We start from the raw sequence: 96587 nt of genomic DNA, 5'->3' as shown, positions 1-96587 counted from the left end.
GGAGAAGCCCGAACCGGCCACGCAGGTGACCCCGGAGCCGGAGCCCGAGCTGGAGAAGCCCGAACCGGCCACGCAGGTGACCCCGGAGCCGGAGCCCGAGCTGGAGAAGCCCGAACCGGCCACGCAGGTGACCCCGGAGCCGGAGCCTGAGCCCGAGAAGCCCGCGGCCGAGGCCCCGGTCGCTGAGGACCCCACACCGTCCGAGCCGGAGCCCGAGCCGACCTCGAAGCCGGCCCCAGCGGTCACGGAGCCCGAGCCCGAGCCGGTCGCGGAGGCAACCCCCGAGCCGGAGCCCAAGCCGGTCGAGGCAACCCCCGAGCCCGAGCCCGAGCCGGTCGCGGAGGCAACCCCGGAACCGGAACCCCAGCCCCAGCCCGAGTCCGAGCCCGTCGCGGAGGCAACCCCCGAGCCGGAACCGGAGCCCGAGGCCGAGAAGCCCGCGTCCAAGGCCCCTGTCGCTGAGGAACCGGTCGCTGAGGAACCGGTCGCAGAGGACCCGGTCGCAGAGGACCCGGTCGCAGAGGAATCCGCACCGTCCGTCCCGGAGCCCGCAGCCGCAGCCGCAGCCGCCGAGGACGCCCCACAGGGGCCACCCGCAGCCGACGACGAAAGCAGCACGAGTGGTGCGGGTGGGAACACCGGCGCCGACACCGAAGGCGAAGCCGAGGCCACCGACGACGCCCCGCAGCCGCAGGCATCCGCACCCGCCGACGTCCCGGCGACCCTCCGCACCGCCTACACCGCCGCCGCGTCCACCCTCACCGCCAAGGACCTCACCGGCGCCCGCGCCAAGGTCTACCTCGTCCTCGACCGCTCCGCGAGCATGCGCCCGTACTACAAGGACGGCTCCGCCCAGTCCCTCGCCGAGCAGACCCTCGCCCTCGCCGCCCACCTCGACCCCGAGGGCCCGGACGCCACGGTCCACGTCACCTTCTTCTCCACCGAGGTCGACGGCACCGGCGAGCTCACCCTCACGGCGTACGAGAACAAGATCGACGAGCTGCACGCCGGCCTCGGCCGCATGGGCCGTACCAGCTACCACGCGGCCGTGGAGGACGTCCTCGCCCACCACGAGAAGCACGCCCCCGCCGGCGCCCCCGCCCTCGTCGTCTTCCAGACCGACGGCGCCCCCGACGCGAAGACCCCCGCCACCCAGGCCCTCACCGAGGCCGCGAAGACCCACCCCGCCGTCTTCTTCTCCTTCGTCGCCTTCGGCGAGCACGAGAACAAGGCCTTCGACTACCTCCGCAAACTGAAGACCGACAACACGTCCTTCTTCCACGCGGGCCCCACCCCCCTCGAACTCACGGACACCGAGCTCTACGAAGGCGTCCTGGCGACCTGGCGCCCGTAGCGCCGGCGGCACCCCGCGGGGGCGGACGGATCTCTCGTCCGCCCCCGCGTCCACGCCGAAACGCAGGTGAGCCGATCGTCACGGGCCCAGTAGGATTTCGGGCATGGCGGCCACTGGAACCGAGAAGCAGGGGGCGAAGGCGTACTACGTCTCGACCCCCATTTACTACGTCAACGACGCTCCTCACCTGGGCCACGCCTACACGACCGTCGCAGGGGACGTGCTCACGCGCTGGCACCGTCAGCGCGGCGAGAAGGTGTGGTACCTCACCGGCACGGACGAGCACGGTCAGAAGATCATGCGCACCGCGGACGCGAACGGGGTGACCCCGCAGGAGTGGTGCGACAAGCTCGTGGAGGAGGCCTGGAAGCCCCTCTGGGAGCACCTGGAGATCGCGAACGACGACTTCATCCGCACCACGCAGCAGCGGCACACCGACCGCGTCCGGGAGTTCGTGCAGGACCTGTACGACAAGGGCGAGATCTACAAGGGCGGCTACGAGGGCCCGTACTGCGTCGGCTGCGAGGAGTACAAGCTCCCGGGCGACCTGCTCGACGGCGAGGGTGACTTCGCGGGTCAGAAGCTGTGCCCGATCCACAAGAAGCCGGTGGAGATCCTCAGCGAGGAGAACTACTTCTTCAAGCTGAGCGAGTACGGCGAGAAGCTGCTCGCCCACTACGAGGCGAACCCGGGCTTCATCCAGCCCGAGTCGGCGCGCAACGAGGTCGTGAACTTCGTCCGCCAGGGTCTGCAAGACCTGTCGATCTCCCGTTCGACCTTCGACTGGGGCATCCCGATCCCGTGGGACGAGAAGCACGTGATCTACGTGTGGATCGACGCGCTGCTGAACTACGCCACGGCGGTCGGCTACAACGAGAACCAGCAGAAGTTCGAGGAGACCTTCCCGGCCGACGTGCACCTGGTCGGCAAGGACATCCTCCGCTTCCACGCGGTGATCTGGCCCGCCATGCTGATGGCGCAGGGCCTGCCGCTGCCCGGCAAGGTCGCCGCGAACGGCTGGCTGATGGTCGGCGGCGAGAAGATGAGCAAGTCGAACCTGACGGGCATCAAGCCGCAGGACCTGACCTCGCACTTCGGCGTGGACGCGTACCGCTGGTACTTCCTGCGCGCGATCGCTTTCGGCCAGGACGGCTCCTTCTCCTGGGAGGACTTCTCCGCCCGCTACACCAGCGAGCTGGCGAACGACTACGGCAACCTCGCCTCCCGCGTCGCGGCGATGGTCGGCAAGTACTTCGACGGTGCCCTGCCCGAGGCGACGGCGGCCGGTGAGGCGGAGGCGGCGGTCCGGGCCGGCCTCGCCAAGGCGGTCGCGGAGGCCGACCGGAAGATCGGCGACGAGCTGGACTTCCAGGGCGGCATCCTGGCCGTCTTCGACTTCGTCAAGCAGGTCAACGGCTACATCACGGAGCAGGAACCGTGGAAGGTGGCCAAGGACACCAGCGACGAGGGCAGGGCCCGCCTGGCGACGATCCTCTACACGGCGGCGGAGTCGCTCCGCGCGGTGGCCGTGCTCCTGAACCCGGTCATGCCGGACACCTCCCAGAAGCTCTGGGACTCCCTGGGCGCGCAGGCGTCCCTGGGCTCCCTCGCGGACCAGAGGGTCCAGGAAGCCGGCGAGTGGGGCAGGCTCCCGGTCGGTACGACCGTCACCAAGGGCGCGGTGCTCTTCCCGCGCCTGGAGGAGAAGCCGAAGGCGTAACGCGCACGCGCACAGCACAGGGCCTGGGAGCAGCAGCCGCTCCCGGGCCCTCGCCGTACCCGTACCCCCTACCTGTGTGTCCCGGTCCACCCGTATGGTTTCCGCCATGGCAATGGCAGTACCCGAGGTCATTCCGATCGCCTACGTGCCCAGGCGTCACACCGAGTCCATCGGCCGGTACGCGGACGGTCAGTTCCTCGCGTCGATCACGTACGCCTTCCCCGAGGGCTTCCGCCCCGACGAGGGCTGGGAAGAACACAAAGGCCTCTACGTGGCCCTCCACACCTTCGACGCCGAGGGCCACTACCGCGACTCGGAGATCTGGTGCGCCGGAACCTGGGCCGAACAGCAGCGCGCCCCGCAAGGCAACGACTCGGTCCTCGGCCGCGCCCGCATCCACCTGGCGAAGCTCCTGCGCAGCCTGCCCCGCCGCTCTTACACGGACATCGCCGTACGCCCCTTCGAGCTCACCGTCGACGGGGTCCGTTTCGGCCTGGTGATCCGCGAGGACGAGGGCGAGTCCTGGGCCGAGCTCTACCCGGACCGCCTGGAATTCAGCGAACCGTGGGACGGCCGGTACGTCACCTGACGCGGCGCGGGAGCCGGGGCGGCCCCCCACACGGTGTCGTGCGTGCCGCGAAGTGGCCCGGGAACACGTCCCGGGCCCCTCACCTACGCGCTACTTCAGAACGCCGGCCCCCGTGGTCGTCGCCAGTGAGGCCGGCAGGTTCTTCGCCGACGTCTCCAGGCCCGCCGTCAGCGTCGGCGTCCAGTTGACCGTCGTCTTCAGCTTCTTCGAGTTCGCGGCGTTGTACGCGGCGACGACATCCGTCGCCGTGCCGTTGACGAGGTTGCCGCCGCCCGCGACCGCACCCGTGCCGTCACCGCTGAGCAGCTTGGCGGTCTTGCCGCCGGCGGGGACCGTCCAGTGGTTGTGCTCGGCGACGACCTGCGCCTTCGCGCGGGAGTCGATGCTGTACTTCGGCGCGTAGCCGTTCAGCGCCGTCGTGTCGTAGACGTTGTTGTAGAGATGGATCTGGCCGATGCGGGCCAGCGGGGCGCGCTGGACGATGCCCTTCCACACGTTGTGGTGGATGGAGACGCGCAGCTTGCCGACGCTGTCGGTGTCGCTGCTGCCGATCAGCATCGTCTTGTCGTGGTGGGTGAACTGGTTCCGCTCGACGGTCACCAGGTCGGAGCCGTTGGTGATGTCGAGGGCGCCGTCGTGGATCTGGTACTTCCGGCCGAAGTACGTCTTCTCCGCACTGTCGAAGAACGGCGCGTCGGTGAAGGTGTTGTGGTCGGCCCACACGTGGGTCGCCCCGCGCAGGGTGACGGAGTCGTAGGCGGAGTTCCACTCGCCCGCCGAGCCGTCGGTCGGGTCCCACTGCGGGAAGCAGTCCTCGGTGGCGGCGAAGGTGAGGTTGCGGACGATGACGTTGTCCACGTTCTTCACCTGGAGGCTGCCACCGGTGATGCCGGCCTTCGTGCCGGGGACGCCGACGATCGTCGTGTTGGCCGGCACCTTGAACACGATGTTCCTGGACTGCTTGGCCTGGGCCGCCGCGCGGGCCGTCTCCTGCGTCCCCGACGGCAGCTTCGAGGTGCCGTACGTCGCCGGGTCGTACGCCTTCAGGTACGCCGACAGCGAGTAGCCCGTGCCCGCCGCGTAGTCGGCGCAGGTCAGCTTCTTGCCCGTGTCGTCGGTGTTGGCGTCGATCGTGCCCGTGACCTTGATGATCCGCGGGGTGGTGTCGGAGACCGACCCCAGCGCCTTCACCAGTTGCGCGCGCGTGCTGACGGTGAAGGTGTGCGCGGCGTCGGCCTTCGCGCCGCCGGTGGTGCCGGTCCCGGAGGACGCCCAGCCGTTCTTGGCGGCCGGCGTCTGGTGGTACAGGTCGACGGCGTCCGCGTTCGCGTTCAGCACGAGGAAGGAGGCGCCGAGGCCGGCGGTCGCGACGGCGGCGGCGGAGACGATCAGGGTGCGCCGCTTGCGGAGGGACCGGCGGTGGGAGGGGGAGGCCACGAAGGGAGATCCTTACGAGTGGGTGGTACGTCCTGTCATCCCGTCAGTGGCCGCAGGTCACGGAAGGGTTGCCGCTCGCGATCACATCTTCTGCGCCTCTGTACACGGCCGCTCCCCGGGCGGTATACAACACGAAGATCATGTGAAGCCGGGCGTATCGGAACGCACCCGGGCACATGAGCCGATTCGAGTGGGGGGATCCACATGGGAATGTTCGGAAACGCGCACACCGTCGACCCGAGCCAGGCGCAGCAGGACTACGCGCGTCTGCTGGGCGCCGGTGAGCAGGTGCAGGCCGCGTACCAGCTGGTGCGTGACGTCATCCTGTTCACCGACCGTCGCCTGCTCCTGGTCGACAAGCAGGGCATCACCGGCAAAAAGGTGGAGTACCACTCCATCCCGTTCCGCAGCATCACCCACTTCGCGGTGGAGACCGCCGGCACCTTCGACCTCGACGCCGAGCTGAAGATCTGGGTCTCGGGCAACTCCGTCCCGATCCAGAAGACCTTCACCAAGGGCGTCGACATCTACGAGGTGCAGGCGATCCTCACGCAGTTCGTCGCGAAGTAGGCAAGCGGAGGGGGCTCGACGCGAGAGGGGCGGCCTCCTTGCCCTCCGCCGGCCCGAGTTCCGGTGCGAGACGACGCCCCCTCCCGGATCGGCTCCGCGACGCGTACGTGACGAAGACCGTCCACACGTCCGGCGTGAGCGCGAGCTGGGGCCGCCTGTCACCGAGGGCCGCGCACCGCGGGGCCCCGAACCGGGTCCCGCCCCTCACCACCGCGGCGGCCGGACGCGGCCTCTCACCGGAGTCCGACCACGTGTGTTCCGGTGGGCCCGGCGCTCTTCCCCAAGAACCACGAGAGGGAAAGAAACCCCACCAAGCCCCACCCCTCCCGCCCACGGCGGGCGCTCCCTCGGGCGAGTGAACATCGCCATGGCCAGTTCCCCGCACGAGGTGATGCACCGGATCTTCCACCAGCACCCCGGTGTCTTCGTCTGCGCCGCCAGAGCGATCGGCATCCCGTTCGACGACCCGGTGTCCTCCTCACCGCTCCCGGCTGCGAGTGCCTGTCCGGACAGGCGCCCGGGGTGGCTTCACCCCGGGCGCCTTCGATCGCCCGGCGTCCGGCGTCCGGCGTCCGGGCAGGGGCATCAGGTGCCGTCGTGCGTCTCGTCCGGCGCGACGCCCACCGTGAGGGAGCCGACGACTCCCTTGGCGATGTTCTTCTTGTCGTACTTCAGCTTGAGGAGACCGCCCTGGGTGCCGCTCTGGTCGTAGATGGTGTCCTCGGTGAGCGTGGTGCGCTCGGTGGTGCTGGTGGAGTACGGCTCGACCTCGGCGGAGGCGAGCACGGACGCCTCGTCGAAGAAGAACTGGCCGGTGTGGCAGGTGTGCCCGCCCTCGTAACCGGCGTCGGTCCACTCGCCGTCCACATGCACCTTGGTGTGGATGTGGACACAGCGGCCCCGGTACCAGCCCGGGAAGATCGTCTTGAAGGTGACCCGGCCCTGCTTGTCGGTCTTCCAGGTGCCGCGCAGGTAACGCTCGTCGTCGGTGGGCTCCTCGTGGCCCCCGCCGCCGGTGCCGCCGGACGGCGCACCCGACGGCGGCGCGCCCGTCGGGGTGCCGGTGGGCGTGCCCGAGGGGGCGTCGGTCGGGGCCGTCCCGCCGCCACCGCCGGTCGACAGGCTCTCGTAGCCGGAGTAGATGCCCAGCGCGTCGCAGTGCCAGATGTCTACGGCGGCGTCGGCGATCGGCTTGCAGGTCTCGGAGTCGATCACCTTGAGCGTCAGGGTGAGCGGGATGCCCTCCTTGTCCTCGGTGATGTCCCGCCGGATCTTGTCGGCGTCGATGTAGTAGGGGCCCTCGGTGGTCTCCGAGGTGAGCCGGTAGCAGACCTCCGCACCGGTGGCGGTACTGCTCGCCGAGGCGTCGGCGGTCGCTGCCGCCTTCGTCGTCTCACCGGCGAAGGCGCCCGCGGCGAACGCGCCGCCCACCCCGACCGCTACCGCCGCACCGGCACCGGAGACGACGACCTTGCGGCGCGTCACCTCACGTTTGTGCTGAGGCTTGTGCTGGTTTTCCGTGTTTCCCGTCATGAGCGAGAAACGTAGGAGGCGGTCCTGTCAGGGGCGTGGGAAAAGACTGTGGAATTCCATGAGCCCGTAAAGACGCGTTGAGGGAAGGATCCGTTTTCAGCCATCTCCCGGTGAAGGAGGCAGCTCAGGACGACACGAACCCCAGCCCGGCGCGGGCCCTGCGGAGATGCTCCAGCCCCTCCCTCGCCGTCCGCGTCACCTCCTCGTACTCCGCCGCCGTCCGGGCGGCCGCCAGCCGCGCCCGCGCCGCGCGATGGCACTCCGCCGCCCGCGTCAGCGCGCCCGCCGCCTCCTCACCCGCCCCCGCCCAGACCCGCGCGTCGGGCGGCACCAGCCCTCCGCCCAGCCGTACGAGCCACTGGTTCGCCTCCGCCTCCGCGTCCAGGCCGGACACCCGAAAGCGCGAACAGGCCCGCTGCGCACGGCGCTGGGCGACCACCCCGACGACCGCGCCGGTGATCAACAGCACCGAGAGCGTGATCATGAACCCCATGGCCGGCTTCCTTCCTTGCCCGTGAACCGGTGCCGACCCGCGTCGGCCTCCACCCCCATGAGACGGCAGCCCGCTGTGGGCGTCCCCCGGGGGTCCTGTGCGGCGCCGGTGAGCCGTCCCCTGTCCCCGCACAAGCGAAAGGGACCTGAAATCGACGGGCGATTTCAGGTCCCTCTGCGAAAAGGCTTGCTGAAAGGCCGCTTTACTCCGGCGGCCCCTCCGGCTTCCTTACTTCGGCTGCGGCTTGCGCACCGACAGGTGCAGCTCCCTCAGCCGCGTCTCCTCCAGCTCCGTCGGCGCGCCCATCATCAGGTCCTGGGCGTTGCCGTTGAGCGGGAAGGCGATCGTCTCGCGGATGTTCGGCTCGTCCGCGAGGAGCATGACGATGCGGTCGACACCCGGGGCGATGCCACCGTGCGGCGGGGCGCCGAAGCGGAGCGCGCGCAGCATACCGGCGAACTCGCGCTCCACGGTCTCGTCGTCGTAGCCCGCGATGTTGAACGCCTTGAGCATGATGTCCGGCTCGTGGTTCCGGATCGCGCCGGAGGACAGCTCGACACCGTTGCAGACGATGTCGTACTGCCAGGCCAGGATGTCCAGCGGGTCCTGGTTCTCCAGGGCCTCCATGCCGCCCTGGGGCATCGAGAACGGGTTGTGCGAGAAGTCGATCTTCCCGGTCTCCTCGTCCTTCTCGTACATCGGGAAGTCGACGATCCAGCAGAAGCGGAAGACGTTCTCCTCGAAGTGCCCGGCCCGCCTGGCGGCCTCGACCCGCACCGCGCCCATGATCTTCGAGACCTCGTCGAACTCGCCCGCGCCGAAGAACACCGCGTGCCCGGCGGCCAGCGAGAGCCGCTTGGTCAGCTCGGCCACGTTCTCCTCGGTGAGGAACTTGGCGATCGGGCCGGTCAGCGAGCCGTCCTCCGCCACCCGCACCCAGGCGAGACCCTTCGCGCCCTGCGAGACGGCGTAGTCACCGAGCTGGTCGAAGAACTTGCGGGGCTGCGCCGAGACGTCCGGCACCGGCAGCGCGCGCACGTGCTTGCCCGCGAACGCCTTGAACTCCGAGCCCTGGAAGATGTCGGTGATGTCGACGAGCTCCAGCTGGGCGCGCAGGTCCGGCTTGTCGGAGCCGTACTTCAGCATCGCCTCGCGGAACGGGATCCGCGGGAACGGGGAGGTCACCTCGCGGCCGCCGCCGAACTCCGTGAACAGCTCGGTCATCAGCTTCTCGATCGGCTGGAAGACGTCCTCCTGCTCGACGAAGCTCATCTCGACGTCGAGCTGGTAGAACTCGCCCGGCGAACGGTCCGCGCGGGCGTCCTCGTCGCGGAAGCAGGGCGCGATCTGGAAGTAGCGGTCGAAGCCGGAGATCATCAGCAGCTGCTTGAACTGCTGCGGGGCCTGCGGGAGGGCGTAGAACCTGCCCGGGTGGATGCGGGAGGGGACGACGAAGTCGCGCGCGCCCTCCGGGGAGGTCGCCGTCAGGATCGGCGTGGCCATCTCGTTGAAGCCGAGGGCCACCATCTTGTGCCGGATCGCCGAGATGACCGCCGTCCGCAGCATGATGTTGCGGTGCATGCGCTCGCGGCGCAGGTCCAGGAAGCGGTACTCCAGGCGCCGCTCCTCGTTGACCCCGTCCTCGGTGTTGATGGTGAAGGGCAGCGGCTGGGCCGCGCCGAGCAGCTCGACCTCGCCGACCTCGACCTCGACCTCACCGGTCGGCAGGTCCGGGTTGACGTTCTCGGCGCCACGGGAGACGACCTGGCCGTCGACGCGGACCGTCGACTCCTTGGTCAGCTTGTCGAGGGCCTCGTACGCGGGCGTGCCGGGGCGGGCGACGAGCTGCGTGATGCCGTAGTGGTCGCGCAGATCGATGAAGAGGATGCCGCCCAGGTCGCGCCGATTGTGCAGCCAGCCACTCAGCCGGACGTCGGTGCCGACGTCAGAGGCGCGGAGCTCGCCGCAGGTGTGGGACCTGTACCGATGCATCGTCGTTCATCCAGCCTTCGCAGATCGGGTCTGTTCCACGGGTTGTTTCACGTGAAACCCTCCCCAGCGTACCGGGCACCCCACGATCGGCTCCCCACTATGAGAGGCCGCTGATCAGTGGCACTCTTCGACCGCCTGTTCTTAAAGTGGGTCAATGCGCACCGGTGAGCCCCTGCCCGCCGTGGGGGAGGTCCTCGCCGCCCTCGCGACCGGCCTGTGGCGTTGGGACAACACCGCGGGGCTCGTCACGCTGGATGCCGAAGCCGCGCGGCTGGTCGGGCTGCCCGCCGAGGCGGCCACCGTCACGGAGGCCGGCATCCGCTCCCGCTTCCACCCCGTCGACTGGAACGAGATCGACGGCATCGTCCAGCTCGCCGTCGCCGAGGGCACCCTGGCCGAGGCCCGGCTGCGGATCATGGACGAGCACGGCCGGGTCATCCGGACCGTGCGCAGCCGCTCCAAGCCGACCGTCGACCCGGCCACCGGGGCGTACGAGCTGGTCGGCACCCTCCAGGAGGTGACCGAGCCGCCGCCGGGCGCCGCCGCCCGCACCCCGGTCACCGGCGACTGGCGCCGCTCCCGGGAGGCGTTCCTGCTGGACGCGGGCCGTGCGCTGGCCGAGGCGCGCTCCACGGCCGAGGTGCTGCGGGTCGCGGCCGGCCTGTCCATGCCCGGTTTCTCCCCGGACGGCCTGGCCGTCTTCGGTGTGGAGGGCGACCGGCTGACGATCATCGGCCACCACGGTCACCAGCCCGGTGACGAGGGACCCTTCTCCCACATGGCCCTCGCCACGGACTACCCGGCCGCCGAGGTGGTCCGCACCGGCCGCGCGGTCTACCTCTCCTCCCCCGAGGACTACAAGTCGCGCTACCCCGTCAGCTGGCCGCTCGCCCAGCGCTTCGGCCGCCGGTCCTGGGCGTTCCTGCCGCTGACGGTGGCCGGCCGCACGATGGGCGCGTGGATGGCGGCCTTCGCCTACCCGGTGGCGTTCACGCCGGACGAACGCTCGGTCCTGACGACGGTCGCGCGGATGCTGGCGCAGGCCCTGTCCCGGGCGGGCACCGCGGAGTCGGAACGGGAGCTGACGGACGGGCTCCAGCGCTCGATGCTCCCCACGCTCGGCCCCCGCATACCGGGCATGAGCGTCGCCGCCCGCTACGTCCCGACCGGCGGCGGCCTCCAGGTCGGCGGCGACTGGTACGACATGATCCCGCTGCCCGGGGGCACCTCCCGGACGGAGTCCGGGGGAGGCCGCTTCGCCCTGGTGATCGGCGACGTCCAGGGCCACGACGTCCGGGCGGCGGGCCTGATGGGCCAGCTCAGGATCGCGCTGCGGGCGTACGCCTCGGAGGGCCACCGCCCGGACGCGGTCCTCTCCCGCGCCTCCCGCTTCCTGCACGGCATGACGTACGGCGACGAGGACCCCGCGGACCTCCGCTTCGCGACCTGCCTGTACGTGGAGGTCGACCCCACCACCGGCATCCTGGACGTCGCCCGCGCCGGGCATCCCGACCCGGTGATCCGGATGGCGGACGGCACGGTCCTCACCCGCCCGACGGCCGGCGGGCTCCCGCTGGGCATCGACCCGGACGCCGACTACCCCACCACCCGGATCGTCCTGGAACCCGCCGAGACCCTGCTGATCTGCACCGACGGGCTGATCGAGACCGGCGGCCACGACATGGAGACCGGCTGGAAACGCCTCCGCACGGTCCTGGAGAGCCACGAAGGCGACCTGGAGGAACTCGCCGACGCCCTGGTCCAGGCGGTGCACGGCCCGTCCTCCCACCACACCACCGGCCCGCTGGCCGACCGCCGCGAGGACGACATCGCCGTCCTGCTGCTGTGCCGGCAGGGGGAGGGCTGCGGCTGCGGCGACACGGTGACCGTCCGCCCCACGGTCCGGCGCACGATGCTGTCGGTGGCCCAGGCGGAACCGGAGCGGGTGGCGGTGGCCCGTCAGCAGCTGCGGGAACTCCTGCACGACTGGAGGTCGGCGGACCAGGTCGACTCGGCGGTCCTGCTGCTCTCCGAGACACTGACCAACGTCCTGGTCCACACCGACGCGGACGCGCTGCTGCTGGCCGAGGTACGGGGCGGACCCGGCACCCGCCGGATACGGGTCGAGGTCACCGACACCAGCGACGACCTCCCCCACAAGCGCAGCCCGGGCGAACTCGCGTCGTCCGGCCGGGGTCTGGTCCTGATGGACCTGCTCGCGGACGTGTGGGGCGTGGACCCCCGGGGCGAGGACAAGAGCATCTGGTTCGAGCTCTACGAGACCTCGGCCGACTCCGCCGGGCCGGCCACGCAATAGCGCGTCCGCGGTTCGCGCACGACCCCGAAGGCGGCAAATCGCCGAAAGGGAAGCAGATGCGCAGAATCGATGCCTCTGTCCACGATCGGGTGAACATCCTTGCCATGGACGTGAGTTGCCTCTCCGCGTCCCTAGATTCCGAGGCGGAGGTGAGGCTCGATGAACGAGCAGAACAACACGCCGCCGAAGCAGTCGGCGGAACAGCGGCAGGACGCGATCGACATCAACGACTTCGTGTTCGCGGCCACGGGGGCGCGGATGCGGCGGCTGACGCTGCCGGACGGGACGCACTGGTTCCCGGCGATGGATGTGGCAGGGAACCTGGGCTACGCCAATACACGAGATGCCGTGCACAGCATGGTCTCGCACCATCACGCAACAACGCTGGGCGATATTGCGCGAAGCGTCGGCCAGAGCGACGCAACGCGCAATATGGCAGGTCACGGCCTTCGCAAGACGATGCGGATGGTGAACCTGCAGGGTCTCGTCCAACTGGTCAACGGCTGCACGAAACCGGAGGCCCAGCCCTTCAAGACCTGGGTCTCCGACGTCATCGCCACGCTTCAGCGCGAGGGTTCCTACTCTCTGGAACCGTCCCCCGTACAACCCGCCCCCACCGGCACAACCGCGTACGTCATGCCCGAGCAGGTGGCCGACGCCCTCGTCCGGCTCGAAGAGCGCAACATGCGGATGGACGAGAGGCTGGCGGCCTTCGCCGGGGAACGCAACGACCTGCTGCGCCAGATCACTCACAGCCTGAAGGACATCGCCGAGGTCCTCAAGCATCCCGCAGCAGGCGATTCCCCGGCCGCCCCGGCACCGAAGCTGACGGCACAACAACTCCTGGCCACCTGGAAGGCGAAGAACCTCGTCGTCACCGAAGACGTCCACGCGGTCGCGGCCTGCCTCGCCCCGGCGCTGGTGCGGGGCGAGGCAGGTCACCGCATCGAGGAGATCGCCGACCGCACGGGCTTGACGCACGACCGCGTCCACGACTGTCTGCGGATGCTGCTCAAGCGGGGCTGCATGCGCCAGGCCGCCTGCACGGACGACGGGGCGCCCGTCTACGTGCTGCCCTGACGCCCTGGTCGAACCGGCATGAGCGGGCCCGAAGCCACAACCCGAACTTGCGGCTTCGGGCCCTGTCGTACCGTATCGCCCTCTGAGCCCCTACAGCCCGCCCTCGGTCATCCCGTGCACCGCCGGGATCGTGCCGAGGCGGCCCTTCTGGAAGTCGTCGAAGGCCTGCTGCAGCTCGTCGCGGGTGTTCATCACGAACGGGCCGTAGTGGGCCATCGGCTCACGGATCGGCCGGCCGCCGAGGAGGACGACCTCCAGGTCCGGCGTGTGGGAGTCCTGCTTCTCGTCCGCGCGGACGGTCAGCGAGGAGCCCGCGCCGAACACGGCCGTCTGGCCCAGGTGGATCGGCCTGCGCTCGGCGCCCACCGCTCCGCGGCCGGCCAGCACGTACGCCAGGCCGTTGAAGTCCTCGCGCCACGGCAGGGTGATCTCGGCGCCCGGAGCCAGCGTCGCGTGGACCATCGTGATCGGGGTGTGCGTGATGCCGGGGCCCTGGTGGCCGTCCAGCTCACCGGCGATGACCCTGAGCAGGGCGCCGCCGTCGGGGGAGGCGAGCAGCTGGACGGTGCCGCCGCGGATGTCCTGGTAGCGGGGCGCCATCATCTTGTCCTTGGCCGGCAGGTTCACCCACAGCTGGAGGCCGTGGAAGAGACCGCCGGACATGACCAGGTGCTCCGGCGGGGCCTCGATGTGGAGCAGGCCGGAGCCGGCCGTCATCCACTGGGTGTCCCCGTCGGTGATGGTGCCGCCGCCGCCGTTGGAGTCGTGGTGGTCGAAGATGCCGTCGATGATGTAGGTGACGGTCTCGAAACCGCGGTGCGGGTGCCACGGGGTCCCTTTCGGCTCCCCAGGCTGATAGTCCACCTCGCCCATCTGGTCCATCATGATGAACGGGTCCAGGTGGCGGTAGTTGATCCCGGCGAACGCCCGGCGCACCGGGAAGCCCTCGCCCTCGAAACCGCTCGGCGCGGTCGTGACGGTGAGCACGGGACGGGCCGCATCGTCCGCGGGTGCGGCGACGCGCGGCAGCGTCAGCGGGTTCTCGACGGTCACTGCAGGCATGTCGGTACCTCCTTGTGCTCCGAGTTTAGTTGAGCGTTGAACTTCCTGCCACTCCCAACGGAGACAGCCCGGCGGGCATTCCCGCCGGACCGCCGGGCCGTCGAGCCGCCGGACCGTCGGGCCACCGGGCCGTGGAGCCACCCGGCGGCGGACGCGAACAGCACCGGAGGCCGGTGCGGGACACCGGCCTCCGGGATCACTCAACCAGGGCCGGGCGGCCACCCGGCCGCCCATGGAGGACCGGCCGCTAGCCGTACATCCGCCGCATCGCGAACTCCACCATCTGCTCCACGGCCTTCGCGTCGAAGACCATGCGGTGCTCGCCCTCCATGTCGAGGACGAAGCCGTACCCGGTCGGGAGCAGGTCGATCACCTCGGCGCCGGTGATCACGAAGTACTTGGACTCCTTGCCCGCGTACCGCCGCAGCTCCTTGAGCGAGGTGAACATCGGGATCACCGGCTGCTGGGTGTTGTGCAGGGCGAGGAATCCGGGGTTGTCACCGCGCGGGCAGTAGACCTTCGAGGTCGCGAAGACCTGCTGGAAGTCCTCGGCGGTCACCTGCCCGGTGGTGAAGGCGCGCACCGCGTCCGCGAGCGAGGGCGGGGACGGCTCCGGGTACAGCGGCTGCTGCTGCCCGTAGCCGCCGGACATGGGCTGCTGCGGCGGGGCGTACTGCTGCTGAGCGGCGCCGCCGTCCATGTGCTGGCCGTATCCGTACATGCCCGCAAGAGTACCGAGAGGACACTGCGAAGCGGCACGGCACAGGCAATCACAGCAAGGGGACACGGCCATGCACGGACACCGGCACGACGAAGAGGTCCACGAGCACGACAGGGGGCTCTCCCACGACCTTCCCGTCCTCGCCCGCCGCAGGATGATCCGGCTGTTCGCCGGGGCGAGCCTGGTGCCGCTGGCGGGCTGCTCCGGCGAGGACGGCACCGGCTCCGCCGCGAGGGGCGGCCCGTCGGGCGCCGCCACCGGCGGCTCGTCGGACAAGGCCGCCTCCGCGTCCCCGGCCGAGTGCGCGGCCATCCCCGACGAGACCGCCGGCCCCTTCCCCGGCGACGGCTCCAACGGCGTGAACGTCCTGAAGGAGAGCGGTGTCGTGCGCGCCGACATCACCTCCAGCTTCGGCGACTCGGCGGGCGGCACCGCCGAGGGCGTGCCCCTGACCCTCACGCTCACGGTGGTGGACGCGGCCTCCGGCTGTGCCGCCCCGAAGCGGGGCGCCGCCGTCTACGTGTGGCACTGCGACCGGGACGGCAACTACTCCCTGTACTCCGAGGGCGTCACGGACGAGAACTACCTGCGCGGCGTCCAGGAGACGGACGACAAGGGCCAGGTCACCTTCACCAGCATCTTCCCCGCCTGCTACCCGGGCCGCTGGCCGCACGTCCACTTCGAGGTCTACGGCAGCCTGGCAGACGCCACGGCGGCCACGTCCCTCACGAACACCTCGCAGCTCGCGCTGCCGAAGGACGTCTGCGAGAGCGTGTACGCGACGGACGGGTACAGCAGGTCGGCCACCACTCTGGGGCAGCTGGCGCTGGAGACGGACGGCATCTTCGGCGACGGCCACGCGCGGCAGCTGGCCGCCGTGACGGGCGATGTCACCCAGGGTTACACCGCGGCACTGACGGTTCCGGTGTGACCTGTCACAGATGACCGTGCGGGGTTGCTTCTTATTACCGGCGGGTAGCATCATCGTAGCTACTTGTTGGTACGTGAACTAGGTGCGAGGAGAGTCAGTGCCTCGCCGACCCGCTACGGAGCCGTCGCCATGGGGCACTACAAGTCGAATCTCCGCGACATCGAGTTCAACCTCTTCGAGGTCCTCGGGCGCGACAAGCTGTACGGGACCGGTCCGTTCGCGGAGATGGACACGGACACCGCGAAGAGCATCCTGGAGGAGCTGACGCGCCTCTCGGAGAACGAGCTGGCGGAGTCCTTCGCCGACGCCGACCGCAACCCGCCGGTCTTCGACCCGGAGACGAACACCGCGCCCGTACCGGCGTCCTTCAAGAAGAGCTACCAGGCCTTCATGGACTCCGAGTACTGGCGCCTGGGCCTGCCCGAGGAGATCGGCGGCACCACCGCGCCCCGCTCGCTGATCTGGGCCTACGCGGAGCTGATCCTCGGCGCCAACCCGGCCGTGTGGATGTACTCCTCCGGCCCGGCCTTCGCGGGCGTCCTCTTCGACGAGGGCAACGAGACGCAGAAGCACATCGCGAAGATCGCCGTGGACAGGCAGTGGGGCTCCACCATGGTGCTCACCGAGCCGGACGCCGGCTCGGACGTGGGCGCCGGCCGCACCAAGGCCGTCCAGCAGGAGGACGGCTCCTGGCACATCGAGGGCGTGAAGCGCTTCATCACGTCCGGTGAGCACGACATGTCGGAGAACATCCTCCACTACGTGCTCGCGCGTCCCGAGGGCGCCGGCCCCGGCACCAAGGGCCTGTCTCTCTTCCTCGTGCCGAAGTACCTGTTCGACTTCGAGACCGGCGAGCTCGGCGAGCGCAACGGCGTCTACGCGACGAACGTCGAGCACAAGATGGGCCTGAAGGCGTCCAACACCTGCGAGATGACCTTCGGCGACCGCCACCCCGCCAAGGGCTGGCTGATCGGCGACAAGCACGACGGCATCCGCCAGATGTTCCGGATCATCGAGTTCGCGCGGATGATGGTCGGCACGAAGGCGATCTCCACGCTGTCGACGGGCTACCTGAACGCCCTGGAGTACGCCAAGGAGCGCGTCCAGGGTCCGGACCTCGCCAACTTCATGGACAAGACCGCGCCCAAGGTCACCATCACCCACCACCCCGACGTCCGCCGCGCGCTGATCACGCAGAAGGCGTACGCGGAGGGCATGCGCGCCCTGGTGATGTACACCGCCGCCGTCCAGGACGAGATCCAGGTCAAGGAGACGAACGGCGAGGACGCCTCCACCGAGCACGCCCTCAACGACCTGCTCCTGCCGATCGTGAAGGGCTACGGCTCCGAGAAGGCCTACGAGCTGCTCGCCCAGTCCCTGCAGACCTTCGGCGGCTCCGGCTTCCTCCAGGAGTACCCGATCGAGCAGTACATCCGGGACTCCAAGATCGACACCCTGTACGAGGGCACCACCGCGATCCAGGGCCAGGACTTCTTCTTCCGGAAGATCGTCCGCAACCAGGGCGCGGCCCTGAACTCCCTCGCCGAGGACATCAAGAAGTTCCTGGCGCTGGGCACGGGCGGCGAGGAGCTGGCGGGCGCCCGCGAGCACCTGGCCAAGGCCGCCGTCGAGCTGGAGGCCATCGTCGGGCTGATGCTGACCGACCTCGCGGCCACCGAGCAGGATGTCAAGAACATCTACAAGGTCGGCCTGAACACGACCCGTCTGCTGATGGCCTCCGGTGACGTCGTCGTCGGCTACCTGCTGCTGAAGGGCGCCGCCATCGCCGCCGAGAAGCTGGAGACGGCCTCCGCGAAGGACAAGGCGTTCTACACCGGCAAGATCGCGGCGGCGAAGTTCTTCGCGGCGGAGGTCCTGCCCGGTGTGACCCTGGCCCGCAAGGTCGCCGAGGGCGTCGAGCTGGACCTGATGGAGCTGGACGAGGCCGCGTTCTGAGCCTCGCCCCCGTCCGGGCAGCCCCGACGAAGGCCGCTTGCGCTGACGAAGGCCCGTTTCCCCGCGAGGGGGAGCGGGCCTTCGCCCGTCGTTAAGGTGAACCCATGAGCGAACCCTCCCGCTTCGACCGCGGACTCACCGATGACCTGATGTCGTTCCTGGCGGCCTCCCCCTCGCCGTACCACGCGGTGGCGAACGCGGCCGAGCGGCTGGAAAAGGCCGGTTTCCGGCAGGTCTCGGAGACGGACGCCTGGGACGCGGAGACATCAACAGGCTCCGCCCTCGGCAGCGGCGGCCGGTACGTGCTGCGCGGCGGGGCGATCGTGGCCTGGTACGTCCCCGAGGGCGCCGCGCCGCACACGCCGTTCAGGATCATCGGCGCGCACACCGACTCCCCCAACCTGCGGGTCAAGCCGCTGCCCGACACGGGAGCGCACGGCTGGCGTCAGGTGGCCGTGGAGATCTACGGCGGGCCGCTGCTGAACTCATGGCTCGACCGCGACCTCGGCCTGGCCGGCCGGCTGACCCTGCGGGACGGCTCGACGCGCCTGGTGAACGTCGGCCGGCCGCTGCTGCGGGTGCCCCAACTCGCCATCCACCTGGACCGTTCGGTGTCGTCGGAGGGCCTCAAGCTCGACAAGCAGCGGCATGTGCAGCCCGTCTGGGGTCTGGGCCGCGATGTGCGGGACGGCGACCTGATCGCCTTCCTGGAGGAGGAGAGCGGGATCGGCGCGGGCGAGGTGACCGGCTGGGACCTGATGACGCACCCCGTGGAGCCGCCGGCCTACCTGGGCCGCGACAAGGAGCTGGTCGCCGGGCCGCGCATGGACAACCTGCTGTCCGTGCACGCCGGGGTGGCCGCGCTGGCGGCGGTCTCCGGGAGGCCGGACCTGCCCTGCATCCCGGTCCTCGCCGCCTTCGACCACGAGGAGAACGGCTCGCAGTCGGACACCGGCGCGGACGGGCCGCTGCTCGGCGGGGTGCTGGAGCGTTCGGTGTTCGCGCGCGCAGGCTCGTACGAGGACCGGGCGCGCGCCTTCGCGGGCACCGTCTGTCTGTCCTCCGACACCGGCCACGCGGTGCACCCCAACTACGCGGAGCGGCACGACCCGACGCACCACCCGCGCGTCAACGGCGGCCCGATCCTCAAGGTCAACGTCAACAACCGCTACGCCACGGACGGTTCGGGCCGCGCGCTCTTCGCCGCCGCCTGCGAGAAGGCGGACGTGCCCTTCCAGTCCTTCGTCTCCAACAACTCCATGCCCTGCGGCACCACGATCGGCCCGATCACCGCGGCCCGCCACGGCATCCGCACCGTCGACATCGGCGTGGCGATCCTGTCGATGCACAGCGCCCGGGAGTTGTGCGGCGCGGACGACCCGCATCTGCTGGCGAACGCGCTGACGGCGTTCCTGCGGGGATAGGTCCCGTCCCGGAACGGACCGGCACGGCATGGGGGTTGACAGCCGGGGTACACGCAGTTTCGGACCGGAACGACCGGACCGGACAGGGAGGCAACACTCATGGGCCTCGGCGGATGCATCATCCTCATCGCCGTGGGAGCCATCCTCACGTTCGCGACCGACTGGGACATGGAGGGTGTCAACCTCGACCTGGTCGGCATCATCCTGATGGTCGTCGGGCTGATCGGCGTCAGCACGTTCAGCAGCATCGCCCGACGCAGGCGGGTCGTGGTGCCGCCCGCGACGCCGGTCGTCGAAGAGGAACGGCGCACCACCCGCAGGGACGGCTACAGCGACGGCTACGGCGTCTGACGTCTGGGCGGATACACGACAGCGCGCCGGAGCCCGGACACTCGGGCCGGAGCGGCACAGGACCCCCGGCACGGCATGCACAGGGCAAGCAGCACCACCTTGAGCATTCCGTGACCGGTGGCGTCTTGTGCCGTTGTGCGAATATCACGCAGATACTGCCGCCCGGGGGCGCGGACACGGACCAGGTTCACCCGGCTCCGGCGGTCACGTCAGCGCGTGGCCGGTGGTGGCGTCCACGTGGTCCGGTACGTCGTCGTGGCGGTCGCCGACCGTGAGGGTGCCCGTGGGCTCGAAGAGCAGGAGCGCGGTCGGCCGCGGGGCGTACGGCTTGTGCTCCGTGCCGCGCGGGACCGTGAAGACCGAGCCCTTGGGCAGGACGACCGTGCGCTCGCCCGCCGCCTCCCGCAGGGCGATGTGCAGTTCGCCGTCCAGGACCAGGAAGAACTCGTCGGTGTGGTCGTGCACGTGCCACACGTGCTCGCCCTCCACCTTCGCGAGACGGACGTCGTAGTCGTTGACGGCGGTGACGATGCGCGGGCTCCACCGCTCGGTGAAGGAGGCGAGGGCGTCGGACAGCGCGATGGGTTCCATGGGCTCATCGTGCGGGGTGCCCGGGTCGCCGTACGAGTGCTAGAAATCGCATATGCCGAAAGGATCCTCGCAGCCGCACACCGTGGTCCTGCTCGTGGACCAGAACTCCAACCCCTTCGAGATGAGCTGCGCGATCGAGATCTTCGGGCTGCGCAGACCCGAACTGGGCCGTGAGCTGTACGACTTCGCCCTGTGCGCCGCCGGGCCGAAGACCCGGATGCGGGACGGGTTTTTCACGCTCACCGGCGTCGCCGGTCTGGAGGCGGCCGACGCGGCGGACACCCTGATCGTGCCGAACCGGCCCGACACCGACACCCCGCGCGACCCGCGCGTCCTGGACGCCGTGCGTCGGGCCCACGCGCGTGGCGCCCGGCTCGTGGGCTTCTGCTCCGGCGCGTTCACCCTTGCCGAGGCCGGGCTGCTGGACGGGCGGCGGGCGGCCTGCCACTGGATGTGGGCGGAGTCCTTCCGGACACGGTTCCCGGGGGTCCGGCTGGAATCCGACGTGCTGTTCGTCGACGACGGCGACATCCTCACCGCGTCGGGCAGTGCCTCGGCCCTCGACCTCGGCCTTCATGTCGTACGACGGGACCACGGAGCCGAGGTCGCCAACCACGTCTCCCGGCGGCTGGTCTTCGCCGCGCACCGGGACGGCGGCCAGCGGCAGTTCGTGGAGCGTCCGGTGCCGCACGTGCCCGACGAGTCGCTCGGCCCGCTGCTGGCGTGGGCGCAGGAGCGGCTGGGCGAGCCGCTGACGGTGGCCGGCCTGGCGGCGCGCGCGGCGGTGTCCCCCGCGACCCTGCACCGGCGCTTCCGCGCCCAGCTGGGCACGACGCCGCTGGCCTGGCTGACGGGGGAGCGCGTGGCCCTGGCCTGCCGGCTGATCGAGCGCGGGGAGGAGCGGCTCGACGTGGTGGCGGCGAGGAGCGGGCTGGGGACGGCCGCGAACCTCCGCGCCCGGGTGCGGCGCGAGACCGGGCTCAGCCCGTCGGCCTACCGGCGGCGTTTCGGACCCGGTGGCGGGGAAGCCCTGGTGTCATGAGATTCCTCGTGCGCGACCGGCTCCTCGGCATCGGTGACGACTACTGGATCGAGGACGACCACGGCAACAGGGTGTTCTTCGTCGACGGCAAGGCGATGCGGCTGCGGGACACCTTCGAGCTGAAGGACACCCAGGGGCGCGTCCTCATCGACATCCGCCAGAAGATGTTCGCCCTCAGGGACACCATGGTGATCGAACGCGAGGGCGAACCGCTCGCGACGATCCGGCGCAAGCGGCTGTCGCTGCTGCGCAACCACTACCGGGTCGCCCTGGCGGACGGCCGCACGGAGCTCGACGTCAGCGGCAAGATCCTCGACCGCGAGTTCGCCGTCGAGTACGACGGCGAACTCCTCGCCGTCATCTCCCGCCGCCGGCTGAGCGTGCGGGAGACCTACGGCGTCGACGTCGTACGCGACGACGCGGACCCGGCGCTGCTGATCGCGGTGGCGGTGTGCGTCATCCACCTGGCGGAGAAGGAGCGGGAGGACTAGTGCCGAGGGGTGTCCAGTCCGAGCACCCGGTCCTTGAGGGCGGGGAACTGTTCCCGGGTCGTCGCGACCTTCGCCGGGTCGAGGTCCACGGTGAGGGTCTCGGCGCCGGCGCCCGCCTCCGCCAGGACCTCGCCCCACGGATCGACCACGATCGAGTGACCCGCCTGCGGAACTCCCGCGTGCGTCCCGGCCGTTCCACACGCGAGCACGAACGCCTGGTTCTCCACCGCCCGCGCCTGAGCCAGCAGCGTCCAGTGCGCCCGGCGGCGCTCCGGCCAGCCCGCGGGGACGACCAGGGTCTCGGCGCCGGCGTCGACGAGACCGCGGAAGAGTTCGGGGAAACGGAGGTCGTAACAGGTGGCCACACCGAGGACGGTCTGCGGCAGGCGGACCGTCACCAGTTCGCGCCCCGCGCCCATCAGCACGGCCTCGCCCTTGTCGAAGCCGAAGCGGTGGATCTTGCGGTAGGCGGCGGCCAGGTCCCCGGAGGGCGAGAAGACGAGGGAGGTGTTGTAGAGGGGCCCCTCCGGGTCGCGCTCCGGGATCGAGCCCGCGTGCAGCCACACGCCCGCGTCGCTCGCCGCCTTCGCCATCGCCTCGTACGTGGGCCCTTCCAGTGGCTCCGCCTCGCGCGCGAACTCCTCGAAGGCGAAGGCCCCGGTGGTCCACAACTCCGGCAGGACGACGAGGTCGGCACCGGCCTGACCGCGTACCAGCGCGGCCACGCGCCGCCGTCGGGCGTCGACCGATTCGCCCTCGTCGACGGAGACTTGGATCAGAGAGGCGCGCACACTACCACCGTCCTGGCATTCGAGCCGTCCACCCGGGCCTACGATCGTCACACGAAAGCACTGCCGGGGTGCCTCGGAGCAGCGTAACTTAGCGTCTCAAGACACCCGCCGACAGCCATCTCCCGCAGGCAACGCCGCCGCCACAACCGCCCAGTACCGACCGCCGAGGGGTCCCGTTTCCGTGAGTCTGCATCCCACTCTCCAGCCCTACGCCGACGCCTGGACCCACTCCATCGAAGCGATATCCGAGCTGGTGCTGCCGCTTGTGGAGGGGGAGTGGAACCGGCGCACCCCGTGCCCCGGCTGGTCGGTGCGGGACGTGGTCTCCCATGTCATCGGCCTGGACTGCGAGATGCTCGGCGACCCGCGCCCCATCCACACGCTGCCGCGCGACCTGTTCCACGTCACCAACGACCACCAGCGCTACATGGAGATGCAGGTCGACGTCCGGCGCCACCACACGGCGCCCGAGATGACCTCCGAGCTGGAGTACGTGGTCATCCGCCGCAACCGCCAGCTGCGCAACGAGTCGCGCGACCCGGGCACCAAGGTGCGCGGCCCGCTGGGCACGGAGCTCACGCTCGAGGACGCCATGCGCGGCCACGCGTTCAACGTGTGGGTGCACGAGCAGGATCTGCGTACCGCGCTGGGGCGCCCCGGCAACCTCGACTCCCCCGGCGCGCACGTCGCCCGTGACGTGCTGCTCGCCGCGCTCCCCGACGTCGTCGCGGTCAAGGCCGACGCCCCGCGCAGCTCCGCGATCGTCTTCGACGTGCACGGGCCCATCGAGTTCCTGCGCACGATCCGCGTCGACATCCAGGGCCGCGGCACCCTCGAGTCCACCCCGGCCCTCGGCCCCGCCGCCACCCTCACCCTCGACTGGGAGACCTATGTCCGGCTGGCCTGCGGGCGCGTGAGCCCGGAGCAGGCGGCGGACCGGGTGAAGGCGGAGGGGGATCCGGCGCTCACGGGTGCGATCCTGCGGAACTTCGCCGTGACGCCGTAGCGGGCGTCACGGGGGCGCAGGGCGGGCATTCACGGTGCCGCCGTAGCGGGACCTTCGGGTGCCGGCCGGTGCGTCCGGCCCGTCCGGCGTTCGAGGACGAGGCCGTGCGGGCCGGGGCGGAGCGCTGGGGGCGGCAGGCCCCCAGAACGCCCGTACGGACACCGGGTCGCTACGCGGGGACGTGCACCGTCTCCACCCGGCTGGCGACCCGCCGCTCCCGCTCCCGACGAGCCGTGCGCTTGCGCAGCCGCAGAATCTGGCTGACCCCGACCGCCTGCAGGACGAAGACCGCCGAGAACGCGACGCGGTAGTCGTCCCCGGTCGCGTCCAGCAGCACGCCGATCGCGAAGAGCGTCGTCATCGAGGCGACGAAGCCTCCCATGTTCGTGATCCCGGAGGCCGTCCCCTGCCGCTCCGGCGGATTCGCCGGCCGCGCGAAGTCGAACCCGATCATCGACGCGGGCCCGCACGCCCCCAGCACCGCGCACAGCACGATCAGCAGCCACCTGGGCGCGTGGTCGCCGGGGTAGGCCAGCGTCACCGCCCACATCAGCGCCGTCGCTCCCACGGTTCCCAGCGCCAGCGGCAGCCGGGCCCCGTGGTGCCGGGCGACGAGCTGTCCGTACACCAGCCCGATCATCATGTTCGACAGCACGACGAGGGTCAGCAGTTCGCCCGCCGTGGCCCGCGACAGTCCCTGCGCCTCGACCAGGAACGGCATCCCCCACAGCAGCAGGAACACCATCGCCGGGAACTGGGTCGTGAAGTGCACCCACAGCCCCAGCCGCGTCCCCGGCTCGCGCCAGGACGCGGCGATCTGCCGTCGCACGTACGCGGCCCCCTGGTGCGGGAACGGCTGCGGCTCGTGCCCCTCGGGGTGGTCCTTCAGGAACAGCAGCACAAGCACCAGGGCGACGACACCGGCGAGCGCGCTGCCCGCGAAGGCCGCCGTCCAGCCGACGCCGTGCAGCAGCCGCGCCAGGACGAGGGTGGACACCAGGTTCCCCGCCATGCCGATCAGTCCCGCGAACTGGGCGACCATCGGGCTGCGCCGGGCCGGGAACCACCGGGTGCCGAGCCGCAGTACGGCGATGAAGGTCATCGCGTCGCCGCAGCCCAGCAGCGCGCGCGAGGCGAGGGCCATGCCGTACGAGGGGGAGAACGCGAACCCGAGCTGTCCGGCCGTGAAGAGGACCGCGCCCAGGCCCAGCACCTTCTTCGTGCCGAGCCGGTCGACCAGCAGACCGACGGGTATCTGCATGCCCGCGTAGACGAGGAGCTGGAGGATCGAGAAGGTCGACAGCGCCGAGGCGTTCACCTGGAAGCGGTCGGCCGCGTCGAGGCCGGCGACCCCCAGGGACGTACGGAAGATGACGGCGACGAAGTAGACGGAGACGCCGACGCCCCACACGGCCATCGCGCGCCGGCCGCCCGGCGGGTCACCCGGCACGGTGACGGACGACGGGTTCACCGGACCTCACCCCGCGCCAGGTGCGAGAACCAGCCGACGTGCCGGTGGACGACGTCGACCGCGGCTTCCGCGTCCCCGGAGCGCAGCGCGTCGAGGATCTCCTCGTGCTCGGTCAGGGTCTTGGCGATCCGGTCGGGGTGGGAGTGCAGGACGGCGACGCCCATACGCAGTTGCCGGTCGCGGAGCTGGTCGTAGAGCCGGGCGAGGATCGCGTTGCCGCCGCTGCGGACGATCTCGGCGTGGAAGCTGCGGTCGGTGACGGCGGCTCCGGCCAGGTCACCGGCGGCGGCCTGGGCCTTCTGCTGCGCCAGCAGTGCCTCCAGCCGCTCGATGAGCCCGGCGGGCGGCGGTACGGCCTTGCGGGCCGCGTGTTCCTCGACCAGGAGCCGGGTCTCGACCACGTCCGCGATCTCCTGGGCGGAGACCGGCAGGACGAGCGCCCCCTTCTTCGGGTAGAGCTTGATCAGCCCTTCCGCCTCCAGCCGGAGCAGCGCCTCGCGCACGGGTGTGCGGGAGACGCCGACGGCCTCGGCGAGTTCGCCCTCGGTGAGCAGGGTGCCGCCTTCGTAACGGCGGTCGAGGACGCCCTGTTTGACGTGGGTGTAGACACGGTCGGCGGCGGGAGGGTGCTTCACGGCCAGACTCATGCGGACATCATAGATACAACACGTACGCATCCTGGAGCCGCGTCCGGCATGCGGGACAAGGGCGGTGCCCATGACACGAAAGGGGGACCTTCCGGCAAAGATCCCCACTACGGTCCAGCGGCGGCACAACCTTCTGTGCTACTTACGTGTCACACACCTGCGGCCCCACTTTCCTCGCCACACCTCAACCAGGCCGCATTTCACGGGCATTCGAGACAATCGGGGTATCTCAGTTGATAACCGGCATCAAGAAGGACGGCTTCCAGGTCGTCCGCTTCCGCCGAGCCGCCGCTGTCACCGTGACCGTCGGCGCCGTGCTCGCGACCGGAGCCCTCACCGCGGCCCCCGCGCAGGCCGTCACCGCGCCCACGATCGTCGCCAAGGGCGGCTACGTGATGAACAACGCGAACGGCGCGGGCCTGTACAGCAAGGCCGCGACCACCAGGCGCTCCACCGGCTCCACGACGAAGATCATGACCGCGAAGGTCGTGCTCGCGCAGCCGAACCTGAACCTCGACACCAAGGTCACGATCCAGAAGGCGTACAGCGACTACATCGTGTCGAAGGGCGCCTCGTCCGCCCGTCTGATCGTCGGTGACAAGGTCACCGTCCGCCAGCTCCTGTACGGGCTGATGCTGCCCTCGGGCTGCGACGCCGCGTACGCGCTGGCCGACAAGTTCGGCTCGGGCACCACGCGCGCGGCCCGCGTGAAGTCGTTCATCGGCAAGATGAACGCCAACGCGAAGAGCCTCGGGCTGACGAACACGCACTTCGACTCGTTCGACGGCATCGGCAACGGAGCGAACTACTCCACGCCGAAGGACCTGACGAAGCTCGCCAGCAGCGCGATGAAGAACTCCTCGTTCCGCACGATCGTGAAGACGAAGGCGTACACCGCGAAGACCATCACCAAGACGGGCAGCACCCGCACGATGGCCACCTGGACGAACACGAACACCCTGCTCTCCAGCTACAGCGGCACGATCGGCGTGAAGACCGGTTCCGGCTCCGAGGCCGGGTACTGCCTCGTCTTCGCCGCCACCCGCAACGGCAAGACGGTCTACGGCACGGTCCTCTCCTCCACCAGCGCCACCCAGCGGGAGACGGACGCGAAGAAGCTGCTCAACTACGGCTTCGCGAAGCTCGGCTGACAGCGACGCGCGCGTCCTACGCGGGACGTACGGATGAAGGGCCCCTCGCCGCCTGCGAGGGGCCCTTCCCCCTGTGCCTGTGACGCACCGATCCCCCGCCCCGGACGCCTTACCGTCTCCGCATGACCGAGTCCTCATATCTCGCGGCGGTCCGGGAGTCGTACGACACCGTCGCCGCCGCCTACGCCGAACTGATCAGGCCGCCCGCGGAACTGGACCCCCTCTCCCGCGCGTTGCTGGCCGCGTTCGCCGAGACCGTGCGCGGGGCCGCCGGGGCCCGGTCGCCGACCTCGGCTGCGGTCCGGGCCATGTCACGGCGTACCTGGCCGGGGCGGGCGTGGACGCGTTCGGTGTCGACCTGTCACCGGGAATGATCGAACTGGCCCGGCGGGCCCACCCCGCCCTGACGTTCGGCGTGGGCTCGCTCACCGCCCTTGACATCGAGGACGGCACCCTCGGCGGCATCCTGGCCTACTACTCCACCCACCACACCCCACCGGAACTCCTGCCCCGCGTCTACGCCGGGTTCCACCGCGCCCTCGCCCCCGGCGGCCACCTGATGCTGGCCGGCCACGTGGGAGACGACGAACGCGTCAGCCCCACCCGGGCGTACGGCGGCCTTCCCGTCTCCTACGAGACCTACCTGCTTTCCCCGGACCGACTCGCGGACCTGCTCACGAGGGCCGGACTGACCGTCACCGCGCGGGTCGTGCAGGAGCCGGGGGAAGGAGCGAAGAGACGCGTCGCCACGCTGCTGGCCCACAAACCCGGCGGCTGAGGCGCCGGTACCGGCAGATCCACGTGCCGGCCGTCATGGCCCCCGCCCGGGACGGGGGCCACCGGCACCTCACGCCCAGGTGATCAGGCGCTTCGGCTGTTCCAAGACCGCCGCCACGTCCGCCAGGACCTTCGAGCCCAGTTCCCCGTCCACCAGGCGGTGGTCGAAGGAGAGGGCCAGGGTCGTCACCTGACGGGGCTTCACCTTGCCCTTGTGGACCCAGGGCTGGAGCTTGATCGAACCGACCGCCAGGATCGCGGACTCGCCGGGGTTGAGGATCGGCGTGCCCGTGTCGACGCCGAAGACGCCGACGTTGGTGATCGTCACCGTGCCGCCCTGCATGGCCGCGGGAGACGTCCTGCCCTCGCGCGCGGTGGACACCAGCTCGCCCAGCGCCCGCGCCAGTTGCGGAAGCGTCTTGGCGTGCGCGTCCTTGATGTTCGGGACGATCAGGCCGCGGGGGGTGGCCGCCGCGATGCCCAGGTTGACGTAGTGCTTGACCACGATCTCCTGGTTCGCCTCGTCCCAGGACGCGTTGATGTCCGGGTTGCGCTTGATCGCGACCAGCAGTGCCTTGGCGATCAGCAGCAACGGGTTGACCCGCAGGCCCTGGAGCTCCTTGTCCTGCTTGAGCTCCTCGACCAGCTTCATCGTCCGGGTGACGTCGACCGTCACGAACTCCGTGACGTGCGGCGCCGTGAACGCCGAGCCGACCATCGCCGCCGCCGTCGCCCTGCGGACGCCCTTGACCGGGATGCGGGTCTCCCGCGCACCGTCGGACGTGACGACCGGCGCCGCGGGCGCGGACACGGCGGGCTCCGCGACCGGCTCGGGGGCCGGCTCAGGCGGAGCCACCGCCGCGTGCACGTCCTCCCGCGTGATGACGCCGTCCGGGCCGGACGGGACGACCGTCGCGAGGTCGACGCCCAGGTCCTTGGCCAGCTTGCGCACCGGCGGCTTGGCCAGCGGGCGGGCCCTGACCGCGCCCACCGCGCCCCCGTGGCCGTTCAGCTCCGACTGGATCGCCGTCGACGCCTCCTGGACCGGGATCTCCGGGCCCTTGCGGGGGCGCCGCTTGGTCGAGGAGGCCGCCACGCCGTAGCCGACCAGGACCGGCTGGCGGCCGGAGCCTTCCGGCCTGGGCTGCCGCGGCTCCTCCTGCTTCGGCACCTCGGGCTTCGACACCTCGGGCTTCGGCAGCTCCGCGGCCGCGCCGCCGCCCGCCACGTCCACCGCGATGATCGACGTGCCCACGTCCACCGTGGTGCCCTCGGGGAAGCGGAGTTCCCGTACGACGCCGTCGTAGGGGATCGGCAGCTCCACCGCCGCCTTCGCGGTCTCCACCTCGCAGACCACCTGGCCGTCCGTCACCGTGTCGCCGGGCTGGACGTACCACTTGAGGATCTCTGCCTCGGTGAGCCCCTCGCCCACGTCGGGCATCTTGAACTCGCGTACGGACGCTTCCGTCATCGTCGTCACGACCCTCTCCTCAGTACGCCAGGGCACGGTCGACGGTGTCGAGCACCCGGTCCAGGCCCGGCAGGTACTCCTCCTCCAGGCGGGCCGGCGGATACGGGGCGTGATAGCCGCCGACCCTGAGCACCGGGGCCTCCAGATGGTAGAAGCAGCGCTCCGTGATCCGGGCGGCGATCTCCGCGCCCGAGCCGAAGAACACCGGGGCCTCGTGGACCACGACCAGACGGCGGGTCTTCTCCACCGACGCCTGGATGGAGTCGAAGTCCAGCGGGGAGACCGAGCGCAGGTCCAGGACCTCCAGGGACTTGCCCTCCTCGGCGGCGGCGTCGGCCACCTCCTGGCAGAGCTTCACCATCGGGCCGTAGGCGACGAGGGTCAGGTCGCTGCCCTCGCGGACCACGCGCGCCTTGTGCAGCGGGTCCGGGATGGCCTCCTTGCTGACCTCGCCCTTGTCCCAGTAGCGGCGCTTCGGCTCGAAGAAGATCACCGGGTCGTCGCTCTGGATGGCCTGCTGCATCATCCAGTAGGCGTCCGACGAGTTCGACGGGGAGACCACCTTCAGGCCCGCCACGTGCGCGAACAGCGACTCCGGGGACTCGGAGTGGTGCTCGACCGCGCCGATGCCGCCGCCGTAGGGGATGCGGACGACGACCGGGAGCTTGACCTTGCCCAGGGAGCGCGCGTGCATCTTCGCCAGCTGGGTGACGATCTGGTCGTAGGCCGGGAAGACGAAGCCGTCGAACTGGATCTCCACGACCGGGCGGTAGCCGCGCAGGGCGAGGCCGATCGCCGTGCCGACGATGCCGGACTCGGCGAGGGGGGTGTCGATCACGCGGCTCTCGCCGAAGTCCTTGTGCAGGCCGTCCGTCACGCGGAAGACGCCGCCGAGTCTGCCGACGTCCTCGCCCATGACGAGGACCTTGGGGTCGGCCTCCAGCGCGGTGCGCAGCGATTCGTTGATCGCCTTCGCGAGCGCCATGGTGGTGGTTGTCGCGGCCGTGGATGTCGCGGCGTTCGGTGTCACGGTGCCGGCCATGTCAGTTACCCCCCTCTTCCTCGGCGAACGACGCCTGGTAGGCGGCGAACTGCGCTCGCTCCTCGTCGACGAGCGTGTGTCCGTCCGCATACGCGTGCTCGAAGATGGCGAAGCGGTCGGGGTCCGGCATGGACCGGACCGCTTCGCGCACTCGCCTGCCCAACGCCTCGCTCTCCGTCTCCAGTTCCGCGAAGAATGCCTCGTCCGTGTGGTTTGAGGCCTCCAGGTACCGGCGAAGGCGCAGGATCGGGTCCTTCGCCTCCCAGGCGGCCCGCTCGTCGTCGTGGCGGTAGCGGGTGGGGTCGTCCGAGGTGGTGTGGGCACCCATGCGGTACGTGTACGCCTCGACCAGGGTCGGGCCCTCGCCGCCGCGGGCGCGCTCCAGCGCCCACTTGGTCACCGCGAGGCAGGCCAGCACGTCGTTGCCGTCGACGCGGACGCCCGGGAAGCCGTAGCCCTGGGCGCGCTGGTAGAGCGGGACGCGGGACTGCTTCTCGGTGGGCTCGGAGATGGCCCACTGGTTGTTCTGGCAGAAGAACACGACGGGGGCGTTGTAGACCGCGGAGAAGGTGAACGACTCGGCGACGTCGCCCTGGCTGGAGGCACCGTCGCCGAAGTAGGCGATCACCGCGCTGTCGGCGCCGTCCTTGGCGATGCCCATCGCGTAGCCCGTGGCGTGCAGGGTCTGCGAGCCGATGACGATCGTGTACAGGTGGAAGTTGTTGCTGTTCGGGTCCCAGCCGCCGTTGTTCACGCCGCGGAACATGCCGAGCAGGTTGGCCGGGTCGACGCCACGGCACCAGGCGACGCCGTGCTCCCGGTAGGTCGGGAAGACGTAGTCGTCCTCGCGGGTGGCGCGGCCGGAGCCGATCTGGGCGGCCTCCTGGCCGAGCAGCGAGGCCCACAGTCCGAGCTCGCCCTGGCGCTGCAGGGAGGTGGCCTCGGCGTCGAAGCGGCGGGTGAGCACCATGTCGCGGTACAGGCCGCGGAGCTCCTGGGGGGTGATGCCGGCGACGTACTTGTCGTAGGCGGCGCTCTTGACGCGCTTGCCCTCGGGCGTCAGCAACTGGACGAGCTCGGGCTCGCCGTCCCGCGCCTTCCTGGCGGTCGCCGACGGCTTTCTGGCGGTCGTGCGCTTGCCGGCCGTGCTTGTACCGGTCGTACCTGCGCTGCGTCGCGGTGTGCGCGCGGCAGTGCTCTCCACGGTCACGTGTGCTCCTCCGTCGGTCCGGCTACCCGGGTTCGCCGGGTGCCAGTGCGGCTCACCTGTGGCCCACGGACGCACGGGGTGGGTGCGGCTCGTTGGGGAACAGGCGTGACAGGTGCCCCGGCGAGCGCCCTGCAAAATGCACGTTACCCAGTGCTCCACATTTCTGTGAAACCCCTCCTGACCTGCGATTTTGCTTGGATATCCAAGTAAATTCGCGAAATCGGGAACAGTTCCTGGTCACAGCCTTGCAGGGGGCCGGAACAACGGCACGTTATCCCGGTGACCCACGTCACGGGAAGAGTCCGCCGACGGCGAGACCACACGTCCTGCCTAACGCCGACCGCACGCGCGAGGACGGAGCCACTTCGGGCACGAACCGTGAACGAAAGCGACTGACTGTGACAACCCGCAGCTCAGAGGCGTCTCTCGTGCCCTAGCATCGGGCAGCGTGCCGCGCTCTTGTGTACCACCCCCCGTGTCCCACGCGCCCCCACTGGGCGCCGTCCTCCGCCAGTACACCGCCGGGTCCGCCCTCACCTGCGAGCCCGTCGACCAGGGACTGCTCAACCGCGGCTACCGCCTGTGCACGACCCGTGGGCGCTACTTCCTCAAGCACCACTTCGACCCGGAGACCGCCGATCCCGCCGCGATCGCCCGCCAGCACCGGGCCACCCAGCGGCTGGCCGACCTGGGCGTCCCGGTGGCCCCGCCGCTGACCGGCCGGGACGGCCGTACGGTCGTCGTCGTCGGCGGCCACACCTACGCCCTGCATCCCTGGATCGACGGCCGCCACCGCCACGGCGGCCAGCTCACCACCGCCCAGTGCGGACGGCTCGGGGCGCTGCTCGGGGTGGTGCACGCGAGCCTGGAGCGCGTGATGCCGACGCAGGCGCGGGCGCGCGTACTGCTGCCGGCACAGGCGACGCGGGTGCGGGCACCCGTGGGCCCAGGAGCCTCAGGGGGTCCCGGGCGACCGGCCGGCGCCCTGCACCCCGCCGCCAGTCCCGACCCCGCCGACACCTTCGCCCTCATCGACCGGCTGCTCGCCCGGGTGCGCCGCCATCACCCCGCCGACGCCTTCGACGAGCTGGCCCGGCACCGGCTCCTGGAGCGGCGGGCGCTGCTGGAGCGGCACGCCGACCGGCGGCCTCCGTGCGGGGGCCCGGTGGGCTGGGTGCACGGGGACTTCCACCCGTTCAACCTGCTCTACAAGGGGGACGCCCCGGCCGCGATCGTCGACTGGGACCGGCTCGGCGTGAAACCCCGCGCGGAGGAGGCGGTACGCGCCGCCGCGATCTTCTTCGTCCTGCCCGTCGGCGCCCTCGACCTGCCGAAGGTACGGGCCTACGCGCGCGCGTACCGGCGGGCGGCCGGGGCCACGCCCTCGCAGCTCGCGGCGGCCGTGCACCGGGTGTGGTGGGAGCGCCTGAACGACTTCTGGATGCTGCGCTGGCACTACGAACGCGGCGACACCCGCGCGGATCCGCAGTTCCCGGCGGCCTCGGCGCTCGCCGTGTGGTGGACGCGGGAGTACGACGCGGTCTGCGACGCGTTCGCGGACTGAGCCGCCCAGTTCGCGGAGTGCCTCGCCCATAGGAAGGCAGTGCCCATCGGATGCCCATCGGAGGGTCCGTCACACAAGCACGCGCGCGTGCGGCCCGTTTCGGGGTCGCACGCGCGCGTGACGGTGTGGGCCGCCGTGGTCAGCCCTCTTCGCCGCCCCCGGTTCCGCCGTTGCCCGTGACGCCCCCGAGGGTGTCAGGGCTCTCATCCACCGGATCGTCCGACGGGGTCACCGGATCCGACGGCGTCACCTCGTCCGTCGGCTCCGAAGGCGTCACCTCGTCCGTCGGCTCCGTGGTCGGGTCCTCCGTCACCGGCTGCGACGGCGTGTAGGACGGCGTGTACGAGGGCGTGTAGCCCGAACCGGACCCCGTGCCCGTGCCGTCGTCCGTGGTCGTGTCGGTGGGCTCGTCGCTCGGGTCGTCGCTCGGCGTCTCGCTGGCCGTCTGCTTGTCGGCGGTCGGCGAGGTGGTCGGCGACTTCGTGGTGCCGGTGCCGCCGCCCTCCCCGGTGCCGCCCTGGAGCGCCAGCGCCACACCCGCCGCTATGGCGACCACCGCGAGCACGGCGAGGATCCACAGCTTGCCGCGGCCGCCGCCCCGGTTGCCGTGCCCCTCGAAGCCGCCGTCGTCCCCGCCGCCGTAGCCGGCGGGCAGGATCTGCTGCGGGATCTGCGTGGTGCCGGAGGCGTCGCCGCCGGCGTGTCCCATCACGGCCGTACCGGCGAGGCCCGCCGCCGGGGCGTGCCGGCCGTCGTGCGTGTCGACGGGGCCGGTGTTCCAGGTGCCGGTGTGGCCGCCCTGCTCGTACAGCATCTGCAGGCCGTACTGGATCAGCCCGCGCATCTCCTCGGCCGTCTGGAACCGGTCGTCCGGCTCCTTGGCGAGCGAGCGCATGACGAGACCGTCGAGCTCCGGCGGGACGGCGTCAGAGACCTCGGACGGGGGCGTCGGGATGTCCTGGACGTGCTGGTAGACGACCGACAGCGGGGTCTCGCCGGTGAACGGCGGACGCAGCGCGAGAAGCTCGTAGAGGAGACAGCCCGTGGCGTACAGGTCGGAGCGGTGGTCGACGGCCTTGCCGAGGGCCTGCTCCGGGGAGAGGTACTGCGGGGTGCCCATGACCATGCCGGTCTGCGTCATCGTCGTGGACGCCCCGTGCAGGGCGCGGGCGATGCCGAAGTCCATCACCTTCACGGCACCGTTGTGCGTGATGATGACGTTGGCGGGCTTGATGTCACGGTGCACGATGCCGTGCTGATGCGAATAGGCGAGCGCCTCCAGGACACCGGAGACGATGATCAGGGCCTGCTCGGGCCCGGGCGCCTCGGCGTTGAGGAGAAGGTCGCGGATCGTCCGTCCTTCGACGATCTCCATCACGATGTACGGCACGGACTGGCCGCCCACGAAGTCCTCGCCGGAGTCGTACACGGCGACGATCGCGTGGTGGTTGAGTCCGGCCACCGACTGGGCCTCGCGCGTGAAGCGGGCCTTGGAGACGGGGTCCTCCGCGAGGTCGGCGCGCAGCAGCTTGACCGCCACGGTGCGCCCCAGGCGCACGTCCTCGGCCGCGAACACCTCGGCCATGCCGCCCCGGCCGAGTCTGCGGGTCAGCCGGTACCGGCCGTCCCCGACTAGCCCGCCGTTACCCCACATTTCCGGCGCATCTGACATCCCGCCGCCAGTCGCCTCGGGGTCGGACGGGCCCTGAGCGCGCTGCTGCTGTGCCATCAGTCCTCGCCGTCGTTTCTGCCCGCGGTGCGCGCGGTGTTGTTACGGTCTCCGTCGGCCACGCTACAGCCTCCGCGCAAGCCGCCGGTCCGGGAAGGCCCCGGGGACCGGTCCGAGACGGACCGGCCATCAAACCCGTACTCCCTGCCGGCGTGCAAATCCTGTGCAGCGGCCGTACGTCCGCTGTAACGCTTGCGCGACGCTTCCTTCGCGTACGGTCACGGAACGGGCACCGAGCTTGACGTGTCAGTGCCCTCGGGCAGACTTGGCCGGGAATAGCGCATTGGATCAACGACTTCTCGGGATCCTGCCGGGATCGACGACTCGGCACAACGGCACGCGCCGGCGCCTGAAAGGCTTTGGGGGACGCAGAACATGAGCCAGGACGCCGCGAACGGCCGGTATGCGGGGCGGGCGCTGGCCGGTGGCCGCTATCAGCTGCGCGACTTGCTCGGCGAGGGCGGCATGGCCTCGGTCCACCTCGCGTACGACGCCGTGCTCGACCGTCAGGTCGCGGTCAAGACCCTGCACACCGAACTGGGCCGGGAGCAGGCCTTCCGCGAGCGTTTCCGCCGCGAGGCCCAGGCCGTGGCCAAGCTCACGCACACCAACATCGTCTCGGTCTTCGACACCGGCGAGGACGCGCTGGACGGCACGACGATGCCGTACATCGTCATGGAGTACATCGAGGGCCGCCCGCTGGGCTCGGTGCTCGACGAGGACGTACGGCAGTTCGGCGCGATGCCCGCCGACAAGGCGCTGAAGATCACCGCGGACGTACTGGCGGCGCTGGAGATCAGCCACGAGATGGGGCTGGTCCACCGGGACATCAAGCCGGGCAACGTGATGATGACCAAGCGCGGTGTCATCAAGGTGATGGACTTCGGCATCGCGCGCGCCATGCAGTCCGGGGTCACCTCGATGACGCAGACCGGCATGGTCGTCGGCACCCCGCAGTACCTCTCGCCGGAGCAGGCGCTGGGGCGCGGGGTGGACGCCCGCTCCGACCTCTACTCGGTCGGCATCATGCTGTTCCAGCTGGTCACCGGGCGGCTGCCGTTCGACGCGGACTCGCCGCTGGCGATCGCGTACGCGCACGTGCAGGAGGAGCCGGTCGCTCCGTCGTCGATCAACCGCGCGCTGCCGCCTGCCGTGGACGCGCTGGTCGCCCGCGCGCTGAAGAAGAACCCGAACGAGCGTTTCCCGAGCGCCGAGTCCATGCGTGACGAGTGCCTGCGCGTGGCGTCCTCGTTCCAGTCCACCGCCCCGAGCATCGTCCCCGGCGCCCAGACCCCGAGCGGCGCGGGCGTCGGCTCCGCGGTGTTCCCGCCGGTCGACCAGACGCCGCCCCCGCCCCACGGCAGCGTCCAGACGCCCTACCAGCCGGCCCCGAACCCCTACGGCACGCCGGCTCCGTCGGCGCCTTCCCCGGCGTACGGCTACCCGCAGCAGCCGGGCTACCAGACATCGGGCCCGGCCGCGTACGCGCCGCAGCAGCACGGGGCGAACCCGCCGCCGTACACCATCGCGCCCCAGTACGCGGCCGCGAACTCCGGCGGTGGCGGTGGCGGTGGCGGTGGCAAGGGCAGCAAGCCGGTGATCATCGGCTCGATCGTCGTCTCGGTCGTCGCGGTGGGCGGGCTGCTCGCGGCGTTGCTGATGAACGGCGGCAGCGGCGACGAAGCGGGCGGGGACGGCAGCGCCAGCCCCTCGGTCTCGGCGAGCAAGGCGGCGGGCTACCGCGGGCCGGACACGACAAGGACGATCGAGAAGACCGAGTGCACCGAGCCGGAGGAGTCGAGCAGCGACCCCGACCAGGTGAGGATGCCGAACTTCCAGTACAAGAACTGGGACTCGGTCCTCGAGTGCCTCCAGGCCGCCGGCTGGAACTACAGCACCAACAAGATGGACGAGAACACCTGGGGCGACGGCACCGTGCTGAAGCAGTTCCCCGAGGCGAACACCGACTTCGACCCGAAGGATCCGCCGAAGATGCAGTTCGACGTCTCCACGGGCAGTCCCGCGTGATCCCTGGGACGTCGTGATCCCTGGGGAGCAGGGCGCGACGCGCGGGGGCCCGGCAGCACTGGCTGCCGGGCCCCCGCGCGCTTGTCGGACCTAGAGGTACGGACCTCCCGAACGGCCGCCCGCGCGCGGGTCGTCACCGTCCTCCTGGCCGCCGATGCCGGGCGGAAGGGCGCGGCGCATCTGTTCGAGCTGGGCCCGCGCGGCCATCTGCTGGGCGAACAGGGTGGTCTGGATCCCGTGGAAGAGACCTTCCAGCCAGCCGACCAACTGGGCCTGCGCGATACGCAGCTCCGCGTCGCTCGGAGTCGTGTCATCCGTGAAGGGGAGGGAGATCCGTTCCAGCTCCTCGACGAGCTCGGGAGCCAGGCCGTCCTCCAGTTCCTTCACCGAGCTGGCGTGGATCTCCTTCAACCGCACCCGGCTCGCCTCGTCCAGGGGAGCCGCGCGGACTTCCTCCAGCAGCTGCTTGATCATGCTCCCGATCCGCATGACCTTCGCCGGCTGCTCGACCATCTCCGTCACCGGAACCTCGCGGGAGTCCTCGTCTCCTTCGCCGCCGAGAGCCATCCCGTCCTGACCCACGACCAGGATGTGCGGCTTCTCCGTCGACCGTTCGTTCCTCGGCATCTCCATGCCGCCATTCTCTCGCACCGCTCTGCCTCACCACCGTGGTGCCCCCGTTAAGGGCTGATCCACCGTCCACGCACCCCGTCGGCCCTCCGGCCCAACCCGGAATGCCGGGGCGGTGAGCAAATGTCAGGCTTGCTCCGTGACTCCATGGGCGCGGGCGACGGTACTGCTCATCGTGGCGGGGGCGGGCGGGGTGGTGTCCCCGTACGGGGGCGCCTCCGCGTACGGGGCCGGGTCGGCGGGCGCAGACTCGTCCGCGTACGGGGCCGGGAATGTGAGCGGCGCCGAGCCGTCTCCTGCCGTCACCGCGGAGGGGGCCGCCTCCGTCTCACCCTCGGGTCCGGTGCCTCCCCACGGTCCGCTGCGCGCCTCTGCCAGCGCCTCGGCCAGCGCCTCGACCTCCGCCTCGGCCACCGCCTCGGCCACCGCCTCGGCCTCCCCCTCCGTCGCCCCCTCCCCGGCCGCCGCCGCGCCCTCGCGGGCCGGGAGCCGGGCAGGGGAGGGGCGGCAGCGGCCGGGGCGGCCGGACCCGGCGGAGTCGGAACCGGCGCCGGAGGAAGAGAACGTCCTGGACGTCGACGACGGCGTGGACGGCGGCGTGGACGGCGACCTCGACGGCCGGGCGGACGGCGCCGTCACCGCCGTACCGCAGGCACCGCGGGATCCCGCCCTCATGCCGTCCGCGCCGCCGCGGGGCGGGCAGCGGGCCGCCGAGCCGCGACTGCCCATCCTGCCGCTCGGCAGCGGACTGATCCTCGTGGGGCTCGGCCTGGGCCTCGCGTTCGTCGCGCTCCGGGTGCGGCGGGGAGCCCCCTGAGGCGGGCCGGCCGTGCCCTACGGGGTGACGAGCAGGACCTTCCCGATGTGGCCGCTCTCCTCCACCACCCGGTGTGCGGTGGCCGCGTCGCTCATCGGGACCTCGCGGTCGACGACCGGACGGACGTGACCGGCCTCCAGCAGCGGCCAGACGTGCTCGCGCACCGCCGCCACGATCGTCGCCTTCTCGCCGAGCGGGCGGGCCCGGAGCGAGGTCGCGCTGATCGCGGCCCGCTTGTTGAGGAGCGTGGCGATGTTCAGCTCGCCCTTGACGCCGCCCTGCATCCCGATGATCGCGAGGCGGCCGTTGACGGCGAGGGCCTGCACGTTGCGGTCGAGGTACTTGGCGCCCATGTTGTCGAGGATGACGTCCGCGCCCGCGCCGCCGGTGGCGTTCCTGATCTCCTCGACGAAGTCCTGGTCCCGGTAGTTGATCAGGATGTCGGCACCCAGTTCGGCACAGCGGTCCAGCTTCTCCCGCGTGCCGGCGGTGACGGCGACCCTGGCGCCGACGGCCTTGGCGAGCTGGATCGCCATCGTGCCGATGCCGCTGGAGCCGCCGTGCACCAGCAGCGTCTCGTCGGGGCGGAGGTGGGCGACCATGAAGACGTTCGACCAGACCGTGCAGACCACCTCGGGCAGCGCCGCGGCCTGCCTGAGTTCGATCCCCTCCGGCACCGGCAGCAGCTGGCCGGCCGGGACCGGGACCTTCTGCGCGTAGCCGCCGCCCGCGAGCAGGGCGCACACCTCGTCGCCGACGGACCAGCCGGAGACGTCCGGTCCGAGCGCGGCGATCCGCCCGGAGCACTCCAGGCCGGGGTAGGGGGAGGCGCCGGGCGGCGGGTCGTAGAAGCCCTGCCGCTGGAGGATGTCGGCACGGTTGACGGCGCCGGCCGTCACCTCGACCAGCACCTCGCCCTCGCCGGGCACGGGATCCGGGACCTCGTCCCACACCAGCGCCTCGGGCCCACCAGGTTCGGGAATCGTGATCGCATACATGAAAGGGACGCTACCCGCCGGTCCCCCGTGCGATGTTCGTCGGTCACCGGTCCGGGCCTGGCTCGGTCCACGGGCCGAGCCTCCCCCGGTCTCCGGGCGGGCCCTCTCCCGGCCACGGTCCGAGCGTTCCCCGGTCTTTGGGCGGAGGGCTCCGTCCCAGGTCGTCCCTCCCAGGTCGTCCCTCCCTCCGCCCTTGGACCGATCCGTGAAAAATCGTTGTGCGCGACCGATGAGTTTGCGCGACGGTAAAGGTCTTCCCATGCGTCACCCAAGAACGCGGAAGGACACCCACCATGAGCCAGCACACGTCCGGCCTGGCCATCGAGACCGAAGGCCTGGTGAAGACGTTCGGCGAGACACGGGCCGTCGACGGAGTCGACCTCGCGGTGCCGGCCGGCACGGTCTACGGCGTCCTCGGCCCGAACGGCGCCGGCAAGACGACCACGGTGAAGATGCTCGCCACGCTGCTCCGGCCGGACGGCGGCCAGGCCCACGTCTTCGGCCACGACGTCGTCCGCGAGGCCGACGAGGTCCGCGGCCGGGTCAGCCTCACCGGCCAGTACGCGTCCGTGGACGAGGACCTCACCGGCACCGAGAACCTGATCCTGCTGGGCCGCCTCCTCGGCCAGGACAAGAAGGCCGCCCGGGAGCGCTCCGGGCAGCTGCTGGAGGCCTTCGGCCTCACCGACGCGGCCGGAAAGCAGGTCAAGCACTACTCCGGCGGCATGCGGCGCCGGATCGACATCGCCGCCTCCATCCTCAACACGCCCGACCTGCTCTTCCTCGACGAGCCGACGACCGGCCTCGACCCGCGCAGCCGCAACCAGGTGTGGGACATCGTGCGCGCGGTCGTCGCCCAGGGCACCACCGTGCTGCTGACCACGCAGTATCTCGACGAGGCCGACCAGCTGGCGTCCCGGATCGCCGTCATCGACCAGGGCAAGGTGATCGCCGAGGGGACGAAGGGCGAGCTGAAGGCCTCGGTGGGCGCCGGGTCCGTCCATCTGCGGCTGCGTGATCCGGCGCAGCGACCGCAGGCCCAGGAGGTGCTGCGGCTGACCTTGGACGCGGACGTGCAACTGGAGCCCGACCCGGTGGCGCTGACGGCCCGCGTCGGGGGCGGGGCGGCCAACGGGCAGGGCGCGGCCGAGCAGGCGGCCCGGGCGCTCGCCGAGCTGGCCCGCGGCGGCATCACCGTCGACAACTTCTCGCTGGGGCAGCCCAGCCTGGACGAGGTCTTCCTCGCCCTCACCGGACATGACACGAAGGTCAACGAGACGACGAGCGAGGCGGCAGCATGAGCACCGCGACCACCACCGACACCAAGGACCTCGCCCCGGTCAGCGCCGAGTCGCTCGCCGCGCTGCTCGTCGCCGGGGAGCGCCCGCCGCGCCCCAGCGCGCTGTCGGCCTCGCTGACCTTCGGCTGGCGGGCCATGCTCAAGATCAAGCACGTGCCGGAGCAGCTCTTCGACGTCACGGCCTTCCCGATCATGATGGTGCTGATGTACACGTACCTGTTCGGGGGCGCCCTGGCCGGGTCCCCGAGGGAGTACATCCAGTTCCTGCTGCCGGGCATCCTGGTGATGTCGGTCGTGATGATCACGATGTACACCGGCATCTCGGTCAACACGGACATCGAGAAGGGTGTCTTCGACCGGTTCCGCACACTGCCGATCTGGCGGCCGTCGGTGATGGTCGGCTATCTCCTCGGCGACGCCCTGCGCTACACGATCGCGTCCGTGGTGATGCTCACCGTCGGTCTGATCCTCGGCTACCGCCCGGACGGCGGGGTCGGCGGCGTCCTCGCCGGGATCGCCCTGCTGGTCGTCTTCTCGTTCGCGTTCTCGTGGATCTGGACGATGTTCGGGCTGATGCTGCGCACCGAGAAGTCGGTGATGGGCGTCTCCATGATGGTGATCTTCCCGCTCACCTTCCTGTCCAACGTGTTCGTCGACCCGAAGACCATGCCGGGCTGGCTGCAGGCCTTCGTCAACAACAGCCCGGTGACCCATCTGGCGTCGGCGGTGCGCGGTCTGATGGGGGGCGACTGGCCGGCCGGCGAGGTCGCCTGGTCGCTGGGCTGGGCGGCCCTGTTCGTGCTGGTCTTCGGGCCGATCACGATGCGGCTGTACAACCGCAAGTAGCCGGTCCCCCGAGGCTGACGGTCGTCGTCCGTCAGTCCTGGGGAAGCGGGCGGACGTCGGGTGCGATCTGGGTGCCCGGCGTCACCCGCACGATCGTGATCAACCGGTCCGTCAGCTCCAGCGTTCCGACGGCCGCGTCGTCGTATCCGAGCACCCGGTGCCCGCGTACGACGCTCACCACCAGGTCGTCCGTCTCCCGCGGGCTCTTTCCCACCTCGGCCTTTATGACCGGCCGTTCGACGATGTCGAGCCCGCTGCCCTGATGGATCAGGTCCTCCATGACCATGCCGGCCGCGGGGCTGAGCACGGACAGGCCGAGGAGCCGTCCGGCGGCGCTGGCGCTGGTGATCACCGCGTCGGCGCCGGACTGCTTCAGCAGCGGCGCGTTCTCCTCCTCCCGCACGGCGGCCACGATCTTCGCGCCCTTGTTGAGCTGCCGGGCCGTCAGCGTCACGAGGACGGCCGTGTCGTCGCGCTGGGTGGCGATGATGATCTTCCGGGCCCGGTGCACCTCGGCGCGCTTGAGCACGTCGCTGCGCGTGGCGTCCCCCATGACTCCGGCGTAGCCCTCCGCGGTCGCCGCGTCGATCACCTTGGAGCTCGGGTCGACCACGACGACCTGCTCCTTCTTCAGCCCGGTCGCGCAGACGGTCTGGATCGCCGACCGTCCCTTGGTGCCGAAGCCGATGACGACGGTGTGGTCGCGCAAGGTGGACCTCCAGCGGTTGAGCCGCCATTCCTCCCGGGTGCGTTCGGTGAGGACTTCGAGCGTGGTGCCGACCAGGATGATCAGGAACAGCACGCGCAGCGGTGTGACGACGAAGATGTTGACGAGCCGGGCGGCGTCGCTGACCGGCGTGATGTCGCCGTAGCCGGTGGTGGAGAGGGTGACGGTCGCGTAGTACCAGGCGTCCAGGAAGTCCACGGAGCGGTCGGAGTTGTCGTTGTAGCCGTCGCGGTCGGCGTAGACGATCAGGGCGGTCGCCACGAGCACCAGCAGCGCCATGAGCACCCGCCTGGCGACCTGGCGGAAGGGATGCTCCACCACTTTGCGTGGAAGCTTCACCCGATGGGTCACCAGATGTTCGTCCGCCTGGCGGGCGATCGCGTCCTGGCCCGGAAGTTTCACGTGAAACACACCCCGATTCCCGCGCTCGCCCACGGCAGGTCGAGAAGTTCCGTCTCCTGACCGGCGCGGGTGCCGCCCGGCGGCACGACGGCCAGCGCATCGGCCACCGCGATCCCCCGCAGCATCGCCGGACCGTTGTAGTGCAGCGGCACGGCCCGGTCACCGCGCAGCACGACGGGGATGAGCCGGGTGTCGTACGGATGCCCGTGCGCCTCGTCCTGCAACGGCAGCGTGTACGGCTCCGGGGCGGGGCGTGCCGCGAGGGTCCGCAGCAACGGCTCGGCCAGCGTCAGCAGGCCGGAGACGGCCGCCAGGGGGTTGCCGGGCAGACCGACGAGGTGCTGGTCCTCCCTGACGCGGGCCAGCAGCATGGGGTGGCCGGGGCGCACCTGCACGCCGTCCACCAGAAGCTCGGCGCCGATGCGGCGCAGGGTGGGGTGGACGTGGTCGACGGGGCCCGCGGCGGTACCGCCGGTGGTGACGATCAGGTCGGCGTCGGAGGTGGTGATCGCCTGGTGCAGGGCGTCGGCGTCGTCGCCGAGCCGGCGTACGGCGGTCACCTCGGCGCCGAGCGCGCGCAGCCAGGGCGGGAGCATCGGACCGAGCGCGTCGCGGATCAGCCCGTCGTGCGGGGTGCCCCCGGTGAGCAACTCGTCGCCCAGGACGAGCACGTCGACACGGGCGCGGGGCACGACGCCGAGCGTGTCGTACCCGGCGGCGGCGGCGAGACCCAGTACGGGCGGGGTGACGAGGGTGCCCGCCGGCAGGAGTTCGTCGCCGGTACGGCACTCCTGTCCGCGTGGGCGGATGTCCTGGCCGTGGACCACCTCGCGGGTGGCGTGCAGGTGGCCCTTGTCGTCGGTGCGGCCGTGCTCGCTGCGCAGGACGGCGGTGGTGTCGGCCGGGACACGGGCGCCGGTGGCGATCCGGACGGCCTCGCCGTCGGTGAGGGGCTCGGGCTCGGCGTGCCCGGCCAGGATTCCCTCGTCCCGTACCTCCCAGGGGCCGGGGCCGGCGACCGCCCAGCCGTCCATCGCGGAGGTGTCGAAGGAGGGGAGGTCGGTGAGGGCGGGGACGGGGACGGCGAGGGTGCGGCCGAGGGCGGTGTCGAGGGTCGTGGAGACGGGGGCGCGGCGGGCGCCGGGGCGGGGGGCGCGGGCGGCGAGCGCGCGGGCCTCGGGCCAGGGAGTGGCCCGGTGGCGGGAGTCCGGCGGGGCGGCCGGGGCGGGAGGGGCTCCGCTCCGGTCGCCTCGCCGGGCGGGCGCGGGTACGTCGTGACCGGTGGTACGGCCGTCGTCCTTCACGAGGGCGAGCACCTCCTCGACGTCGAGATCCTCGGCGTCCTCGCCGGTGCGGGTGGCGCGGGCGGTCATCCGGCGTCCGGGCGGGGGGCGGGGGTGGCCTCGGGGGCCGCGTCGGGCTGGGCGGCGGTGGCCTCGTCCGCCCAGCGCAGGGCGAGGGCGGCGGCCTTGCGGGACGCCTCGGCCACCGCCTGCGGCCCGCCTCCGGCCTGCGCGGCCGCGTAGCCGACGAGGAAGGTGGTCAGCGGGGCCGCGGGCCGTGCGACCCCGTGGGCGGCGTCGCGGGCGAGGTCGAGCAGGACGCTGATGTCGACGTCCAGGTCGATGCCCAGCTCGTCCTTGGCTGCGGTGATCCATTCATCCAACACGTGCCCATGCTCCCTGATCCGTGCCCTGGCGGTGGCGATGTCGTCCCAGGTGTCGCAGTCGAAGGACGCCACGGGGTCGGGGACGCGGGTGAGACCGAGCCCCGCGGTCAGCCGGCGCAGAGGCAGCCCGGTGAGGCCGCCGCCCGCGGTGGAGCCGCTGGTGGACGCCGCGCCGGCCAGCACGGTCAGTTCCCGGCGCAGCGCGTTCGCGCGGTACGCGGCCACCAGCGGCTGGTCGCGGCCGTCGGCGTCCGTGAGCAGTACGCCCTCGGCTGTGCCGGTGCGCAGGGCGCTCAGCAGCCGCCCTACCGTCTCCGCGGTGAGGAACGGCAGGTCGGCGGAGAGGACGACGACGTCCTGGGCCGTGGTGTGGCGCAGGCCCGCGTCGAGTGCGGCCACCGGTCCGCCGCCGGGGGGCCTCTCGCGCGTCCAGGTCACGGGCCGCGCGGTCGGCCTCGGCTCGGCGACGACGACGGTGGTGCGCGCGTCGGCGCAGGCGCCGAGCACCCGGTCGAGCAGGGCGCGCCCGCCCACGCGTACCCCGGGCTTGTCCGCGCCGCCGAGCCGCTTGGCGGCACCACCGGCGAGCACGACGGCGTCGTACGCGGTGTACTCGGCGTCCGGGGAAGGCTCGTTGGCGGTCACCCCCTGAGTATGCGGGCCGCCGCGATCACAGGGAACGTGGGGACGCGGGCCAATCAGGGGGAGATCGCGGCGCGGTCAGAGGGTGCGCAGCAGGACCGCCGGCTGTTCCACGCAATCCGCTACATACCGCAGGAAGCCGCCTGCTGTGCCGCCGTCGCAGACCCGGTGGTCGAAGGTGAGCGAGAGCTGGACGACCTGACGCACCGCCAGCTCGCCCTCGTGCACCCAGGGCTTGGGCACGATGCGGCCGACGCCGAGCATGGCCGCCTCGGGGTGGTTGATGATCGGCGTGGAGCCGTCGACGCCGAACACTCCGTAGTTGTTCACCGTGAAGGTGCCGCCGGTGACGTCCGCGGGGGTGAGGGTGCCCGCGCGGGCCGCTTCGGTCAGCCGGGCGAACTCCGCGGTCAGCGCCTCGGTGTCGCGCGTGTGCGCGTCCCGGACGACGGGGACGACGAGACCCCGCTCGGTCTGCGCGGCGAAACCGAGGTGGACCTGGTCGAGCCGGACGACCTCCCGTGCCTCCAGGTCCACCCTGGAGTTGAGTTCGGGGTGGCGGGCCAGGGCCGCGGTGCAGATGCGGGCCAGCAGGGCGAGGACGGAGATCTTCGGCCCGCCCGCGGCGTTCATCGCCGTACGCGCCCGCATGAGCTCCGTGGCGTCGGCGTCCACCCAGCAGGTGGCGTCGGGGATCTCCCGGCGGCTGCGGGAGAGCTTGTCGGCGACGGCGCCCCGGATGCCCTTGAGGGGGACGCGGGTGCTGGCGGGTGCGGTGGCGGGGGCCGGGACGGCGGCACCGGTGGGGGCCGGCGTCACGCCGGTGTGCGGCCCGGCGGACGGGACGGTCGTACGCCGGGCCGCGGCGGCCCGCAGCGCGTACTCCACGTCCGCCCGCAGGATCAGTCCGTCGGGCCCGGAGCCGGTCAGCTCGCGCAGATCGAGACCGTTCTCCCGGGCCAGCCTGCGCACGAGGGGGGAGATCACCGGAACGGGGCCGTCCGCCACGTCGGCCGTCGTGACCTGGTCATGCGCCGCGCCGGGCGTACGGACCTGCCCGTTCGCGGCCCCGGCCGCCGGAACGGCCGGCGTCGGCTGTCCCGGGCGGACCCGCGGGCGCCGCGCCGGCGCCTTCGAGGTGCCGTAGCCCACCAGCACGTTCCCGGAGCCCTCGGTCTGGCCGGCGGGGGCCGACGCGCCCACGGCCACCGTGATCAGCGGCGCCCCGACGGGCAGTTCCGTGCCCTCGTCGCCGAAGCGGGCGGTGACGACGCCGCCGTAGGGGCACGGCACCTCGACCATCGCCTTGGCCGTCTCGACCTCGACGACCGGCTGGTCGACGGCGACGAGGTCGCCCACCTCCACCAGCCACCGGACGATCTCCGCTTCGGTGAGCCCCTCCCCGAGGTCGGGGAGCCTGAACTCCAGGCTGTGCATGTCAGACGCGTGTGCCATCAGCTCTCGGCCTCCCACTGCAGACGCCCCACGGCGTCCAGGATCCGGTCCACGCCGGGCAGGTGGTGACGCTCCAGCATCGGCGGCGGGTAGGGGATGTCGAACCCGGCCACGCGCAGCACCGGCGCCTCCAGGTGGTGGAAGCAGCGCTCCGTGACACGGGAGGCGATCTCCCCGCCCGGGCCGCCGAACCCGCCCGACTCGTGCACGACGACCGCTCGCCCGGTCCGCCGTACCGAGGCGCAGACCGTCTCGTCGTCGAACGGCACCAGGGAGCGCAGATCGACGACTTCGAGGTCCCAGCCCTCGTCCCGGGCCGCCTCGGCGGCTTCGAGGCAGACGGGTACGGACGGCCCGTACGTGATGAGCGTGGCGCTCCGGCCCGAGCGCCGCACCACCGCGCGGCCGATCGGTTCAACGGCCGGCGGCTCCTCGGGGTTCCAGGAGTCCTTCGACCAGTACAGGCGCTTGGGCTCCAGGAAGACGACCGGGTCGTCGGAGGCGATGGCGGCGCGCAGCAGCCCGTAGGCGTCGGCGACGGTCGCGGGCGTGACGACGTGGAGCCCCGGAGTCGCCATGTAGTACGCCTCGGAGGAGTCGCTGTGGTGCTCGACGCCGCCGATGCCGCCGCCGTAGGGGACACGGATGGTCAGCGGGAGCGGCAGCGCGCCGCGGGTGCGGTTGCGCATGCGGGACACGTGCGAGATCAGCTGCTCGAACGCCGGGTAGGCGAACGCGTCGAACTGCATCTCCACGACCGGGCGCAGCCCGTACATCGCCATGCCGACGGCCGTGCCGAGGATGCCCGCCTCGGCCAGCGGGGTGTCCGTGCAGCGGTCCTCGCCGAACTCCTCGGCGAGCCCGTCGGTGACCCGGAAGACCCCGCCGAGCGCGCCGACGTCCTCGCCCATGACGTGCACGGCCGGGTCGGCGGCCATCGCGTCCCGCATCGCGCGCGTGAGGGCCTGCGCCATGGTGGCCGGCTTGAGGGCGACGGTGGTCATCGGTGCGACCCTTCCCGGCCGGCCGCCAGCTCGGCCCGCAGCTGGGTCTCCTGCTCGCGCAGCTGCGGGGTGGGCTCGGCGTAGACATGGGCGAACAGGTCCATGGGGTCGAGCACCGGGTCCTGGTTCATGCGCGTGCGCAGGTCGGCGGCCATGGCCTCGGCGGCGTCACGGGCGGCCCGCCTGCCGTCCTCGTCGAGGAGGCCGCGTTCGGTCAGTTCGTGCTCCAGGAGCGCGATCGGGTCGTGTCCGCGCCAGGTCTCGACCTCGGCGTCCTGCCGGTAGCGGGTGGCGTCGTCGGCGTTGGTGTGCGCGTCGACGCGGTAGGTGATCGCCTCGACGAGCGTCGGGCCGCCTCCCGCGCGCGCGTGCCGTACGGCGTCGGCGAGGACCTCGTGCACGGCGGCGGCGTCGTTGCCGTCCACCAGGCGGCCGGGCATCCCGTAGCCGACGGCCTTGTGGGCCAGCGACGGGGCCGCGGTCTGCTTGGCGAGCGGGACGGAGATGGCGAAGCCGTTGTTCTGCACCAGGAAGACGACCGGAGCCTGCCACACGGCGGCGAAGTTCAGCGCCTCGTGGAAGTCGCCCTCGCTGGTGCCGCCGTCGCCGACCATGGCCAGCGCGACCACGTCGTCGCCCTTGAGGCGGGCGGCGTGCGCGAGACCGACGGCGTGCGGCAGCTGGGTGGCGAGCGGGGTGCACAGGGGAGCCACGCGGTGCTCGCGCGGGTCGTAGCCGGTGTGCCAGTCGCCGCGCAGCAGGGTGAGGGCCTGGACGGGGTCCACACCGCGGGCCACGGCGGCCAGCGTGTCGCGGTAGCTGGGGAAGAGCCAGTCCTGTTCCTGGAGGACCAGCGCGGCGGCGACCTCACAGGCCTCCTGGCCGGTACTGGAGGGGTAGACGGCGAGACGGCCCTGCTTGGTGAGGGCGGTGGCCTGCGCGTTGTAGCGGCGGCCCCGCACGAGCTCGGCGTACAGCCTGCGCAGCAGCCCCGGGTCGGCCTCCCGGGCCGTCTCCGTGCCGAGGACGCGGTACGGCTCCGCGTCGGGCAGCAGCGGCGCGGGGTCCGTACGGGGCTGCCAGGCGGGCGGCGGCGACGGCCGGTACGCGCCCCGCTGCTCCATGACCGTCATAGCGGCACCTCCTCGTGGGAGCGGCTTCAGGCGCGTCACGGGTGTGATGCGCCTCACCTACCGATTGTTCGGTCGTCGGCACATTTTGGCTACAGGGCCCCTCAGGCTGTGGACAAACGGTTCTCCACAGCCTGAGATGGACGCAGGACGTCCATGGGAGAGAGGCGGGGGGACATGGCATCTGAACAAATGGCCGCGAGCCCGGAAGGCAGCGGCCCCCTGCCACCCGCCCGTCCGCTCGACGCCATCGATCTCGACATCCTCCAGATGCTCCAGGCGGACGGCCGCGCGTCGATACGGTCGGTCGCCGAACGCGTCCATGTCTCGCGCGCCAACGCCTACGCGCGGATCAACCGCCTCATCGAGGACGGTGTCATCCGCGGCTTCGGGGCCCGCGTCAACCATGAACGCGCGGGCCAGGGCACCTCGGCGTACATCACCCTGAAGATCGTCCAGAACTCGTGGCGGACCGTGCGCGAGCAGCTCAGACAGCTTCCCGGGGCCTCGCACATCGCTCTGGTGGGCGGCGACTTCGACGTCCTGCTCCTGGTGCACACGTCCGACAACCGGGCGCTGCGCGAGCTCGTGCTGACCCGGCTCCAGGCGATCCCCGAGGTGCTCAGCACGCGCACCCTGCTGGTGTTCGAGGAGGAGGACCTGGAGCCGCAGGGCTGAGCCGAACCGTGTGGAGCCGCGGGGCTTGGGTTCAGCCGGCCTGCCGCAGCCCGCCGAAGACCAGCTGGACCACCGCGTCGGCGACCTCGCGCTCGTTCATGCCCCGGCCGTCCGGCCGGTACCACTCCACGATCGAGTTGATCATCCCGAAGACCAGCCGGGTCGCGAGCCGCACCTCCACGTCACCGCGGACGTCCCCGTCCGCGGCCGCCGCCTTCAGCAGCTCGGCGACCCGGTGGTCGAAGTCGCGGCGCCGCTCCAGAGCCCACCGCTCGGTGCCGGTGTTGCCGCGCACCCGCAGCAGCAGGGTGACGTACGGCAGTTCGGCGATGAGCACCTCGACCATGCGCCGGACGACGTACTCCAGGCGCTCGGCGGCGCGGCCCACGCGCGCGTGCTCCTCGTCGAGGATCCCGAAGAGACCGTCCAGTGCCCGGCTCACGGCCCGGCGCAGCAGTTCCTCCTTGCCGGTGACGTGGTGGTATATCGACGACTTGGAGATTCCGGCCGCCTTGGAGAGGTGCTCCATGGACGTGCCGTCGTAGCCGCGTTCGATGAAGACCTGGACGGCGACGGACAGCAGCGTCTCCGGGGTGTACGTGTCGCGCTTGGGCGTGCTCATGAGGTGCTGCCCTCCCGCTTGTCGGTGGCGTACGCGTGGCGGTACAGCGCGAGGGACGGCGCGTAGCGTCCCGAGGGATCGCGCAGGTGCAGGTCGTCGAGGAGGGAGTAGGCCCAGTTGCGGCCGAGCCGGCGGCTCCACTCGAAGGGGCCCAGGGGGTAGTTCACCCCGAGCCTCATCGCGGTGTCCACGTCCTCCTCGGTGGCCACGCCCTTGGCGACGGCGTCGTGCGCGAGGTCGACGATCCGGGCGACCGTACGGGCGACGATCATGCCGGGAACGTCACCGATGACGCTGACCTGCTTGCCGAGCGCCTGGAAGAGGCCGGTGGCCTCGGCGAGGGTCTGCTGTGAGGTGTCCTGGGAGGCGGACAGGGCCATGCGGCCGGCCTTGCGGTAGTCGAGTGCGAGGTCGAAGTAGACGACGTCCCGGAACTCGACGGAGGTCTGACCGTCGGCGAGGGCCAGCTGGCCGCCGCTGGGCAGCACCAGGCGGGTGCCGTGGTCCTCGTCCTCCTCGCGGACCTGGATGCCCGCCTCACGGATCAGCGGGACCAGCTCGCAGGCCGGGCCGAGGTCCCCCTCGACGACGACGTACGCGGGCGGCTGGGCCGGCTCGGCGGTGTGCGGCTCGGCGCGGTCGGCGCCGTCACGGTAGTCGTACCAGCCCTGCCCGGTCTTGCGGCCGAGCCGGCCCGACTCGACCAGGCGCTGCTGGGCGAGCGACGGCGCGAAGCGCACGTCCTGGAAGAAGGACCGCCACACGGAGTGCGTGACGGACTCGTTGACGTCCTGCCCGATCAGGTCGGTCAGTTCGAAGGCGCCCATCTTGAAGCCGCCGCACTCGCGCAGGACCGCGTCGATGGTCGCCGGGTCGGCGCCCTGGGCCTCGTACACCGCGAAGGCCTCGGCGTAGAAGGGCCGGGCGATGCGGTTGACGATGAACCCGGGGGTGTCGGCGCAGGCGACCGGGGTCTTGCCCCAGGCGCGGGCCATCTCGTACGCGCGCGTGGTCGACGTGACGTCCGTGGCGGACCCGGAGACGACCTCCACGAGCGGGAGCACCGGCGCGGGATTGAAGAAGTGCAGGCCCACGAGGCGGCCCGGGTCGCGCAGGGCGCCGCCGATGGCCGTCACCGACAGGGACGAGGTGTTGGTGGCGAGCAGGCAGTCCTCGTCGACCACGCTCTCCAGCTCACGGAAGAGCTCCTGCTTGACGTCCAGGCGCTCCAGAACGGCCTCGACGACCAGGGCGCAGTCCGCGAGGTCGGTGACGCGCTCGGCGGGCAGCAGGCGGGTGCGGGCGGAGTCCCGGTCGGCCGCGCTGAGACGCTCCTTCTCGACGAGCCGGTCGAGGCGCGCGCCGATCGCGTCGGCCGCCTCCCGCGCACGGCCGGGGACGGCGTCGTACAGCCGTACGGAGTGGCCCGCGACCAGCGCCACCTGGGCGATGCCCTGGCCCATGGTGCCGGTGCCGACGACGGCCACGGGGCTGCTGAGGTCGAGTGCTGTCATGTGCGCGATCCTCCCGCACGGGGTTTTCCACAGATGCGGCGGACCCCCTTGTACCGACCGATCGTTCGGTTACTCTAACTCTGAGCGCCCGCCCGTCGCCCGCCACCGCCCTGAACGACGCGCTTCGCGCCGCAGCGCTCCCTCATCCGCCCCAGATTCTTCCCAGGTCATGAGCTCGACGACGAGTTCAAGAGACGAGGAGTTGGTCCCGCAATGGCCGCCGAACTCACCGCGCACGATCTGATCGCCAAGCACCGGCCCACCCTCGACCAGGCGCTGGAAGCGATCCGCACGCGCGCGTACTGGTCCCCGCACCCCGAGCACCCCAAGGCCTACGGCGAGAACGGCAGCCTGGACATGGCGGCGGGCAAGGCCGCCTTCGACGCCCTGCTGGGCACCCGCCTCGACCTCGGTCAGCCCGGCACCGACGACTGGGTGGGCGGCGAGGTCTCGCCGTACGGCATCGACCTGGGCGTGACGTACCCGCACGCGGACATCGACGTGCTGCTGCCCGCCATGAAGGCCGGGCAACGGGCCTGGCGGGACGCGGGCGCCGAGACGCGCGCGATGGTCTGCCTGGAGATCCTCAAGCGGATCAGCGACCGGACGCACGAGTTCGCGCACGCGGTCATGCACACCTCCGGCCAGGCGTTCATGATGGCGTTCCAGGCGGGCGGCCCGCACGCGCAGGACCGCGGCCTGGAGGCGGTGGCGTACGCGTACGCGGAGCAGGTCCGCACACCCGGCACGGCGGAGTGGACCAAGCCGCAGGGCAAGCGCGACCCGCTCGCGCTCTCCAAGCAGTTCACCCCGGTACCGAGGGGCGTCGGCCTCGTCATCGGCTGCAACACCTTCCCCACCTGGAACGGCTACCCGGGCCTGTTCGCCTCCCTGGCCACCGGCAACGCGGTGCTCGTCAAGCCCCACCCGCGCGCGGTGCTGCCGCTCGCCCTCACCGTCCAGGTGGCGCGCGAGGTGCTCACCGAGGCCGGCTTCGACCCGAACCTGGTGGCGCTGACCGCCGAGCGGCCCGGCGAGGGCATCGCGAAGACGCTGGCCACCCGCCCGGAGATCCGCATCATCGACTACACGGGCTCGACCGCCTTCGGCGACTGGCTGGAGGCCAACGCCCGCCAGGCCCAGGTCTACACCGAGAAGGCCGGCGTCAACACGGTGGTGGTCCACTCCACGGACGACTACAAGGGGATGCTGTCCAACCTGGCCTTCTCGCTGTCCCTGTACAGCGGCCAGATGTGCACCACCCCGCAGAACCTGCTCGTCCCGCGCGACGGCATCCGCACCGACGAGGGCCCCCGGACCTTCGACGAGGTGGTCGCGGATCTCGCCCGGTCGGTCGAGGGGCTGCTCGGCGACGACGCGCGCGCCAACGCCCTGCTGGGCGCCATCGTCAACCCGGACGTGAAGGCCCGCCTGGAGGCCGCGGCGGGCCTCGGCGAGGTCGCCCTGGCCTCGCGGGAGGTCACCCACCCGGAGTTCCCGGGCGCGGTCGTCCGCACGCCCGTGATCGTCAAGCTGGACGGCGCGCGGAAGCACTGGGAGGGGGCGGACGACGAGGCCGACTACCTGAGCGAGTGCTTCGGGCCCGTCTCCTTCGCCGTCGCCGTCGACTCGGTGGCCGACGCGACGGATCTGCTGCGTCGCACGATCCGCGAGAAGGGCGCCATGACGGTGGGCGCGTACACCACCGACGAGGAGGTCGAGCAGGCCGTCCAGGAGGTCTGCCTGGAGGAGGCCGCCCAGCTGTCGCTGAACCTCACCGGCGGGGTGTACGTCAACCAGACGGCCGCCTTCTCCGACTTCCACGGCTCGGGCGGCAACCCGGCGGCCAGCGCGGCACTGTGCGACGGCGCGTTCGTGGCCAACCGCTTCCGGGTGATCGAGGTCCGCCGCGAGGCCTAGGAGCTAGCTGACCGCGCCCCCGGTGGCACTCCAGTGGTACAGCGTCATGGCCACACTGGTCGCGAGGTTGTAGCTGGAGACCTGGGGGCGCATCGGCAGCGCCAGCAGGTGGTCGGCCCGCGCACGCAGGCCGACCGACAGGCCGCTGCGCTCCGAGCCGAAGGCGAGGATGGCGTCGTCCGGGAGCTTGGTGCCGCGCAGATCCTCGCCCTCGGGGTCGAGGGCGAACACCGGCCCGGCCGGCAGCTCGTCCACGGTCAGCCGTTCCACGGCGGTCGCGAAGTGCAGCCCGGCTCCGCCGCGCACGACCGTGGGGTGCCAGGGATCGAGCGTGCCGGTGGTGACCACACCGGTCGCGCCGAACCCGGCGGCCAGGCGGATCACGGCGCCCGCGTTGCCCAGGTTGCGGGGCTGGTCGAGGACCACGACGGGTGCGGTGCGGGGGGTGCGGGTCAGCGCGCGCAGACTGGCCTCGCGGGAGGGGCGTACGGCCAGGGCGGCCACCGCGGTGGGGTGGGGGCGCGGCACGAGAGACGTGTACGTCGCCTCCGGGACCTCGGTCAGCAGCGCGTCCAGCGTGTCGCGTACGTCGGGAGCCAGCTCGTCGGCGAGGGCGAGCGCGGCCTGCCGGTCGACGGCGACGGCCACCGGGACCTCGGCGTCGAAGCGCACCGCGTGCTTGAGGGCGTGGAAGCCGTCGAGCAGCACGGCGGTGTCGGCGAGCCGGCGCCACCGGCTCACGGGATCGGGCGCGGTCATGCCGTGAAGCCTACGTGCGCGTGCTCGGGGTTCTTCCGGGCGGCGGGGGTCCGGGGGCCTGGGGGGTGTCCGGGGCGTGGTCCTGCGGGGTCTCCGAGGGCGGTTCGGTCTCGGCGTCCTTGGGGGTCCCGTGGTTCGTCGGGCCCTCGGAGTCCTCCCGGTCGTATCGGTCGTATCGGTCGTATGCGCGCTGGTCCGGCACCGCCGTACGCTCCCTGCCCGCCGCCGGCCGTTCCCGCGCGCGGGCGGCCCGTCCGCCCAGCCGTCCCCGCGCGCGTGCCGTCCAGCCGCCCAGCCGGCGCAGGAACGACGTCGGCAGGAAGACCGCGTCGGCGGCGATCATCGCCAGCGAGAAGAAGGGCAGCCCGAGGAGCACGGCGATCGCGACATGCTCGACGATCATGGCCGCGAGCAGGACGTTCTTGACCCGCCGGTGGAACAGGGTGAACGGGAAGGCGACCTGTACGGCGACCGTGCCGTAGGTCACCAGCATCACCGCCGTGCCGCTGGCGGACAGCAGGTCGGCCAGGGCGGGCCACGGCGAGAAGTAGTCGAGGTGCAGCGGGTAGTAGACGGCGGTGCCGTCCTGCCAGCGGGAGCCCTGGATCTTGTACCAGCCGGCCGTCGCGTAGATCAGACAGGCCTCGGCCATGATCACCAACAGCGCGCCGTTGTGGACGATGTTGCCGATCACCTCGAACATGATCCGCAGCCGGCCGGACCTGGCGAAACGCCCGGCCGCCCACCACAGGGCCTGCGCGAGCCATACGGCCCACAGCAGCACCGGCACGGTCGGGTCACCGTCGAGCCGGCCCGCCAGGGTCACCGCGACCAGCACGAACCCGAAGACGCTCCACAGGGCCGGACCGAGCCGGTCCGTGACGTCCCCCGCGCGCGCGCGTGCCTCGCGTGTGCACCGGGCCCGGCGTGCGTCCAGGGACCACACCTGGCCGCAGCGCGTGAACACGAGGTAGACGCACATCAGGTGCAGGACGTTGTCGCCGCCGTCCCCCATGAAGATGCTGCGGTTCTGCAGCGAGAGCACGCCGACCATGAAGAGCACGGACATCGTGCGGGTGCGCCAGCCCAGCAGCAGCAGGACGCTCGTCAGGACGGACAGCGCGTAGACGGTCTCGAACCAGAACCGGCCGTCGGTCCACATCAGGGCGGTGAAGGCGCCGTTCGTCGAGATCAGCTGCTCGGCGAGGTCCCGGCTCCACGGGCCGTCGGGGCCGTACATCTCCAGGCGGTGCGGGAACTCGCGGAGCAGGAACAGCAGCCAGGTCACGCTGAAGCCGATGCGGATCACGGCGGTCTGGTGCGGGCCGAGGGCCGATTCGGTGACCCGGGCGATGCCGGTGGACACGGACAGGGCGAATCGGTTCACCGCGCGCTCCCCGCCGCCGCGCCGGCCTCGTCGTCCTCCGGCACCGACCACCAGGGCAGCACCCGGTACACCGGTTCGTCCGAGACCTTTTCCTCGCTCCACTCGGGCGGAGGCACGTTGGTGGTGCGGGAGCGGACCTGGACGAGGTCGACGGCGCCGCCCCTCGCGGCCGCGTCCTCGCGTTCCAGGCGCAGCGTCACGATGCGGCGCAGGTACGTCTCGGCGAGGGAGCCACGCGGGCCCGTCGGCCGGTTGTCGGTGTCGTGCGTGGCCACGAAGAAATCCCAGGCCCGGCGCAGTTCGTTCTGCTGGGTGTGGCTCGGCAGCGGATTGCCGTCGATGGCCCGGCCGTCCTGGGCGGACAGGTCGTACCAGCCGGTGGTCCGTACCTCACCGTCCGCGGTGCGGACCTGCGCGCGGACCTGGACCGCGATGTTCTGCTGGAGCGGGTTCGGCGCGAAGAGCTTCCAGTTCTGCTCGAACTCCGGGTAGATCCAGTCGTCGATCGCCTCGCCGTGCTGCTTGGACAGCGTGTTCGACGGCGCGACGTGCAGGAACACCATGCCGATGTGCACACAGACGGCGACCGCCACGACGGCGAGGGCCACGGCGACACCGATCTGGTACCGGAGGGAGAGGGCCGAGAGGGCGGAGAGGGTGGGAGGGGCGGAGAGGCCGGTCCGGGGCTCGGCCGGTATCGCGGAGGTCTCGGCCCCGGTGGGGACGAAGGGGCCGGTGGGGACGAAGGGGCCGGTGGGGACGAAGGGGCCGGTGGGGACGAAGGGGACTGAGGGACCGGCGGACGCGGTCGGTGCGGGGGAGGCGGCGGCCGGTGGAGGAGCCGCGGTCGGTGAAGGTGCCGAGGAGTCTGCTTCGGAGGCGTCGGAGGCTATCGGTGCCTGCGGGGCTTCCGGGACCGCCGAGGCTTCCAGGTTTTCCGGGACTTGCCGGGCTTGCTGGACCTGCTGGGCTTCCGGGACCTCGGCTGTGTCGGGGGCGCTCGGCTCGCCCGGCCCGCCCGGGGCCTTCGAGCCCTCGTCGTACGCGTCCATTCCGCCCCGTTTCCCGATCCCGGTCCTGCTCCGGTCCTGTCGCCGGCGCCCTGTCGCCCGCGCCCGCCCGGCATACGCCTCCCACGGCGCTCGCACGGAACGGTACTCAGAGCCAGTCGCCGGGCCCAGCCCCCACCGGCCACGGAACCGTCTCGGACCACCGGCCCCCGTCTCGCAGTCGCCCCGGTTGTCCACAGGCGTCGGCCGGGAACGCCCACGGGTTATCCACAGCGGTTGACACCTTACGGCGCCCGTCTCACCATGGAATCGCACGAACCGAACGATCGGTCGGGAGCACGCTCCGGAAGAGCACAGGTCGAGGGGGACCTCATGGCGACAGCAGCCGCGGACCAAACGGCGCAGCCGGCCCAGGCGGCCGAGACGGCCCGCACACAGGCGTACGACGGACAGGCCGGCGGAGAGAACGGCGTCCCGGATCACGCCGGCGCCCACACCGCTGCCCACCCCGTCGACGACACCGCCGCGTTCGAGCACGCCTTCGACGCCGCCGTGGCCGCCGACGAGCGCGTCGAGCCGCGCGACTGGATGCCCGACGCCTACCGGGCGACGCTGGTCCGCCAGATCGCGCAGCACGCCCACTCCGAGATCATCGGCATGCAGCCCGAGGCGAACTGGATCACGCGCGCCCCCTCACTGCGCCGCAAGGCCATCCTGATGGCCAAGGTGCAGGACGAGGCCGGTCACGGGCTCTACCTCTACAGCGCCGCCGAGACCCTCGGCACCAGCCGCGACGAACTGCTCGACAAGCTCCACACCGGCCGCCAGAAGTACTCCTCGATCTTCAACTACCCGACCCTGACCTGGGCGGACGTCGGAGCGATCGGCTGGTTGGTGGACGGCGCCGCGATCACCAACCAGGTCCCCCTGTGCCGCTGCTCGTACGGCCCCTACGCGCGCGCGATGGTCCGCATCTGCAAGGAGGAGTCCTTCCACCAGCGCCAGGGCTACGAACTGCTGCTGGCCCTCAGCCGCGGCACCCCCGAGCAGCACGCGATGGCGCAGGACGCGGTGGACCGCTGGTGGTGGCCGTCCCTGATGATGTTCGGCCCGCCCGACGACGAGTCCGCGCACTCCGCCCAGTCGATGGCCTGGAAGATCAAACGGCACTCGAACGACGAGCTGCGTCAGCGCTTCGTGGACATCTGCGTCCCCCAGGCCGAGTCCCTGGGCCTGACCCTCCCCGACCCGGACCTGAAGTGGAACGAGGAGCGGGGACACCACGACTTCGGCGCCATCGACTGGACGGAGTTCTGGAACGTCCTCAAGGGCAACGGCCCGTGCAACGAACAACGGATCACGCAGCGCAGGCGGGCGCACGACGAGGGTGCCTGGGTACGGGAGTCGGCCGCCGCGTACACGGCCAAGCACAGCGGCGGAACGGGAGTGGACCGAGGATGACGAACACCGAATGGCCCCTGTGGGAGGTCTTCGTCCGCTCCCGCCGGGGGCTCTCGCACACCCACGCCGGCAGCCTGCACGCACCCGACGCCGAGCTCGCCCTGCGCAACGCCCGTGATCTGTACACCCGGCGCGGCGAGGGGGTCTCGATCTGGGTCGTCCCTTCGACCACGATCACCGCGTCCTCGCCCGACGAGAAGGACCCGTTCTTCGACCCGGCCGCCGACAAGCCGTACCGCCACCCGACGTTCTACGAGATCCCGGAGGGGGTGAAGCACCTGTGACCGCATCCGGGACCACGCCTGGGACCACAGCTGAGGCCCGAACGGTGGCAGAGCCCGGGGCCGCAGCGGAGGCGCCCGGCCCGACCGTTCCCACGGCTGCCGCCCTCGCCCTGGCCGACGACGCCCTGGTGCTCTCGCACCGCCTCGGGGAGTGGGCGGGCCACGCCCCCGTCCTGGAGGAGGAGGTCGCGCTCGCCAACATCGCGCTGGACCTGCTGGGCCAGGCCCGGGTGCTGCTGTCGCTGGCCGGCGACGAGGACGAGCTGGCGTACCTGCGCGAGGAGCGCGCCTTCCGCAACCTCCAGCTGGTGGAACAGCCGAACGGCGACTTCGCCCACACCATCGCCCGCCAGCTGTACTTCTCCACCTACCAGTACCTCCTCTACGCCGAACTGGCGGCGGGCGACGGCCCGTTCGCTCCGCTGGCCGCGAAAGCCGTCAAGGAGGTCGCCTACCACCGCGACCACGCCGAGCAGTGGACCCTGCGCCTCGGCGACGGCACAGACGTCGGCCATGAGCGGATGCGGCGGGCCTGCGAGGCGCTGTGGCGGTTCACCGGCGAGATGTTCCAGCCGGTGGAAGGGCTCGACGTCGACGGACAGCGGTTGCAGGCGGCCTGGTTCACCTCCGTCCAGGACGTGCTGCACCGGGCCACCCTCACGGTCCCCGACGGCCCTCGCTCCGGGGCGTGGACGGCCGGGGCGGGTCGTCAGGGCCTGCACACCGAATCCTTCGGGCGGATGCTCGCCGAGATGCAGCATCTGCACCGCAGTCACCCGGGGGCGTCATGGTGACGGTCACCGCCCTGGAGGCGGAACTGCTCGAAGTGGCCGGTTCGGTGCCCGACCCCGAGCTGCCCGTCCTCACCCTGCGGGAACTGGGCGTACTGCGCGCGGTGCGCGTGCACGGGACCGACGCGGTCGAGGTCGAGCTGACGCCGACGTACACCGGCTGCCCGGCCGTCGAGGCGATGTCCGTGGACATCGAACGGGTGCTGCACGAGCACGGCGTGCGGGAGGTCACCGTCCGCACGGTGCTCGCGCCGGCCTGGTCGACGGACGACATCACGGACGAGGGGCGCCGCAAGCTGCGCGAGTTCGGCATCGCCCCGCCCCGCACAGGACGGGCACCCGGGCCGGTCGCCCTGGCATTGGGACCCACCCGCGCCGCCCTCACCGCACAAGCGGAGATCCGGGCGCTGGAAGAAGCCGACCCGATCCGCTGCCCGCACTGCGGCTCCGCGGACACCGAGTTGCTCAGCCGTTTCTCCTCGACGGCGTGCAAGGCGCTGCGGCGCTGCCTCGCCTGCCGTGAACCGTTCGACCACTTCAAGGAGTTGTGATGGCCCGCTTCCACGCACTCCCGGTGGCGGCGGTCGACCGGCTCACCGACGACTCCGTGGCGCTCACCCTGACCGTGCCGCCACATCTGCGCGAGGAGTACCGGCACGCCCCGGGCCAGCACCTCGCCCTGCGGCGGACGGTCGACGGTGTCGAGATCCGGCGGACGTACTCCATCTGCTCCCCGGCTCCCGCGCCGGGCGGCGAGGGCCCGCGCACCCTGCGGGTCGGAGTGCGGCTGGTCGAGGGCGGCGCCTTCTCCGCCTACGCGCTGAAGGAGATCAACCTCGGCGACGAACTGGAGGTGATGACCCCGGCGGGCCGCTTCACGCTCGACCCCGCGCCCGGCCTGTACGCCGCGATCGTCGGTGGCAGCGGGATCACCCCGGTGCTGTCGATCGTGTCGACACTGCTGGCACGCGAACCAGCGGCCAGGTTCTGCCTCATACGCAGCGACCGGACGTCCGCCTCGACGATGTTCCTGGAGGAGGTCGCCGACCTGAAGGACCGCTACCCCGAGCGGTTCCATCTGGTGACGGTGCTCTCCCGGGAGGAGCAGCAGGCGGGACTGCCGTCCGGGCGGCTCGATCAGGAGCGGCTGACCGGGCTGCTGCCGGCGCTGCTGCCGGTGGAGCAGGTGGCGGGCTGGTTCCTGTGCGGGCCGTTCGGGCTGGTGCAGGGGGCGGAACGGGCACTGCGGGAGCTCGGAGTCGCACGGGCCCGGGTGCACGAGGAGATCTTCCACGTGGACCCGGTCGCCCCCACGGCCACCGTCCCCGCTCCCGCGCACAGCACGGTGACCGCGCGGCTCGACGGCCGCGGCGGGACCTGGCCCGTCCGGGCCGGCGAGTCGCTGCTGGAGACGGTGCTGCGCAACCGGTCCGACGCGCCCTACGCCTGCAAGGGCGGGGTGTGCGGGACGTGCCGGGCCTTCCTGGTGGCCGGCGAGGTGCGGATGAACCGCAACTTCGCCCTGGAGCCGGAGGAGACACAGGCGGGGTATGTGCTGGCGTGCCAGTCGCATCCGGTGACGGAGAAGGTGGAGCTGGACTTCGACCGGTGAGGGACGGCGGGCCGTACAGCGAGCCTGCCCGTTCCCTTCTTCTAGAACCTGTTCTATCTTGACGGCCCGTCAGATCAGCGGACCGCGCCGGAAGGACAGGACCGTGGACTTCACCTTCACCGACGAGCAGCAGGCGGCGGCCGAGGCGGCCCGGGGGGTGCTGGGCGGGGTCGTACCGGACGCGGTGCCCAGTCCGGCCCTCGTCGCGGGAGCCGTCGCCGACGACTTCGACCGCGCGCTGTGGGCCAGACTCGCCGGCGCGGACCTGCTGAGCCTGATGGCGTCACCCGAGTACGGCGGAGCGGGCCTGGACACCGTCGCGCTGTGTCTGGTGCTGCGCGAGGCGGCGAGGGTGCTGGCGCGGGTACCGCTGCTGGAGCACAGCGCGGCCATGGCCGCCGTGCAGGCCCATGGTGAGGAGAAGGTGAGGTCCGCGCTGCTGGCCCGGGCCGGACGCGGGGAGGTCGTGCTGACCGTCGCCGCGAGCGGTCGCACCGGACACGACCCGGCCGAACTCGCCGTGACCGCCCGGCAGGAGGGGGAGGAATGGGTGCTGGACGGGATGCAGACCGCGGTGCCGTGGGCGTACGGCGCGGACCTCGTCGTCGTACCGGCGCACACGGCCGCCGGCCGGACCGTCCTCGCGCTGGTCCCCCGCCCGCACGCGGGCGTCACTCTCGGCGAGCAGATCTCCACCACCGGCGAGCTGCTCGGCGAACTGCGCCTGGAGTCGGCGCGGATCGCGGACGGGGACGTCATCGATGTCGACGGCGCCTGGGAGTGGCTGCGCGATCTGCTGACCATCGGGACGTGCGCGCTGGCGCTGGGGGTCGGTGAGCGGGTCCTGCGGATGACCGGCGACTACACCAGCAAGCGGGAGCAGTTCGGGTTCCCGGTCGCCACCTTCCAGGCTGTCGCCGTCCAGGCCGCCGACCGCTACATCGATCTGCGGGCCATGGAGGTCACCCTGTGGCAGGCCGCGTGGCGGCTCGGCGCGGCGACCCAGGGCGTGCTGCCCGTCTCGGGTGACGTGGCCGTCGCCAAGATCTGGGCGGCCGAGGGTGTGAGGCGGGTGGTGCAGACGGCACAGCATCTGCACGGCGGGTTCGGCGCCGACGTCGACTACCCCCTGCACCGCTACCACGCCTGGGCCAAGCACCTCGAGCTGTCGCTCGGCCCGGCGTCGGCACACGAGGAGGCCCTGGGCGACCTGCTGGCGGCCCACCCTCTGGCCTGAGCTTCCGGGCGGGCGAGGCAGCCGTCAGAGGACGAAGCCCGGCCGGCCCTCGTCCGTCACGACGGGACGGCCCTCGGCCGCCCACACCTGCATCCCGCCATCGACGTTCGCGGCGTCGACGCCCTGCTGGACGAGGTACATCGCGACCTGCGCCGAACGCCCGCCGGAGCGGCAGATCACATGGACCCGCCCGTCCTGCGGCGCCGCCTCGGTCAGCTCGCCGTACCGGGCCACGAACTCACTCATGGGGATGTGCAGCGCCCCGTCGGCGTGACCCGCCTGCCATTCGTCGTCCTCGCGGACGTCCAGCAGGAAGTCGCCGTCCTTGAGGTCCGTGACCTCGACCGTGGGCACACCAGCTCCGAAATGCATGCCCCCGACGCTACCCGACGCGGGCGTCGCGGCGGAGCCGCCGGAGGCCTGTCCGGGTCCGGCGGGAGCACAGCCCGGTCTGCGGCCTGGCCGGACTATCCGAGCAGTGCCGCCAACTGGGCCTCGCGCTCGGCGACGTCGGCCAGGAGCTTCTCGGCGATCTCGTCCAGGAGGCGGTCGGGGTCCTCCGGGGCCATCCGGAGCATCCCGCCGATCGCGCTCTCCTCCAGTTTCCGCGCGACCACCGTGAGCAGTTCCTTGCGCTGGGCGAGCCATTCGAGGCGGACGTAGAGCTCCTCGCTGGGCGTCGGCCGCTGCTCCGGCGGCTTCGGTCCCGCGGCCCACTCCTCCGCCAGCTCCCGCAGCAGCGCCTCGTCGCCCCGGGCGTAGGCACCGTTGACGCGGGTGATGAACTCCTCGCGCCGGGCCCGTTCGGGCTCGTCCTGGGCCAGGTCGGGGTGTGCCTTGCGGGCCAGCTCGCGATACAGCTTGCGGGCCTCGTCGCTGGGGCGCACCCGTTGCGGGGGCCGCACCGGCTGATCGGTGAGCATCGCCGCGGCCTCCGGGAACAGGCCCTCGCCGTTCATCCAGCCGCCGAACAGTTCCTCGACACCGGGCATCGGCATGACCCGGGCCCGCGCCTCGTCGGCCTTGCGCAGGTCCTCGGGGTCACCGGTGCGCGCGGCCCGGGCCTCGGCGATCTGCGCGTCCAGCTCGTCGAGCCGGGTGTACATCGGGCCGAGCTTCTGGTGGTGCAGCCGCTCGAAGTTCTCGACCTCGATACGGAAGGTCTCGACCGCGATCTCGTACTCGATCAGCGCCTGCTCGGCGGCCCGTACGGCCCGCTCCAGCCGTTCCTCGGGCCGGGGCGCACCGCCTTGCGGCGTCGGCCGGTCCTCACCGGGGACACCACCCTGCTCAGCTTCCGGGGTCGTCACCCGACCAGCGTAGGCCACGGCCGGAGCGGACCTCGGAACACACCGCCCTCACACGCCCTCCTCCGCCGCGATCCGCCCCGCCCGCACCGCCGCCACCAGGTCCGCGTGGTCCGCCTCGGTGCGGTCGGCGTAGGCCACCGCGAACGTGATGATCGCCTCGTCCAGTTCCTCGCTCTTGCCGCAGTAGCCGGCGATCAGGCGCGGGTCGGCGCTGTGGGCGTGGGCGCGGGCCAGGAGAGCGCCGGTCATGCGGCCGTAGTCGTCGATCTGGTCGGCGGTCAGCTCCGCGGGGTCGACACTGCCCTTGCGGTTGCGGAACTGCCGTACCTGGAAGGGCCGCCCGTCGACCGACGTCCAGCCCAGCAGGTTGTCGCTGACGACCTGCATGCGCTTCTGGCCCAGGACCACCCGGCGTCCCTCGTGGTCGACGGAGGGCACCTCGAAGCCCGCCGTGACCAGATGCGGCACCAGCGCGGACGCGCGGGCCTCCTTCACCTGGAGGATGAGCGGCTCCCCCCGGTGATCCAGAAGCAGCACGACGTAGGACCGGGTGCCGACGCTGCCCGTGCCGACGACGCGGAAGGCGACGTCGTGCACCGCGTGGCGGGCCAGCAGCGGGCGGCGGTCCTCGGAGAGCGTGGTGACGTATTCCTCCAGGGACGCGGCCACCGCCGCGGCCTCCGCGTCCGGGACGCGCCGCAGCACCGGAGGGGCGTCGACGAAGCGGCGCCCGCCGTCCTCGGTGGGCTCCGTCGACTTCGCGGCGAAGCGCCCGCTGGTGTTGGCCCGCGCCTTCTCGGAGACCCGCTCCAGCGTGCCGAGCAGGTCGTGGGCGTCGGTGTGGGAGACGAGTTCCTCGTCCGCGATCGCGTTCCACGCGTCCAGGACCGGGAGCCTGGCGAGCAACCGCATCGTGCGGCGGTAGGCGCCCGCCACGTCGTGCGCCGCCTTGCGGCAGGTGTCCTCGTCGACGCCCGCCACGCGGCCGGCCAGCACGAGCGAGGCGGCGAGGCGCTTGAGGTCCCACTCCCAGGGGCCGTGGACCGTCTCGTCGAAGTCGTTCAGGTCGATGACCAGGCCGCCGCGCGCGTCGCCGTACAGGCCGAAGTTGGCCGCGTGGGCGTCACCGCAGATCTGGGCGCGGATCCCCGTCATGGGGGTGCGGGCCAGGTCGTACGCCATGAGGCCGGCCGCCCCGCGCAGGAACGCGAAAGGCGTGGCGGCCATCCTGCCGACCCGTATCGGCGTGAGCCCGGGAATCCGGCCACGGCCCGACTCCTCGACCGCGCTCACCGCGTCCGGGCGCCCCTCGTCCAGGTCCAGGGCGGCGTGCGCACCGCGCGGGATCCGGCGCCGCAGCGCCTTGCCCTCCTCCTTGGGCGTCCCCTCGGCCGGCCACTGGGCGAAGCCCCGCACCGGGGGCAGCCGTCGGGCGTTCCCGGCGCTCACCGCCGCTTTCCGGCCGGGGATCTCGTCCGCCCCCACCAGCTCCGCGCCCGCCGCCGTCTCGGCACCGATCTCGGTCACATCGACCACCTCCCCGTACACAGCACTCACGCTCGCCCACGCACGAACATCAACTTGTGCCGACCGTACAGCCGGTGGCCGAAACACGTCAGACCCTGTGGACAACTCCACAGCTGTGGAAAACCCCGTCGGCCGCTCAGCGCTCCAGCCGAGACGCACCCAAAGCGCCCCCGCCCCGCCCCCACACCTCGACGCCCCGCCGACGCGCCCGCCCGCCGTCGGCGGACTCAGCACCCCGCGGGCCGCTCCCCCTCCGGCAGATGCTCCTTCGCCCACTGTGCGAGGAGTCTCAACGCGGGATCCAGCGCCGCCCCCGCCTCCGTCAGCCGGTACGACACCCGCAGCGGCGGCCCCTCGTCGACGTCGCGCACGACCAGCCGGGCGGCGCCGAGTTCGGTGAGCCGGTCGGAGAGCATGCGCTCGCTGATGCCGGGGATGGCCCGGCGCAGGTCGACGAAGTACGCGGGCCCGTTGGTCAGGACGGACACGATCGGTCCGGTCCAGCGCTTTCCGAGCAGCTGGAAGACCCGGGTGATGCCCGTGTCGACCTGCTTGCAGGCCGCCGGGCCGTGGCTCTGCTCGACCGTCATGCCCTCAGGGTACTGCTCCTTCCGGAAGGGATGAAAAAAAGTAAGTGACTGTGTTATCCATAGTCGACTACGATTTAACAGTCCCTCCGGGCCGACGGCTTCCGTGCGTCGCGGCCCGCCCGTCCACCACTGCTCCGGAGACCCACATGGCCACGCTGCTGCACATCGACTCCTCCGTGTTCCCGGCCGACGCGTCCGCGTCCCGCGCGGTGACGGACGCCTTCCGCCGGACCTGGGAGGAACAGCACCCGGAGGGCACGGTGGTCTACCGCGACCTCGCCACGGATCCCGTCGCGCACATCACCGCCGACTCCCACACCGCCGGCTTCGCCGATCCCGCCGCGCACACCCCCGGCCAGGCGGCCGCCTTCGCCGAGCGCGTGAAGCTGATCGAGGAACTGGAGCAGGCGGACGCCGTGCTGATCGGCGCCCCGATGTACAACTTCTCGATCCCGTCCACCCTCAAGGCCTGGCTGGACAACGTGATCCTCATCGGCCGCACCGCCATGACCGAGGACTCGAAGATCAAGGGCACCCCGGTCACCGTCGTCGCCAGCCGCGGCGGCTCCTACGCGCCGGGCACCCCGCGCGAGGGCTACGAGTACGTGCAGACGTACCTGAAGGCGGTCCTCGCCGACACCCTCGCCGTGGACCTCGACTTCATCGTCCCGGAGCTCACGATGGCCCCGCAGAACCCGGCGATGTCCGAACTGGTCCCCCTCTTCGAGGCCTCCCGCGAGCGCGCCCTCCAGGACGCCACCACCAAGGCGAAGCACCTCGCAGAGCGCCTCGCCGCGTAACGCCCCACAACGAGCGGCACCAGAACCCCCGGCGGGCCCTGCGAGGTTCCCTCAGCGGCCCGCGCCGCCTTGAGTGCTCCCGCCAGGTCCGCAGAGTTGTTCCGCATCGGATCGATCTCGCGCTCGGAGCGCAGGCATGGTGGCCGGTGGTCCAGGTCGCCGGTGGTCCAGGTGCTGCGACACCAGCGTGAAGACGTCCAGGCGGACAGTCGCCCTGAACAGCGTCACGAAGTCGGCCGCAGGCCCCACGTCTGCAGGGAGAAGGGCCGCCCCTTCTCCTCCCCCTCGATCAGCGGCACGTCAAGCAGGCTGAAGCCCGCCTTGGTGGCCACGGCGACGCTGGCGGCGTTCTCGGCCTCCAGCTCCAGGATCACTTGTTCCGCGCCCAACTGCTCGAAGGCGTACCCGGCCATCAACCGCACCGCTCGGACCGCCAGCCCTTGGCCGCGGTGCGCCGGGCCGACCGCGTAGCCGATCTCCATGCCCTCGGGGGCGCGCCGCAGCATCACCTCGCCGAGCGGCGCACAGCCGTCAACGGTGATGGCCAGCAGGATGGTCGTACCCTCCGCCCGCAGTTGCCGGTCCCGGTCCAGCCGTGCGCGAGCGGCCGCTTCGTCGAAGGGCGAGACGATCGGCGTCCAGTACGCGATGTCGGGATGGTCGAACAACTCCGGCATCGCGGCCAGGTCGGCTTCCGTCCAGTCACGCAGGACCAGACCTTCCCCTGTGAGCTGAATCCGATCGGGGAAGGGTGAAGCGGTGCTGCTCATGGTCCGGATCCTCCCTGGCCTGTGCGACGGAGCAGCATAACCGGGGCAGCCGGGACAGCCATCGGCTCACCCAGGAACGGGCGGCATCGCGATCACGATGCCGCCCTCCCTCTGTACGACTGGAGCGCCCCGATGCTCCACGATGTGATGGATGTTGGTGGGGTGGCCCGCACCCCCTGTGCCACCACTCACTGGCTCTCCTTGCGCCTCTTTCCCATCCAGGACTGGCAGATCCATCGGGTGAACGCTCCTACCAGGACGGCGACGACGATCGCCCCCCAGTCGATGACGTGCGGAAGCCCAGGAAAGAAGGCGAAGAAGGCGAGTGTGAGCACAAGACCCGCCGAGAACGCGGCGACCCCAGCCGACCGCCGCCGCGCCTCCCCGGCTTGTTCCCGCCCCTGCTGCTGATCGATCATGAACGGCTCACTTCGTGATGTGGTGGCACTGACTCACACGCCGCACCCCGTTGACGTAGAGATGCGCACACGCCTTTCCATAACGAGGCAACACCTGGGGAGAGTTGTTCCTCATCGGATCGATCTTGCACTCGGCATGCGTTCGCCCTCGGGATGTCCGATACGTCTTGTTGTTGGTGTTGGCGTACGTGAAGTCGATCCGCCAGTTGCAGAACCCGCTGCCGAGCGCGGCGACAAAGGCGCAGTCGACGCCGGCGTTCTGGTAAGTGATCTTCTTCCCGCCGCCTCGGATGACGTGTGTGAACAGGCAGCCGGTCGGAACCTTCATCGTCATGCCACCAACGCTGTACTCGAAAGTCCGGACCGGAGTCGACCCGACAGCGCCGGCCTGCGCCACCGAGGGACTCGTCAGCACGAGAGTGCACGCGGCAGCAAGAGCGGTGAGAAGCCTGGCTGGATACCACGCGACCATGAACAATCCCCTTCCGGCGGAGAATCTCTCCCGACCGGAAAGAACTCCGGAGCCGCGATCATGTTTCTGGCCGATGGGAGGGTTCATCGACTTGAGTGATCAAGAGGTAGTGCGCTGACCAGGTGATTCGTTTCTCCGATCCGACCCATCGAACTGCATGCCAGTCACCACAGGCAGGGCCCCCTTGCATGCGGCTCAGGCGTGGCTCCACGGCCGAAGCACACACGCATCCCAGGCGAAGCGGCGGAGTCGCGCCTGCTCGACATGCGCTGCGGCGTTGCCGTAGCTGATGTTGAGGTGGCGTCCAAGAAGTCTGGCCGTAGCTGGGAGCACATATATCGCGCCCGGTGTCTCCGGGCACGCCCGAGTCCCTCCCGCTTCGTCCACGCTCTGTCATCGTGACCCCGGTCCGCCGCACAGGGCCGTCAATGAGCGCAGCGGGTCAGCCGTCGCGGTGGTGAGCAGGGTGCGGAAGCGGGCGGCGATGCGGTGGGCGGTTGTCGGTGTGAACAAGCCGGTGCTGTATTCGAGGCGGCCGGCATAGCGCCCCGCGGTGCGGGTGAGGCTCAGGAAGAGGTCGAGCTTCGCCGTCGCGGTGTCCCCCAGTTCGGTGGTGACCGTGCAGCCGGGCAGGGTGAGCGCGGCCTGGTCGCCCTCGTGGTAGCCGAGCATGAGCTGGAACACCGGGTTGAAACCGGGGTCACGGACCGGGTTCAGCTCCTCCACCAGCACCTCGAACGGCAGCTCTTGATGGGCCATCGCCTGCCTGCCCTCGTCGCGGGCCCGGTGCACCAGCTCCCGGAAGGTCAGCGTCTGCCCGGACATCCGCAGACGGTGGACGACCGTGTTCACGAACATGCCGACCATCGCGTACTGGGCCTCGTTCCGGCGGCACGTCACGGGTGTGCCGACAACGGCCTCGTCGCCGCCGCCCTCGGCCCGGATCAGAGCCGTGAAGGCCGCGAGCAGGACGGCGAACGGGCTCGCGCGACAGGACCTCGCGAGCAGGGCCACCCGCTCGGCGACCGGCGGATCGACGGTGAAGCGGACGTGACCGCCCTCGAAGCTCCGTACGGGCGGGCGGGGGCGGTCGGCCGGGAGCGTCGCCGGGTCCGGAAGGCCCGACAGGTGCTTGAGCCAGTACTCCCGGGCAGGAAGCAGCGCGGGGCCCGTCAGGGCGACGGCCTGCTCCTCGGCGTAGTCGGCGTACTGGGCGCGCAGCGGCGGCAGTTCGGGGGACGCCCCCGAGAGCAGGGCCGTGTAGCAGGCGGACAGCTCGCGCTGGAGGAGGTCCAGCGACCAGCCGTCGCAGGCGATGTGATGGAGCGTCAGACACAGGTGGTGGCGACGCGGCGCCACCCGCAGCAGCAGTGGGCGGATCACCGGGTCCGTGGCCAGGTCGAACGGCCGCCGAGCCTCAGCGGCCGCCCGCCGCTCCGCCTCGGCCTGCGGGTCGTCGTACGCCGACACGTCCACGAGCGGGAAACGCACCGGCCCCGCGGCGCGGACGAACTGGCGCAGGGCCCCCGACCGCATCCGGTAGCCGGTGCGCAGGATCTCGTGCCGGCGGACGACCTCGCTCAGGGACCGCTCCAGCGCCCCGATGTCCAGGTCGCCTTCGATCCGGTGGACCAGCGGGACGACGTACGCGGCCGACCCCGGATGGAGCCGGTCGAGGATCCACAGCCGCTTCTGGGCGCAGGAGACGGCGCGGTCACCCGGGTCAGCGGTCACGGGACACCTCGGCGGCCAGCCGGACGACGGTCGGGTCGTAGAGGAACTCGCCCAGGGCCACCTCGGTGGCGAAGCGGTCGTTGACCCGCGACACCAGCCGCATGGCCAGCAGCGAGTGCCCGCCCAGGGCGAAGAAGTCGTCAGTGACGCCCACGGAAGCCAGGCCCAGCAGCTCCGCCGTGAGGTCCGCGAGCTCCCGCTCCAGATCGGTACGCGGCGACACGGCGTCGGCGTCGGAACCGTCGGCCGGCGCGGCCGGCAAGGCCGCACGGTCGATCTTTCCCGTCGCGGTCAGGGGCAGGGCGGGGTGCACGACGAACGCGGACGGGATCATCCACTCGGGCAGTCGGGCGGCGAGGAACTCGCGCAGTTCGGCCGGCCGGGTGCCGGGTGCCGCGGGGACCACATGGGCCACCAGCCGGCGTTCCCCCGCCGCCCCGTCCACGACCACGGCGAGTTGCCTGAGGTCGGGGTGCCGGCCCAGCGCCGCCTCCACCTCGCCCGGCTCCACCCGGTGTCCCCTGATCTTGACCTGGTCGTCGACGCGGCCGACGAACTCCAGCATCCCGTCCGGGCGGCACCGCACCAGGTCCCCGGTCCGGTACATCCGCGCACCGGGCTCCGCCGCGAACGGGTCGGGCAGAAAACGCTCCTGGGTCTGTTCGGGCAGCCCGGCGTATCCCCGGGCGACTCCGGGACCGCCGATGAACAGCTCGCCCGTCGCCCCGTCCGCGACCGGCCGCAGCTCGGCGTCGAGGAGGTAGCAGCTGGTGTTCGCTATGGGCCGCCCGATCGGCACCGACGTCGCGTCGGCCGGAACCGACTCGATCGGTCCGCAGACCGCGAAGGTGGTGGCCTCGGTCGGGCCGTAGCCGTTCACCAAGCGCGCCGGGCGGGCGTCCCGGGGGCTCTCGACCAGCCTGCGCGCACGGGAGGCGTCGACGACGTCCCCGCCGACCAGCAGGTTGCGCAGCCCGGCGAAGCTGTCGGGCCGGTCGGCCATCACCTCGTTGAACAGCGCCGACGTGAGGAACATCGTGGTGACCCGCCGCTCGGCCAGTGCCGGACCGAGCGCGCCGGGCGTCAGCAGGGTCTCGGTGGGGATCACGCACAGCATGCCCCCGTGCAGCAGCGCGCCCCAGATCTCGAAGGTGAACGCGTCGAACGAGGGGTCGGCCACCTGAGCCATCCGCTCGTCGGGCCCGAGCGCCACGAAGTCGGTACCGCAGACCAGGCGCAGCACCGACCGGTGCTCGACCACGACTCCCTTGGGCCGGCCGGTCGACCCCGAGGTGAACAGCACGTACGCCTGCGTGCGGGAGTCGGCGGGCAGCGGCAGAGGGGTCGACGGCCAGGCCGCCGCCAGGCGCAGTTCCTCGCGGGTCACCGTCACCGCGGCCTGCGCGTCGGCCAGCATCTGCCGCCGCCGCTCCGGGGGGTGGCCGGGACCGACCGGCACGTAGGCGCCGCCGGCCTTCAGCACCGCGAGCACGGCGGTGACCAGCTCATGACCGCGGTCCAGCAGCACACCGACCCGCGCCTGCGGCCGCACGCCCCGGGCGCGCAGCAGACGGGCCAGGCGGTTGGAGCGCTCGTCCAGTTCCGCGTACGTCACCTGGTGCGCTCCGTCGACGACGGCGATGGCGTCCGGACGCTCGCGCGCCTGCTCGGCGAAGAGCTGGGGGATCGTCGAGTCGGCCGGGAAGGGTGTCGTGGGGCCGTGCAGGATGCTCACTTCGCTTCCTCCTGTTCTCGCTGCGCCCGGTGCGTCAGTGCGGCCTGTGCGCGGGCGGTGTCGGTCAGTTCGTCGTCGTAGCGGATGCGGCCGCCCGGTCCGGCGTACCGCGGTGGCCGCCCGCCGGTGCGGCGGATCATCGTGACGCTGTTCTGCCGGAGCTTGTGCGGTTCGAGGAGGTTGAGGACCTCCAGCTCACCCGGCCTCGACCGCCGCAGCCCGGCCAGGTAGCGCAGGATCGCCTCGCCTTCCGGGTACGTCATCAGGTAGTGCAGGACCACCACGCCGCCCCGGGGGTTGACGCGGTCCAGGAAGTGGTCGAGGAAGTACAGGCAGTCCCAGGCGTCCACCCAGGCCAGGTCGATCGGTTCGAAGTCGGGCGGCAGCGCGGCGTCGCAGGCGCGCAGCGGGGCGTCGACCATCGTGACCCGGTGCGCCAGCCCGAGCTCGTCGAGCACCCGGGCCACCTGCCGCGCGGAGGACTCCGGGACCGAGCCGTCGTCCACCGCGGCGAAGACCGGCCGGTACGGCTCGAGGTAGCTCGCCGGTGCCGCGAGGGGAGGTTCGGCGCGCAGCCATGCGTCGTCCAGCGGGGCACCGCTGCTCAGGTACGCCCGGGTCTTCGCGGCGAGCGCCGACGACTCCTGCTGTACACGGCGGCTCACCCGCTCCAGGGCCGCCGCCAGGAACGGCGTCGTGTAGCCCATGCCGACCTCCAGCACCCGGCGCGGACGGGTGAGTTCGACGAGGTTCGCCAGGAACGGGGCGACCGCCTCGGTGCCCATGCCGGGGACGCGCAGGGCGGCGACCGCCGTGTCGAAGTCGGCGGTCATCGGGCCGCTCCCCGCTCGCAGACGTCGGGCAGACGTTCGAGTCCGGCCAGGACGGTGTCGGCCGGCAGGCCGAAGTCGATCAGGCAGGCCACCTCGTCCACCCCGATGCGGCCCAGGCGCTCGATCACCCGGCGTGCCTTGGCGGGGGTTCCCAGCAGTCCGCCGTGGTCGAAGTAGCGGTCGAAGGAGCGCTGGACGAGGAAGTCGACGTCGGCGGGGTGCAGGCGAGCCGGGTCGATCCGCCGTCTGCCGTCCAGCCGCGAGCCGAGCAGCAGCCCGAGGGAACCGCGCACATAGCGGCAGAGCGGCTCCTTGACCAGCGCTCTGACCTCTTCCTCGTCGTCGCCCAGATAGGTGTGCACCATGACGGCCACATGGACGCCGCCGTCACTCGCGGCCCGGTACTCGGCGATGTTGTGCGCGAGGCGGTCGATGTCCTGGCCCAGCAGGTGGGTGAGGACGCCCGCGCCCATGGCGCCGGCCCGGCGGAAGGTCTCCGTGTGGCCGGCGCTGGTGATCCAGACCGGCAGCTCCGGTCGGACCGGCTGGGGGTGGATGCGCACGCGCTGCTGCGCGCCGGTGCCGTCGCGGACGGACAGGGTCTCGCCCCGCCACAGGCGGCGCACTTGTTCGGCATGGTCCAGCACCAGTTCGCGCCGGTCGGCGTACGTCCCGGGGTTCAGGGCGAAGTCCACGGCATGCCAGCCGGAGGCGAAGGAGACGCCGGCCCGGCCGCCGGAGAGGTTGTCCACCACGGCCCATTCCTCCGCGATCCGCAGGGGATGGTGGAGCGGCGCGACGACGCTGCCCGCCCGGATCGCCACCCGCTCGGTCGCGACCGCCACCGCGGCGCCGGTCACCGCCGGGTTCGGATACAGACCGCCGAAGGGATGGAAGTGCCGCTCCGGGGTCCACACCGCGGCCAGGCCGTGGGCGTCGGCGAACCGGGCGCCGTCGAGGAGGAGCCCGTAGCGGTCCTTCTTGATCTCGTCGCTGTCACTGGCGAAGTAGAACAGGCTCAGGTCCACGCCCGGCGACGCGACGGCGTCCGGGGCGGACGAGGGGCGCGGGTCAGGCAGGGACGGCATCGGCGGTCTCCTCGGCGAGTTCGCGCAGGGCTGCCCGGTCTGTCTTGCCGTTGGCGTTGCGGGGCAGGGAGTCGAGGTACAGGAAGCGGTGGGGAACCAGGTGGACCGGCAGCCTGCCGCGCAGCGCGCGCAGCAACTCGCGCCGGGGGACCGGCTGTCCGGTGCAGCCGGCGATCAGTTCGGTGACGCCCCCGCGGGTGACGGGCACCACGGCGGCCTCGTGCACCTCGGGCAGCCGCCGCAGCGCGGCCTCCACCTCGGCCGGCTCGACCCGGAAGCCGCGGATCTTCACCTGGTCGTCGAGGCGGCCCAGATGGACCAGGTGGCCGCCCTCCAGGCGCACCCGGTCGCCGGTGCGGTAGTAGTGCCGGGGCTCCACCGGCCCTGTCCCGTCGTGGTCCAGGAAACGGTTCACGTCGTCGCGCGTGTCCAGGTAGCCGTCGAAGCGCTGCGGTCCGCGCACGCACAGCTCGCCCGTCTCCGCGTCGACGAGGTGCTCCAGCCCCTCGTAGAGGCGGCCGATGGGAACCGTGCCGTTGGAGGTGCCCGGCCACTGCCTGCGGTCGTGGGGCAGCCGGAACTCGGCGCAGGCAATGGTGAGTTCGGTGGGCCCGTAGAGGTTGTCGATGGTGGAGTGCGGGGCCGCCGCCCGCCAGGCCGCCGCCTGTTCGTAGGTGAGCGGTTCACCGCAGAACAGGCTGTGGCGCAGCGTGGTGGCCTCCCGCCCGGCGGGCAGCAGCCCGAATCCGGCGCTCACCGACACCGCCGACGGCACGGAGAACCAGTGCGTGAGCCGACGGCGGGTGACGTAGTCGAGCGGGCTGAACAGTTCGGAGCGGTCCGGTACGACCAGCGTCGCCCCGCCGCCCCAGGTGACGAAGAGGTCGAACACGGACAGGTCGAAGGTCAGGTCGAACGTGTGCGACATCCGGCAGCCCGGGCGGACCCCGTAGCGGGCGATGTTGTGCCGGAGAAAGGGCAGCACGTTGCGGTGCCGGATCGGTATGCCCTTGGGCCGTCCGGTCGTGCCGGACGTGAACAGGACGTACGCCGGCCGGTCCGGCTGCGCCTCGTGCGGTGGCAGGTCCCCGCGCCGTGCGGTCGCGGACGGGTCGAGGACATCGTCGTCCGTCAGCGCGAGGACCGCGAGCCGGTCCGCCCACTGGGGGACACCACCCCGCAACAGCGCGGCGTCGGCCAGCAGCACGTCGACGTCGGCCAGTTCGCGGACGCGCTGGTTGCGGGCGGCCGGGTACTCGGGGTGGAACGGCACCACGGTCGCGCCGAGCCGCAGCGCGCCGAGGTAGCCCGCGTACGCCACCGCGCTGCGGCCGGCCAGCAGGCCGACCCGTGCCACGCGGTCGCCGCGGGTCTGCCGAAGCAGGGCCGCGACGGTCTCGGCGGCGCTCCGGAGCATGCGGTAGGACACGCCTTCGGCCGCCAGTTCCACGGCCGTCGCCTCCGGGTGGCGGTCGGCCGCGCCGGCGAACACCTGGTACAGGCTGTCGCTCATAGGTCACCCGCGAGGAGCCGGGTCTGCGCGCGCACCGTGGGGTGCTGGAACAGGTCGGTGGCCCGCAGGCCGCCGCCGGGCAGCTCGTTGAGCTGTTCCCACAGCAGCAACAGCAGCAGCGAGTTGCCTCCGGCGTCGAAGAAGCCCACGTCGAGCGGTACGGCGTCCGTGTCCACGCCCAGCGTCTCGGCCCAGGCGTCGCGGACCGCGCCGAGCAGGCCGTCCTGGTCGTCCTCACCCATCACCTCGTAGGCCCCTTTCGTCTCACGTCCCGTCATGTCATGGCCTCCTGTGCCATCACCGCCGACACCCGGGCCTGCGGGCGCGCGGTCACCGCGTCCAGCAGTCGCTCGTAGCGCGCGGCGGCGCGCGCGATCGTCGTGTCGTCGAACAGATCGCGGTCGTACTCCCAGATGAACTCGACGGCCTGGCAGCCTTGCGCCCCGCGCCGTGCGGCGGTCTGCTCCGCGTGCGGAATCGCGATGACGTTCAGGTCGGCCTTGGCGCTGCCGTTGGTGAGGCCGGGGGTCACGGTGGCGGTGAGGCCCGGCATGCGGACCGGGCGCAGAGGCGCGTCGTGGAAGGAGAACAGCACCTCGCTGAACGGCTGCCGGCCCGGCACCCGCGGCGGGCGCAGGGCCGCGACCACGCGGTCGAAGGGGATCTCCTGGTGCGCCAGCGCGCCGAACGCGGTGTCGCGGACCCGGCCGAGCAGTTCGGCGAAGGGGGGATCGCCCCGCAGATCGGCCCGCATGGCCACCGTGTTGACGACCATGCCGAGCATCCGGTGCGTCTCGGTCCGGCTCCGGCCCGCCATTCCCGACCCGACGCAGAAGTCGTCCCGCCCCGACCAGCCGTGCAGCAGCACCTCGAAGGCGGCGAGCATCACCGTGAACAGGGAGACCCGCTGCTGCCGGGCCAGGGCACGCACCCGGTCGGCGAGGTGCGCCGGAACCGTGAACCTGGGAGCCGCGCCGAGGAAGCGGCGCTTCGGGGTACGAGGACGGTCGGCGGGCAGGTCGAGGTACGGCGGCACGCCGCTCAGCTGCCGCTTCCAGTAGGCGAGTTGCGCCTCGGCCTCGGGTCGGTCCAGCCACGCCCGCTGCCGGGCCGCGAAGTCGGCGAACTGCAGGGACGGTTCAGGCAGCGGCGGCGGGCCCCCGGTGGCGTGGGCGGCGTACAGGGCGGCCAGTTCCTCGATGAAGACGTTGAACGCCCAGCCGTCGTGGATCAGATGGTGCTCCAGGTGGAGCAGGACGTACCGGTCGTCGGCGAGCCGCAGCAGGCGCCAGCGCACCAGGGGCAGACGGTCCACGGGCAGATCGGTGGCGATGGCCGCGTCGATCGCCACCCGCGCCGCCGCCTCGGGGTCGGCCGCGCCGCGCAGGTCGTCCACGGGAAGCTCGACCGGGTACGGCGCGTGCACCAGCTGCCGGGGGCCCGTGGGACTGTCGGTGAAGGTGGTGCGGCAGATCTCGTGCCGGCGCACGATGTCGGTCAGGGCACGGGCGAGGGCCGCGATGTCGAGCGCCCCGGTGAGGTCGATCCGTGCCTGGAACTGGTAGGCACGGATGCCCGGATGGAGCCGCTCCACGAACCACAGCCGCTCCTGCGAGCACGACAGGGGCGCGTGCCGGTCACTCATGTCCGAAACTCCTTCATGCTCATGACGCCGACAGGGACGATCACTAATGTGGGATCTCCGTGCCGACGAAGGGTGTGTGACCTGCGTGCCTGTCAAACGGGGGAATGATCGGCGGGATGGCTCCCCACCCCGTGGGCACGTTTGGCGTGTACCTGACTTCCAGCGGTTGTGGGCCGCGCAGACCATCAGCGAGACGGGCACCCAGATCGGCCAGCTCGCCGTACCGCTGCTCGCCATCGGCGCACTGGACGCGTCCGCCACCGAACTCGGCTTCCTCAGCGGCGCCCGCATGCTGCCGTTCCTGGTGCTCGCCCTGCCCGCGGGCGCGCTGCTGGACCGGATCCGCCGACGGCCGGTCCTCGTGGTCTCCGACGTGTGCCGGGCGCTGCTCCTGGCGAGCGTGCCCGTCGCCTACGCCCTGGACGCGCTCACCTTCGCCCAGCTGTATCTCGCCGTGCTGCTCGTCGGTGCCTTCACCGTGACGTTCGACGTCGCCTACCAGAGCTATCTGCCCACCCTGGTACGGCGCGAGGACCTCGCCGACGCCAACGCCAAGCTGACCGCCAGCGCCTCCGCGGCCGAGCTGGCCGGCCCAGCCGCCGCCGGTGTCCTGACCGGAGTCCTGGGCGCGGCCACGACCGTGCTGCTGGACGCCCTCAGCTTCCTCGCCTCGGGCCTGCTCTGCCGCGCCATCCGGCACCGCGAACCCGCGCCGGAGCCGACCGCCGGGGCACATGGGTCGCTGCGCAAGGAGGTGGGTGAGGGACTCGGCTTCGTGCTGCGCCAGCGTGTCCTGCGCGCTGTGGCCGGCTCCGCCGCCCTGCTCAACCTCGGCTCGTCGATGCTGACGGTGCTCGTGATGCTGTACATGGTGCGCGAGCTGCACCACTCCTCCACCACGGTCGGCGTGGTCTTCTCGCTGGGCGGCGCGGGACTGGTGGGCGGTGCGCTGTGCGCGAGCCGCGTCATCGACCGCCTGGGCTACGGGCGGGCCATCACCCTCGGAGCCGTGCTGTGCGCGGCCGGCCTGGCCGTGCTGCCGCTCGCCTCGCCGGGCGTGGCCCTTTTGCTCCTCGCCGGCGGCCAGCTGCTGTTCGGCTTCGGCGTCCCGCTGTTCAACATCGCCCAGGTGACGCTGCGGCAGGCCCTCACCCCCGACCGGCTGCGCGGCCGGATGAACGCGTCCATGCGGTTCGTCATCTGGAGCGCGATCGCGGTCGGCGGCCCCGTCGCGGGTCTGCTCGCCGAGGCCATGGGGACGCGCGGGGCGATCGTGGTCGCCGCGGCCGTCGGCTCCCTGGCCTGGCTGCCCCTGGTGGTGTCCCCGGTTCCGGCTCTGCGCGAACTGCCCGAGGAGCCCGAGTCGGCCTGACCCGCTCACGGCGCCGCCACCTGCCGCCAGTCGATCCGCGCACCTGCCGCCCACAGCTGCCCCAGCGCGGTGAGCAGCAGCTCCGGTTCCGGACGGCTCTCGAAGACACCCGGCAGGGTCTGTACGACGGACGCCACCGCCTCGCCCGGCCGGTCCGGGTGCTCCAGGGCCAGCCTGGACAGCGCCTGCCCCGGGCCCAGTTCCACCAACAGCGGGCTGGGCAGCCGCCAGATCTCGGCCACCTGGTCGGCGAACCGGATCGTCCGGCTCAGCTGCCCCGCCCAGTAACCCGGGCTCGTCGCCTCGTCGTCGCGCAGCCAGGTCCCGGTCACGCTCGACAGCAGGGGAAGCGCGGGCGGGCGCAGCGGGAGCGTGCCGAGCAACTCCTCCAGAGGCCCGGTGAGCGGCCGCGCCATCGCCGAGTGGAAGGCGTGCGTGGTGGCCAGGCGCCGACAGGCCAGGCCGTGCCCGGCCAGCTCCCGTGCGACCTGCCCGATCGCCCCCGCGGGCCCCGACAGCACCGTCTGCGCGGGCCCGTTCAGCGCGGCGAGCGACACGTCACCGCCGATGTACCGCCCGAGCTGCTCGGGCCCGGCCAGGACGGCCAGCATCGCCCCCGGGGACAGGGCCTCCACCAGCCGGGCCCGCCGGGTGACCAGCCGCAGCGCGGGCCCGAGGGGAAGCACCCCGGCGACGCAGGCCGCGGCCAGCTCACCGATGCTGTACCCGGCCAGCGCCCCCGGGGCCGCCCCGAACTCGGCCAGGGCGCGGGCCAGCGCGTACTGCAACGAGAACATCAGCGGCTGGGCCACCACCGTGCGGTGAATCTCCTGGGCCGTCTCGCGGTGGTCGTGGAGCGCGGCGAGGCCTGCCCCGGCCGGGTTGTCCGGCGGGTCCGGCGGGAACAGCACCGGTCGCAGATCCAGCTCGTGCTCGTCGTTCAGCAGGTCGAAACAGCGGTCCAGTTCGCTGCGGAACGCCGGAACGCAACGGTAGAGGCCGGCCCCGAGCCCGGCGTACTGGTCGCCGACGCCGGAGAACAGGAACACGCGGGACGCGCGGTCGGCGGGGCCGGCGGTGTACACCCGGCGTGGATCGCGTCTGCGCAGCCAGCGGGCCGCATCGGCCGGAGTGCTCGCGGCGATCGTGCGGCACAGGGACCGCCGCTTCGCCCGCGCCGCGTCAGGGACCGCCGGCAGACGGGCGAAGGCGGTGTCGTCCAGCCCTTCCAGCGCGGCCACCAGTTCATCGGTGGCCCGCTCCAGCGCCTCGGTCGTCGGCGCGGTCACGGTGAGCAGGCGTGCCGGTCCGGTCACGGTGCCACCGCCGCGCGCACGTCCTCGGGCCAGCCACGGGGGTCCACGCCGTGCCGGCACAGGAAGGCGTAGGCGAGCCGTTCCAGACCGAAGCCGGCACACCCGGTGAAGACGGGTTCGTCCGTCTCGTCGGTGATCTCGAACGCCTTCGCGAAGTGCTGCTCGTGGAAGTTGAACGAGCCGACGGCGACGTCGCGCCCCCCGCCCGAACCACCGGAATCGGCCGCATCCGCCGCATCGTCCAGGGGCAGCCGGAGCTCGTACTTCAGTTTCAGCATCCGCTGGGACCAGGAACGCTCAGCCGCGCCGTCGCCGAGGAAGAACGGATCGCCGGCCACCTCGCACCGGCCGCCCAGCCCGAGGGACTCCGTCAAGGCGTAGGTGCGTTCCATCAGCCGGCTGCGGCAGTCCAGGACGAAGTCCGCCGGGCCCAGGAACACGACCTCGCGGATCGTGAAGTCCCACAGCCGCTCCAGCGAGCGGCGATAGCGGGACTCGTGCCGGAACGACTTCCCCCGCGAGGTCACCACCATCGACGACGCCGGCAGCGTGCGATCCGCGTACTGGTGGTACGTGTGAAAGCACATCGTCGGCGGCAGACAGTGGTCGAACCCGCCGCCGTGCGCGCGCAGGCCCTGCGACAGGGCACCCACACCCCCGCCGGCCCGCCCCACGGTGTCCAGGAAGCCGCGATAGCTGTCCACGTCGCCGTGCAGGCGGGAGACGAACATCAGCAGCTGCGGAAAGGACTCGACGTAACCGGTGCGAAGCAGCGCCCTCGCCGGGATCAGCGTCGGATAGCGGAACTCCCGCGCCCCGAACTCCGCGGACACCACGTCCTTGAGACGTGCGTCGAGATGGTCCATCAGCGTCAGGACGGGCTCACCGAGGGCGATCTGCCCCGCCCCGGCCTCCATGGCGGCGCCCTGAGCGAGCAGTTCGTCGAACACGTCCCGGGCCGGCCCGGAGGCGGCGGCGCGCCAGACCACCGTCGGTTCGGACCTGCGCTGGCCGAGCACGTCACTCGCCACGACCAGGTCCAGCTTGCGTCCGAGCTCGGCCGGGTCGGCGCTGCACGCCGCCAGGGTCACGTCCACGGCGGTGACCGCGTCCCCCGAGGAGACCAGGGAGAAGCCGGTGATCGCGTCCGAGGCGAAGTAGATCCGCCGGGCCAGCTCATCGGCGAGACCCAGGGGCACCGGCCTGGCCAGCGGGATCCGGTTCATCGCATCTCACCTCCCGACAACGCGCCGCGCACGCCCACCAGTTCGGCGAGGATGCCGCGCTGCACCGAGTTGGTTCCCGCGTAGACGGGGCCGGCGAGGGCGTCGCGCAGCTCCCGTTCGATCCCGTCGTCGGCCAGATAGCCGCGCGCCCCGTGGATGTCGACGGCCCCCATGGCCGTCTGCACCAGGCTCTCGCTGATGAAGACCTTCGCCATCGTGGCCTCCGGCAACGCCAGTCGGCCCTCCCGCTTCAGCCACCCCACGCGGTACAACAGCATGCGCGCCAGTTCCAGCCGGATCTTCATGTCCGCGATCTGGTGCGAGACCGCCTGGAACGTCCCGATGCTGCGGCCGAACTGGCGCCGGGCGTTGGCGTGCCGCACCGAGGTCTCCAGCAACCGCTCCATGGCCCCCACGTGGGCGGCGAACATGAAGGACCGCTCCCACTCGATGGCCGAGGTGAAGACCTGGTACCCGGCGCCCTCACGGCCCAGCAGGTGCGAGGCCGGCACCGGGGTGCCGTCGAACTCGACGACGCCCATGGGCGTGCTCCGCAGCCCCATCTTCGACCACTCGCGTGCCTTGCGGACCCCGGGCATGTCGCTGGTGACCAGGAACGCCGACAGCTGGTCCTGCCCGCGGCCGCCGTCTCCGGTCCGCGCGAGGGTGACGAAGACATCGGCGACGGGGCCGTTGCTGACGAAGCACTTGCCGCCGTGCAGCCGGTAGCCGTCCCCCTCGCGCCGGGCGGTCGTGGTCATGCTGAGCATGTCCGAGCCCGCCTCGGGTTCGGACAGCGCGTGGGCGCCGATGAGCGTGCCCGCGCTGAGCTGCGGCAGGAAGCGGCGCTTCTGCTCCTCGGTGCCGTGCAGCAGCAGATGGATCACGCACGCCCACAGGTGGTTGTTGACGGCGAACACCAGCCCGTTGTCGCGGCATCCGTAGCCGAGCGCCTCCAGGGCGACCATCGTGGTCAGCGGGTCCAGGCCGCGCCCGCCGTACTCCTCGGGCACCGGCCAGCCCAGCACCCCGAAGTCGGCGCACCGCCGCCAGTCCTCCCACGGGAAGCCGGCGGAGCTGTCGTGCGCGGCCGCGTCGCGGCCGAGCTCCTCGCGGGCGAACTCCACGATCTCCTTGCGGAGCCGCCGCTGCTCCTCGGTCAGTTCGAGGTCCATACGGCCCCTCCCGCCGGTATCCGCCGGTCCGCCACGAACGCCGCGATCGCGTTCACCGACGAGAAGTTCGCGAAGTCGAGGTCCTTGCCCTCCACCCGCAGGCCGAAGGTCCGCTCCACCCACATCACCAGCTGCACGGCGAAGAGCGAGTTCACATACCCGCCGGCGAACAGGTCCTCGTCGTCGTCCACGGGCACGCCGTGCACGTGCCCCGAGATGAAGTCGCGGACCAGACGCTTGTCGTGCTCGGTCCTGTCCTCGGTCATGGTGTGCCTCCGTCGGATTCGTAGGAATGGAAGCCCTGTCCCGTCTTCCTGCCGAGCAGCCCGGCGTCGACCAGCCGCCGCAGCAGCGGGCAGGGCCGGTACTTGGGGTCGTCGAACTCCTCGTGGAGGACCTCGAGGGACAGCAGGACGGTGTCCAGGCCGATGAGATCGGCGGTCTCCAGCGGGCCCATGGCGTGCCCGAAGCACTCCTTGAACAGCCGGTCGACATCACCGGCGGTGGAGACGCCCTCGTGGATCAGGAACATGGCCTCGTTGACCGTGAGCATCGCCACCCGGTTCGTCACGAAGCCCGGGGAGTCGGCCACGACGACGTGCCGCCGGCCCACCCCTTCCAGCAGCGCCCGCGTGTGCGCGAGGGTCGCGTCGGAGGTGTGGTGTCCGCGGATCACTTCGACGGTGGGCTTGAGCGGGGCCGGGTTCATGAAGTGTGTCCCGATCACGCGGTCCGGCCGCCCGGTGGCCGAGGCGACCCGGGTGATGGGCATCGCGGAGGTGTTGACGCCGAAGGGCACCTCGGGCCGGCACAGCGTGTCGAGTTCGCCGTAGAGCGGGCGCTTGACCGCCCAGTCCTCCGTGACCATCTCGAAGACGTAGTCCACGGCGCGCAGGTGTCCGAGGTCGGTGGTGAACCGGATGCGTCCGGTGACCTCCTGCGGCGGGACGGGCTTCGTCCCCGGGCGGACGAGCGGTGCGAGCCGCACGTTCGCGACGATGCCGGCCCGCGCGGACTCGAGGGCGTGCTCCGCGATGTCCACCAGCACGGCCTCGTGCCCGTGCTCGGCGAAGAGCTGGACCACACCCCTGCCCATGGTGCCGGCGCCCACGACGCCTATGCGGTCCATGGTCGGCCTCCTTTCGTCGTGACCTCCCACACGGCGCGCAGGGCCTCCTGGCGCCCGTCGCGGAAGTAGAAGTGGCCGCCGGGCAGGAGCCGGGGCTCCTCCAGCGGTACGTCGGTGTGCGCCGCCCAGTCGCCGGCCCGGTCCGTCCACGGTTCCCTTCCGCCCGCGAGGACGGTGACCGGAATGTCCAGGGGGCGGCCGGGGATGTGGCGATAGTTCTCCAGCAGCGCGAAGTCGGCCCGGTAGCAGGCGAGGGTGTGCGCCCGCAGGAGAGGGTCGTCGCTCACGTGGTCCAGGGACTCGCCCCAGCTCCGTTCGACCTCCGCGCACAGCTCGTCGTCCGGCAGGGTGCTCAACGGGGAGCGCACCGGCCGCAGTGGCGGAGCGGGGCACGAGGAGACGATCAGCCGCTCCGGCTGGGCCCGGCCCCGACGGCGCAGCTCTCGTGCCGTCTCGAACGCCACCAGCGCGCCGAGGCTGTGCCCGAGGAACACGAACGGCCCGTCGAAGGACACCTGCGCCACAAGGGCGTCCACCAGCGGCTCGATGCGGGTGAAGGGCGGCTCGGCCAGGCGGGTGGTGCGGCCCGGCAGGTGCACCCCCCACACCTGCACGCCGGGCAGGTCGTCGGACCAGCGCACATACTCGCCCGGTGAGCCACCGGCGTGCGGGAAGCAGTACAGCGAGACCGCCGCTTCCGGCCGCCGGTGTCGGCGCACGACCCACCGCGTCATCGCGCGCCCCCCGCGGCCAGACGCTCCACCCGGTCCGCCGGCTCCCGTGGGACCGCCCGGTCCATGCGGTCCTCGATCAGGGCGGCCAACCGGGACGCGGTGGGCGCCTCGAAGAGCGTCCGCGGCACGAGCTCCACCGGGAGGACCTCACGCGCCCGCGCCACGAACCGGGCGGCGATCAGGGAGTCGCCCCCGAGGTCGAAGAAGCTCTCGTCCGGTTCCACCTCGGGCAGGTGCAGGATCTCGGCGAACAGCGCGGTCACCACATCCAGGGTCGATGTGCCCTCGGGCGGCGCCTGGGCGGGAGCGAGAGCGGGAGCGGGGGCCTGCTGCCGCTCCACCGGCTCCTGCGCGACCACGGTGTGCCGCTGCCCCTCGAAGGGGTACGCCGGCAGGGCGACCCGGCCCGGACGCCGTTCCACGACCAGCGCCGACCAGTCGATCCGGGCGCCCGACAGCCACAGGTCGCCGAGCGTGCGGAGGATGTCCTGGTCGGTGCCCGGGATGCCGACCGTCCCCAGGTCCAGCACGATGCGGCCGGGATCGTCCCGCAGCGCCGAGCCGGGCAGCCGGCCGTCGTCGGCCGTCGCCTGCCGCAGGCATACGGCCCAGTACGCCGGATCCGCCGCCTGGGCCGCTGGCACACGCCGTGCCCCGCCCGCCGTCAGGGGCATCGAGGGGGCGCGCGGGCCGACCCGCAGGACCAGGTCCGCCAGCTCTCCCTCCCCGGCCCCGTCGTCGGCCGCCGCCACCAGTCGGGCCGCGTCGTCCGGCCGGAACACCCCTGCCACGGCCGCCGCCGCCAGCGTCCCGGCACCCTCGCCCTGAACGGCGTCCGGCTCGATGCCGCACTGCTGCCACAGGCGCGCTGAGTGGTACAGGCGCTCGAACCGGCGCCGCCCTGTGCCGTGTTCCGCGAGCCGGTCGCCCGCCGCGGGGAACCGGAAGATCACCGGCCGGGGGCGGGCCTCGGCCGCAGCGGTGACGAGCCGGTCCGGTTCCGCACCGTCGAGCACCCGTACGGCGTCGGCGTGTCCCCGCACGAGCGCGAACCGCCGGTGACCGTGCTCACGGCGTCCGGTCTGCAGGGTCCAGGCCACGTCAGCGAGGGGCAGCGCGGGGTTGGCACGCAGATGCCCGGCCAGGCGGCCGGTGACGGCGGCCAGCGCCTCGGGGGTCTTCGCCGACAGCGGCAGCAGGTACCAGCGGTCCGGCGGCACCGCGGGCCGCCGCGGTGCCGGGGCCTGCTCCAGGACCACGTGCGCGTTGGTGCCGCCCACGCTGAACGAGCTGACGCCCGCGCGGCGCGGCAGGCCGTCCGGCGACTGCCACCGCCGTGCCCGGGTGACCACCCGGAACGGGCTCGCCGCGAAGTCGATCTGCGGGTTGGGCGTCTCGAAGTGCAGGCTGGGCGGGAGAACGCCGTGCTTCAGCGCGAGCACCGTCTTGATCAGCCCCGCCGCGCCCGCCGCTGCGTCGGTGTGCCCGATGTTGGTCTTCACCGAACCGATCCAGCAGAAGCCACGGCGATCGGTGTCCCGCCGGAAGGCCTGGGTCAGCGCCGCGATCTCGACCGGGTCGCCGAGCGGCGTGCCCGTCCCATGGGCCTCCACGTAGGTGCAGGTGCCCGCGTCCACCCCGGCGGCACGCTGCGCGCTCTCGATCACGGCCGCCTGCCCGTCGATGCCCGGAGCGGTGAAACCGATGCGGTCGGCTCCGTCGTTGTTCACCGCCGAGCCGCGGATGACGGCGTCCACGCGGTCGCCGTCGGCCATCGCGTCCGCCAGCCGCTTGAGGACCACGATGCCGACGCCGTCGCCGCCCACCAGTCCCCGGGCTCCGACGTCGAAGGCGCGGCAGACGCCGTCCGGGGCGTTGATCCCCACGTCGTCGGAAGGGTCCGCCGGGGACGGGAGCCGCACCGTGACACCGCCGGCCAGCGCGAGGTCGCAGTCGCCGTTCAGCAGACCCCGGACCGCGAGATGGACGGCCACCAGCGAGGTGGCGCAGGCGGCCTGCACGGCGACGGTGGGACCGCGCAGCCCCAGGCGGTGGGCGACCCGGCTGCACAGGAAGTCGGCCCCGTTGGCCACCCGGATCTCCCAGTCGGACACGGTGGACAGCGGCCCTCGGCCGGCTCCGTCCGAGCCGCGCACGTCCCGGATGAGCTGGGCGTACCCGTTCTCGCCTGCGCCCGCGTACACGCCGACGGAGCCGTCCTGGCGTGCGGGGTCGTACCCGGCGTTCTCCAACGCCTCCACGGCGCACTCCAGGAACACCCGGTGCTGCGGGTTGATCAGCCGGGCCTCCCGGGGCGACAGGCCGAAGTAGTGCGCGTCGAAGCGCTCGGGGTCGGCCAGCAGCCCCCGGGACACCCGGCCCCGCGGGGTGACCCGGCGCGTGATCGAGTCCACCCCGCCGATGAGGTTCCGCCAGAACTCGTCGGCGTCCCGCGCTCCGGGGAAGCGGCAGGCCAGGCCGATCACGGCCACGTGGGCGGGGGTGTCGTCCCGCCCTGCCTCCCGGCCCGTGGAGGTCGTCATCGCGTTGAACTCGGACATGCTGCCACCTCACCTGCGAAGGATGAAGAACACCGGCCGGGCGGGACGGACCGCACCGGTCTCTCGGGCCCGACGGAAGTCGGAGCCCGACGGAAGTCGGGGGGCCGGCTGCCTTCTGCGGCGCCCGGCCGTTCGTCCGGCGCCCGGCCGTTCGTCAGAACGACATCGGCATGTTGCGTCCCGCGGGCGCCGCGCCGCACTCCGCTGCCCGAAGCGCCCCGGCGAGTCGCCGTACCGACTCGGCGAGGACGTCGGGCGGCTGGGTGTACGGCAGCCGGACGTGGTCGTCCGGCGAACCACCGGCGACACCGAAGTGGGGCTCCGCGGCCAGTCGTACGCCGTGCCGTTCAACGGCGTCGGCCACCGCCCGCGCGGAGGCGCCCCCCGTCCGGGCCCACAGCGCGAGCCCCCCGGTGGGCACCTGGAAGGTCCAGGCGGGCAGCTCCCGGCGCAGCAGGGCCACGAGCACGTCGCGCCGCGCGCGGGCCCGGTCCCGCTGGAAGTCCAGGACCTCGGCCAGCGCGCCCGGGTCGCCGAGCATCCGGGCGAGCACCAGCTGGTCGATGACCGGACAGGAGACGTCCAGGCCCAGGCGCTGCTCGGCCAGGCGGCGCACGGTCTGGGCACCGGCCCGGATCCAGCCGATCCGCAGCCCGCCCCAGTACGCCTTGCCCGCCGAGCCGACGGTGATCACCGTGCCGGACCGGTCCGGGGTGTCGTGGGCGGCGAGCGGAGGCGGCGACGGGGCCGCCGGGTCCAGCGACAGTTCGGCCATGGACTCGTCGGCCACCAGCGTCGCCCCGGCCGCCCGGGCGAGCGCCACGAGGTCGCGCCGCTGCTCGTCCGGCATCAGCAGGCCGGTCGGTGCGTGGAAGTCCGGAGTGACACAGGCCAGTTCGGGCTGCGCCGCGTGCAGCGCCCGGCGCCACGCCCCGAGGTCCCAGCCGTGCTCGAGCAGCCGCACCGGGACGGGTCGGATCCCGGCCCGCGTCAGCGACCGCAGCACCCCGGGATGTGTCGGTTCCTCCACGACCATCCGCTCACCCGGCGCACCGAACTGCCGTACCAGCAGCGTGAAGGCGCCGGTCGCACCGTTGGTGACCAGGATCTGCTCGGCGTCGGTGGGCAGGCCGCGTGCCGTGTAGCGGGCGGCGATGGCGACCCGCAGGTCCGGCAGCCCGGCCGGGAAGGCGCCGTGTCCGCCGGTGTATCCGGGGAGTTCCGCCACGGCACGGGCCATCGCGCGGGACAGCCATGGCTCGGGGGCCGGCAGCGCGGCGACACTCAGGTCGATCGGGCCCGGGTCCCCGGCTCCGCGCGGCTCCGTCCGGTCGGGGGTGACGAAGCTGCCCACGCCTCGGAGACTGATCAGCCTGCCCTCCGCGCGCAGCAGTTCGTAGGCCGAGGCCACCGTCGTGCGGCTCACCGCCAGCGCGTCCGCCAGGTCGCGCTCGGCGGGCAATCGGCTGGTCATGGGCAACCGCCCGTCCCGGACCAGCCCCCGCACGGATGCGGCGAGCGCCCGGTAGGCGCTGCCGCCGTCCGCACGCCACTCGCCGAGGAGCTCGCACAGCTGTTGTGCGCCGATCCGCGTCGCGGCTCGCGACATCTCCGGTCGTCGCATGGTTCACACCTCCTTCCGAGTGCCGACCGGACGCTCACGCGCCGAGCGAGCCGATCTCCTCCGCCTCGTCCATGTCGTCCATCTCCTCGACGAACTGCACGAGGTCGTCGGCGAGCAGCCGCCACACCCCGGCGTATCCCTGGGCGAGCCGTGCCATGGGCTCCTTGCAGTGCGCGGGCACGGTCGCGGCGATCCTGCGGCGTTCCCGGGCGACCAGCGCACAGGCGTCGAGCAGGCGCAGCAGCGAGCGTCCCGAGTCGCTCAACCGGAGCGAGGGGTCGCGGCGCAGGGCGTCGGTGATCCGCGTGACCTCGTCGGCGGCCACGGTCGCCGCCTTGGGCCCGGCGGGCACGCGCCGCAGGGAACCGGGCCGCCGGGCGCGTACGACCCCGGCCGCGGGCTCCTGGCCTCGGGCCGCGTCACCCGGCAGCGCCGCCACCCGCGGGCCGCCGACCACGGGCACCGCACCCGGGCCGTCGCCGGCGCCCGCCCGGGCGTGGCGATCGGCACCCCCGCGGGCACCGCCGACCACACCGACCCGCACACCGGCAGGACCGCCGCCTGGGAGTACGGGACCTGGACGTCCCCCGTCCACCGCCTCGCCGTCCCCGCGACGGAGGTGATCGCGTCTTGGAACGCGCACACGCCGGCCGGCACCTGGATCCAGATCGAGCTGAAGGGGACGTACTCCGACGGCACGGACACCTCCTGGTACGTGATGGGCCGCTGGGCGGCCGGCGACCAGGACATCAGGCGGACCTCCGTCGACGACCAGAGCGACGGCAGGAGCAGCGTCTGGACGGACACCTTCGCGATCGACGACCCGGCCGCCGGCCTGCGCCTGGCCTCGTACCGCCTGCGGCTCACCCTGTACCGCAAGCCCGGCACCAAGGCCACGCCCACCGTGTGGCGGGCCGGCGCGATGGGCTCCGACGTCCCCGACCGCTTCACCGTCCCCGCCTCCGTGCCGGCTCTCGCCAAGGAGCTGATCGTCCCGCGCTACTCGCAGGAGATCCACGTCGGCCAGTACCCCGAGTACGACAACGGCGGCGAGGCCTGGTGCAGTCCCACCTCCTCGCAGATGATCATCGAGTACTGGGGCGGCCGGCTCACCGCCGCCCAACTGGCCTGGGTGGACCCGTCCTTCGCGGATCCGCAGGTGTGCCACGCGGCCCGGTTCACCTACGACCACCAGTACGCCGGCTGCGGCAACTGGCCGTTCAACGCCGCCTACGCGGCCACCTTCAAGGGGCTCCAGGGCGTGGTGACCCGGCTCGGCTCGCTCGCCGACCTGGAGACACTGATCGCGGCCGGGATCCCGGCCATCACGTCCCAGTCCTTCCTCAAGGAGGAGCTCACGGGAGCGGGGTACGGCACCGCCGGCCACCTGATGACCGTCATCGGGTTCACCGCCGACGGCGACGTGATCGCCAACGACCCGGCCTCGCCGGGCAACGAGGCGGTGCGGCGCGTCTACCGGCGGCGCGAGTGGGAGAACATCTGGCTCCGGACCAAGCGGTACAACGCCTCCGGCAAGGTCGTCTCCGGCACCGGCGGGGTCTGCTACCTGTACTTCCCGGCCGACCTGAGCCCGCGCCGGCGCCGGGCGCTCGCGGCGGTGGGCGTGCGCTGAGCCCCGCGCCGACGGCCTCCGGCAACCGGCCGGAGGCCGTCGGCGTGTGACCAACGTCTCCGCCGCAAAAGCCGCCGGTGATGGCAAGGTGGACAGAAGCCTCGGGGGAGTCCACCGCACAGCCGACGTTCAGTGAGACGCCATGACCGCACACGCAGCCACCGCCGCCCGCACCCGCACCGGCGGGCCCCAGGAAGACGGCCCGACGATCGTCGAGCACCTCATGGGCTGGACCCTCGTCGTGGTGATCGCGATGTTCGTGACGCAGCTCGGCCTGCTGTGACCTGGTCCACAACCGACCTGGCATACTGCGGACGTCCCGCCGCCCGCTGAGACCAGGGTCGAATTGAAGATGAGTCAACAGCGCGAAGCCGTTCGCCCCCGGGCGCGCGGCACCGAGCGGTCCGTCGCACGCCGTGCCGAACTCATCGTCATCGGGCGCAAGTTGTTCGCCGACACGTCGTACGACGCGCTCTCCATGGACGACATCGCCCGGCAGGCGCATGTCGCCAAGGGCTTGATCTACTACTACTTCCAGTCCAAGCGCGGCTACTACCTGGCGATCATCCAGGACTCCGTCGCCGACCTGGTCACCTACGCGGCCGGCGGCCTCGAACTGGAGCCGGTGGACCGGGTCCACCGCACCATCGACAGCTATCTGCGCTACGCCGAGCGCAACCAGGCCGCCTTCCGCACCATCGTCAGCGGCGGCGTCGGCTTCGACGCGGAGGTGCACGCCATCCGGGACGGCGTGCGCGAGGCGATCGTCGCGACCATCGCCGAAGGGGCGTACGGCCGCGGCGACATCGCCCCGCTGCCCCGCATGGGCCTGCTCGCCTGGGTGTGCAGCGTGGAGGGCGCCGCCCTCGACTGGATCGACGGCTCCCCGCTGTCCCGCGACACGATGCGCGAACTGCTGGTGAGGACGCTCGGCGGTGCCCTGCGCGCCATCGAGGAGATGGACTCCTCGTATCCGGCTCCGGAGCCGGCCCGCCGGGACGACGGCTGACCGAGTACCCCTTGGCTCCGGCTGCTTGATGGCCTCGATCAGCTCACCGCTCGGGGCCTCCCCGCTCAGCTCACCGCTCGGGGCCTCCCCGCTCGGCTCCCGGACCTCCCCGCCGCCGGGCCGGTCGCGGCGCCGCCGGGCGTCGACCGGGTGGGTTGGCATGAACGCGATAAGACGCTGGCCGGTACGGCAAGAGGTCTAGACCGGTCCGTCAAAGGTGCGGACCGATCCCGCCGAGGCCCCGACGGCGATGCGCCGGACGGCCGCCGCCGGTATCTTGAAGTAAGCGGTCGTTAACCGGTGACGGGATCTCCTGGATCGGGCATACTCACAGCGCACAGCCGCTGGTCAGCAGCTTCCGCGACCCGGGACTGCGAGCCTCGGCAGTGAGACCCGGCGGAGCCGCCCCCACCCGAAGGGCCCGTCCGTCAGCGCCCCACAGGGAGGAGAGCGTCGCCATGCCCGACCGCGCCCCGCAGCCGGTGGACCGGCAACTGCCCACGGACGAGGCCCGGGATCTGATCTCGCTCGTCCGCGACATCGCCCGGCAGGAGATCGCCCCGAAGGCGGCCGAGGAGGAGGACGCCGGACGCTTCCCGCGCGAGGTCTTCACCCTGCTCTCCGCGTCCGGACTGCTCGGCCTGCCCTACGACGCCGAGTACGGCGGCGGCGACCAGCCGTACGAGGTCTACCTCCAGGTCCTCGAAGAGCTCGCCGCGGCCCGCCTCACGGTGGGCCTCGGTGTCAGCGTGCACACCCTGTCCGCCTACGCGCTCGCCGCCTACGGCACCAAGGAGCAGCAGGTCGAGCACGCGCCCGCGATGCTCGGCGGCGGTCTGCTGGGCGCGTACTGCCTGTCCGAACCGTCCTCCGGGTCGGACGCGGCCTCGCTGCGCACGAAGGCGGTGCGGGACGGCGACGGCTGGGTGCTCACCGGCACCAAGGCGTGGATCACCCACGGCGGGATCGCCGACTTCTACACCGTCATGGCGCGCACGGGCGAGGACGGCCCGCGCGGGATCACCGCGTTCCTGGTGCCCGGCGACGCGGAGGGGCTGAGCGCCGCCCCGCCCGAGAAGAAGATGGGCATGAAGGGCTCGCCGACCGCCCAGGTCCACCTCGACGGCGTGCGCGTGTCCGACGGCCGCCGCATCGGTGAGGAGGGCCAGGGCTTCGCCATCGCCCTGGCCGCGCTCGACTCCGGGCGGCTCGGCATCGCGGCCTGCGCGATCGGACTGGCCCAGGCGGCGCTGGACGAGGCGGTGGCGTACGCGACCGGGCGGCGGCAGTTCGGACGGCCGATCGCCGACTTCCAGGGGCTGCGCTTCATGCTCGCCGACATGGCGACCCGCATCGAGGCCGGCCGGGCGCTGTATCTGGCGGCGGCGCGGCTGCGGGACGCGGGCCGGCCGTTCGCCAAGCAGGCGGCCATGGCCAAGCTGCACTGCACCGACACGGCGATGCAGCTGACCACCGACGCCGTCCAGGTCCTCGGCGGGTACGGCTACACGGCCGACTTCCCGGTCGAGCGGTACATGCGCGAGGCGAAGGTCCTGCAGATCGTCGAGGGCACGAACCAGATCCAGCGGATGGTCATCGCCCGTCACCTAGCGGGTCCCGAGACTCGCTGAACTGCCCGGCGGTCACCTGGGGCGCCGCCAGCCGGACCCACTCCGGGTCGTGGCGCCCCGGCAGGGTGCGGCCGCCCTCGGCCCAGGTGCGCAGCAGGTCGCGGTAGATGGGCGGATCCGGGACCTGCGGCGGTGCCGGCGGCACCGGCCCTGCGGCCGCGGGAACCGGCGCGGGGACGAACAGTCGGCGTTGACGCCCGATCGCTGCATAGGTGGGGGTCATACCAGGACAACGCGGAGGTCGGCGGACAGGTCACCGATCGCCGGAATCGGGCGTGCGTTCACGGACGTCCGCCGCGCGGGGCGGCCCGCGCCACCGCCGCCCCGCCGGGCGCGCGGAACCGCACCACGGCGGCCTGCGAGCCGTGGCGCGGCTCGGTCACGGGGTGGGAGCGGGGCCGGTCAGGCGGCCCGGCGGCGCATGACGGGCACCCGGATCGGACGCGAGCCCGGGCCGCCGACGTGCGAGAAGGGCTGCGTCCGCCAGTCGAGCCCCTGAGGGAGCGTCAACAGCAGAGCGGTGTCCTGCTCCTGGGGCTCCGCCGACTCGTCCGCCGGGCGGGCGTCGGACGCGGCGCGGCCCGTGCCGGCGCAGACCGTGAGCCCGAACGGGTTCCACGGAGAGGCGCACAGCGCGTGCTCCGGCAGGCTCTCCTCGTCCGCCAGCAGGGCGATGGGCTGCGCGCAGTCCGGGCAGATCACCCGGTACATCTCGAAGGTGTCGTACGCGTCGAACTCGTCGTCCAGGGCGTCGGGTTCGACACCCTCCGGCTCGGGTTCGACCACCAGCTGCGGTCGCTTGGGTGCGGTACGGCCAGGGCGCTTAAGACTCTGCATTGGGTTCTCCCCCTCGGACTGGGCCGTGACGGCGCTGCGGCCTCGACCACAGCAAGCACTTCCCGCCCCGTCTCGGCGGTAATCACGAGAACATCACGGAGCTCGCTCGGCAGGTGTGGTGTTCGTCACAAGCCGCCCGCAGGTGCCGCGCGCGGCCACCGCGTCCCCCGGGCGGCACACCCGCTCCTCGCCGCCACATCACGAACCGGGTATGACCTGCGCCGCTCAGGTATCCGCGGAGATCAGGCGCACTGTAGGTTCTTGCGCCATGGAGGAGCTCGACCGACAGATCGTGCAGCTGCTCGTCAACGACGGGCGGATGAGCTACACAGACCTGGGCAAGGCCACCGGCCTGTCCACGTCGGCCGTGCACCAGCGGGTGCGCCGGCTGGAGCAGCGGGGCGTGATCCGCGGCTACGCCGCGGTCGTCGACCCGGAGGCCGTAGGGCTGCCGATGACCGCCTTCATCTCGGTGAAGCCGTTCGACCCCAGCGCCCCGGACGACATCGCCGAACGCCTCTCCGACGTGCCGGAGATCGAGGCCTGCCACAGCGTCGCGGGCGACGAGAACTACATCCTCAAGGTGCGCGTGGCCACCCCGCACGAGCTGGAGGAGCTGCTGGCCCGCCTGCGCTCGCAGGCAGGGGTGTCGACCCGCACCACGGTGGTGCTGTCGACGCCGTACGAGGCACGGCCGCCGCGGATCTGACCGACCTGCCTGCGGGACGGTCCCCGGGAGGCGGGAGACTGTTCCCCATGAGTGAGCGCACCGCCCAGCCGAAGACCGTCCTGCTCCGCCGCGGAGAAGTCCACAGCCCCGCCGACCCCTTCGCCACCGCGATGGTCGTCGAGCGCGGCCAGGTCGCCTGGGTCGGCTCCGAGGGCGCGGCGGACGCCTTCGCGGACGGTGTCGACGAGGTGGTCGACCTCGACGGCGCCCTCGTCACTCCCGCGTTCACCGACGCACACGTGCACACCACCGCCACCGGCCTCGCCCTCACCGGCCTCGACCTGTCCGCCGCCCCCTCCCTGGAGGCGGCCCTCGCCCTCGTACGGGACTTCGCCGCCGCCCGCCCCGCCGACCGCGTGCTGCTCGGCCACGGCTGGGACGCCTCCCGCTGGCCCGGCGGACGCCCGCCGACCCGCGCCGAACTGGACGCGGCCGCCGGCGGACGCCCCCTCTACCTCAGCCGGATCGACGTCCACTCGGCGGTCGTCACGACGGCCCTGCTCGACCTGACCCCCGGCCTCGACGCGCCGGACGCCCCGCTCACCGCCGACGCCCACCACGCCGTGCGCGCCACCGCCCTCGCCGCCGTCACGCCCGGACAGCGCACCGAGGCCCAGCGAGCGGCCCTCGCCCACGCCGCCTCCCTCGGCATCGGATCCGTTCACGAATGCGCAGGGCCGGAGATCTCCTCCGAGGACGACTTCACCGGACTGCTCCGGCTCGCGGCCGAGCAGCCGGGCCCGCGCGTCGTCGGCTACTGGGCGGAACGTGATGTCGACAAGGCGCGGGAGCTGGGCGCGATCGGCGCGGCCGGCGACCTGTTCGTCGACGGCGCCCTCGGCTCGCACACGGCCTGTCTGCACGAGCCGTACGCCGACGCCGGCCACACCGGCACCGCCCACCTGGACGCGGCCGCCGTGGCCGCCCATGTCGTCGCCTGCACCGAGGCGGGCCTGCAGGCGGGCTTCCACGCCATCGGAGACGCCGCCGTGACCGCCGTCGTCGAGGGCGTGCGGGCCGCCGCCGAGAAGGCCGGCCTCGCCCGTGTCCGCGCGGCCCGGCATCGGGTGGAGCACGCCGAGATGCTCACCCCCGAGACGATCGCCGCCTTCGCCGAACTGGGCCTGACCGCCTCCGTCCAGCCCGCCTTCGACGCGCTGTGGGGCGGCGAGGAGGGGATGTACGCCCACCGTCTGGGTGCCGGCCGGGCGCGCTCCCTGAACCCCTTCGCGGCCCTGCTGCGGGCCGGCGTCCCGCTCGCCTTCGGTTCGGACAGCCCGGTCACGCCCCTCGACCCGTGGGGCACGGTCCGCGCGGCGGCCTTCCACCGCACGCCCGAACACCGCGTCTCCGTGCGCGCCGCGTTCACCGCGCACACGCGGGGCGGCTGGCGGGCCGTCGGACGGGACGACGCGGGCGTCCTGGTGCCGGGCGCGCCGGCCGACTACGCCGTGTGGCGCACCGACGCGCTGGTCGTCCAGGCCCCGGACGACCGGGTGGCCCGCTGGTCGACCGATCCCCGTTCCGGGACCCCCGGCCTGCCCGATCTGACGCCGGGCCACGACCTGCCGGTCTGCCTGCGCACGGTGGTGGGCGGACGGACGGTGTTCGTACGGCCGGGCGAGTGATCTCCTGGGGCGGCGCACGCCCGATCGGCCCCCGCCACGCCGTCGCACCACCTCCGTATCCGCCGCGCTGACCAGGGCGTTGACCGAGAATCCGCAGGTCATACAGCTGTTGACAGCCGACGGCAGCGGGCCGGTAGGTTCGGCGGAGTCCACCACCGGACGCCCGACCGGGGAACGTCCACGCGCTCGTCGCGGTGCCGCTGGGTCAGGGACGGTGTGCCGCACCGGGGCACCGCCACTGGCAGCCAGGCTCAGTGCCCGCGCCACGGCGAGGGAACGTTCCGGCCGGTCGGGGAGGTGTGACCCGGGTGGGGCCCGGGCGCTCAGTAGACAACGGCTTTCGGTCGATCCGCAGCCAGCGGGTCCCAGGTCGGCCCGAAGGGCGCCGGGCCCCCATCCGCAGGACGCACCGCCCCGCTCCGGCCCACCGGGCCCGCACAGCGCGAGCTCCTGCCCCGCTTTTGTGGAAACGACACCACCATTCGAACGTCCTGTCACGTCACCGCAGGCCGCGGCCACTATGGTGGACCTTCTGCGTACGGGACATGAAGGGGCAGCAGTGAACGACGGCGACGGGACCCTCGCGGCACAGGACCGGGGGAGACAGTTCGGTCCGCTCGGCACGGCATTGGTGATCATCCCGACCTACAACGAGGCGGAGAACATCAAGGCGATCGTCGGCCGGGTGCGCAAGGCCGTCCCCGAGGCGCACGTGCTCGTAGCCGACGACAACAGCCCGGACGGCACGGGCAAGCTCGCCGACGAACTCGCCGTCGGCGACGACCACGTCCAGGTCCTGCACCGCAAGGGCAAGGAGGGCCTCGGCGCCGCCTACCTCGCGGGCTTCCGCTGGGGCCTGGAGAAGGGGTACGGCGTCCTGATCGAGATGGACGCCGACGGCTCCCACCAGCCCGAGGAACTGCCCCGCCTGCTGACCGCGCTCAAGGGCGCCGACCTGGTCCTCGGCTCCCGCTGGGTGCCCGGCGGCAGGGTCGTGAACTGGCCCAGGTCCCGCGAGGTCATCTCCCGCGGCGGCAGCCTCTACTCGCGCCTCGCCCTGGACCTGCCGCTGCGTGACATCACCGGCGGCTACCGCGCTTTCCGCCGGGAGACATTGGAGGGCCTCGGTCTGGAAGACGTCGCCTCCCAGGGCTACTGCTTCCAGGTCGACCTCGCCCGGCGCGCGGTCCGGGCCGGCTATCACGTGGTCGAGGTGCCCATCACCTTCGTCGAGCGGGAACTGGGCGACTCCAAGATGAGCCGCGACATCCTGGTGGAGGCCCTGTGGCGGGTCACGACATGGGGTGTGGGGGAGCGGGTCGGCAAGATCGTGGGCCGCGGCAAGCCGTCACAGCCGTAGCCGTACGCTGTCACAGCCGCGGTTGATCGTGCCCTTATGCCGTGCTGAGCCGGGTCCAGGCACACTGGACGCATGACGACAGGCGCTCCGACTCCCGCGTACCCCGCCCGGCCCCGGCGCTCCCGGCTGCGCACCTTCCTGCCGCTGGGCCTCGCCGCCTGGCTGGTGCTGGAGATCTGGCTGCTGATCGTGGTCGCCGGCGCGGCCGGCGGGTTCACGGTGTTCCTGCTGCTCGTCACCGGCTTCGTGCTCGGCTCGGTGGTCATCAAGCGGGCGGGCCGCCGCGCGTTCCAGAACCTGAACGAGGCGCTCCAGCGCGGCGGGGCCCCGTCGGACGCGTCGAACGGCGGCGGCAACGGCCTGATGATGCTGGGCGGTCTGCTTCTGATGATCCCCGGCCTGATCTCGGACGCGGTGGGCCTGCTCCTGCTGGTCCCGCCGGTCCAGAGCGCGCTCAGCCGGTACGCGCAGCGCACGGTCGACCGTAAGCTGCGCGAGGCCGTCCCGGGCACCCTGGGGGAAGCCTTTCAGCAGGCGCGCATGCGCCAGCCCGACGGCAAGGTGGTCCAGGGCGAGGTCATCAGGGACGAGTCGGGTCACGCCGCGCAGGGTCCGCGCCCGCCGCTGACGGGCTGAGGCTCCTCGGCGGGTCGCAGCCGGCGGGACGGCGCCCACCGCTCGGACCTGCCCGGACACACAACCGCCGGACACACAACCGCGGGCGCCGCACGTGAAGTTCACGTGCGGCGC

Annotated in this window: 88 protein-coding genes and 2 pseudogenes; 38 read left to right on the top strand and 52 right to left on the bottom strand. The window is 72.0% G+C overall.

Features of this window, described 5'->3' with window-relative positions; genetic code table 11:
* The 3 genes from ACWD0J_RS07130 to ACWD0J_RS07120 form a co-directional block, all read left to right on the top strand.
* Positions 1–1354 (top strand): VWA domain-containing protein (locus ACWD0J_RS07130; RefSeq protein ID WP_451494746.1); only part of this gene is annotated, 1354 nt, incomplete at its 5' end.
* 103 nt (positions 1355–1457) lie between these two features.
* Complete coding sequence (metG, locus tag ACWD0J_RS07125) at positions 1458–3074, top strand: methionine--tRNA ligase (protein ID WP_451494745.1); 1617 nt, start codon at positions 1458–1460, stop codon at positions 3072–3074.
* A gap of 112 nt (positions 3075–3186) precedes the next feature.
* On the top strand, positions 3187–3663 hold the full coding sequence (locus ACWD0J_RS07120) for a hypothetical protein (RefSeq protein WP_451494799.1): 477 nt from the start codon (positions 3187–3189) through the stop codon (positions 3661–3663).
* A gap of 90 nt (positions 3664–3753) precedes the next feature.
* Here ACWD0J_RS07120 and ACWD0J_RS07115 read toward each other — a convergent pair whose 3' ends face one another.
* Positions 3754–5100, bottom strand: coding sequence for a pectate lyase family protein (locus ACWD0J_RS07115; protein ID WP_451494744.1), 1347 nt, complete (start codon positions 5098–5100; stop codon positions 3754–3756).
* A 204-nt stretch (positions 5101–5304) separates the two neighbouring features.
* On the opposite strand from ACWD0J_RS07115, the gene ACWD0J_RS07110 reads away from it, so the two are divergent.
* Positions 5305–5670 carry a PH domain-containing protein gene (locus ACWD0J_RS07110; protein WP_451494743.1) on the top strand — a complete coding sequence of 122 codons (366 nt, stop codon included), beginning with the start codon at positions 5305–5307 and terminating at the stop codon, positions 5668–5670.
* A gap of 585 nt (positions 5671–6255) precedes the next feature.
* Here the strand turns inward: ACWD0J_RS07110 and ACWD0J_RS07105 are convergent.
* The 3 genes from ACWD0J_RS07105 to aspS all read right to left on the bottom strand — a co-directional run bounded on the left by ACWD0J_RS07105 (position 6256) and on the right by aspS (position 9688).
* Complete coding sequence (locus tag ACWD0J_RS07105; RefSeq protein ID WP_451494742.1) at positions 6256–7203, bottom strand: dioxygenase family protein; 948 nt, start codon at positions 7201–7203, stop codon at positions 6256–6258.
* Between the two features lie 124 nt (positions 7204–7327).
* Positions 7328–7696 (bottom strand): hypothetical protein, encoded by a 369-nt coding sequence (locus ACWD0J_RS07100; RefSeq protein WP_451494741.1) that lies wholly within the window; start codon positions 7694–7696, stop codon positions 7328–7330.
* A gap of 228 nt (positions 7697–7924) precedes the next feature.
* Complete coding sequence (aspS, locus tag ACWD0J_RS07095) at positions 7925–9688, bottom strand: aspartate--tRNA ligase (RefSeq protein WP_451494740.1); 1764 nt, start codon at positions 9686–9688, stop codon at positions 7925–7927.
* A gap of 154 nt (positions 9689–9842) precedes the next feature.
* Between aspS and ACWD0J_RS07090 the strand changes: the two genes are divergently transcribed.
* Both ACWD0J_RS07090 and ACWD0J_RS07085 read left to right on the top strand, forming a co-directional pair.
* Positions 9843–12005 (top strand): SpoIIE family protein phosphatase, encoded by a 2163-nt coding sequence (locus tag ACWD0J_RS07090; RefSeq protein ID WP_451494739.1) that lies wholly within the window; start codon positions 9843–9845, stop codon positions 12003–12005.
* Positions 12006–12164: 159 nt separating this feature from the next.
* A complete protein-coding gene (locus ACWD0J_RS07085; protein WP_451494738.1) occupies positions 12165–13085 on the top strand; it encodes a BRO-N domain-containing protein in 921 nt (306 codons plus the stop codon).
* A 90-nt stretch (positions 13086–13175) separates the two neighbouring features.
* On the opposite strand, the gene ACWD0J_RS07080 is transcribed toward ACWD0J_RS07085, so the two are convergent.
* Both ACWD0J_RS07080 and ACWD0J_RS07075 read right to left on the bottom strand, forming a co-directional pair.
* Positions 13176–14147, bottom strand: coding sequence for a pirin family protein (locus ACWD0J_RS07080; RefSeq protein ID WP_451494737.1), 972 nt, complete (start codon positions 14145–14147; stop codon positions 13176–13178).
* A gap of 247 nt (positions 14148–14394) precedes the next feature.
* Complete coding sequence (locus ACWD0J_RS07075) at positions 14395–14868, bottom strand: SseB family protein (RefSeq protein WP_451494736.1); 474 nt, start codon at positions 14866–14868, stop codon at positions 14395–14397.
* 70 nt (positions 14869–14938) lie between these two features.
* Here ACWD0J_RS07075 and ACWD0J_RS07070 point away from each other — a divergent pair, with 70 nt between their 5' ends.
* From ACWD0J_RS07070 to ACWD0J_RS07055, 4 genes are all read left to right on the top strand, one after another.
* Positions 14939–15799 (top strand): intradiol ring-cleavage dioxygenase, encoded by an 861-nt coding sequence (locus ACWD0J_RS07070; protein WP_451494735.1) that lies wholly within the window; start codon positions 14939–14941, stop codon positions 15797–15799.
* A gap of 129 nt (positions 15800–15928) precedes the next feature.
* Positions 15929–17755 carry an acyl-CoA dehydrogenase gene (locus ACWD0J_RS07065; protein ID WP_451494734.1) on the top strand — a complete coding sequence of 609 codons (1827 nt, stop codon included), beginning with the start codon at positions 15929–15931 and terminating at the stop codon, positions 17753–17755.
* 104 nt (positions 17756–17859) lie between these two features.
* Entirely contained in the window at positions 17860–19179 is a 1320-nt protein-coding gene (locus ACWD0J_RS07060; protein ID WP_451494733.1) for a M18 family aminopeptidase, read from the top strand.
* Between the two features lie 99 nt (positions 19180–19278).
* Positions 19279–19530, top strand: coding sequence for a DUF6458 family protein (locus ACWD0J_RS07055; protein WP_451494732.1), 252 nt, complete (start codon positions 19279–19281; stop codon positions 19528–19530).
* 204 nt (positions 19531–19734) lie between these two features.
* On the opposite strand, the gene ACWD0J_RS07050 is transcribed toward ACWD0J_RS07055, so the two are convergent.
* Positions 19735–20121: a cupin domain-containing protein gene (locus tag ACWD0J_RS07050; RefSeq protein ID WP_451494731.1), complete on the bottom strand. Its 387-nt coding sequence runs from the start codon at positions 20119–20121 to the stop codon at positions 19735–19737.
* A 52-nt stretch (positions 20122–20173) separates the two neighbouring features.
* Here ACWD0J_RS07050 and ACWD0J_RS07045 point away from each other — a divergent pair, with 52 nt between their 5' ends.
* Positions 20174–21163, top strand: a complete 990-nt coding sequence (locus tag ACWD0J_RS07045; RefSeq protein WP_451494730.1) for a helix-turn-helix domain-containing protein — start codon at positions 20174–20176, stop codon at positions 21161–21163.
* On the top strand, positions 21160–21654 hold the full coding sequence (locus ACWD0J_RS07040) for an LURP-one-related/scramblase family protein (protein ID WP_451494729.1): 495 nt from the start codon (positions 21160–21162) through the stop codon (positions 21652–21654). The genes ACWD0J_RS07045 and ACWD0J_RS07040 overlap by 4 nt, the downstream gene beginning before the upstream one ends.
* Here ACWD0J_RS07040 and ACWD0J_RS07035 read toward each other — a convergent pair.
* Positions 21651–22445 carry a carbon-nitrogen family hydrolase gene (locus ACWD0J_RS07035; protein ID WP_451494728.1) on the bottom strand — a complete coding sequence of 265 codons (795 nt, stop codon included), beginning with the start codon at positions 22443–22445 and terminating at the stop codon, positions 21651–21653. The two genes, ACWD0J_RS07040 and ACWD0J_RS07035, sit on opposite strands and share 4 nt — an antisense overlap.
* Positions 22446–22626: 181 nt before the next feature.
* Here ACWD0J_RS07035 and ACWD0J_RS07030 point away from each other — a divergent pair, with 181 nt between their 5' ends.
* A complete protein-coding gene (locus ACWD0J_RS07030; protein WP_451494727.1) occupies positions 22627–23451 on the top strand; it encodes a maleylpyruvate isomerase family mycothiol-dependent enzyme in 825 nt (274 codons plus the stop codon).
* Between the two features lie 169 nt (positions 23452–23620).
* Here ACWD0J_RS07030 and ACWD0J_RS07025 read toward each other — a convergent pair whose 3' ends face one another.
* Both ACWD0J_RS07025 and ACWD0J_RS07020 read right to left on the bottom strand, forming a co-directional pair.
* The gene (locus tag ACWD0J_RS07025; protein WP_451494798.1) at positions 23621–24868 is read right to left on the bottom strand and encodes an MFS transporter; all 1248 of its coding nucleotides are present in this window, start codon (positions 24866–24868) and stop codon (positions 23621–23623) included.
* Between the two features lie 50 nt (positions 24869–24918).
* Positions 24919–25569 carry a GntR family transcriptional regulator gene (locus tag ACWD0J_RS07020; RefSeq protein WP_451494726.1) on the bottom strand — a complete coding sequence of 217 codons (651 nt, stop codon included), beginning with the start codon at positions 25567–25569 and terminating at the stop codon, positions 24919–24921.
* 233 nt (positions 25570–25802) lie between these two features.
* Between ACWD0J_RS07020 and ACWD0J_RS07015 the strand changes: the two genes are divergently transcribed.
* Positions 25803–26720 (top strand): D-alanyl-D-alanine carboxypeptidase family protein, encoded by a 918-nt coding sequence (locus ACWD0J_RS07015; RefSeq protein WP_451494725.1) that lies wholly within the window; start codon positions 25803–25805, stop codon positions 26718–26720.
* A 122-nt stretch (positions 26721–26842) separates the two neighbouring features.
* Positions 26843–27498 (top strand): annotated as a pseudogene (locus ACWD0J_RS07010) (class I SAM-dependent DNA methyltransferase).
* A 69-nt stretch (positions 27499–27567) separates the two neighbouring features.
* Here ACWD0J_RS07010 and ACWD0J_RS07005 read toward each other — a convergent pair.
* The 3 genes from ACWD0J_RS07005 to pdhA (ACWD0J_RS06995) are packed head-to-tail and all read right to left on the bottom strand — an operon-like array spanning position 27568 to position 31220.
* Positions 27568–28977 (bottom strand): dihydrolipoamide acetyltransferase family protein, encoded by a 1410-nt coding sequence (locus ACWD0J_RS07005; protein WP_451494724.1) that lies wholly within the window; start codon positions 28975–28977, stop codon positions 27568–27570.
* A gap of 10 nt (positions 28978–28987) precedes the next feature.
* Positions 28988–29953: an alpha-ketoacid dehydrogenase subunit beta gene (locus ACWD0J_RS07000; protein ID WP_451494797.1), complete on the bottom strand. Its 966-nt coding sequence runs from the start codon at positions 29951–29953 to the stop codon at positions 28988–28990.
* A gap of 58 nt (positions 29954–30011) precedes the next feature.
* Positions 30012–31220, bottom strand: a complete 1209-nt coding sequence (pdhA, locus tag ACWD0J_RS06995) for a pyruvate dehydrogenase (acetyl-transferring) E1 component subunit alpha (RefSeq protein ID WP_451494723.1) — start codon at positions 31218–31220, stop codon at positions 30012–30014.
* 475 nt (positions 31221–31695) lie between these two features.
* Between pdhA (ACWD0J_RS06995) and ACWD0J_RS06990 the strand changes: the two genes are divergently transcribed.
* Positions 31696–32784, top strand: coding sequence for a phosphotransferase (locus ACWD0J_RS06990; protein WP_451494722.1), 1089 nt, complete (start codon positions 31696–31698; stop codon positions 32782–32784).
* A 139-nt stretch (positions 32785–32923) separates the two neighbouring features.
* Here ACWD0J_RS06990 and ACWD0J_RS06985 read toward each other — a convergent pair whose 3' ends face one another.
* Positions 32924–34513, bottom strand: a complete 1590-nt coding sequence (locus ACWD0J_RS06985; RefSeq protein ID WP_451494721.1) for a protein kinase domain-containing protein — start codon at positions 34511–34513, stop codon at positions 32924–32926.
* Positions 34514–34888: 375 nt separating this feature from the next.
* Between ACWD0J_RS06985 and ACWD0J_RS06980 the strand changes: the two genes are divergently transcribed.
* Complete coding sequence (locus ACWD0J_RS06980; protein ID WP_451494720.1) at positions 34889–36541, top strand: protein kinase domain-containing protein; 1653 nt, start codon at positions 34889–34891, stop codon at positions 36539–36541.
* A gap of 90 nt (positions 36542–36631) precedes the next feature.
* On the opposite strand, the gene ACWD0J_RS06975 is transcribed toward ACWD0J_RS06980, so the two are convergent.
* Positions 36632–37174 carry a bacterial proteasome activator family protein gene (locus ACWD0J_RS06975; RefSeq protein ID WP_451494719.1) on the bottom strand — a complete coding sequence of 181 codons (543 nt, stop codon included), beginning with the start codon at positions 37172–37174 and terminating at the stop codon, positions 36632–36634.
* 136 nt (positions 37175–37310) lie between these two features.
* On the opposite strand from ACWD0J_RS06975, the gene ACWD0J_RS06970 reads away from it, so the two are divergent.
* On the top strand, positions 37311–37988 hold the full coding sequence (locus ACWD0J_RS06970) for a hypothetical protein (protein WP_451494718.1): 678 nt from the start codon (positions 37311–37313) through the stop codon (positions 37986–37988).
* A gap of 17 nt (positions 37989–38005) precedes the next feature.
* Here ACWD0J_RS06970 and ACWD0J_RS06965 read toward each other — a convergent pair whose 3' ends face one another.
* Positions 38006–38986, bottom strand: a complete 981-nt coding sequence (locus ACWD0J_RS06965; protein ID WP_451494717.1) for an NAD(P)H-quinone oxidoreductase — start codon at positions 38984–38986, stop codon at positions 38006–38008.
* Positions 38987–39279: 293 nt separating this feature from the next.
* On the opposite strand from ACWD0J_RS06965, the gene ACWD0J_RS06960 reads away from it, so the two are divergent.
* Positions 39280–40287: an ATP-binding cassette domain-containing protein gene (locus ACWD0J_RS06960; protein ID WP_451494716.1), complete on the top strand. Its 1008-nt coding sequence runs from the start codon at positions 39280–39282 to the stop codon at positions 40285–40287.
* A complete protein-coding gene (locus tag ACWD0J_RS06955; RefSeq protein ID WP_451494715.1) occupies positions 40284–41132 on the top strand; it encodes an ABC transporter permease in 849 nt (282 codons plus the stop codon). Before ACWD0J_RS06960 ends, ACWD0J_RS06955 begins: the two co-directional genes overlap by 4 nt.
* A gap of 31 nt (positions 41133–41163) precedes the next feature.
* Here ACWD0J_RS06955 and ACWD0J_RS06950 read toward each other — a convergent pair whose 3' ends face one another.
* The 6 genes from ACWD0J_RS06950 to pdhA (ACWD0J_RS06925) form a co-directional block, all read right to left on the bottom strand.
* Positions 41164–42270 (bottom strand): potassium channel family protein, encoded by a 1107-nt coding sequence (locus ACWD0J_RS06950; protein WP_451494714.1) that lies wholly within the window; start codon positions 42268–42270, stop codon positions 41164–41166.
* The gene (locus tag ACWD0J_RS06945) at positions 42258–43634 is read right to left on the bottom strand and encodes a molybdopterin molybdotransferase MoeA (protein WP_451494713.1); all 1377 of its coding nucleotides are present in this window, start codon (positions 43632–43634) and stop codon (positions 42258–42260) included. Before ACWD0J_RS06945 ends, ACWD0J_RS06950 begins: the two co-directional genes overlap by 13 nt.
* On the bottom strand, positions 43631–44575 hold the full coding sequence (locus tag ACWD0J_RS06940; RefSeq protein ID WP_451494712.1) for an NTP transferase domain-containing protein: 945 nt from the start codon (positions 44573–44575) through the stop codon (positions 43631–43633). Before ACWD0J_RS06940 ends, ACWD0J_RS06945 begins: the two co-directional genes overlap by 4 nt.
* A gap of 75 nt (positions 44576–44650) precedes the next feature.
* Positions 44651–46027, bottom strand: coding sequence for a dihydrolipoamide acetyltransferase family protein (locus ACWD0J_RS06935; protein WP_451494711.1), 1377 nt, complete (start codon positions 46025–46027; stop codon positions 44651–44653).
* Positions 46027–47031 (bottom strand): alpha-ketoacid dehydrogenase subunit beta, encoded by a 1005-nt coding sequence (locus tag ACWD0J_RS06930; protein ID WP_451494710.1) that lies wholly within the window; start codon positions 47029–47031, stop codon positions 46027–46029. Before ACWD0J_RS06930 ends, ACWD0J_RS06935 begins: the two co-directional genes overlap by 1 nt.
* Positions 47028–48164, bottom strand: coding sequence for a pyruvate dehydrogenase (acetyl-transferring) E1 component subunit alpha (pdhA, locus tag ACWD0J_RS06925; RefSeq protein ID WP_451494709.1), 1137 nt, complete (start codon positions 48162–48164; stop codon positions 47028–47030). Before pdhA (ACWD0J_RS06925) ends, ACWD0J_RS06930 begins: the two co-directional genes overlap by 4 nt.
* Positions 48165–48353: 189 nt before the next feature.
* Here pdhA (ACWD0J_RS06925) and ACWD0J_RS06920 point away from each other — a divergent pair, with 189 nt between their 5' ends.
* On the top strand, positions 48354–48839 hold the full coding sequence (locus tag ACWD0J_RS06920; protein WP_286066405.1) for an Lrp/AsnC family transcriptional regulator: 486 nt from the start codon (positions 48354–48356) through the stop codon (positions 48837–48839).
* A 31-nt stretch (positions 48840–48870) separates the two neighbouring features.
* Here ACWD0J_RS06920 and ACWD0J_RS06915 read toward each other — a convergent pair whose 3' ends face one another.
* Positions 48871–49461 carry a TetR/AcrR family transcriptional regulator gene (locus ACWD0J_RS06915; RefSeq protein ID WP_451494708.1) on the bottom strand — a complete coding sequence of 197 codons (591 nt, stop codon included), beginning with the start codon at positions 49459–49461 and terminating at the stop codon, positions 48871–48873.
* On the bottom strand, positions 49458–50975 hold the full coding sequence (locus ACWD0J_RS06910) for a 3-hydroxyacyl-CoA dehydrogenase (RefSeq protein ID WP_451494707.1): 1518 nt from the start codon (positions 50973–50975) through the stop codon (positions 49458–49460). Before ACWD0J_RS06910 ends, ACWD0J_RS06915 begins: the two co-directional genes overlap by 4 nt.
* A 213-nt stretch (positions 50976–51188) precedes the next feature.
* Between ACWD0J_RS06910 and paaN the strand changes: the two genes are divergently transcribed.
* Positions 51189–52895 carry a phenylacetic acid degradation protein PaaN gene (gene paaN / locus ACWD0J_RS06905; RefSeq protein ID WP_451494706.1) on the top strand — a complete coding sequence of 569 codons (1707 nt, stop codon included), beginning with the start codon at positions 51189–51191 and terminating at the stop codon, positions 52893–52895.
* Positions 52896–52898: 3 nt separating this feature from the next.
* Here paaN and ACWD0J_RS06900 read toward each other — a convergent pair whose 3' ends face one another.
* Genes ACWD0J_RS06900 through ACWD0J_RS06890 form a run of 3 tightly spaced genes read right to left on the bottom strand, consistent with a single transcriptional unit; the run spans position 52899 to position 56093 of the window.
* Positions 52899–53654 (bottom strand): TrmH family RNA methyltransferase, encoded by a 756-nt coding sequence (locus ACWD0J_RS06900; RefSeq protein WP_451494705.1) that lies wholly within the window; start codon positions 53652–53654, stop codon positions 52899–52901.
* Between the two features lie 10 nt (positions 53655–53664).
* Positions 53665–55041, bottom strand: coding sequence for an HTTM domain-containing protein (locus ACWD0J_RS06895; RefSeq protein WP_451494704.1), 1377 nt, complete (start codon positions 55039–55041; stop codon positions 53665–53667).
* Complete coding sequence (locus tag ACWD0J_RS06890) at positions 55038–56093, bottom strand: DUF5819 family protein (RefSeq protein ID WP_451494703.1); 1056 nt, start codon at positions 56091–56093, stop codon at positions 55038–55040. Before ACWD0J_RS06890 ends, ACWD0J_RS06895 begins: the two co-directional genes overlap by 4 nt.
* 330 nt (positions 56094–56423) lie before the next feature.
* Between ACWD0J_RS06890 and paaA the strand changes: the two genes are divergently transcribed.
* From paaA to ACWD0J_RS06860, 6 genes are all read left to right on the top strand, one after another.
* Positions 56424–57512, top strand: a complete 1089-nt coding sequence (paaA, locus tag ACWD0J_RS06885) for a 1,2-phenylacetyl-CoA epoxidase subunit PaaA (RefSeq protein WP_451494702.1) — start codon at positions 56424–56426, stop codon at positions 57510–57512.
* Positions 57509–57796 (top strand): 1,2-phenylacetyl-CoA epoxidase subunit PaaB, encoded by a 288-nt coding sequence (gene paaB, locus ACWD0J_RS06880; protein WP_451494701.1) that lies wholly within the window; start codon positions 57509–57511, stop codon positions 57794–57796. Before paaA ends, paaB begins: the two co-directional genes overlap by 4 nt.
* A 44-nt stretch (positions 57797–57840) precedes the next feature.
* A complete protein-coding gene (paaC, locus tag ACWD0J_RS06875; protein ID WP_451494700.1) occupies positions 57841–58590 on the top strand; it encodes a 1,2-phenylacetyl-CoA epoxidase subunit PaaC in 750 nt (249 codons plus the stop codon).
* Positions 58584–59138 (top strand): 1,2-phenylacetyl-CoA epoxidase subunit PaaD, encoded by a 555-nt coding sequence (paaD, locus tag ACWD0J_RS06870; RefSeq protein ID WP_451494699.1) that lies wholly within the window; start codon positions 58584–58586, stop codon positions 59136–59138. The genes paaC and paaD overlap by 7 nt, the downstream gene beginning before the upstream one ends.
* Positions 59138–60199 (top strand): 2Fe-2S iron-sulfur cluster-binding protein, encoded by a 1062-nt coding sequence (locus ACWD0J_RS06865; protein WP_451494698.1) that lies wholly within the window; start codon positions 59138–59140, stop codon positions 60197–60199. Before paaD ends, ACWD0J_RS06865 begins: the two co-directional genes overlap by 1 nt.
* Positions 60200–60302: 103 nt before the next feature.
* Positions 60303–61436, top strand: coding sequence for an acyl-CoA dehydrogenase family protein (locus tag ACWD0J_RS06860; protein WP_451494697.1), 1134 nt, complete (start codon positions 60303–60305; stop codon positions 61434–61436).
* Between the two features lie 24 nt (positions 61437–61460).
* On the opposite strand, the gene ACWD0J_RS06855 is transcribed toward ACWD0J_RS06860, so the two are convergent.
* The 4 genes from ACWD0J_RS06855 to ACWD0J_RS06840 all read right to left on the bottom strand — a co-directional run bounded on the left by ACWD0J_RS06855 (position 61461) and on the right by ACWD0J_RS06840 (position 64863).
* On the bottom strand, positions 61461–61790 hold the full coding sequence (locus ACWD0J_RS06855; RefSeq protein WP_451494796.1) for a rhodanese-like domain-containing protein: 330 nt from the start codon (positions 61788–61790) through the stop codon (positions 61461–61463).
* A gap of 113 nt (positions 61791–61903) precedes the next feature.
* A complete protein-coding gene (locus ACWD0J_RS06850) occupies positions 61904–62746 on the bottom strand; it encodes a J domain-containing protein (protein WP_451494696.1) in 843 nt (280 codons plus the stop codon).
* Between the two features lie 48 nt (positions 62747–62794).
* Complete coding sequence (locus ACWD0J_RS06845; protein ID WP_451494795.1) at positions 62795–64231, bottom strand: DUF2252 domain-containing protein; 1437 nt, start codon at positions 64229–64231, stop codon at positions 62795–62797.
* Between the two features lie 269 nt (positions 64232–64500).
* On the bottom strand, positions 64501–64863 hold the full coding sequence (locus ACWD0J_RS06840; protein WP_451494695.1) for a winged helix-turn-helix transcriptional regulator: 363 nt from the start codon (positions 64861–64863) through the stop codon (positions 64501–64503).
* Between the two features lie 146 nt (positions 64864–65009).
* Here ACWD0J_RS06840 and ACWD0J_RS06835 point away from each other — a divergent pair, with 146 nt between their 5' ends.
* Positions 65010–65663: an FMN-dependent NADH-azoreductase gene (locus tag ACWD0J_RS06835; protein ID WP_451494694.1), complete on the top strand. Its 654-nt coding sequence runs from the start codon at positions 65010–65012 to the stop codon at positions 65661–65663.
* A gap of 224 nt (positions 65664–65887) precedes the next feature.
* Here ACWD0J_RS06835 and ACWD0J_RS06830 read toward each other — a convergent pair whose 3' ends face one another.
* From ACWD0J_RS06830 to ACWD0J_RS06785, 10 genes are all read right to left on the bottom strand, one after another.
* Entirely contained in the window at positions 65888–66433 is a 546-nt protein-coding gene (locus tag ACWD0J_RS06830) for a GNAT family N-acetyltransferase (RefSeq protein ID WP_451494693.1), read from the bottom strand.
* A gap of 188 nt (positions 66434–66621) precedes the next feature.
* A complete protein-coding gene (locus tag ACWD0J_RS06825; protein WP_451494692.1) occupies positions 66622–66852 on the bottom strand; it encodes a hypothetical protein in 231 nt (76 codons plus the stop codon).
* A 7-nt stretch (positions 66853–66859) separates the two neighbouring features.
* Complete coding sequence (locus tag ACWD0J_RS06820; RefSeq protein ID WP_451494691.1) at positions 66860–67186, bottom strand: hypothetical protein; 327 nt, start codon at positions 67184–67186, stop codon at positions 66860–66862.
* 531 nt (positions 67187–67717) lie between these two features.
* Entirely contained in the window at positions 67718–69058 is a 1341-nt protein-coding gene (locus tag ACWD0J_RS06815; protein WP_451494690.1) for a condensation domain-containing protein, read from the bottom strand.
* On the bottom strand, positions 69048–70793 hold the full coding sequence (locus tag ACWD0J_RS06810) for an amino acid adenylation domain-containing protein (protein ID WP_451494689.1): 1746 nt from the start codon (positions 70791–70793) through the stop codon (positions 69048–69050). The genes ACWD0J_RS06815 and ACWD0J_RS06810 overlap by 11 nt, the downstream gene beginning before the upstream one ends.
* Positions 70790–71626, bottom strand: a complete 837-nt coding sequence (locus tag ACWD0J_RS06805; RefSeq protein ID WP_451494688.1) for a class I SAM-dependent methyltransferase — start codon at positions 71624–71626, stop codon at positions 70790–70792. The genes ACWD0J_RS06810 and ACWD0J_RS06805 overlap by 4 nt, the downstream gene beginning before the upstream one ends.
* Entirely contained in the window at positions 71623–72714 is a 1092-nt protein-coding gene (locus tag ACWD0J_RS06800) for a MupA/Atu3671 family FMN-dependent luciferase-like monooxygenase (protein WP_451494687.1), read from the bottom strand. Before ACWD0J_RS06800 ends, ACWD0J_RS06805 begins: the two co-directional genes overlap by 4 nt.
* Positions 72698–74227, bottom strand: a complete 1530-nt coding sequence (locus ACWD0J_RS06795; RefSeq protein WP_451494686.1) for an AMP-binding protein — start codon at positions 74225–74227, stop codon at positions 72698–72700. The genes ACWD0J_RS06800 and ACWD0J_RS06795 overlap by 17 nt, the downstream gene beginning before the upstream one ends.
* Complete coding sequence (locus ACWD0J_RS06790; protein WP_451494685.1) at positions 74224–74505, bottom strand: acyl carrier protein; 282 nt, start codon at positions 74503–74505, stop codon at positions 74224–74226. The genes ACWD0J_RS06795 and ACWD0J_RS06790 overlap by 4 nt, the downstream gene beginning before the upstream one ends.
* Positions 74502–75872 (bottom strand): condensation domain-containing protein, encoded by a 1371-nt coding sequence (locus ACWD0J_RS06785; protein WP_451494684.1) that lies wholly within the window; start codon positions 75870–75872, stop codon positions 74502–74504. The genes ACWD0J_RS06790 and ACWD0J_RS06785 overlap by 4 nt, the downstream gene beginning before the upstream one ends.
* Before the next feature lie 166 nt (positions 75873–76038).
* Between ACWD0J_RS06785 and ACWD0J_RS06780 the strand changes: the two genes are divergently transcribed.
* On the top strand, positions 76039–77244 hold the full coding sequence (locus tag ACWD0J_RS06780; protein WP_451494683.1) for an MFS transporter: 1206 nt from the start codon (positions 76039–76041) through the stop codon (positions 77242–77244).
* Between the two features lie 5 nt (positions 77245–77249).
* On the opposite strand, the gene ACWD0J_RS06775 is transcribed toward ACWD0J_RS06780, so the two are convergent.
* The 9 genes from ACWD0J_RS06775 to ACWD0J_RS06735 form a co-directional block, all read right to left on the bottom strand.
* Positions 77250–78560 (bottom strand): acyltransferase domain-containing protein, encoded by a 1311-nt coding sequence (locus tag ACWD0J_RS06775; RefSeq protein WP_451494682.1) that lies wholly within the window; start codon positions 78558–78560, stop codon positions 77250–77252.
* A complete protein-coding gene (locus ACWD0J_RS06770) occupies positions 78557–79786 on the bottom strand; it encodes a hypothetical protein (RefSeq protein WP_451494681.1) in 1230 nt (409 codons plus the stop codon). Before ACWD0J_RS06770 ends, ACWD0J_RS06775 begins: the two co-directional genes overlap by 4 nt.
* Positions 79783–80961 (bottom strand): acyl-CoA dehydrogenase family protein, encoded by a 1179-nt coding sequence (locus tag ACWD0J_RS06765; RefSeq protein ID WP_451494680.1) that lies wholly within the window; start codon positions 80959–80961, stop codon positions 79783–79785. Before ACWD0J_RS06765 ends, ACWD0J_RS06770 begins: the two co-directional genes overlap by 4 nt.
* Complete coding sequence (locus ACWD0J_RS06760) at positions 80946–81227, bottom strand: acyl carrier protein (RefSeq protein WP_451494679.1); 282 nt, start codon at positions 81225–81227, stop codon at positions 80946–80948. The genes ACWD0J_RS06765 and ACWD0J_RS06760 overlap by 16 nt, the downstream gene beginning before the upstream one ends.
* Positions 81224–82090, bottom strand: coding sequence for a 3-hydroxyacyl-CoA dehydrogenase family protein (locus tag ACWD0J_RS06755; RefSeq protein ID WP_451494678.1), 867 nt, complete (start codon positions 82088–82090; stop codon positions 81224–81226). Before ACWD0J_RS06755 ends, ACWD0J_RS06760 begins: the two co-directional genes overlap by 4 nt.
* Positions 82078–82824, bottom strand: a complete 747-nt coding sequence (locus ACWD0J_RS06750) for a thioesterase II family protein (protein WP_451494677.1) — start codon at positions 82822–82824, stop codon at positions 82078–82080. The genes ACWD0J_RS06755 and ACWD0J_RS06750 overlap by 13 nt, the downstream gene beginning before the upstream one ends.
* Complete coding sequence (locus tag ACWD0J_RS06745) at positions 82821–85385, bottom strand: type I polyketide synthase (protein ID WP_451494676.1); 2565 nt, start codon at positions 85383–85385, stop codon at positions 82821–82823. The genes ACWD0J_RS06750 and ACWD0J_RS06745 overlap by 4 nt, the downstream gene beginning before the upstream one ends.
* A gap of 154 nt (positions 85386–85539) precedes the next feature.
* Positions 85540–87009 (bottom strand): MocR-like transcription factor YczR, encoded by a 1470-nt coding sequence (yczR, locus tag ACWD0J_RS06740; RefSeq protein WP_451494675.1) that lies wholly within the window; start codon positions 87007–87009, stop codon positions 85540–85542.
* Positions 87010–87043: 34 nt separating this feature from the next.
* Positions 87044–87466 (bottom strand): hypothetical protein, encoded by a 423-nt coding sequence (locus tag ACWD0J_RS06735; RefSeq protein WP_451494801.1) that lies wholly within the window; start codon positions 87464–87466, stop codon positions 87044–87046.
* Positions 87467–87475: 9 nt separating this feature from the next.
* Between ACWD0J_RS06735 and ACWD0J_RS06730 the strand changes: the two are divergent.
* The 4 genes and pseudogenes from ACWD0J_RS06730 to ACWD0J_RS06715 form a co-directional block, all read left to right on the top strand.
* Positions 87476–88642, top strand: a pseudogene (locus ACWD0J_RS06730) (peptidase C39 family protein); the annotation flags it as partial.
* 142 nt (positions 88643–88784) lie between these two features.
* A complete protein-coding gene (locus tag ACWD0J_RS06725) occupies positions 88785–88925 on the top strand; it encodes an SCO1431 family membrane protein (RefSeq protein WP_451494674.1) in 141 nt (46 codons plus the stop codon).
* A 63-nt stretch (positions 88926–88988) separates the two neighbouring features.
* Positions 88989–89651, top strand: a complete 663-nt coding sequence (locus ACWD0J_RS06720) for a TetR/AcrR family transcriptional regulator (protein ID WP_451494673.1) — start codon at positions 88989–88991, stop codon at positions 89649–89651.
* Between the two features lie 458 nt (positions 89652–90109).
* Positions 90110–91282 carry an acyl-CoA dehydrogenase family protein gene (locus ACWD0J_RS06715; RefSeq protein WP_451494672.1) on the top strand — a complete coding sequence of 391 codons (1173 nt, stop codon included), beginning with the start codon at positions 90110–90112 and terminating at the stop codon, positions 91280–91282.
* Here the strand turns inward: ACWD0J_RS06715 and ACWD0J_RS06710 are convergent.
* Complete coding sequence (locus ACWD0J_RS06710; RefSeq protein WP_451494671.1) at positions 91245–91505, bottom strand: hypothetical protein; 261 nt, start codon at positions 91503–91505, stop codon at positions 91245–91247. The two genes, ACWD0J_RS06715 and ACWD0J_RS06710, sit on opposite strands and share 38 nt — an antisense overlap.
* Before the next feature lie 179 nt (positions 91506–91684).
* The gene (locus tag ACWD0J_RS06705; protein WP_451494670.1) at positions 91685–92119 is read right to left on the bottom strand and encodes a hypothetical protein; all 435 of its coding nucleotides are present in this window, start codon (positions 92117–92119) and stop codon (positions 91685–91687) included.
* A 268-nt stretch (positions 92120–92387) separates the two neighbouring features.
* On the opposite strand from ACWD0J_RS06705, the gene ACWD0J_RS06700 reads away from it, so the two are divergent.
* The 4 genes from ACWD0J_RS06700 (at position 92388) to fxsA (ending at position 96473) form a co-directional block, all read left to right on the top strand.
* The gene (locus ACWD0J_RS06700; protein ID WP_451494669.1) at positions 92388–92828 is read left to right on the top strand and encodes an Lrp/AsnC family transcriptional regulator; all 441 of its coding nucleotides are present in this window, start codon (positions 92388–92390) and stop codon (positions 92826–92828) included.
* A 47-nt stretch (positions 92829–92875) separates the two neighbouring features.
* Positions 92876–94477 (top strand): amidohydrolase, encoded by a 1602-nt coding sequence (locus ACWD0J_RS06695; RefSeq protein ID WP_451494668.1) that lies wholly within the window; start codon positions 92876–92878, stop codon positions 94475–94477.
* A gap of 559 nt (positions 94478–95036) precedes the next feature.
* Positions 95037–95837: a polyprenol monophosphomannose synthase gene (locus ACWD0J_RS06690; RefSeq protein ID WP_451494667.1), complete on the top strand. Its 801-nt coding sequence runs from the start codon at positions 95037–95039 to the stop codon at positions 95835–95837.
* Positions 95838–95909: 72 nt separating this feature from the next.
* Positions 95910–96473 carry an FxsA family membrane protein gene (fxsA, locus tag ACWD0J_RS06685; RefSeq protein ID WP_451494666.1) on the top strand — a complete coding sequence of 188 codons (564 nt, stop codon included), beginning with the start codon at positions 95910–95912 and terminating at the stop codon, positions 96471–96473.
* Positions 96474–96587 lie beyond the last annotated feature (114 nt).

This window comes from Streptomyces sp. NPDC003011, from assembly GCF_053591515.1.
This window is presented reverse-complemented; position numbering and strand designations above follow the sequence as displayed.

Bases quoted from the DNA above. Each gene is read 5' to 3' on its own strand.
- ACWD0J_RS06985 (WP_451494721.1), bottom strand. From the start codon at position 34,513: ATGGCACAGCAGCAGCGCGCTCAGGGCCCGTCCGACCCCGAGGCGACT.
- ACWD0J_RS06840 (WP_451494695.1), bottom strand. From the start codon at position 64,863: ATGACGGTCGAGCAGAGCCACGGCCCGGCGGCCTGCAAGCAGGTCGAC.
- metG (WP_451494745.1), top strand. From the start codon at position 1,458: ATGGCGGCCACTGGAACCGAGAAGCAGGGGGCGAAGGCGTACTACGTC.
- ACWD0J_RS06975 (WP_451494719.1), bottom strand. From the start codon at position 37,174: ATGGAGATGCCGAGGAACGAACGGTCGACGGAGAAGCCGCACATCCTG.
- ACWD0J_RS06790 (WP_451494685.1), bottom strand. From the start codon at position 74,505: ATGACGGGACGTGAGACGAAAGGGGCCTACGAGGTGATGGGTGAGGAC.
- ACWD0J_RS06935 (WP_451494711.1), bottom strand. From the start codon at position 46,027: ATGGCACACGCGTCTGACATGCACAGCCTGGAGTTCAGGCTCCCCGAC.
- ACWD0J_RS06800 (WP_451494687.1), bottom strand. From the start codon at position 72,714: ATGCCGTCCCTGCCTGACCCGCGCCCCTCGTCCGCCCCGGACGCCGTC.
- ACWD0J_RS06865 (WP_451494698.1), top strand. From the start codon at position 59,138: ATGGCCCGCTTCCACGCACTCCCGGTGGCGGCGGTCGACCGGCTCACC.
- ACWD0J_RS07100 (WP_451494741.1), bottom strand. From the start codon at position 7,696: ATGGGGTTCATGATCACGCTCTCGGTGCTGTTGATCACCGGCGCGGTC.
- ACWD0J_RS06915 (WP_451494708.1), bottom strand. From the start codon at position 49,461: ATGAGCACGCCCAAGCGCGACACGTACACCCCGGAGACGCTGCTGTCC.
- ACWD0J_RS06830 (WP_451494693.1), bottom strand. From the start codon at position 66,433: ATGAGCAGCACCGCTTCACCCTTCCCCGATCGGATTCAGCTCACAGGG.
- ACWD0J_RS07110 (WP_451494743.1), top strand. From the start codon at position 5,305: ATGGGAATGTTCGGAAACGCGCACACCGTCGACCCGAGCCAGGCGCAG.
- ACWD0J_RS06805 (WP_451494688.1), bottom strand. From the start codon at position 71,626: ATGACCGCCGACTTCGACACGGCGGTCGCCGCCCTGCGCGTCCCCGGC.
- ACWD0J_RS07045 (WP_451494730.1), top strand. From the start codon at position 20,174: ATGCCGAAAGGATCCTCGCAGCCGCACACCGTGGTCCTGCTCGTGGAC.
- yczR (WP_451494675.1), bottom strand. From the start codon at position 87,009: ATGCGACGACCGGAGATGTCGCGAGCCGCGACGCGGATCGGCGCACAA.
- ACWD0J_RS07085 (WP_451494738.1), top strand. From the start codon at position 12,165: ATGAACGAGCAGAACAACACGCCGCCGAAGCAGTCGGCGGAACAGCGG.
- ACWD0J_RS07055 (WP_451494732.1), top strand. From the start codon at position 19,279: ATGGGCCTCGGCGGATGCATCATCCTCATCGCCGTGGGAGCCATCCTC.
- ACWD0J_RS07105 (WP_451494742.1), bottom strand. From the start codon at position 7,203: ATGACGGGAAACACGGAAAACCAGCACAAGCCTCAGCACAAACGTGAG.
- aspS (WP_451494740.1), bottom strand. From the start codon at position 9,688: ATGCATCGGTACAGGTCCCACACCTGCGGCGAGCTCCGCGCCTCTGAC.
- ACWD0J_RS06910 (WP_451494707.1), bottom strand. From the start codon at position 50,975: ATGACAGCACTCGACCTCAGCAGCCCCGTGGCCGTCGTCGGCACCGGC.
- ACWD0J_RS06835 (WP_451494694.1), top strand. From the start codon at position 65,010: ATGGCCACGCTGCTGCACATCGACTCCTCCGTGTTCCCGGCCGACGCG.
- ACWD0J_RS07000 (WP_451494797.1), bottom strand. From the start codon at position 29,953: ATGGCGCTCGCGAAGGCGATCAACGAATCGCTGCGCACCGCGCTGGAG.
- ACWD0J_RS06755 (WP_451494678.1), bottom strand. From the start codon at position 82,090: ATGGACCGCATAGGCGTCGTGGGCGCCGGCACCATGGGCAGGGGTGTG.
- ACWD0J_RS07065 (WP_451494734.1), top strand. From the start codon at position 15,929: ATGGGGCACTACAAGTCGAATCTCCGCGACATCGAGTTCAACCTCTTC.
- ACWD0J_RS07090 (WP_451494739.1), top strand. From the start codon at position 9,843: ATGCGCACCGGTGAGCCCCTGCCCGCCGTGGGGGAGGTCCTCGCCGCC.
- ACWD0J_RS06955 (WP_451494715.1), top strand. From the start codon at position 40,284: ATGAGCACCGCGACCACCACCGACACCAAGGACCTCGCCCCGGTCAGC.
- ACWD0J_RS07060 (WP_451494733.1), top strand. From the start codon at position 17,860: ATGAGCGAACCCTCCCGCTTCGACCGCGGACTCACCGATGACCTGATG.
- ACWD0J_RS06960 (WP_451494716.1), top strand. From the start codon at position 39,280: ATGAGCCAGCACACGTCCGGCCTGGCCATCGAGACCGAAGGCCTGGTG.
- ACWD0J_RS07020 (WP_451494726.1), bottom strand. From the start codon at position 25,569: ATGAGTCTGGCCGTGAAGCACCCTCCCGCCGCCGACCGTGTCTACACC.
- ACWD0J_RS06945 (WP_451494713.1), bottom strand. From the start codon at position 43,634: ATGACCGCCCGCGCCACCCGCACCGGCGAGGACGCCGAGGATCTCGAC.
- ACWD0J_RS06700 (WP_451494669.1), top strand. From the start codon at position 92,388: ATGGAGGAGCTCGACCGACAGATCGTGCAGCTGCTCGTCAACGACGGG.
- pdhA (WP_451494709.1), bottom strand. From the start codon at position 48,164: ATGACGGTCATGGAGCAGCGGGGCGCGTACCGGCCGTCGCCGCCGCCC.
- ACWD0J_RS06965 (WP_451494717.1), bottom strand. From the start codon at position 38,986: ATGTATGCGATCACGATTCCCGAACCTGGTGGGCCCGAGGCGCTGGTG.
- ACWD0J_RS06920 (WP_286066405.1), top strand. From the start codon at position 48,354: ATGGCCGCGAGCCCGGAAGGCAGCGGCCCCCTGCCACCCGCCCGTCCG.
- ACWD0J_RS06900 (WP_451494705.1), bottom strand. From the start codon at position 53,654: ATGACCGCGCCCGATCCCGTGAGCCGGTGGCGCCGGCTCGCCGACACC.
- ACWD0J_RS06750 (WP_451494677.1), bottom strand. From the start codon at position 82,824: ATGACGCGGTGGGTCGTGCGCCGACACCGGCGGCCGGAAGCGGCGGTC.
- ACWD0J_RS07075 (WP_451494736.1), bottom strand. From the start codon at position 14,868: ATGTACGGATACGGCCAGCACATGGACGGCGGCGCCGCTCAGCAGCAG.
- paaA (WP_451494702.1), top strand. From the start codon at position 56,424: ATGGCGACAGCAGCCGCGGACCAAACGGCGCAGCCGGCCCAGGCGGCC.
- ACWD0J_RS06760 (WP_451494679.1), bottom strand. From the start codon at position 81,227: ATGACCGAGGACAGGACCGAGCACGACAAGCGTCTGGTCCGCGACTTC.
- ACWD0J_RS06715 (WP_451494672.1), top strand. From the start codon at position 90,110: ATGCCCGACCGCGCCCCGCAGCCGGTGGACCGGCAACTGCCCACGGAC.
- ACWD0J_RS06980 (WP_451494720.1), top strand. From the start codon at position 34,889: ATGAGCCAGGACGCCGCGAACGGCCGGTATGCGGGGCGGGCGCTGGCC.
- ACWD0J_RS07050 (WP_451494731.1), bottom strand. From the start codon at position 20,121: ATGGAACCCATCGCGCTGTCCGACGCCCTCGCCTCCTTCACCGAGCGG.
- ACWD0J_RS06745 (WP_451494676.1), bottom strand. From the start codon at position 85,385: ATGTCCGAGTTCAACGCGATGACGACCTCCACGGGCCGGGAGGCAGGG.
- ACWD0J_RS07120 (WP_451494799.1), top strand. From the start codon at position 3,187: ATGGCAGTACCCGAGGTCATTCCGATCGCCTACGTGCCCAGGCGTCAC.
- ACWD0J_RS07070 (WP_451494735.1), top strand. From the start codon at position 14,939: ATGCACGGACACCGGCACGACGAAGAGGTCCACGAGCACGACAGGGGG.
- ACWD0J_RS06725 (WP_451494674.1), top strand. From the start codon at position 88,785: ATGACCGCACACGCAGCCACCGCCGCCCGCACCCGCACCGGCGGGCCC.
- ACWD0J_RS07080 (WP_451494737.1), bottom strand. From the start codon at position 14,147: ATGCCTGCAGTGACCGTCGAGAACCCGCTGACGCTGCCGCGCGTCGCC.
- ACWD0J_RS06820 (WP_451494691.1), bottom strand. From the start codon at position 67,186: ATGACGATGAAGGTTCCGACCGGCTGCCTGTTCACACACGTCATCCGA.
- ACWD0J_RS06705 (WP_451494670.1), bottom strand. From the start codon at position 92,119: ATGCAGAGTCTTAAGCGCCCTGGCCGTACCGCACCCAAGCGACCGCAG.
- ACWD0J_RS06765 (WP_451494680.1), bottom strand. From the start codon at position 80,961: ATGGACCTCGAACTGACCGAGGAGCAGCGGCGGCTCCGCAAGGAGATC.
- fxsA (WP_451494666.1), top strand. From the start codon at position 95,910: ATGACGACAGGCGCTCCGACTCCCGCGTACCCCGCCCGGCCCCGGCGC.
- ACWD0J_RS06770 (WP_451494681.1), bottom strand. From the start codon at position 79,786: ATGAACCGGATCCCGCTGGCCAGGCCGGTGCCCCTGGGTCTCGCCGAT.
- ACWD0J_RS06825 (WP_451494692.1), bottom strand. From the start codon at position 66,852: ATGATCGATCAGCAGCAGGGGCGGGAACAAGCCGGGGAGGCGCGGCGG.
- ACWD0J_RS06795 (WP_451494686.1), bottom strand. From the start codon at position 74,227: ATGAGCGACAGCCTGTACCAGGTGTTCGCCGGCGCGGCCGACCGCCAC.
- ACWD0J_RS06785 (WP_451494684.1), bottom strand. From the start codon at position 75,872: ATGAGTGACCGGCACGCGCCCCTGTCGTGCTCGCAGGAGCGGCTGTGG.
- ACWD0J_RS07025 (WP_451494798.1), bottom strand. From the start codon at position 24,868: ATGGCCGTGTGGGGCGTCGGCGTCTCCGTCTACTTCGTCGCCGTCATC.
- paaB (WP_451494701.1), top strand. From the start codon at position 57,509: ATGACGAACACCGAATGGCCCCTGTGGGAGGTCTTCGTCCGCTCCCGC.
- ACWD0J_RS06710 (WP_451494671.1), bottom strand. From the start codon at position 91,505: ATGACCCCCACCTATGCAGCGATCGGGCGTCAACGCCGACTGTTCGTC.
- ACWD0J_RS06890 (WP_451494703.1), bottom strand. From the start codon at position 56,093: ATGGACGCGTACGACGAGGGCTCGAAGGCCCCGGGCGGGCCGGGCGAG.
- ACWD0J_RS06930 (WP_451494710.1), bottom strand. From the start codon at position 47,031: ATGACCACCGTCGCCCTCAAGCCGGCCACCATGGCGCAGGCCCTCACG.
- ACWD0J_RS06695 (WP_451494668.1), top strand. From the start codon at position 92,876: ATGAGTGAGCGCACCGCCCAGCCGAAGACCGTCCTGCTCCGCCGCGGA.
- paaN (WP_451494706.1), top strand. From the start codon at position 51,189: ATGGCCGCCGAACTCACCGCGCACGATCTGATCGCCAAGCACCGGCCC.
- paaD (WP_451494699.1), top strand. From the start codon at position 58,584: ATGGTGACGGTCACCGCCCTGGAGGCGGAACTGCTCGAAGTGGCCGGT.
- ACWD0J_RS07040 (WP_451494729.1), top strand. From the start codon at position 21,160: ATGAGATTCCTCGTGCGCGACCGGCTCCTCGGCATCGGTGACGACTAC.